Below are 115,343 nucleotides of genomic sequence, written 5' to 3' on the forward strand. Positions count from 1 at the left end.
CGAAACTAAAGTAAGTGAGAAATCTTCACAGCCCAAGGCCGCAAGCGTCGATCGCGTGGCATCAAGTTGGCTCAATGTACTACCCTGACATTCGGCCAGTACCGCCTGTTGCACGCTATCAAGTGCCTCATTGCTCATGTTCATCATAATCAGCGCGGCCTGCAATGGCGGCAAACTCGGGTTAAAAGCCGCATTCTCGGCATATTGGCCACGATAAATCTTGCCGCTTTGGCTGCGCAGTGCAACACCGCTAAAACTCTGGCTGTAGGGGGCGTGGCTGTGATTGGCCGCCTCAATCGCGGCTTGCTGCAGCGCATCTCCCTCGACTTTAAAGCCGTGATCGATTGGCGTCAGCAGGCGCTCGGTAATGTTTAAATCTGCCGGGCCAAAGGCATCAGGCAGATAATCACCCAGCGTGCTGATAGCGCGACCGGGTAAACTAATGCGGATAGCCGTACCGCTATTCAGTTCATTCATAAACTGACGGCAGTGGCCGCAAGGCGTGTAGTTAACGGTGATGGCATCCAGCTTTTCTTCACCGCGCAGCCAGGCGTGGGTGATGGCGCTTTGTTCCGCATGAACGGTTTGTTGCAGTGGAGCGTGCTCAAACTCCATATTGGCACCAAAGTACCAGTGACCGCTGACACCGCGCGAAATCGCCCCCACGTTAAAGTTAGACACGGTGGCGACTGCACAGCATGCAGCAATCGGCAGCAGCGCCAACGCCAGCGCATCCTCATCCAGACCGGTTTCCTGCTTCAGGTGCGCCACATCTTGCGGGCGGAGTACGCCCTGAAAATCAACCGAATCCAGCAGCGGTTGGATCGCCGCTTGTAACGAAGCGGGCAGGGCAGTAAAAGCAGCAGTAAATCGTGGATGCATGATGTGATGACCTCATAAACGCGTTAACGGCGATGCGCCGTCTGAGGGGTTATATGTGATCTATGTCGCTATGACAATGTAAGCTGATTCAGTTGTTTCAACTTTGCGAGATCTCTCGCAAAGTTTTAGCCAAACCAGTGTATCAGCAACGGAAAAAGAAATGGTGCCAGTAGCGAAGTAATGATGCCGCAAATCACTAACGCCAGAGAACTAAACGCCCCTTCCTGATAATCGATCTCCGCTGCACGTGCGGTGCCTAACGCGTGGGATGCATTGCCAATCGCCAATCCGCGTGAAGATTTGCTGCGCACGTTAAACAGATTAAGCAACATATGGCCGAACACCGCACCCAGTACCCCGGCAATCAGCACGCAGATAGCACTGATGGCCGGGATGCCGTGCAGCGAGCCAGACACCGCCATGGCAATTGGCGTGGTGACCGATTTCGGCATGATGGTGGCGGCAATTTCTGGCGTAGCCCCCATCCACAACGCGATAGCGGTGCCTGATACCATCGCAGTGATGCTACCGATAAAACACACGCTGATGATGGTTTTCCAGCGCGCGCGGATTTGATGCATCTGCTCATACAGCGGCAAGGCCAGCGCCACCACCGCCGGTTGCAGTAACTGATTCAGGAATGCACTGCCGGCGAAATAGCGCGTATAGGGGATATGCGTGAGCAGCAGAATGGGAATCACTATCGCCATCGCCACCAGCAACGGGTTGATGATGGAAATATTGATTTTCGCTGCCAGCTTGCGCGCTAACAGATAAGCCACCAGCGTAAGCGGTAGCGACCACCATGCGTCAGTCATGCGGCTGCTCCTGCGGACGTTGCAGACGCTCGGCGCTGATGCCGACAATCAACAGCACCAAAAACGTACTGACAAAGCAGGAAACCACAATGGGCCCAAATTGGGCACTGAGAATATCAGTGTAACCCATTACGCCCACGCTGATGGGGACGAACAGCAGCGCCATATAGCGGATCAACAGATAGCAGCCAGGTTTGACCCACTCAACCGGCAGGATTTGCAGCGCCAGCAAGCTGAACAGCAAGAGCATGCCAATGATGCTCCCCGGAATGGTGATCGGGAGTAGGGCAGCAACACCATTTCCGGCATACAGCGCGGCATAAATAATCACAAAGGCACGCAAATAGTGCCAGCAAGCAGTTAACACGGCGGGCATGTCAGGCTCCTGTTTTCATCGCGCTTCATCATACGCATTAAGCGTTTAGCGTGCTAGCGATCACACTGGAATGCAGATTCCTGCTTGTGCAGCTAATGCTTGTGGACGGGATTTACCCGCGTAATGCTGCGGCCTCTTCAAGGAGGGCGTCATGAAAGGACAGACAGAGAGGCAGAGGGCGTTGCGTCAGATGATGCCAGAAACGGAATATCGTCTGTGGCGATTTCTTCGCAACCGTAATTTGTGCGGGGCAAAGTTTCGTCGTCAGCATCCAGTTGGAATCTATATTGTTGATTTTGTTTGTATTGAACGGTTGCTGATTGTTGAGTTTGATGGCGGACAACATGGTGAGGAACTGGCACGCATTTACGATGAGAAGCGTACAGCATATTTGCAGCAGCGCGGTTGGCGCGTAATTCGGTTCTGGAATAATCAAGTGATGGGAGAGTTTGATGCGGTAATCGAGGAGATTTATCGGTGTTTGGTTATGCGGGAATAGTGCGTCTTGATGCCCTCACCCCAGCCCTCTCCCGCAAGCGGGCGAGGGGGCCGACCGAGCAATTGTTAAAATGGGTGCTTAACCTGACTCAAGCTAGCTCGATGTATAAGGTTGAATACTTTTTTAAATACTCGCTGAAAACGGTTCCCTCTCCCGCTTGCGGGAGAGGGTTAGGGTGAGGGGCGCCCCCCTTACTTAACCTGCATACCCGGCTTCGCACCGCTATCCACTGACAGCACGAACAGGTCTGAACCGCCTGAACCTGCTGACAGCACCATGCCTTCCGACACGCCGAAACGCATCTTACGTGGGGCAAGGTTAGCGACGATAATAGTCATCTTACCGACCAGCACCGACGGATCAGGATAAGCCGCACGAATGCCGGAGAAGATCTGGCGCTTCTCGCCGCCGAGATCCAGCTCCAGGCGCAACAGCTTGTCAGAACCTTCAACCAGCTCGGCTTTTTCGATCAGCGCGACGCGCATATCGACTTTGGCAAAATCGTCGATAGTGATGGTGTCGCCAATTGGCGCATCAGCCAGGGGACCGGTGACCGCAGGCTTATTTGCTGCTGCCGCGTCCTCTTTCGACGCCTCAATCAACCCTTCCACTTTCGCCATTTCGATACGACCGTACAGCGCTTTGAACGGGGCAACATCATGATTCAGCAGCGGCTGAGCAATCGCATCCCAGCTCAGTTCGCTCTGCAGGAAAGCTTCAGCACGCGCGCTCAGCGATGGCAGCACCGGTTTCAGCCAGGTCATCAACACGCGGAACAGGTTGATACCCATGGAGCAGATCGCTTGCAGGTCAGCATCGCGGCCTTCCTGTTTCGCCACCACCCACGGTGCCTGCTCATCAACATAGCGGTTAGCAATGTCGGCCAGCGCCATGATTTCGCGGATGGCACGGTTGTATTCGCGGCTTGCCCAGGCTTCACCGATCTTCTCGGAAGCATCAACGAAGGTCTGATACAGCGCCGGATCGGCCAGTTCGCTCGACAGTTTGCCGCCGAAGCGCTTGGTGATGAAGCCCGCATTACGTGACGCCAGGTTTACCACTTTATTGACGATATCTGCGTTCACGCGCTGCACGAAATCTTCCAGATTCAGGTCGATATCATCGATACGTGAAGAGAGTTTCGCCGCGTAGTAGTAACGCAGGCTGTCAGCATCCAGGTGTTGCAACCAGGTGCTGGCTTTGATGAAGGTGCCGCGTGATTTGGACATCTTCGCGCCGTTCACCGTCACATAACCGTGCACAAACAGGTTGGTCGGTTTGCGGAAGTTGCTGCCTTCCAGCATCGCAGGCCAGAACAGGCTGTGGAAGTAAACGATGTCTTTACCGATGAAGTGATACAGCTCGGTAGAGGAATCTTTCTTCCAGAACTCGTCGAAGTTGATATCGCCGCGCTTGTCACACAGGTTCTTAAAGGAACCCATATAACCGATTGGCGCATCCAGCCACACGTAGAAATATTTGCCCGGCGCACCTGGAATTTCAAAGCCGAAGTAAGGGGCATCACGAGAGATATCCCATTGCTGTAAGCCAGAATCGAACCACTCCTGCATCTTGTTCGCAACCTGCTCCTGCAACGCACCTGAACGGGTCCAGGTCTGCAACATCGCACTGAATGACGGCAGGTCGAAGAAGAAGTGCTCTGAATCACGCAATACCGGTGTCGCACCAGATACCACGGATTTTGGATCGATCAGCTCGGTTGGGCTGTAGGTCGCGCTGCACACTTCGCAGTTATCGCCATACTGATCCGGTGACTTACATTTCGGGCAGGTGCCTTTCACAAAACGATCGGGCAGGAACATGCCTTTCTCGGGATCGTACAGCTGTGAAATAGTGCGGTTTTTAATGAAACCGTTTTCTTTCAGGCGGCCGTAGATCAGCTCAGACAGCTGGCGGTTTTCGTCACCGTGCGTCGAATGATAGTTGTCATAGCTGATGTCGAAGCCGGCGAAGTCAGTTTCATGTTCCTGCTTCATCTCTGCGATCATCTGCTCAGGCGCAACGCCAAGTTGCTGAGCTTTCAGCATGATAGGCGTGCCGTGGGCGTCGTCGGCACAGATGAAGTAAACCTGATTGCCACGCATTCGCTGGTAACGGACCCAAATGTCAGCCTGAATGTGTTCAAGCATATGACCGAGATGGATAGAGCCGTTGGCGTACGGCAGTGCGCACGTTACCAGAATTTTTTTAGCGACATGAGTCATAGTTTGCGTAGCGTTCCGTAAGAAAAAAATCGGGCTTAGATGTTAACCGAAGCACCCTCTGGCGTAAACACAACTGCACGGCATCTGATATTATTGAAGACACACCGCCGTGATTTGGCGTTATGAAAAGACAAGGAGTTGGGATGACTTCACAATCCCGGGAACATCACTCGCCCGAAGCGTTGCGTGCTGTGGTTATCGGCGTGCTGAGCGACTTTGAACATCCGACACTGCATCACAATCTGACAACCCTCAAAGCACTGCGTCATGTGGCGCTGCTGGATGGCAAACTGCATATCGAACTGGTGATGCCGTTTGCCTGGGCCAGTGCCTTTGAAGAACTGAAGGCGCAAACCAGCGCTGAATTGCTGCGTCTGACCCATGCCAGCGCCATTGACTGGCGGCTGCGTCATGACATCGCCACGCTGAAACGCGTGAAGAATCACCCTGGCGCCACCGGGGTGAAAAACATCATCGCGGTAAGCTCTGGCAAAGGTGGCGTGGGTAAATCCAGCACCGCGGTGAATATGGCGCTGGCGCTGGTGGCGGAAGGCGCACGCGTCGGGATCCTCGATGCGGATATTTACGGGCCATCCATTCCCAATATGCTCGGCACCGAGAGTCAACGTCCGACCTCGCCGGATGGCACGCATATGGCACCGATCATGGCTCATGGCCTCGCGACCAACTCGATTGGTTATCTGGTTACTGATGAAAATGCCATGGTGTGGCGCGGCCCGATGGCCAGCAAAGCCTTGATGCAACTGCTCAATGAGACGATGTGGCCGGACCTCGACTATCTGATCTTAGATATGCCTCCTGGCACCGGTGATATTCAGTTAACCCTGGCGCAAAACGTACCGGTGACCGGTGCGCTGGTGGTGACCACGCCGCAGGACATCGCGCTGATTGATGCACGCAAAGGCATTGTGATGTTTGAAAAAGTCAGCGTGCCCGTGCTGGGTGTGGTGGAGAACATGAGCATTCACATCTGCAGCGAATGCGGCCACCATGAGCCGATTTTCGGCACCGGCGGCGCACAGAAACTGGCAGCGGATTACCACACGCGCCTGCTGGCGCAGTTGCCGCTGCATATTAATCTGCGTGAGGATCTGGATGATGGTGAGCCAACGGTGATCCGCCGTCCAGACAGCGAGTTCACCGCACTCTATCGCCAGTTAGCCGGGCGCGTGGCCGCACAGCTCTACTGGCAGGGCGAAGTCATTCCAGCGGATATCGCTTTCCGCGCGGTTTAACCTGCTGATTTTCTGCTGGCGCGTGCCGCCAGCGGAAAATGCATCAGCACATATTTTCCCTGATCGCTCTCGCCTACCGCTTCACGCTGCCAGCCGTGTTTCAGATAAAAAGTCTGGGCGGCTTGATTCTGCATCAGACATTTCAATGCGCCGGTTGAAGTGAAGCGATGTTGTACGTGCTCCAGCAGTGCACTTCCCACTCCACGCCTCTGAAAATCCGGGTCAACATACAGGCTGTGCAGGAAGTTGTCGTTGTCCAGTACGCCGGCAAACCCTACGCGATGGCCATCGATCTCTGCAACCAGCACGGTTTCGCCGAGGATCACTGCATCAAAATCCTCAAGCTGCCACTCATCACCAGCCAGCCACGTCCAGTTGCAACGGCGCGCCGCCAAAAAGAGCGTGCGCAGAAAAGGGCGGTCGGCTTCCTCAAAAAAACGAATCTTCACGTCACTCTCCCTCAAACTTTCTCAACTCTTCAGGCTGCACATCGCCAACATAATCGTAGCGGCGCGATTCATCGCGCATCGGTCAGCAACACAGTGGTTTACCCCTGCGCGATAAATCCCGCCGCTACAAATGGTAATCGCTCTTTAAAAATAGTTGTCGCACCGGAAAAAGATAAACCCTGTCAAATCAGCGGGGTTTCTGTGTAGAATGCCGCGGCAAGCCGCATGGAATCAGGCATCAGCGCTTTGATAGCTTTTGATTATCTAATTGATAACGACTGCATATTAGAAGTTGGCCCGGAAAAACTGTAACTTGCATCACATCTTTTAACGGAGGTCACCATGTCCATCATTAATACCAAAATCAAACCATTCAAAAACGCAGCGTTCAAAAACGGCGAATTCATCGATGTAACCGAGAAAGACGTTGAAGGTAAATGGAGTGTTTTCTTCTTCTACCCGGCTGACTTCACCTTCGTATGCCCTACCGAACTGGGTGACGTGGCAGACCATCACGAAGAACTGCAGAAAATGGGCGTAGACGTTTACTCCGTTTCTACTGACACGCACTTTACCCACAAAGCCTGGCACGGTTCTTCCGAAACCATCGCAAAAATCAAATACGCGATGATCGGTGACCCAACTGGCGCACTGACCCGTAACTTCGAAATCATGCGTGAAGACGAAGGTCTGGCTGACCGTGGTACCTTCATTGTTGACCCACAGGGCATCATCCAGGCTATCGAAATCACCGCTGAAGGCATTGGCCGTGACGCATCTGACCTGATCCGCAAACTGAAAGCGGCTCAGTACGTGGCTTCTCACCCAGGTGAAGTGTGCCCGGCTAAATGGAAAGAAGGCGAAGCTACACTGGCTCCATCTCTGGACCTGGTTGGCAAAATCTAAGCCACACCCAGCCATTCGATCTTTCTCAATCGGGTGCTACGGCACCCGATTTTCTTGACAGGAACTCACTATGCTCGATACCAATTTAAAAACACAGCTCAAGGCTTACCTTGAGAAATTAACGAAACCGGTTGAGTTGATTGCCACACTGGATGATGGCGCTAAATCTGCGGAGATCCGTTCTCTGCTGACCGATATCGCGAGCTTGTCAGAAAAAGTCAGCTTCCGTGAAGAGAATGATCGTCCGGTTCGTAAACCCTCTTTTCTGATCACTAACCCAGGCAGCCAGAGCGGCCCACGCTTTGCCGGTTCGCCAATGGGTCACGAATTTACTTCACTGGTCCTGGCACTGCTGCAGACCGGTGGACACCCGTCGAAAGAGTCACAGAGTCTGCTGGAGCAAGTGGTTGCTCTGGACACTGACCTGCATTTCGAAACCTATTACTCACTGTCGTGCCACAACTGTCCTGACGTGGTGCAGGCGCTGAATCTGATGGCGATCCTCAACCCGCGCATCAGCCACACCGCCATCGATGGCGGCATGTTCCAGAACGAAATCACCGAACGTAACGTGATGGGTGTGCCTGCCGTATTCCTTAACGGCACCGAGTTTGGTCAGGGCCGTTTAAGCCTGGCGGAAATCGTCGGCAAAGTGGATACCAATGCTGAGAAACGTGCAGCCGAAGAGCTGAACAAGCGTGATGCCTATGAAGTGCTGATCGTCGGTAGCGGCCCCGCGGGCGCAGCGGCAGCGATCTACTCGGCACGTAAAGGTATCCGCACTGGCCTGATGGGCGAGCGTTTCGGTGGCCAGGTGCTCGACACGGTAGACATCGAAAACTACATCTCCGTCCAGAGAACCGAAGGCGCGAAGTTGGCTGGTTCACTGCGTGCTCACGTCGATGACTACGATGTAGACGTGATTGATACCCAGAGCGCAATCAAACTGATTCCGGCGGCGAAAGAGGGCGGTCTGCACGCGATTGAAACCGCATCTGGCGCAGTTCTGAAATCACGCAGCATCATCATTGCTACCGGTGCTCGCTGGCGCAACATGGGTGTGCCGGGTGAAGAGCAGTATCGCACCAAAGGCGTCACCTATTGCCCACACTGTGACGGCCCGCTGTTTAAAGGCAAGCGCACGGCGGTAATCGGCGGCGGCAACTCTGGTGTGGAAGCGGCTATCGATCTGGCCGGTCTGGTTGAGCACGTGACGCTGCTGGAATTTGCCAGCGAAATGCGTGCCGATAAAGTGCTGCAGGACAAACTGCGTAGCCTGAAAAACGTCGATGTGATTCTGAATGCACAGACCACCGAAGTGAAAGGCGACGGCAGCAAAGTGACCGGTCTGAGCTACATCGACCGTAACAACCAGACCAGCCACGAGATCGCGCTGAGCGGCATCTTCGTGCAGATTGGTTTGTTGCCGAACACTACTTTCCTTGAAGGTGCGGTAGAGCGTAACAAAATGGGCGAGATCATCATCGATGCCAAGTGCGAAACCAGCCTGAAAGGCGTATTCGCCGCCGGTGACTGCACCACGGTGCCGTACAAGCAGATCATCATTGCCAGCGGTGAAGGCGCTAAAGCCTCACTCAGCGCCTTTGATTATCTGATCCGCACCCAACCGGCTGAATAAGTTTTATTGCGATAGCCACGCAGCAGCCCCGCACCTTGTGTTGCGGGGCTTTTTTTTGCCCGATGATTATCCCAGCCAGCGGCGCGCTTCAGCATCGCTAATATCACGGTAATACACTTTGTGTATTTGTTCTCCGCACCCTTTACACTGCGCTTCAATGTGCGTCGAAAAATAGTGGCGACCACCAGGAGAAATTGCCCCTTTACGGGAAATACGAATCTGATGCCAACGATGTGCGTGCGGAATAAAGCTGAATAACTTTAGGTTCATTTTCGATCCCGGAATTGGGTGGGCAGAGTCTGTCTTCAAGTCCGGAGGGGGATTAGGCCGTTTTATGGGATGTCAGGCGTTGATGCTAATCAATTAGTGGTATTGATTATCTTAATTTCCGCGTTTTTGCCTATGTAGATTAAAAAAGGAATTAATACATTAAGCGGATATATTTTCAGTTATTGATCTGGCGGGTGATGTTTATTTTATTGATGGAGGATGAATATTTTATATTTTGATGTGGCGCAATTATTCTCACTCACCGCACAAACCACAATTTACAACCTGCGCGACTGCGCTTATCCTGTCGTCGGCATGTTCTGCATGCCATGACTCGGGGTGCCCCTGTATACAGGGCTGAGATACACCCGCTGACCTGATCTGGATAATGCCAGCGTAGGGAAGTCAGATGCCTGACCGCATTCGCCTTCTTGATCGCCGGTTGGGAGCTTTATGACACACCAGCCTGAAATACTCTCCACTACGCAGCTCGCGCAATCCCTGCACTTACTGCGGCAGCAAACTCCGTTAGTGCACTGCATGACCAATGACGTAGTGCAAACCTTTACCGCTAATGTGCTGCTGGCGTTGCAGGCGTCTCCGGCGATGGTGATTGACCCAGAAGAGGCGGCCCAATTTGCTGGTTTCGCGGATGCGTTGCTGATCAATGTGGGTACCTTAACCCGCGACCGCCGCGATGCGATGTTAGCCGCCGTGCAGGCCGCGCAGAAAGCAGGAACACCCTGGACGCTCGATCCGGTGGCAGTGGGTGCGTTATCACTGCGTACCGAATTCTGCCAACAGCTGCTGGGCCTGCAACCCGCCGCGATTCGTGGCAATGCTTCTGAAATCCTTGCGCTAGCCAATCAGGCGGCTGGAGGGCGTGGCGTGGATAGCGTGCATCAAGCGGATGCCGCGCTGAGCGCAGCCCAGCAACTGGCGCAGAAATATCAAACCGTTGTCGCGGTAACCGGAGAAGTTGATTACGTCACTGACGGTAAAAGCACGCTGGCGATCCCTGGTGGCAGCCCCTTGATGACGCGTGTGGTCGGCACCGGTTGCGCACTGTCTGCGGTGGTTGCTGCTTTCGCCAGCTTGCCAGGCGAGCGCCTGCAGCACATTGCAGCAGCGTGCCGCGTGATGTCGTTGGCGGGTGAGCAGGCTGCACGTCAGGTGCAGGGGCCCGGCAGCTTTGTCGTCGCTTTCCTTGACGGACTCTGGACTCTGGAGGTGGCGGCATGAAACGCATCAATGCTTTAACCATCGCTGGCACCGATCCAAGCGGTGGCGCGGGTATTCAGGCCGATCTCAAAGCCTTCTCCGCGTTGGGCGCTTACGGCACCAGTGTGATCACCGCACTGGTGGCGCAGAATACCTGTGGCGTGCAGTCGGTGTATCGTATTGAACCCGATTTTGTTGGCGCGCAACTGGATTCGGTGCTGGACGATGTGCGCATCGATGCCGCCAAAATCGGTATGCTGTCTGAAACTGCGATTGTTGAAGTGGTCGCGCAGCGGCTGAAACGGGCCAGCCTGCCGTTTGTGGTGCTGGATACGGTGATGATTGCGAAAAGCGGGGATCCGCTGCTGTCACCCGATGCGGTGGCGAGCGTGCGTGAGTTACTGCTGCCGCACGTCTCATTGATCACGCCGAACCTGCCGGAAGCGGCAACGCTGCTGGGTCGCGATATGGCGCAGGATGAGAAGAGCATGCTGATGCAGGGCGATGCGCTGCTGGATCTCGGCTGCGAAGCGGTGCTGATGAAGGGCGGCCATCTGAGTGATGCCGAAAGCCCAGACTGGCTGATTACACGTGCAGGACGTCAGCGCTTCACTGCCCCGCGCGTCAATACGCGACATACCCATGGCACGGGCTGCACGCTCTCGGCGGCGCTGGCGGCGTTGCGCCCTCGTCATGATAACTGGTCAGATACGGTAGAAGAGGCCAAAGCCTGGCTGCAACAGGCGCTGCTGCATGCTGATTCACTGGAAGTCGGGAAGGGCATTGGGCCGGTGCACCATTTCCATCAATGGTGGTAGGGCGTAACGCCAGATTGCCGCTTTTTCACTGCGTATCCGTCTGAAAAATGGTGTCAGCAATTTGCCAGCCTGGCGCTTTTCGGTCCAGGCTGTTGGGGGCGAATCGGCAGGTGCCGGTTCCCATCCAGCCATTTATTCAGGAGTCAACATGACGGACATCGTACAGTTATTGGGCAAAGAAGCGGACACCCTTCTTCAACATCGCTGCATGACCATTCCAGCGGACAGCCTTTATTTACCCGGCGCGGATTATGTTGATCGTGTCATGATCGACAACAATCGTTCTCCTATCGTATTACGCAACATGCAAACGCTATACAACACCGGACGTCTGGCAGGGACCGGCTATTTGTCGATTTTGCCGGTCGACCAGGGTGTTGAACACTCTGCGGGTGCCTCATTTGCTGCTAATCCGGCCTATTTCGATCCCAGGAATATTGTTGAGCTGGCGATTGAAGCCGGCTGTAACTGTGTTGCGTCAACCTATGGCGTATTGGCATCCGTGTCGCGCCGCTATGCGCACCGCATTCCGTTTATGGTCAAGCTCAACCATAACGAGACTCTGAGTTATCCGACCCAATATGACCAGACGCTGTATGCCAGCGTAGAGCAGGCATTCAACTTGGGTGCTGTCGCCGTTGGCGCAACCATCTACTTCGGCTCTGAGCAATCACGTCGTCAGATCGAAGAGATCTCAGCGGCCTTTGAGCGCGCGCACGAACTCGGCATGGTGACGGTGCTGTGGGCGTATCTGCGTAACAATGATTTCAAGAAAGATGGCGTGGATTACCATGCCAGCGCCGATTTAACAGGCCAGGCGAACCATTTGGCCGCCACCATTGGCGCGGATATCGTGAAGCAGAAAATGGCGGAGAATAATGGCGGTTACAAGGCAGTGAACTTCGGTCATACCGACGATCGGGTTTACAGCAAACTGACCACCGAGAACCCGATCGATCTGGTGCGCTACCAACTGGCGAATTGCTATATGGGACGTGCAGGGTTGATTAACTCCGGCGGTGCTTCGGCAGGGGCCACCGACGTGGCAGAGTCTGTGCGTACGGCGGTGATTAACAAACGTGCGGGCGGAATGGGGCTGATTCTGGGCCGTAAGGCGTTTAAGAAGTCGCTGAAGGAAGGTGTGGAGTTGATTAATGCGGTGCAGGATGTCTATTTGTCGAAAGATGTGACTATCGCGTAATTAAACCTGGCTTACTGGCCATTTCGCTGGCGGGCAGTGCGCGTCCTTGGTCACATACTGATGTATGCTCCCAAGGCCTGTGCGCTGGCCGCCCCAAAACCTATGGCGCTTCAAACCACTCGCTATTGCGTTCAGCTATTGGCGTGATGGTCAAAATCATCTCTTGCAGATGGCGGCGCATGGCGCTTTCTGCGGCCTCAACGTCTTTGGCTTTCAACGCGCAATAGATATCTTCATGCTGCTGGATCAAACTTTCCGGCGGGGATACTTCACTCAGCGTCAGGAAGCGCACACGGTCCATGGTGGCTTTGATATTCTCCACCGTCTCCCATGCCAGCAGGCAGTTAATCCCTTCGGCTATCAGACGGTGAAATTCATCGTCCAGAGTTAAAAATGCCTGGCTGTCCTGGCGCTCTGCGGCTAAGCGTTGTAACTGAAGATTATGCTCCAGCGCCATCAGTCCCGTGGGGCCCATCTCCAGTGCCGCACGACGCACCACGGCGATTTCAACCGCTTCACGGATAAAGCGCCCATCCGCCACGCGCTGTGCAGAAATTTTGCGCACGAAAGTGCCACGCTGCGGCAGCACTTGAACCAGACCAGCTTCCGCCAGCTTGATAAAGGCCTCGCGCACCGGCTGGCGCGACACGTTAAAGCGCGCGGACACCTCTTTTTCCGACAGCAATGAGCCCGGATGAATGGCGCAGGTCACGATATCTTTGCGCAAATAGCGATAGATCTGCTGATTGACGGGTTCGCTGGTGGTTATGGTATAGGCAATCGACATGCAGCAATATCCGTATTACGGCTGGCGCAAGCCAGCCCGATGAGAAAGGTTCAGTCTAATCAGCACGCTGCATCTGCGCTACACATTTGTGAAGGCGCTTATGCCTGTGCCACCAAGGCATGTACAGTAGCGCGTGCGCCCTGCTTCGCAAGTTGCTGATAGAGTTCTGTGACGCGTGCAACAAAGGCGCTGTGGTGCAGCAGATCATCGCCGAATACGGCTTTCAGGCCGATAAGCGCTTTTACGCGTTCTGAGCCATCTTCACTGTGAGCCACAATGCTCGCCAACTGCTCTTTCAGCGGATCGCGAATCTCAATCGGCTGACCTTGCTCATCCACGCCGCTGACATAACGCATCCAGCCCGCGACACCCAGCAGCAGATAATCGCATGAGGTGCCATTACGCAGATGCCAGCGCACGCTGTCCAGCATGCGCTGCGGCAGCTTCTGAGTGCCATCGGTCGCGATTTGATAAGTGCGATGCTTAATGGCGCGATTTTCGTAACGCGCAATCAGTGAATCAGCGTAGGCCACTAAGTCTACGCCTTGCGTACGCAGCGTCGGAGCCTGATCTTGCAGCATCAACGCGCGCGCTGCCGTGCGGAAATGGGCATCGGCCATGCAATCGCTGATGTGTTCATACCCTGCCAGGAAACCGAGGTAAGCCAGGAATGAGTGGCTGCCATTCAGCATACGCAGCTTCATCTCTTCGAACGGCAGTACGTCACTGACCAGTTCCGCGCCAGCATTTTCCCAGGCAGGACGGCCACTCACGAAGTTATCTTCAATCACCCACTGGAAGAACGGCTCGGCTTCGACAGCAACAGGGTCGCTGCTGCCCAGGCGAGCTTCCAACGCGTCAAACGCGGCATCGGTCATCGCGGGCACAATGCGGTCGACCATGGTGGAAGGGAAGGTGATATGTGCGTGAATGTACTCGGCCAGTTCAGGGCTGTGGCGTTCTGCCAGTTGCGTGATGACATTACGAGTCACGTGACCATTTTCCGGCATGTTGTCACAGGACATCACGCTGAATGGGGGAAGATGGCGGGCGCGACGGCGAATAATGGCGGCCAGAATCAGCCCCGGCAGCGAGCGCGGCTGCTCCGGATTTTCGAGGTCATGCACGATATCGGGATGATCAGGGTTGAGCTTGCCGCTCGACGGCATATAGCAATAGCCTTTCTCGGTGGCGGTCATCGAGACGATGGCGACGTCAGGCTGACTCATGGCTTCAATCACCGCATCAATACCGTCGCCCTTGCCGTGCAGCGCTTGTGTCACCACGCCAATCACGCGGGTATTAAGGCTGTCATCCGCCATCTCGGTCACGGTGTAGAGTAAGTCTTGCTGGCGCAGAGCCTGAATCAGTGCACCGCTGTTGAGATTGACTTCGCAGTAGCCCCAGTCACTCCCCTGCGCAGCCAGCTTATCGGTGGCGAGGGCCTGATGGGCGCGATGGAAGGCACCAAAGCCGATATGCACCATGCGGGTTTTTAACTGGCTACGGTCATAAGCGGGGCGTTGGACGTCGGCGGGAAGGCGATCAAGCTCTAACATAGGAATTCCTTTTAGCAAATGGGGCGCTGAGCGCCCCATTATGGTCAAACTGTTAAGCGGAGACGGGTTTATCTGCGGTCTTTGGGCTGCGAATCACAAACAGCACTAACATCGCGCCAATCCCGGCAACACAGCCCGCCAGAATAAACGCACTGTCGAATTTACCGGTGTGCTGCACGATATAGCCGGTGACAATCGGGCCGACAATTCCGGACAGGCTGCCGATTAAATGGATAAAGCCACTAATACTACCCACACGGCTTTTGTGCACCACGTCCTGAATAATCGCCCAGTAAATTGCGCCGGTGATGTAGAGGAAGAAGATGGAGATCGACATCATGATCACCGCCGAATTCACTTCTTTAATGGTACCCGCCAGCGCCACACAAATCGCTGCCGCAAGCAGTGACACGACCAACACAATCTTGCGCGATAGCAGCAATTTTCCGGTGATATTAAAGATTTTATCCGAAATCCAACCACCCAATGCCAGGCCAACGAAGCCCACAATCCACGGGATCATGGTGGTGATACTCATGGATTTAATATCCAGGCCATGCGCCTGCACCAGATACGCCGGGAACCAGCTCAGGAAGAAGAACAAGATGTAGTTGTAGCAGAAGAAGGCAAATGCGGTCACCAGGATAATCGGCTGGCGCAGGTAGTAGCCCATGCCGTGCGCTTTGCCTGAAGGATCGATCACATCGGCAGGCTCTTCCGCTTTCAGTTTTTCGACCAGAGCGCGTTCTTCAGCTGACACTTTTTTGCTGCGAGCCGGGTTATCTGCCGCGAAGAAGAACCACAGACCCATCCACACCAGACCAATCACGCAGATCACCACGAACGCCGGACGCCAGCCAAATGACAGGGCCAGATAGCCGACAATCGGGCCCGCGACTGCACCACCCAGAGGGGAACCGGCACTGAGCAAGCCCATGGCGGTTGCGGCCTGTTTTTTCGGGAACCAGCCGTTGATGGCCTTGTTCGCCGAGGCGCAAATCGGACCTTCCGCCATGCCGAACAGCACGCGCAGAATCATCATCGACCAGAAGCCAGTGGCCAGCGCGGTCATGCCGCAGAACAGCGACCACATGCCGACTGCGGTGCCCAGCACGATGGTCGGGCCGAATTTATCGGTCGCCAGGCCACCAATAAAGTTAAACAGCGCATAGCCAAAGAAGAAACTCCCGAAAATCATGCCGAACTGCTCGGCGTTGATCATCAGATCTTTTTCCACCAGCGGTACAGTCAGGGACAGGGCAATACGATCGAGGTAGTTGAACATATAAACCAGGAATAACAGCAGTACGAGGGTCCAGCGTAGGTTCTTAAGCATACAAACTCCGACCTAATAGTTTTTCTAGTTTTGCCGGCGGGTACGCACCGGCATTAAGGACACCTGGTGTGAAGATTAACTCAACCCATTTGGAGAATCACTTTGCAGCAGGTACGGGGATCTTTTTCAAACAACGTCATGGCACGTTCAATCTCTGCGAGTGGGAAATAGTGCGTGACCAGTTTTTCAGGCTGGATCAGGCCTTTTTCCATCCACTCAATGACCTGCGGGAAACGATTACTGTTGAGGCGCGAGGTAAACAGCGATAACTCTTTGCTGGTCAACGCTTGCTGCGTGATGCTGCAAGGCTCGCCAGAGAAGCCAAGTAGCCCGATACGTGCCGCCGGGGAGGCAAGGGCAGCAGATTCGGCCAAAATAGAAGGATGGCAGGCAGCATCGATAATCAGCGTGGGCTGAATGCCTTCCAGCTGGGCTGCCAGTGGGATCTCGCTGTTATTGAATACGCGGTCAGCGCCATTTTCCTGTGCCAGTGCCAGACGCTCTGGCAGACGGTCGACCACCAGCACCTGTGCCACGCCATAAACGCCTTTCAGCACCTGAATCGCGGTCAACCCCATCGGTCCTGCGCCATAAATCAGTGCCACATCGTTTGGCTGAGGTTTCAGGAAAGCGGTGATGTTCGCGGCGATGGTAAAGGGTTCAACCATGCTGGCGAGTTTGTCTGGAATAGCGGTGGGCAGACGGAAAGCATTTTTAGCCGGGGCAACGGCAAACTCACTGAAGCCGCCATCACGATGCACACCAATCACCTGCAATTCTTTGCAGACGTTAGGGCGCCCGATGGAGCAGGGATAGCAGTGACCGCAGCTGACCACGGGATCAACGGCCACGCGCTCCCCGATGCGAGCGGCATCAACACCGTCGCCTACCGCATCAATCAGGCCAAAGAACTCATGGCCAATGACGCGCGGATATTTGGCAAACGGATTATGACCATGCCAGATATGCACATCAGAACCGCAGATGCTGGCAAACTGCACTTTGACACGCACTTCACCCGCGGCCGGTGCTGGCAGGGGACGGTCTGCTAAAACGAGTTCACCCGGTTGTTCAATTACGACACTTTTCATCATTTACTCCTGGCCGGCGCGGACGTTAAACGGTGCTGCTGGCATTAACGGGAAAGCAATGATGAAAAAATACGCTTACCAATACTACCATACAAGTCGGCGTTAAAGAGTTGTGAAGGCAGTCACAGAGCGAAGAGGTAACCAGAGGATCGGTGAGGTAAGTAAACAGGGTAAATCGCAGGCATAAAAAAAGCAGCCTTATAGGCTGCTCTTTTCAAGAATTTGGCTCCTCTGACTGGACTCGAACCAGTGACATACGGATTAACAGTCCGCCGTTCTACCGACTGAACTACAGAGGAATTGTTTGGAACGGGGCGCATAGTAACGAGCAGGCTCGGGCTTGTCAAAGCCCTTTTTCATAATTTATTCCGACTGCTGAATAAAGCGTCAATTCCTGCGCCTGAGTGGCTGCCAGAGTGCGAACTCGCACACAATCTGAACCTCATTGTGATCCATGTCACCAATCGTATGCAAAATTACATTCTGATTTGTCGGTTTTGTCAGATACCTCGCATGTATGATCACAGATATTTCATTTCGCCGTTGTGGGCTGAAAAAGCGAAACATATATTCCAGATCAATTTCCATCCATAACGCCAGGTGCAGCATGAACAAAGTCAGAATCGGTATGATCGGCAGTGGTTACATTGGTCGTTGTCACGCAATTGCTTACGCTCAGGCACCGACGGTGTTTGCGCTGAAAGGGGAAATCGTGCGGGAAATGCTGGCGGAGGTAAACCCGGAGCTGGCAGCAAAGCAAGCCGCAACCTTTGGCTTTGCACGTTCAACGGGTGACTGGCATGAGCTGGTGCGCGACCCCAACATTGATGTAGTCGATATTTGTGCGCCTAACTTCCTGCATAAAGAGATGGCGCTGGAAGCGATTCGCCACGGTAAGCATGTCTATTCAGAGAAGCCGCTGTCACTGTCGGTGGCGGATGCCGAAGAGATGGTGCAGGCTGCCGAGAAAGCGGGCGTGAAAACCCTGGTCGGCTTTAACTATATGAAAAACCCGACCAGCCAACTGGCGCGTGAAATCATTGCGCGTGGTGAAATTGGTGACGTGGTGCACTTCTACGGTACGCACAACGAAGATTATCTGGCGCGTCCAGAAACCCCGCTGGACTGGCACTGTCAGAAAGCACTGGCCGGATTAGGGGCGTTGGGCGATCTGGCGGCGCATATTGTGAATATGGCGCACTACCTGGTGGGCGATATCGAAGAAGTCAGCGGCGATATGATGACGGTGATTAAGCAGCGTCCCGATCCCAAAGACCCTTCGCGCCTGCTGCCGGTGGAAAACGAGGATCAGGCCAGTGCGCTGCTGCGCTTTAAAAACGGCGCACACGGCGTGTTTGAAACCTCACGTATCGCCTGTGGCAGCAAAATGGGCCTGACCTATGTCGTGACCGGTACCAAAGGCACGCTGCGTTACACCCAGGAGCGCATGGCAGAGCTGGAACTGTATATCCATGATGAACCGGCAGGACGTCAGGGCTTCAAAACCATTCTTACCGGACCTGCGCACCCTGATTACGCTAACTTCTGTGTCTCAGCCGGTCACGGCATTGGCTTTAACGATCAGAAAACCGTGGAGATCCGCGATTTGATCAATGGCATTGCGGCAGGCGACCGCATGTGGCCCGATTTCGCGGAAGGCTTGCAGGTGCAGAAGGTGCTGGAAGCGGTAGCGGTGTCAGCGGCAGAACGCCGTTGGATGACGGTGTAAAAAAATGGGTCGCCATGAATGGCGACCCTACGAATACAGAACCGAACCCTTGTAGGGTGCGCATTTATGCGCACCAGGTCACTAAGCCAGTAGCGGACACTGTGGTGGCAATCGGCAGCTCAACGCGCCGGGCATCACCTCAATCTCGAACTCGCTGCCGGTCAGCGGTTCACCATCCAGATTAAAGGTCATCTCGTGCGGTGAGCGGATAGTTAATGACTGCAACTGCGCGGTGGTGATATTCGGATTCTCATCATTACGCGTCAGCGAATGCAGCAGAGTCGGTAGCAACTCCTGCGCGGTGACGATGCTGAGATTCAGTTGCCCATCATTGATCAGCGCCTCCGGGCACAGCTTCTGCCCACCGCCTGCCTGACGGCCATTACCGATGCCAATCACCAGCGCATCACCTTGCCAGTTAAAGCCAGGACCGCTGATCTCACAGCTGTCGGGTTTCAACGCATCGACTCGCATCAAACCGTGAATAAAGTAGGAGACGCCGCCCAGTGCAGATTTCAGCTTCTCCGGGGTTTCGGTGGTAATGCGTGTGCCGAAACCTCCGGTCGCCATATTGATGAAGTAGCGATCGCCATTGACGCGGGCTAAATCAATTGCGCTGGCTTTGCCTAACACAGCAAGACGCAGCGCCGGTTCCATTTCGGGCGGAATGCCGACGCTGGTGGCAAAATCATTGGCGGTACCCAACGGCAAAATGCCCAGTGCGGGACGTTTTTCAGCGTCGATGGCGGCCAGAGCCGCGGCAATTTCATTGATGGTGCCATCGCCACCGCCCGCCACCACGGTTTCAGCTTGCAGGTCTACCGCTTCTTGAACATAACGGTCGCCGTCACCTTTTTCCCAGGTGACACGCACCGCCAGATTGAAACCTTCATCTCGCAGCGTATTCACCGCCGCGCGCAAATCTTCATTACCAGCACCTTTACCATTGAGGATCAGCAGGGTGAGCGGTTTGTTTTGCATAATCAGTTCCTTGAGGCGAAAAACGATGCAGTGGTTATAGCATAGCTGGGCGGGGAACTTTATCGGCGGGCGACGAAAAAAGAAAACCCGCACGGGGGAGCCGGGCGGGTGAATGAGGTGGTTCCTGGTACTACCTGCTGTTTATTGTTACTCGTTAGCAGCAGGCAGGATTCTAAAGCGAGGCGCAGCGGCGGTCTGTGATCCTGTTCTAACTTCGCTGCATTCTTTTCATTATGTGCGCTTTTTTCCGTGCGGATCGTAAGTGCTGTTGCCATCGGTGAAGTTACGCAGCAGCAGGGCAAACGACAGATCCACCGTTTCGGGGACCGGGATCCACACCCGATGACCATCCCCTGGCGCCACGTCCACCGCTGCACCTTTATCATTCTGCATGGTTTCCAGCGTACAGTTCAGGTTGCCTTCGGGTGTCATTATCTCAACCGAATCCCCCAGCAAGAACTTGTTCTTAACGGCAATTTGCGCCCAGTCACCGCGACGTTCGCCGGTAAACTCTCCGACAAACTGCTGGCGTTCTGAGACCGAGAACCCTTGCTCATAGTTTTGATAACTGTCATGAGTATGGCGGCGTAAAAAACCTTCGGTATAGCCGCGATGCGCCAACCCTTCTAAAGTCTCCAGCAGCGCGGGATCAAAAGGTTTCCCCGCCGCCGCATCATCAATGGCACGGCGATAGACTTGCGCAGTGCGCGCGCAGTAGTAAAACGATTTGGTGCGCCCTTCAATTTTCAGCGAATGCACGCCCATCTGCGTCAGGCGCTCAACGTGCGCCACCGCGCGCAGATCTTTAGAGTTCATGATGTAGGTGCCGTGCTCATCTTCAAAGGCACTCATCACCTCGCCGGGCTTCATTTTCTCTTCCAGCAGGAATACGCGGTCTGTTGTCGTGCCGATCCCGAGCGTCGGTTCCTGAACGGCAACCGGTTGATGGAAACCGACGATATTGCCGATCTCATCCTGCTTGCCTTCCTCCACGTTGTATTCCCAGCGGCAGGCGTTGGTGCAGGTTCCCTGATTGGGATCGCGTTTATTCAGATAGCCAGAGAGCAGGCAGCGCCCTGAGTATGCCATGCACAATGCGCCGTGGACGAAGATCTCGATCTCCATTTCGGGTACCTGCTGGCGGATTTCCGCGATCTCATCCAGCGACAGCTCGCGCGACAAAATCACCCGCGTCAGCCCCATCTGTTGCCAAAACTTCACGGTCGCCCAGTTAACGGCATTGGCCTGTACCGAAAGATGGATCGGCATCTCGGGGAAGGCTTCACGCACCAGCATGATCAGACCGGGATCGGACATAATCAGGGCATCGGGTTGCATGGCCACCACGGGTGTTAGATCGCGAATAAAGGTTTTTAGCTTGGCGTTGTGCGGCGCGATGTTGACGACCACATAGAATTTTTTACCGAGCTGGTGGGCTTCTTCGATGCCCTTCGCCAGCACCTCGTGGGTAAATTCATTATTACGCACGCGCAGGCTGTAGCGGGGTTGCCCGGCATACACCGCATCAGCGCCATAGGCAAAGGCATAGCGCATATTCTTCAGCGAACCCGCTGGAGACAGAAGTTCAGGTTTAAACATGGGGGATTTCTCACTGATGTCAGGTCAGCATGCCATCACGGATGGCAGGTGCAGAGGCCGCGCTAAGCGGCCCTGCAAAAGGTGGGGAATTGTAGGCGGGCCCGCACCCTGAGTAAATTGATCTGGATCAGTGAAAAGGGCTACAGCAGGCGGCAAACATCCGCTTCCCAACGATATCCCATGCCGTACACCGCGCGAATAAACGGTTGGTCGGCATCCAGGCTCTCCAGCTTGCGCCGCAGATTTTTGATGTGGCTATCAATGGTGCGGTCGGTGACCACGCGGTAATCATCATAGAGATGGTTCAACAGCTGTTCGCGTGAAAACACTTTGCCCGGTTCCAGTGCCAGCGTCTTTAACAGGCGGAACTCAGCAGGCGTCAGCTCCAACTGCTGCTCGCGCCAGCTGGCCTGAAAGCGACCTTCATCGATCTGCAGATGCGAGGCTAACTGCGCTTCCTCCGGCGAACGCTTCACGCGGCGCAAAATGGTTTTCACCCGTGCCACCACCTCACGCGGGCTGAATGGCTTACAGATATAGTCATCCGCGCCAATCTCCAACCCGAGCAGGCGATCAATCTCTTCAATACGCGCGGTGACCATGATGATCGGCAATTCGGAGAAGCGACGTATCTCGCGGCACAGGGTTAAGCCATCACGACCCGGCAGCATCAGGTCCAGCAGCATCAAATCGGGTGGGGATTGCTGGACATAGTTAAGCGCCTCGTTGCCATCGGCAATGTGGTGCGTGCGGTAGTTAGACGCCTGCAGATAATCAATCATCAGCTGCGCCAGTTTGGGTTCATCTTCAACAACAAGGATCAGGGGATCGTTATTATCCGGGCTCATAAGCTATTTCTGGTGAGGAACATACGGCAAGTTTAGCGTGATTTGCAGTCCACCTAAATCAGAGTGATCCGCAGAAATGCTGCCGCCATGTGCTTCAACAATGTTTTTACAGATAGCCAATCCCAATCCAGAGCCGCCGCTGGCGCGATTGCGTGAGTTTTCGGCACGGAAAAAACGTTCAAAAAGTTGGGCCTGATGTTCGGCATCCACGCCGGGGGCGCTGTCGGCAAAGCGTAATTGCCAGTAATTATCCTGCTGCTGCAGACTGATGCGTGTTTCGCCACCGGCATCGGTATAACGCAGGCTGTTTTCCAGCAGATTGGTAAACAGTTGCATCAGGCGATCGGGATCGCCAAAGCTCTCAGCCTTGGGGGGCAGCGCCAGATTGAGGGCCAACTCACGGCTGCGATAGCGCTCGCTAAAGCTGCCAGCCACGACTTCCAGCAAATTCACTACATCCACCGGCTGCTTGCGGTAGGCGAGGGCACCGGCATCGGAAAGGGCAAGCTGATGCAGATCGTCCACCAGTTTCGTCAGTACCACCACTTCACTTTGCAGCGAGGTAATGGCTTCCGGCGTCATTTTACGCACACCATCCTGCATCGCCTCCAGTTCACCGCGCATGATGGCGAGTGGCGTGCGTAATTCGTGAGAGATATCCGCCATGAAGGCACGACGATTGCTCTCATTCTTCTCCAGCGAACTCGCCAGTTGGTTGAAGTCACGCGCCAGTTGTCCAATCTCATCGCTGCTGCCGACTTCCACTCGCGCAGTAAATTTCCCTGCGGCCAGTTCGTGGGTGCCGTCCACCAGGCGTTTCACCGGTGCCAGTAAACCGCGCGCCAGCAGCCAGGTGACCAGTGCGGCCAGCAGCGTGGTAAGCGCGACGATCATCCAGCTGGTTTGCCGCTGCTGCTGATCAAAGTTGATATCGGTGCTGCGCGTCAGGCGCTCGGCGGGGGAGGCGATCACCCAACCCACCACTTTACCGGTGCTGGTGGTGATATTGCGCCGCGTGCCCTCCGGCGGAACCGGTGAACGTGGGCCAGACAGCACTTTGTATTGCTGATCGATGATCCAGAACTGGGTACGCCAACCGTGCGGCGGCAGCTGGTTACTGCTGCCTGGGTTTTGTTCCAGCGAGCGTAAAATGGTGAAAATTAACCGGTCATTGTTGCGTAGAAAATCCCAGTCGCCATGCTGCTCATACTGATCGGCCAGCGCATCACTCAGCAGCGTCAGGCGCTGCTCGTTGCCCTTCTTAATGTAATCGACAAAACCATGCTCAAAGCTGAGGCGCACGCCCCAGTGCATGGTGATGATCACCAGCATGCAGGTGGAAAAAATCGCCATAAACAGCTTGGCGCCAATGCCCAGTTTAACTGGCTGCTTCATGCTTTTCTCCTGCCTCTGAGGTCGACGTTTTTACTGACATCTTTCGGTACGCGCCAGAACACCAGGGCGGGCAAGAGAATAATCACGGCCATGCTCAGGTAGGTGTAAATAAAGGTTTGATGGGCGGCAGCGCTGTCGGTCACGATGCCGTGACCAAATGCACCGAGCAGTAGCCCGGCAACGGTGACGCCAATACTCATCGACAGCTGCATAATCATCGATAACAGGCTGTTGCCGCTTGATGCGAGATCATCTGGTAACTCTTTGAGCGTCAGCGTGTTCATCGAGGAGAAACGGATAGCATTGACCATACCCAACAGCAGCAGCACCAACGGCAGCGCCCAGGTCCAGCCCATCAACGCGACGGCGGGGAACAGCAACACCACCAGCGCCAGCGCAACGGTCGCACCGACCAACGCATTACGATAGCCAAACAGATTGACGATACGCACCACCACGCGTTTGGTGCCCATGTTGCCGAGTACCATCGGGATCATCATTAAACCCGCATGGAACGGGCTGTAGCCGAGGCCCACTTGCAGGAAAATCGGGGACATAAACGGCAGCATGCCGCTACCAATACGGCCGGTAAAACTGCCGAGCAGACCGATGGAATAGATGCGGTTATCAAACAGCTTGAGGCTAAACAGCGCATTGTCATTGTTGCGACCATGCATCAGATAGAACAGCAGGGAAAACACGCCAACCAGAATCAGAGCGCCGAGCAGCAGCGGCGATCCACCGGTGCTGCGCTGCCCGTCGAGCGCCAGGGTCAATGTCGCCATGCCCACCGCCAGCAGCACAAAGCCGAGGAAATCGAAGCGTTTGGTTTGCATGGTGTAGTTCGGCATCAGCGTCAGGGTAGCGATAGCACCAATAATCCCGACCGGAATGTTAATCAGGAAGATCCAGTGCCAGCTGGCGTACTGCACCAGAATCCCGCCCAGTGCTGGGCCGAGCAGGGGACCGATCTGGCCGGGTGTGGTGACAAAGGTCATGGCCGACATGTACTGCTCGCGCGGCACGATTTTCATCACCGTTAAGCGCCCAACCGGCACCATCATGGCACCCCCTACGCCTTGCACCACGCGTGCCATCACCAGCTGGTCGAGGGAGGTTGAAAAGGCACACAGCACCGAACCGATACTGAACAGCACGATGGCGCAGAAGAAGATGTTACGCACACCAAAGCGGTCAGCCAGCCAGCCGCTGATCGGCAGCGTCACGGCCACCGTCAGCACATAGGAGACAATCACCGAATGCATATTCAGTGGGCTGACATTCAGGTCGCGCGCCATGGACGGTATCGCGGTGTTCACGATGGTGGTGTCCAGCGACTGCATAAAGAAGCCGAAAGCGACGATCCACAGTTGCCAGCGTACGGTGGCGTTTTGCGAGTTCATAGCCATTCCTGTGTTAAACCAATTTCATCAATCGCATCCATCGTAGCGGCGTGATTTATCACGCTTATCTGTAGCGGCGGTGCGGCTGATACATGCGCAATAAATTGCGCCGCTACGGGTCATTACTCAGCGATTAACACACGTTTACTTCTACGCCGGCTCAGCTTGTCCATCATCAGATACACCACCGGCGTGGTGTACAGCGTTAGCAACTGACTCATCACCAGCCCGCCGGCGATGGTGATACCCAGCGGTTGGCGCAGCTCCGCGCCATCACCGCTGGTCAGCACCAACGGCAATGCGCCAAACAGCGCGGCCAGCGTGGTCATCAGAATCGGGCGGAAACGCAGCTGGCAGGCCTGGAAAATTGCGTCACGCGCGGAAAGATTGCCGTTGCGCTGCGCCTCTAGCGCGAAATCCACCATCATAATGGCGTTCTTTTTGACGATACCGATCAGCAGCAAAATGCCGATTAACGCAATCAGGCTGAAAGGTGTGTTAAACAGCTCCAGCGCCAGCAGCGCCCCGACGCCCGCCGAGGGCAAGGTCGAGAGGATCGTCAGCGGATGCACGTAACTTTCATACAGAATCCCCAGCACGATATACACCGCTGCAATCGCCGCCAGCATCAGGTAAAGCTGGTTGGATTGGGACTGCTGGAACACCTGCGCCGTACCGGCAAAGCTGCCTCGCACGCTGGAAGGCACGCCGAGTGCGGTGACGGTGCGATCAATGGCGTCAGACGCCTGAGATAACGACACCCCTTCCGGCAGGTTGAATGAGATGGTGGACGCGGCGGACAAGCCCTGATGATTGACGGACAGCGGTGCGTTGGCTGGCTGCCATTTGGCGAACCAGCTCAGCGGGATCGCTTTGCCATCACTGTTAATTACGAACATCTGATCCAGTGCACTGATATCCTGGATATAGCGCGGATCGACTTCCATCACCACCTTGTACTGGTTAAGTGGCTGATAGATGGTGGAAATCTGACGTTGCCCAAAAGCATTGTTGAGCAGCGCGTTGGCGGCTGACACATCAATGCCTAAGCGCGCCATGCTTTCGCGGTCATAGGTCAGGTCCATTTCGCTGCCGTTATCCTGTTGATCCGAGTTAACGTCTGCCAGCTCAGGCAATGCGGCAAACGCCTGACGGATTTTCGGCTCCCATTCCCGCAGATCAGCGAGATTATCCGACAGCAGGCTGTACTGATAGCTGGCGTTGGATTCACGGCCACCGATGCGGATATCCTGTACCGCGTTGAGATACAGGTTGGCACCGGGTTCCTTCGCCAACTTGGTGCGGAGGCGGGCAATCACTTCCTGTGCGCTTTCGCTGCGCTCTGACAGCGGCTTCAGCGAGACGAACATCGAACCGCTGTTAGTGCGTGAACCGCCAGTAAAGCCGGTGACATTATCCACCGCCGGATCGGCCTTGATGATGTTCATGAAATCCTGCAATTTGCCGCGCATCGCCTGAAATGAAATGCTCTGATCCGCCGAGATAAAGCCGTTAAGACGACCGGTATCCTGTTCGGGCATAAAGGTTTTCGGGATCGAGATAAACAGCCACACCGTCAGCCCCACCGTGGCCAGCAGCACCATCAGCACCCAGATGGCGTGATTCAGCACCCATCCCAGTGAGCGCGCGTAACCGTTTTGCACCCTTAACATCACCTTCGCAAACCCACGCGTGCGCGGTTGGCTGCGTTTCGCCTGGGGTTTGAGCAGGTAGGCGCACATCATCGGCGTCAGGGTAATGGAGATAAACAGTGATATCAGGATCGCCACTGATAGCGTGATAGCAAATTCAGAGAAGAAGCGGCCAATGATGCCGCCAATCATCAGCAGCGGCAGGAACACGGCAATCAACGACAGACTCATCGACAAGACGGTGAAGCCCACTTCGCGCACGCCGGTGAGCGCGGCTTGCAGCGGCTTCATCCCGGCCTCAACGTGGCGCGCAATGTTCTCCAGCACCACAATCGCATCATCGACCACGAAGCCCGTGGCAATGGTCAGCGCCATCAGTGACAAATTATTCAGGCTAAAGCCGCACAAATACATGGCGGCGAAGGTGCCGATCAGTGAAACCGGCACCGCCGCAGCCGGAATCAGCGTGGCGCGCCAGTCACGCAGAAACACAAATACCACCAGAATCACCAGCGCCACCGCGATGATTAATGACTGTTCCACCTCCTGCAACGAGGCACGAATGGTGGGGGAGCGGTCCTGGGCAATTTGCAGATCGATGGCGGTCGGGATCACCTCATGCAGCAGCGGCATCTCACTGCGGATACGATCCACGGTTTCGATGATGTTGGCATCTGGCGACTTACGCACAATCAACAGGATGGCGGGCTTGCCGTTAGTCATCCCGGCATTGCGTACGTCCTGTACCGAGTCCTGCACATTAGCCACATCGCTGAGTCTGACAGCGGCACCGTTGTTGTAATGCACCACTAACGGTAGGTATTCGCTGGCAGTTTGCAGTTCATCGTTAGTGCGCACTTGCCAGCGCTGTTGCACATCATCAATCGCGCCCTGAGGACGGCGCTGGTTGGCGTTGCTGATGGCGGTACGCACTGCATCCAGAGAGACGCCCTGGTTGAACAATGCCTGAGGATTGAGATCGACACGCACCGCAGGCAGCGAACTGCCGCCGACGGTAACATCTCCCACGCCCTGAATCTGCGACAGCTTCTGCGCAAGCTGTGTTGAGGCATAATCATACAGCTGACCGGGATTATAAATATCCGAGGTCAGCGTCAGAATCATGATCGGTGCATCGGACGGGTTCGCTTTGCGATAGGTTGGGCGGCTCGGCATGCCGGTGGGCAGCAGGCTTTGCGCGGCGTTAATCGCGGCTTGCACGTCACGCGCGGCACCGTTGATGTCACGATCGAAGTCGAACACCAAAATCACTCGCGTACTGCCGAGCGAGCTGGTGGAGGTCATCTCACTGACCCCGGCAATACGCCCGAGGGAACGTTCCAGCGGCGTAGCCACTGAAGCGGCCATGGTCTCAGGTGACGCACCGGGCAGTGAGGCGGTGATAACGATTACCGGGAAATCGAGTTGCGGCAGCGGTGCCACCGGCAGCAAGCGGAAGCCAAGAATCCCGGCCAGCGCTATCGCCAGCGTCAGTAGCGTGGTAGCGACCGGGCGATGGATAAACAGCGCGAAGAACTTCACGGCTGCGCCTCCGAGCGCTTAAAGCGACGGCGCGTGGCGTGAGCCAGACGATCAAACAGCAGATAGATCACCGGCGTGGTGAACAGCGTCAGTACCTGGCTCAGTACCAGCCCACCGACCATGGCAATCCCCAGCGGACGCCGTAACTCCGCGCCAACGCCCGTGCTCAACATCAGCGGCAGAGCGCCGAGCAGCGCGGCCAGGGTAGTCATCAGAATCGGGCGGAAGCGCAGTAAACACGCCTGATAAATCGCCTCACGCGGTGCCATGCCTTGCTCTCGCTCCGCGGCCAGCGCAAAGTCGATCATCATGATGGCGTTTTTCTTCACGATACCAATCAGCAAGATAATGCCGATGATGGCGATGATATCCAGCTCGTTGCCGCTCAACATCAGCGCCAGCAGCGCGCCAACGCCCGCGGTGGGCAGCGTGGAGAGAATGGTGATCGGATGAATAAAGCTTTCGTACAGCACGCCGAGCACGATATACATCGCCACCACAGCGGCGATAATCAGCCACACCGTGCTGGTAAGCGCGGCTTCAAAGGCCAGCGTGCTGCCCTGGAACTGCGTCATCATCTCAGCGGGCATGCCCACCTCATCTTCCGCTGCGCTGATGGCTTTCACCGCTTCACCCAGCGAATAGCCCTCGGCCACGTCAAACGAGAAAGTGGCGGAGGGGAACTGATCGAGATGATTGATACTTAACGCCGCGTGACGCTCCTCAACCTGCGCAATGGCGCTGAGCGGCACGCTGCCGCCTCCGCTGCTGGCGAGGCGAATGCCGTCGAGACTGGCCAGCCCCGGCGTTGCCTCACTGTTCTGCTCCAACACCACGCGATACTGGTTGGCTTGAGTGTAAATGGTGGAGATCAGACGTTGCCCAAAGGCGTTATACAGCGCGTTATCCACATCCGCCATGGTAATGCCGAGGCGGCTGGCGCTGTCGCGATCTACGCGAATAAAGGCTTCGAGCCCTTGATCCTGCCAGTCACTGCTGACATCGCGCAGTTCTGGCAAGGTATTTAATTGCGCCAGCAGTTTCGGCACCCAGGTGCTCAGCGATTCCAGCGAGCCGGACTGCAGCGTGAACTGATAGGGCGTGCGGCTGGCCTGGGTTTCAATGGTTAAATCCTGCACCGGCTGCAGCCACAGTGAGACGCCGGGCACCTTATCGATCTCCTGTTGCAGCCGTTTTTGCACCGCAGGAATACGATCGTCACGTTCACTCAGTGGTTTGAGGTTGATCTGCAGGCGCGCGCTGTTCAGCGCCGCGTTGGTGCCATCGACACCGACAAACGACGTCAGGCTCTGCACCGCCGGATCTTTCATGATGACCGAGGCCACATCACGGGTGCGCTGCGCCATGCTGGTGTACGACACCGATTGGGGTGCCTGTAAGGTGCCCTGAATAATGCCGTTGTCCTGCTGTGGGAAGAAGCCTTTCGGGATAACGATCCACAGCAGCACCGTGAGCAGCAGCGTACCAAAGGCGACGGATAAGGTCAGCCACGGATGCTGCAACACACGCGTCAGCCAGCGACCATAACCGGCAATCACCCGGTCAAACATCGCTTCACTGGCGCGCGAGAAGCGGTTCTGCTTGCGCAGCGATTCGGCACTCAACATACGCGCGCACATCATCGGTGTCAGCGTCAGTGACACCACCGCCGAGATCAGAATCGCCACCGCAAGCGTCACGGCAAATTCGCGGAACAGGCGGCCAATCACATCGCCCATAAACAGCAGCGGGATCAGCACCGCGATTAACGAGAAGGTAAGAGAGATGATGGTAAAACCGATTTCGCCTGCGCCTTTGAGGGCTGCCGTCATCGGCTTCTCGCCTTTTTCGATATAACGCGAGATGTTCTCGATCACCACGATGGCGTCATCCACCACAAAGCCTGTGGCGATGGTCAAGGCCATTAAAGTCAGGTTGTTGATCGAGAACCCGAGGAAGTACATGGCGGCAAAGGTGCCCACCAGCGACAGCGGCACCGCCACCGCCGGAATAATGGTGGCGGGGACGTTACGCAGGAACAGGTAGATGATCAATACCACCAGGCCAATCGCCAGCATCAATTCGTGCTGGGTATCCGCCACCGAGGCACGGATGTTGGTGGTGCGGTCGGTAAGCAGTTTCACATCCACCGATTTCGGTAGCGTTGCGGTGAGCGAAGGCAGCAGCGCACGAATACTGTCGGCGGTGGCGATGATATTGGCACCCGGCTGGCGCTGCACATTGAGCACAATGGCAGGCTGGCGGTTGGCCCACGCACCCAACCAACTGTTTTCCGCACCCTGTTCGATAGTGGCGACATCACCCAGTCGCACCGGCGCGCCATTGTTATAGCTGATGATCAGCTTGCGGTAATCCTCTGCCGAGGTCATCTGGTCATTGGCGGCCAGCGTAATCGAGCGCGTTGGGCCATCAAGACTGCCTTTGGCGGAATTGACGTTGGCATTGGTAATCGCGGTGCGCACCGTTTCACTGGTTAAGCCGAGTGCGGCCAGCGCCTGAGTGTTCATTTTGACCCGTACCGCTGGGCGTTGCCCACCCGATAACGTCACCAGTCCGACACCGGAAACCTGGGAAATCTTCTGTGCCACGCGGGTTTCCACCATGTCCTGCACTTGCGTCAACGGCATGCTGGTGGTGGTGACCGCCAGCGTCATGATCGGCGGATCGGCGGGGTTAACTTTGCTGTAGACCGGCGGGTTTGGCAGATCGCTCGGCAGCAGATTGGTGGCGGAGTTGATGGCCGCCTGCACCTCTTGCTCGGCGACATCCAAGGAGAGCGTCAACTGGAATTGCAGGGTCACCACGGAAGCGCCACCGGAGCTTTGTGACGCCATCTGTTTCAGCCCCGACATCTGACCAAACTGACGCTCCAGTGGGGCGGTGATTGAGGAGGTCACCACATCCGGGCTGGCACCCGGATAGAGCGTCATCACCTGAATCGTGGGGTAATCCACTTCGGGCAGCGCGGACACTGGCAGAAAACGGTAGCCGAGCACGCCTGCCAGCAGAATGGCGATCATCAATAGCGTGGTCGCCACCGGGCGCAGAATAAACTGGCGAGAGGGTCCGCCGCTACTGTCTGGAGGCATCACCTGCATTATTGACGCTCTCCACGGGCAGGCTGGGCCGCGCGGGTGCTGTGCGTGGCGGTGCTTTGCGGCGATACCACTTCAACCGTTGCCCCTTCCGTCAGGCGGTCGAGGCCATCCGTCACCACGCGGTCACCCGCTTCCAATCCGGCACTGATCACCACTTTCTGGCTGTCTTGTAATCCGGCGGTGACGCGTTTTTTACTCACTTTGTTTTCGCTGTTCACTACCCAGACAAAGTGCCCGTCATTGCTCATCTGCAAGGCTGCAGTGGGGATCACCACCGCATCCTGCAACGTATCGACTTTCAGCCGCGCATTGACAAACTGGTTGGGGAACAGCGTGTCATCTTCATTAGTGAAGCGGGCTTTGAGTTTGATGGTGCCGGTGGTGGCGTCAATCTGGTTATCCAGACTGAGCAGGCTGCCGCTGGTGAGCAGGGTTTTGTTGCTGCGATCCCAGGCTTCGACAATCAACGGCTGGCCGCTTTTCTGCGCCTTCAGGATCTGGCTGATGTTGTTTTCGGCGACGCTAAAGACCACGTCGATCGGGTGCGTTTCAGTGATCACCACCAAACCGGTGGTATCGCCAGAGGTGATGTAGTTGCCCACGTCGACCTGTTTCAGCCCGACACGACCGGAAATTGGTGCGGTGATGCGGCTGTAGGTGAGATTGAGCTGGGCGCTGGCGACGTTGCCTTCATCGGCCTTAATGGTGCCGAGGGTTTCACTCACCAGCGAACGCTGAGTATCCAGTTCCTGCTGCGAGACTAAGGAGGTTTTCGCCAGTTTTTCATAGCGGCTGAGATCGCGTCGCGCATTGGCGAGTGTTGCCTGGTCTTTTGCTAACTGGCCCTGCGCCTGGATTAAGGCCACCTGATAAGGTCGTGGATCGATCTCCGCCAGCAGTGCGCCCGCCACCACCTGCTGCCCCTCCTGGAAGTGCAGCGCCATCAATTGCCCGTCAACCCGGCTTCGCACCGTGACGGTATTCGCGGCGGTAACGGTGCCGAGACCGCTGAGATAGTAGGGCACGCTCTGAGTGGTTGCCGCAGAGGCCTGAACCGGCGCTAACGGGCGACGTCCCGCACCGCCTGCGCCGCGTCCATGATGCTGTTGCCCCTCGGCCTGCGGTTGCTTACTCGGCTCTGCTGGATGCTGCCACCAGTAATATCCGCCGGCCAGTGCGGCAATCACGACAACGGTTATCAGACTTTTTTTTAATCGGCTGCTCATGGCTAAGTTGCTCTCCAGCGGTTTCGTTTTCCCCACATGCGAAAGCAAAATAACCGTTTCGCAAACGAAATGATTGTAGTCGCCCGTGCCGGGCAAAAATTGAAGGAATTAAGAATATCGTCCTGCGCGCGCTAAGTATTCATATTACGTAAACATTTTGGCAGGAAAACGCATAAGCGCAGCGATTTCCTTTGCTAAGCTCAAAGACAGTCCTGTCTCGTTTCAATAAGGAGAACAAAATGAGTCAACAGAAAACCCGTCAGCTTGGCGATAGTGGTATTCAGGTTCCGCTTCTCACTTTTGGCGGCAACGTTTTTGGCTGGACAGTGGACGAGAAGACCTCGTTTTCGCTGCTGGATGCGCTGGTGGAGAAAGGGTTGTTCTTTATCGACACGGCAGATGTCTACTCGCGCTGGGCACCGGGTAATGAAGGGGGCGAATCCGAAACCATTATTGGTAAATGGCTGAAGAAAAGCGGCAAGCGCGACAGCATCGTGCTGGCCACCAAAGTCGGCATGGAATTGTCCCCTGAGAAAACCGGATTAAAACCGGCATACATTCGCCAGGCGGTGGAAGATTCGCTGCGCCGTCTGCAAACCGATGTCATTGATCTCTATCAGGCGCATCGCGACGATCAGGATACGCCGCTGGTGGAGACCTTAAAGGCCTTCGATTCGCTGATCAAGGAAGGCAAGGTGCGTGCGATTGGTGCTTCAAATTACAACGCTAAACGTCTGCAGGAAGCCTTGGATATCAGTAAGAAAGAGGGACTGGCACGCTACGAAACCTTGCAACCAGAATACAACCTCTATGACCGTCAGGAGTACGAAAGCGGTCTTGAGCAGGTGGCGGTGAAAAATGGTTTGGGCGTGATCAACTATTACTCGCTTGCCAGCGGTTTCCTGAGCGGTAAATACAAAAAGCCCTCTGATGCCAGCAAGAGTAAGCGCGGGCAGGGCATTGTCGAGAAGTATCTCAATGAGCGCGGCTCCCGCATTATTGAAGCGCTGGAAGATGTAGCGGCTTCACATGACGCCTCGGCCACTCAGGTTGCACTGGCATGGCAAATCGCGCGTCCGAGCATCACCGCGCCGATTGTCAGCGCCACGTCGCTGCAACAGATTGATGAACTGGTAAAAGCCACCGAACTACAGCTGAGTAAGCAAGAAATCGAAGAACTGGCCACTGCCAGCAAAGCCTAGAGAAGCCTGGGGCGCTGCGGTGCCCCACCTTATCTTTCTTTTTTTGCCATGCAAAAAATGCCATTTTTTGTAAAAAGATATTCATTCATAGACCATTGTCACAATTGCGTTAATTAACTATCACCTGATCTTTCACTACGCACATATTTGCAAAAACTGACATATCCCCAGCACTATCCTCTGTTCGATCCTTTCCAGTAACTCACAAAAGAATAATGATCATGAACAGAAAAAAAGCAGTGCAGCATATGCCCCGCCTGGCAGCGGGAACCCTGATGTTTGCGATGCTGAGTGCATCTGCGATGGCCGCCGATGCATTCAGCGCTGACTCACCGTACATGTTTGGTGACTGGGGAGGTTACCGAACGCAGCTGGAAAATGACGGGATTAAATTCGACGTCAATTACACCATGGAAAGCGCCTCTAACCTTGGCGGTGGCGCGGATACCAACACCTCTATGCGTTACAGCGACCAGTGGGCGTTTGGCGCAAACTTTGACCTGGAAAAACTGCTGAACTGGCAGGATGCCGAGTTCCAGATGACCATTACCGACCGTAATGGCCAGAACATCTCCGATCAGGTGGCTGACCGTCGTACCGGCATGCTCTCATCCGTGCAGGAAGTGTATGGACGTGGGCAAACCTGGCGCCTGACGCAATTCTGGTTGCGTAAAGGTCTATTCAACGATGTGGTCGACCTGAAAGCCGGTCGCGTTACCGTCGGTGAAGACTTCGATAACTTTGACAGTAAGTTCCAGAACCTGGCATTTGGTAGTGGCCAGGCCGGTAACTGGCGAGGTGACCGTTGGTTCAACTGGCCGGTTTCCCAGTGGGGCGGTCGCGTAAAAATCAACATCACGCCTGAAGTGTTCTTCCAGGTCGGCTTCTATAACCAGAACAGTTCGAACTATGATCGCGGCGATGGTTTCCGCCTCGACACCAGCAATTCCGAAGGCAACATGGTGCCAGTGGAACTGGGCTGGAAACCGACCTTCGGCGCGGACAAACTGCCGGGTAATTACCGTATTGGTTATTACTACTCGTCAGCAAACAGCGATAACTACGGCAGCTGGAGCAACGGGGCTTACCAGAGCCAGGATCACGCCTACGGCGGCTATGTGCTGTTACAACAGCAGTTGACCGCGCAGGGTGGCGATGCCAGTCGTGGCTTGGGTGTGACTGTTCAGGCCGTCATGAATGACCACAAAACCTCGAAAACGGATAACTACCAGTCCATCAGCTTTACCTGGAAAGGGCCGTTTGATGCACGTCCCCAGGATGAGATTGGTGTCGGTGCCGCACGTATTCACGTCAACAGCGCCTATACCCGCTCGCTGCGTGAACAGAATAACGCCAACGGCGAAACGGACTTCAATAGCCCAACCTATCTGCCGATCCAGGATGGCTCAGAGTACAACTACGAGATTTACTACAACGCTCAGCTGACCAAATGGCTGCAACTGCGTCCTAACCTGCAGTATGTGGTGGCACCGGGTGCCGTCAGTGAAGTGAAAGACGCCTTTGTTGGCGGCATCGCAGCGAATATTAATTTCTGATTCGCGGATGCAAACAAAAATGGCGGCCAGGTGGGCCGCCTTTTTTATGACGGGTCGCCATGAATGGCGCCCCTACAACGAACCTGCGCGGTTATCGTAGGGGCGCATTGATGCGCACCGGAACTTATTAACCGAACATCACCTCGGCCCAGCGCGCCAGACCGGCGGTGACCGATCCAAAATCATCGCCACCGGCAATAGGTGTATCCGGAAGCGCCTGTTGCAGTGCCGCTCGCAGCACCGGAGAACGCGCGCTGCCGCCTGTCAGATAAATCACTTCAGGTTTGGTTTCGCATGTCGCCAGAGCCAGATGAACCTGCTCCAGAATACGCTCCAGCGGCTGATTGATGGCTTCTTCCAACTGTGCAGCGCTGATTTCAGCCTGCAAAGATTGCGCAATAAACGCCAGCGACGCATCGGTCTCATTCTGTTCAGACAGGGCGATTTTGCTCTCTTCCGCTGCACGCACTAAACGATAGCTCAGCTTCTGCTGCCATACCTTAAGCAGGTGTGCCACTTTATCCGCTTCTTCGGCATCACGAATCAGGTCGCGCAACAGTTTGCCGCTTGCCGCTGAATAAAAATCGCTCTGTGCCGGAACATCGTTAATCGCCACCGCATTCCACCAAGGGAGCGCGGGCAGGGCGGTGCCTTTTTGCGTATTGCCGCCTAGACCCAGCAGCGGCATCAGGGTTTTGAACGCCAGGATAATATCCAGATCGTTTCCGCCTACGCGGCAGCCGCTGTGACCTAATAAACTCTCACGACGATCGGTTTTATTGCGCCATTCTGGTCCCATCAACAGCATCGAGCAGTCTGTGGTACCGCCGCCGATGTCGACCACCAGCACGCGTGTCTCTTTCTCCAGCGTGGCTTCAAAATCCAGCCCTGCAGCCACCGGTTCAAACTGGAATTCAACGTCACGGAAGCCCGCACGTTTCGCGGCACGCAGCAAAATCCCCTGTGCCTGCTGGTTGGCGTCTTCGCCACCTAAGCCCTGGAAGTTAATCGGGCGACCAATCACCGCCTGCTCAATCGGGCGGTCAAGCTGGGTTTCACCCTGCTGGCGGATGTGCAGCATCATGGCGCACACCAAATCCTCAAAGAAAGCAATTTGCTGCGGCTTGAGACCGTTGGCACCAAGGAAGGACTTTGGTGATTTCACAAACCACACGTCTTCAGGGTCAACCATATATTGTTGCAGTGCGGTGATGCCGAACTGCACGCTACCCGGCGTGACCTCGATATCTTCTTCACGGTTGAAACGCAGCGCGCGTTGCAACAGCGCCGTGCCTTCACTGTCCGGTGTCGGCACCTGATGATGACGATGCAGCCATTCGCTGATCGCTTCGCGCGTGGGCGCGCAAATCATGGAGGGAAGCAGGCGCTGACCCTTCTCCAGTGTCAGCAGGCGCGGTGTGCCGTTATCGCTCACTGCGATAGAACAATTGGCCGTGCCGTAATCGAATCCGATAAACATAATGATCCCCCATGCCAGAAAAAAAGGGGGCGACTTTAGCGCAGCCAGCGCGGGCTGGCAATAAGCAGGTGGTGATTACATCTGCACTTCCTGGTAAACGTGATACTGACCACGTCCCGCGTGTTTTGCGCTATAGCAGGCGACATCGGCCTGCGACATCACCACATTACTGATGCAGTTGTGCTGATCAATCTGCGTCACACCGGCGCTGGCACCCACGTGATAAGGCTGTTCATGCCAGATAAAGGTGAAGTCATTGACGGCAGAAACAATGCGTTGCACCACATCGCGCATCTGATCGACATCGCTGTTAGGCAGTAACACACCAAACTCATCGCCACCGAGACGCGCCAGAACATCGCTGCTGCGCAAATACTTCTGCATCAGGTCTGCCAGTTCGCGCAGCAAGGCATCTCCCGCGGCGTGCCCGGCGCTGTCGTTGACAGCTTTAAACTTATCCAGATCGATAAACACCAACACGTGCTGGTTTTTATTCGCTGCGGCATCATTTACCAGCCGCTTGAGCTGTTGTTCGAAGCTGTGGCGGTTTGGCAGACGGGTGAGCATATCGTGTGACGCGCTGTAACTCAGGCGCTTCATCATTCTGCGCGATTCACTGACATCCTGGATAACCATCACCGCGCCAATGCTGGCACCGGTCAGGGTTTTCAGCGGGGTGATGCTGTAGTGGATTTCTACCTGTGCGCCATCCGGCGTGTGCAGCACCAGTTCCTCTTCCAGGTCAGGCGAGGTTTTTTCATCGGGTAGGGTGCAAAGCAGCAGATTCTCCACGCGCGGTCCCTGTACCCCACGCGTGATATTCAACAGATCGGTAATCGGGATGCCCGCCGCTTTACTCTGCGTCCAGCCACTCAGGGTTTCGGCCACCGGGTTCATAAAGGTTACGCGCATTTCATCATCGGTGCTGATTACCGCTTCACCAATCGAATCCAGGGTGATCGCCATGCGCTCTTTTTCCTGGAACAGCGCTTCATTCAACGCGCGCAACGAGGTGATGTCCTGACAGATGCCAAGCATGCGCTCTATCTGCCCATCCTGGCTCAGAATACGGTTGGCCTCGGTGCGGATAAAACGCGGACCAGTAGGCAGGTTCACGCGATACTCCAGATGAAACGCTGTACGGCGCTCAATCGCCTGCTGGACAGTCAGAGCAGCAGATTCACGCTCGGCGGGTTCCAACAAATGCAACCAAAGGTCGTAAGTCGGGGTCTGATGGGGGCCTAGCGCGAACAACTCATACATGCGCTTGTCCCACAGCATTTCGCCATTAAGCAGATTCCATTCCCACACGCCAATTCCGCCCGCTTCGTTGGCCAGCGTGATGCGTTCCATCAAGCGCCGATTAACTTGCTCACTCTGTTTCAGTTCCGAAATATCGATGATCTGGGCGATGAAATAGAGCGGTTGTGAATTGGCGTCACTGACCATCGAAACCGTTAACCGCGCCCAGACAATCTCCCCATCCCGGCGGAAATAGCGCTTCTCCATGGTGTAGGTCAGGATTTCTCCCGCCACGAGCCGCTCTAACTGTTGTAAGTCGATATTAAGGTCATCGGGATGGGTGATTTGCTGGAACGTCAGTTTCTTTAACTCGTCAGCGGGATAGCCCAGTGTTTGACACAATGATTGGTTGACCTGCTGCCAGCCGCCGCTGGGCGACACCAACGCCATACCAATCGCCGAATATTCCATGGCGTTACGGAAGCGGGTTTCACTTTCGCTGATATGGTGTTTTTCACGCTGGAAGGCATCCATCACCAGCGCCATGACATGGCTGGGCAGCAGCACCAGCAAGAAAGGTAACCAGGTGCTGACCTGGCCGAGCAATAAACCCGTTTGTACCAGGTTCACCCAGCCAAAAGCCAGCAGAATAGAGATAAAACTGGCATTCAGGAAGAACAGCAGGAATGCCTCGAATTTCGGCAATCGCACTGCGCACCAGAACAGGATCACGACAATAAAGGTAAAGGGCCACGGCAGGAAACGCAGTGAAAGATAGCTGGCGAAAAGCGTGAAGATCAGCGTCAGTAAGGTTTCCAACTGGCGGCCGGGGGTAATCAGTTGGCGTAGCGGCTTATTGGGCCACAGAAGCAGTACGGGGCCAAATGCCAGCACGCCGATGATTTCTGAAATCACCCAGGTGGAAAAGAACGGCAAAGAGGCTTTATGACCCACGTGCAGCATCCACAGCGCCAGCACTCCCCCGATCAGCGGGGCGATCAAGCCCGCGCATAAGGCAAAACGCACCCAGTCCAGCAGAGAGTTCAGCGGGGCTTTGCGGTCAAGCAGTGCGCGCAGCATCAGGCCGGCGAGAATAGCCTGTACCATGTTTAAAATGGCAAATTTAAGGTTGCTGAACGCGGGGCCAATCACCAGCAAGTTAGCTAATGACGTGCCAATGACACAGCTCAGCAGCAGTAAGGGAACACGTTTGGAGGGAGCACGAAACACCACCACGGTCATTAAAGCCGTGGAATACCAGAGCGGGGAAATACGCCCACTGACGACAATCAGTTCCAGACAAAACAACGTCAGCAAAAAGGCTAAAGCACCCAGCAATAAGGCGTTGAGCCAATTTCTTTGCGGTCTATCCTGTGAGGTCAATATCTCAAGGGTCATGCACGAATCCAGCTTCGCGCATCCGTTATACGACGAAAAATGCGCCATTCAATCTCTGCTTTGCATGCTAGCACATCTGCATAAGATGTCTGCGCAGAAATCAAATTTAGTCGCTATTCAAACGATTGACTGGCCCTTGTGAACCCGGTTACTGGCGGTAAAGATCCGCGCGGGTGAAGGGCTTTTCTAAACCGGCGAGATTGGCGGAAAAACGTTCGAGAAATTGCTGCGTGGTGGCAACGCGGCCATGGCCCATTAATACCACCGGCACTAATAACGCCACACACACTTGCGCCAGACTAAACCCTTTTAGCGCGGTGCGGCGTTGAGTGACCAGGAAGGCGCTGCTCAAGGTGAAGCCCAGCATCAGGCCGGTTAACACTTCGCTAAAGGAGTGAGCATGGATGACCAGGCGCGAGAAGCCCACCATCATCGGGATAAGATATCCCACACCAATGGTGACGGTACGCCAAAAAGCAGGGAAGCGGCCGGAGACCAGCCACATCATCACCGGCCAGAGTGTCGCTGACATGGCACTGTGTCCGCTGAAACCGGTGAAGTTAAATCTGGCGCTACCAATGCCAAAGCCGAGAAACAGGATTTTTGAGATGCTGACCAGCAAACCCGCCAGACCAAAGGCCAGCAGCCAATACCACACGGTTTGGCGGTTGTCGCTTTTCCAGGGCAGTATCAGCGCGATGATCACCGCAGTGGGGATCAACAGCATGCTGTCACCAAAATAGGTCAGGGTTTTCCAGCTCATACATTTCCTTGTGGCTACGTTCGGTCAACCTGCGCTGGACAGAGCACAGGCAGATGAACAGTGTATCGATTATCTGTCTGGCTGCAAAAGGGGATATTCTGAAAAGCCTTGGGTCCATTTCTCTGGCATCAAACCGGTGAAATACCTATAATTGCCGCCAACTAACCCTCTCAATCGGCCCATTGTCGTTTCGGCTCCAATTGGCTCCAGTTATCAGGTCTTAAAAAAGTATGACTGACAAGTCTCATCAGTGCGTGATCGTTGGCATTGCAGGTGCATCCGCATCCGGAAAAAGTCTTATTGCCAGCACGCTCTATCGTGAAATCCGTGACCAGGTCGGTGACGAGCATATCGGTGTCATCCCCGAAGATGCCTACTATAAAGATCAGAGCCACCTCACCATGGAAGAGAGGGTGAAAACCAACTATGACCATCCGAGCGCGATGGATCACGACCTGCTGTTGCAGCACTTGCGTGCTTTAAAGGCAGGGCAGGACATTGAGTTGCCGGTTTACAGCTATGTTGAACATACCCGCACCAGCGACTGCATTCACCTCAAACCGAAAAAAGTCATTATCCTTGAAGGGATCCTGCTGCTAACGGATTCGCGCCTGCGTCAGGAGATGAACTTCTCGATTTTCGTGGATACGCCGCTGGATATCTGCCTGATGCGCCGTATGAAGCGTGACGTCAATGAGCGCGGTCGCTCGATGGACTCGGTCATGAGCCAGTACCAGAAAACCGTGCGTCCGATGTTCCTGCAATTTATTGAGCCTTCGAAGCAGTACGCTGACATTATCGTGCCGCGCGGCGGGAAAAACCGCATCGCCATCGATATCCTCAAGGCAAAAATCAACCAGTATCTTTAATTCACTCTGTCCGGATATGGACGTGACGCGCTAAGGTTGTCACAACAGTGGTGACCTTTCGCTACACTTAAATCATGGAGTACCAGCGATGAGATTGTGCGATCGCGATATTGAAGCGTGGCTCGACAACGGTAAATTAGCCATTGAACCACGCCCACCCTTGGAACGCATTAATGGTGCCACCGTGGATGTGCGCCTTGGCAACCAGTTCCGTACCTTTAGTGGTCATACGGCACCCTTTATCGATTTGAGTGGTCCAAAACACGAAGTCAGTGCGGCTTTGGATCGTGTGATGAGCGACGAAATCGTGCTGCCGGAAGGCGAAGCCTTCTTCTTGCACCCCGGTGAGTTGGCGCTGGCGGTCACGCTGGAGTCGGTGACGATTCCAGATGACTTAGTGGGCTGGCTGGATGGACGTTCTTCACTGGCTCGTCTGGGCCTGATGGTGCATGTCACCGCGCACCGTATCGATCCCGGCTGGCAGGGGCGCATCGTCCTCGAGTTCTACAACTCCGGTAAGCTCCCCCTGGCATTACGTCCAGGCATGTTGATTGGTGCTTTGAGCTTTGAGCCGCTGTCTGGCCCGGCTGCACGTCCGTATAACCGCCGCGAAGATGCAAAATATCGTGGTCAGCAGGGCGCAGACGCGAGCCGTATCGACAAAGACTGATAGTGCGCAGCCAAGGCTGCTGCAGTTCGAAGTAACACGGTAACTGAGGGATTATGAAGAGACTGATAACGACGCTGGCCATCCTGTTAGTGGTGGTGGTCGCGGGCATGACGGCACTGGTGTTGCTGGTCAATCCCAACGACTTTCGTACCTATATGGTGCAACAGGTACAGCAGCGCAGCGGTTATCAGCTTGAAGTAAGCGGCGATCTGCGCTGGCACGTCTGGCCGCAACTCAGTATCCTCGCCGGACGCATGAGCCTGACCGCACCGGGCGCCAGCCAGCCGATGGTCACCGCAGAAAACATGCGGCTGGATGTGAACCTCTGGCCGCTGTTGTCACATCAGTTGAGCGTAAGCCAGGTGATGCTGAAGAATGCCGTGATTCGTGCCACGCCGGATAGTGCTCCGCAAAAAATCAGTGGGTCTCCGGTGGGCCCGCGTGACGCGGAACCGGTGAGTACGGGCACAAATGGTTGGTCATTTGATATCGCAAAACTTCGCGTCGCCGACAGTCTGCTCATCTGGCAGCAACCGGGCGGTGAAGAGTACAACTTCCGCAATCTCAATCTGAATCTCGATCAGGATGCCAGCAAGAACGCCAGCATTGAACTTGCCACGCGTATTTCGCGTAATCAGCGTAACGTCAGCGTCAATCTCAAAGGCCAGATGAATGTGGCGCAGTATCCACATCGGTTAGTGGGCCAGCTAGATGAGCTGGATTACACGCTGGATGGCGCCAATCTGCCACCGCAGGGCATCAAAGGTACGCTGAGCGGGCAGGGAGAATGGAACGGTGATAAGCAGCAGTTTTCAATGCAGAAGATGCAACTGACGGCCAACGACAGCACGCTGGATGGTTCGGCAGAAGGGCGCTTAACCCTGCCACAACAGCTTAACCTGGCGCTGCATGCCACCACATTAAATCTCGACAACCTGATGGCCAGCGCGCCAGCCAGCGATAACAGCACGGCGCAGCACGCCAGCGTGATCCGCACGCCGGTTATTGCCGAGCCGCGCAACCGGGAAAATGCGGATTCCCCGCTGAATTTGATGGATCTGACTCTGAGTCTCAATGCGGACAGCGGCGTATGGCGTGGGCTGACGCTGACGAACCTGCAAATTGATGCCAGCAATCAGGAAGGTCTGATGACGCTGAGTAAGCTGCAGGGCAAAATCGGCGACGGTCATTTCTCTTTGCCTGGCTCAGTGGATATTCGCCAACCGGTGACGCAGGTCGCGTTACAGCCAGAAATTGAGAACATCAGCATAGCACCGCTGATGAAAGCCTTAGAGTTACCTGAGAGCCTGCAAGGCACGGTCTCAATGAAGGGCAATCTCAGTGGCGCGGGCTTAAGCGTGGAGGAAGCCAAACGTAACTGGCAGGGCAGTGCGGAAATGGAAGCCACCAACCTGCAACTGTCGCAGTTGAATTTGCAGCAGATGGTGCGCCGCGCAGTGTCGCGCGTCAGCAATCGCGTGAGTAATGATGAACCGGACGATCAGGGCATTCAGCAACTGAGCGGACGTATTAGCTTGCAGCAGGGGAAAATTGTCATGCCGGACCTGCAGGGTGGCAGTAGCCGACTGGCGGTGCAGACCAAGGGCAGTATTGATGTCGTGAACCAACAACTCGACGTGACCATTAATATGATGCTGCGCGGCTGGAAAGGTGACGACAAGCTGGCCGGTCTGTTGAACTCGCAAACCATTCCGCTGCGTATGTACGGCGGCTGGAATAATTTGCAGTATTCATTGCCAGTGGACGATGTGGTGCGTCAGCAGTTGCAGAGCGAAGCGAAGTCGCGTTTGAACGAGTGGCTTGACCGCCAGCAGCCAGCGAAACAGCCGTAATACCTGGTGCGCATAAATGCGCACCCTACGAAATTGTGCACTACCGCGCGATAAATCGCGCCGCTACACAAATGATGCTCGTACCGTAGCGGCGCAATTTATTGCGCGGTATCTGGACCTGGCACAATCTCCACCTTCTGCACCCGATGATTTTCGACCTGCAACGTTCTTAACAAATAATCTCCCACCTGCAACTCTTCACCCTCTTCAGGCACATGCTGCAAACTGTCCATCAGGAAACCCGCCAGCGTATGGTAATTGCCTTTTTCATCCAGCGGCAGACGCACATAGGCGGCTAAATCCTCCAGCGGGATATGACCGTTAGCCACCCAACCTCCGTGCGGGAGCGGTTGAATGTCATAGCGTGCATCAATCTCTTCGCCTTCATTGGGCAGATTGCCCGCAATGGTCTCCATCAGATCGCTCAGCGTCACCACCCCTTCCACGGAACCGAACTCATCCACTACAAAGGCGAAGTGGGTTCTGGCGTGGCGGAACTGCTCCAGCGCCTGCAATAACGTCAATCGTTCAGGGAAAATCAGCGGCTGGCGTATCAGCGCGCGCAAATCCAGCTGGTTGCTGTGTAAAGACTGATGCAGCAGATCAATGACGTGCACCACGCCGAGTGGATCCTGCCCCCGTTCCGTCACCAGAATGCGCGTATGCTGATTGCTGTCCAGCTTCGCCATGATGGCCGCAGGATCTTCACTCAGGTCGATATGCTCAATATCGTGGCGCGATGTCATGATGCTGCTGATATGGCGTTGGCCTAATCCCAATACGCGCGCAATCATGCGGCGTTCCTGGCGATTAAATAGCTCGCCTTCTTGGTGATCGCTCAGTAATGAGGCGGTGTCGGCATCCAGTTCAGCCCGTTGCGCTTCGCCACGCAGAATACGCAGCACCGCTTCAGAAGTGCGCTGACGCAGCGGGCGCCCGGCGGTGAGAAAGCGGCGACGATTAAACAGCGCCAGCTGATTAAACATCTCAATCAGAATCGAGAAGCCAATGGCCGCATACAGATAGCCCTTAGGAATAATAAAGCCTAATCCTTCGGCCACCAGGCTGAAGCCAATCATCAACAGGAAGCTAAGGCAGAGGATCACAATGGTAGGGTGGTTGTTGACAAAGCGCGTCAGCGGCTTGCTGGCCAGCAGCATCAGCAAGATCGCCACCGTCACCGCCGCCATCATCACTGGCAGCTCATTTACCATGCCCACGGCGGTAATCACCGCATCCAGCGAGAAGATGGCATCCAGCACCACAATTTGCGCTATCACTGGCCAGAATTTAGCACCGTTCTTACTTTGACCATTCTCCTCATCACCGCCTTCCAGGCGACTGTTGAGTTCGGTGGTGGCTTTATAAAGAAGAAACAGACCACCGGAGAGCAGCAGGAGATCGCGTGCGCTGAAATTATGTTGCCACAGGGAAAACAGCGGTTGGGTGAGTGTCACCAGCCACGAAAGGGAGGCCAGCAGCACCAGCCGCAGCAGTAACGCCAGCAGCAGGCCGACCACTCGGGCGCGGTCGCGCAGTGTCGGCGGTAATTTTTCCACCAAAATAGCAATGAAAACCAGGTTATCAATACCCAACACCAGCTCAAGAACGATTAGCGTCACTAATCCTGCCCAGAGCGAAGGATCAAGGATCCACTCCATCATGCTTTCATCACCTGAATGTCTGAAAATGCGTTTTGTCTGATGATAGTAAATCGACCCACAAGGTACAAACAGGCATTAACGCCCGCACCATCGGGTTGACTTGAGGATTAGGCATAATCTTAGTCGTCACAATTCACCGATAAGATGAAAGTATGGATAAACATCTCAGCAAGGTGATTGTCACTATTAATTGCGACTCACGCATCCAGGCGTACGTTTTTAATGCGAAGCGCTCTGAAGCTGAGTATCGAATTAATCTGAATTTTATGCAGGAAAGGGCTGAAAGGGATGGCATCAATACTTATGGCTGGTAGTCTTTTTCCTAAAATAGTGCAGGGAACACGGGGCCTACTTGTAAACAAGCCAGTAATAACTAGTATAGCAACGTGTTAGTAAATGTCTGCGCCGATGTTGTTAATAGCGCGCTGTTTAGCTTCTTAATGTTGTGAATTGTGATCGTGCACAGGATAAGCCTGTTTCCGGCTAAGAATAATCTGACTGCGTGCGATGAAAATAGATGTCTTGGTAGCGGTATTGGCAGCGACAGCCAAGGGCGGTAGCGTTCCCGAAGTGCTTTTCTTTGTTCAGAATATGTCTGGGGTTGTGGCAAGGGAAGTCAGACTAATCTGTTGGTATTTATTACAATTCTTTGGCTTTACTAAATAGAGAATTGGCGTAATACCGGAGAGTTCGCCGCAGATTGCCTCACTGATTGCAGTAGATATATCGCTCATTTATTACACAGGGCAGAGGCGTTAGGGATTAAGGAAATAAAATAAAAGAGTTAAATATGCGCGATAAAGAAATTACATATAAAAGTCTCCTCACAAAAATTTTACTGGCGTGCTCGGATTTAATTTGTTTCAACGCGGCATTGTTTATTGCACTGGCGTTGATTAATTCGTTCACTAACTCTCCACTGGCAGATATTTCTGAAAAATACCTGAATTTAAAAATTGCCACCCACGTCTGTCTTTCGGTTATTTGTACCGGCTGGTTCTGGGTCCGCCTGCGTCATTATACCTATCGCAAGCCGTTCTGGTTCGAGTTGAAAGAGATCTTTCGTACCATTCTTATTTTCTCTGTCATCGATTTGTCAATTTCGGCGTTATCGCAATGGCAGATGTCACGCTTTGTTTGGGTTATTACCTGGATTCTGGCGTTGATTTTGATTCCGATTGCCCGTGCTATTTCAAAACGCGTGCTTAACCACTTTGGCATGTGGAAAAAACAAACCATCATCATCGGCAGCAGCCGTAATGCCCAGGAAGCCTGGCAGGCACTGCAAAGTGAAGAGGTGATGGGTTTTGATGTGATTGCCTTTTTCGACGTTGACGGCAGCTGCCCGCAGGCCAGCATCTCCGGTGTGCCGGTACTGCATAACGAGCAAGAGCTATGGCAGCTGACCCACAGTGAGACGCAGTTCATTGTGGCAGTGGAGTTTGAACAGAGTCAGCACCGTGACAACTGGCTGAAAATGCTGGCCATGCATAACTGCCGCTCCGTCTCTGTGATTCCAACATTACGCGGCGTACCGCTGTACGGTACCGATATGGCTTACATCTTTAGTCATGAAGTGATGATTCTGCGCGTGAATAACAATCTGGCGAAACGCACGTCGCGCTTCCTGAAACGGGCTTTCGACATTGTAGGTGCACTCGGCATCATCATTGCGCTGTCGCCGGCGCTGCTGGTTCTCGGTTTTATGGTCGGACGCGATGGCGGCCCACCGATTTACGGTCATGAACGTGTTGGTCTGAACGGTCGCAAGTTCAAATGCCTTAAATTCCGCTCGATGGTCATCAACTCGAAAGAGGTGTTGGAAGAAGTACTTCGTACCGACCCGGTCGCACGTGCGGAGTGGGATAAAGATTTCAAACTGAAAAACGACCCGCGTATTACCAAAGTTGGCCACTTCATCCGTAAAACCAGTCTGGATGAGCTGCCGCAGCTGTGGAATGTGGTGCGTGGCGACATGAGCCTGGTGGGCCCACGTCCCGTGATTGAAGACGAACTCTGTCGTTATGCCGGTGATGTTGATTATTACCTGATGGCGAAACCAGGCATGACGGGATTGTGGCAGGTCAGTGGTCGTAACGACGTTGACTATGAAACGCGCGTCTATTTCGATTCGTGGTATGTCAAAAACTGGTCGCTGTGGAATGACATTGCGATTCTGTTTAAGACCGTGGGTGTCGTATTAAAACGCGACGGCGCTTATTGATAGAACGTAGGGCAGGGGACGAAATCATTATCCCCGTCTGAAATGCCGGTGTTGGGAGTGCCCATTATCCAACCTGAATAGAGTGTGGTGTTTCAGTTGTCTGGAGATTCACCCACTTTAATTGATGTCGTCCTAAGGCACGGTGACAACATAAAACCAAGGGAGCAAATGATAATGACCCACAGTTTCAGTGTTTAACCCGTCAGGTTTTATTTTTTATAAGACGCTACACAGCGGCGTTTTCGCCTCTATCAATCATTAACTGATAGCGAAGAATCAGATGATAATGAAAATTAAATTGATACCTTTACTGGTATCCGCAACTTTTCTCGCCGGGTGCACCATTGAACCAGGTTCGCACCTTTCCACTAGCGGAAAAGATGTCATTGAGCAACAGGATAGCAACTTTGACATCGACAAATACGTAAACGTCTTCCCAATGACGCCGCGTCTGGTTGAACAGATGCGTGCTAAGCCGCTGGTCGCGCAAGCCAACCCAGCGTTGCAGACCGAAATTCAGAGCTACGAATATCGCGTAGGTATCGGCGACGTGCTGAACGTCACCGTGTGGGATCACCCTGAGTTGACCACGCCTGCCGGTCAGTATCGTAGCGCCAGTGACACCGGTAACTGGGTACAGGCCGATGGCACTATTTTCTACCCGTACATTGGTAAAGTGCGCGTCGCAGGACGCACCGTCACCGAAATCCGTGCTGAGATTGCGCGCCGTCTTGCGCAGTTCATTGAAAGCCCGCAGGTTGACGTCAATGTGGCGGCATTCCGCTCACAGAAAACCTACGTGACCGGTTCGGTGACCACGTCGGGTCAGCAGGCAATCACCAACGTACCGCTGACGGTACTGGATGCCGTCAACGCCGCCGGTGGTTTAGCCGCCGACGCTGACTGGCGTAATGTGGTGCTGACACATCAAGGTAAAGAACAACGCATTTCACTGCAGGCGCTGATGCAAAACGGCGACCTGAGTCAGAACCATCTGCTCTATCCGGGCGATATTCTCTACGTGCCACGTAACGATGATCTGAAAGTCTTCGTGATGGGCGAAGTGAAACAGCAGGCCACGCTGAAAATGGACCGCAGCGGCATGACGCTGGCCGAAGCGCTGGGTAATGCGCAGGGTATGGATCAAACCACCTCTGACGCCACTGGCGTATTCGTTATTCGTCCAATTCGTGGTGCTAACCGCACCAAGATCGCCAACATCTATCAGCTGAACACGAAAGATGCGGCATCCATGGTGATGGGCACCGAATTCCAACTGGAGCCGTACGACATCGTCTACGTCACCGCCACACCAATTACCCGTTGGAACCGCGTGATTTCTGGGCTGTTGCCAACCATCGTCGGTATCGATGATGCAAGCTCCGCCGCACTGCGTTTCCGTACCTGGGGTAACTAAGGTTTCAGCATGATTAAGTCCGTGTTAGTTGTTTGCGTGGGCAATATTTGCCGCTCCCCCACCGGGGAGCGTCTGTTTCAACGCGCGCTGCCTAAAACCCGGGTGGCTTCTGCAGGGCTTGGCGCTCTGAAGGGCTATCCGGCGGACCAGACTGCCAGCGATGTCGCCGCTCAACACGGCGTGTCGCTGGAAGGTCATCAGGCTCAGCAGTTAACGGCCAGCATGTGCCGTGACTATGACCTGATTCTGGTGATGGAGAAGCGCCACGTTGAGCAGGTGAATCGCATTGATCCAGCTGCACGCGGAAAAACCATGCTGCTTGGGCATTGGCTCAACCAACAGGAAATTGCGGATCCGTACAAAAAAAGTCGCGAGGCCTTTGAAGAGGTCTACGGGTTACTGGAAAACGCTACCCAGAAATGGGTCAACGTACTAAGCCGATAGTTGGGAATATCCATGAATATCAAAAACAAGGTTATGACCGCGCCAAAAGAAGATTCGAATGGATGGGATCTGGCGCATCTTGTGGGACAGCTGATTGATCATCGCTGGATCATTGTTGCGGTTACTGCCTTCTTTATGCTGGCGGGAACGCTCTACACACTGTTCGCCACCCCGATCTACAGTGCCGATGCCATGGTGCAGGTTGAGCAGAAGAACACCGCTTCTGTTCTGAACGAACTGCAAGACGTATTGCCGACCACGCCGGCATCCGATACTGAAATTCAGATCGTTGAATCGCGTATGGTGTTGGGTAAGACGGTTGACGACCTCGGTTTAGATACTGTGGTGCAGCAGAACTACTTCCCGGTGATTGGTAAAGGTCTGTCGCGCCTGATGGGCAACAAACCGGCGCAAATCGCTATCTCGCGTCTGGAAATTCCTAAGTCTATCGACAAGCGCACCGTGCAACTCGAAGTCACCGGTCCACAGACCTACACTGTGACCAATGATGGCGATGAGCTGTTCAAAGGACGTGTCGGTCAGCTGGAGCAGCACGGCGATGTGACCATGCTGGTCAGCGGTATTCAGGCGGATGAAGGCACCAGCTTCAACGTCACGAAACTCAGCGACCTGCAGGCGATTAAAAACGTGCTGGGCGCGCTGACCGTCGCGGATAAAGGCAAAACCACCGGTGTACTGGGTCTTGAGTTCGTGGATGAAGATCCCGATCAAGCCAGCCGCGTGCTGAATCAGATTGTGAACAACTACCTGCTGCAGAACGTTGAGCGCAAATCTGAACAGGCTGAAAAGAGCCTCGACTTCTTACGTAACCAGTTGCCGCAAGTACGTGCCAACCTTGACGACGCTGAGAACAAGTTGAACGCTTATCGCCGCCAGAACGAATCGGTTGATATGTCGCTGGAAGCGAAGTCAGCGCTGGATTCCTCCGTGAGCGTACAGAGCCAGTTGAACGAACTGACGTTCAAAGAAGCTGAGGTGTCACAGCTCTATACCAAAGATCACCCGACTTACCGTGCGCTGCTGGAAAAACGTAAAACGCTGGAAGATGAGCAGGCAAAACTGAACAAGAAAATTGCCGGTATGCCGCAAACCCAGCAAGAGATTCTGCGTCTGACGCGTGATGTGCAGTCAGGTCAAGAAATCTACATGCAGTTGCTGAACCGTCAGCAAGAGTTGGGTATCAGCAAAGCCAGTACCGTGGGTGATGTGCGTATCATCGACCGTGCCGAAACCGCTGGCAGCCCGGTAGCACCGAAAAAACCACTGATCATTATCGCCAGCTTTATTCTGGGTCTGATGCTGTCCGTTGGCCTGGTGTTGCTGAAAGCGCTGTTCCATCACGGCATTGAAAACCCAGAGCAGCTGGAAGAGCTGGGCATGAACGTCTATGCCAGCGTGCCGCTGTCTGAATGGCAACGTAAGAAAGACACGGAAGCGTTGGCGCGTCGTGGTCATAAAGAGAAGAGTGATCCGCACAACACGCTGTTGGCGCTGGGTAATCCGACTGACCTCTCCATCGAAGCGATTCGTAGCCTGCGCACCAGCCTGCACTTCGCGATGATGGAAGCGAAAAACAACATTCTGATGATCACCGGTGCAAGTCCGGGTATTGGTAAAACCTTTATCTGTGCCAACCTCGCCACGCTGGTGTCGAAAGCCGGTCAACGCGTGCTGTTCATCGATGGTGATATGCGTCGCGGCTATACCCATGAACTGCTGGGTTCGGATAACAAATTGGGTCTCTCCAATGTGCTGTCCGGCAAGAGCGAGTTCTCACCGAGCATGATTCAGAAGGGCGTTTACGGGTTTGACTTCCTGCCTCGTGGCCAGGTGCCACCGAACCCGTCTGAGCTGCTGATGCATCGCCGCATGAGTGAGTTGCTGGATTGGGCAAGCAAGAATTATGACCTGGTGTTGATTGATACCCCACCAATTCTGGCGGTCACCGATGCCTCTATCATCGGTAAGCTGGCCGGTACGTCGTTGATGGTGGCGCGTTTCGAAACCAACACCACCAAAGAACTGGATGTCAGCTACAAGCGCTTCGCGCAGAACGGCATCGAGATTAAAGGCGTCATCCTTAACGCCGTGGTTCGTAAAGCGTCAAATGCCTACGGTTATGGCTATGACTACTACAACTACGAATACGGTAAAGAAACAAAGAGCTAAATACTGGGGCGGATTTTCCGCCCCTTTTTCTTCCTCGTCATAATTTGAGCCACAGCGGCGTTGGCTACGCCAGCAAACCCCGGTCACTTACTGATGTAAGCTCCCGGTGCTTTGCTGACTTGCCGCCTTGCTGTGACTCGAATGATTTAGGGGAAGGTTTTTGTCAAAAATACACACAGCACAAACTTCGATAGGAACTTCCGTGATGGAACGCAACAGCATATTGGTTAAGAGAAATAACGGTATGATTTTTCAGAACAAAGCCGATTCCTTTCTGATAGCTGCTCGCGTTACCGTTAAATCTGGAACAGCTGTTTAAGAGGTGCTGGCAATGCAGGACATCCGCTTCTCAATTGTCATTCCCGCGTATAACGCGTCGGAGTCAATTGTCACAACGTTAGATTGTGTCAAAGCGCAAACTTACCGCAATTTTGAGGTCATCATCGTTGATGACAAATCCGCTGATGCGGCCGAACTGGCGCAGGTGGTGCAGAGTGAGCGTTATCAGGGCTTGGATATCAAGCTTGAACTCTCTCAGGTCAAACTCAACGGTGCTGGTGCCCGCAACAAAGGTATCGAACTGGCAGAAGGAGATTTTATTAGCTTCCTCGATGCCGATGACGAATGGCGTGAAGACAAACTGCAGGTGGCGTATGACACCATCACCAAACTTGAGGCGCAGGGCAAATCCCATTACCTGATCTTCAGCCAGGTGAACATTCACCAGGATGGCCATTTCCTGAAGGTGATGCCGATGCAGCCGCCAGGAAAAGACGAAACCGTGGCGGAGTACCTTTTTGGTTGCTATGGCTTTATCCAGACCAGCACCATCGTATTGAAACGCGAAGATGCCGAGAAAATCCGTTTTGATGCGCGCTATATTCGCCATCAGGATTATGACTTCTGCATCCGTGCCGATCGCATGGGTTATGACTTTGTGATGATTGACCAGCCGCTGACCACCTACCATCTGGTGACCAAATTTGGTTCCAAACACAAGGGTGAGTCGGTGAAGTACTCCTTCTTCTGGCTGGATACCATGAAACCGCATCTGACCGCGCGTGATATCCATACCTACAAAGCTTTCAAGCTGCCGCTGCGCTACAAGATGGATGGCAATTCACTGCTGGCGAGCCTCAGTTTTGCACGCTATTTCTTCCTGACCAACCGGGACAACCGCGCTTACTTTATGAATCGCTTGCTCGACAAAGTGAAATCGCGCTTCTCGGGTGGACGCGCCGTTTCCTGATTCATTTTTAACGACTTTCACTTGCTCCCGCATCGGGGGCAATTTTTTGGTTCCTGACACTCCGGGTATTCAAATGACAAATCATGTTGGCACCGTCGGTATCGTGATGCCGATGTATAACGCGCGTAAAACGGTATTGCGCGCGGTTGAGTCGATCGTCAAGCAGACTTACAGCGACTGGCATCTCTACCTGGTGAACGATCAGTCCACTGATGATTCTTTAGCGTTTGTGCGTGAACACTGCACCGACGCGCGCATTACCATTCTTAACAACGAAGTGAACCTCGGCGCAGCGGAAACCCGCAATGTCGGTTTGCGTGCGGCAAAAGAGGAGATCATTGCGTTCCTCGACAGCGACGACGAATGGCATGCGGATAAACTGGCGGAACAGACTGCCGCTATCGCCGCTGGCGATGATTTTGTTATCACCCATTATCATTACAAAACCAAAACCGCCGACCACGACATCCTCTACAGCAAACCCTATCTGCAGCAGGAAAACTTCGTGAAGAAGCAATATCGCGTGTGCTTCTCTTCCGTGTGTTTCCGCCGTCCCCCGCAGGGCATCTTCTTCCAGCGCAAAGGGCATGAAGACTTCCTGTTCCTCTACGAGTTATTCCTCCGCTACAAACAAGCTCGGGTGATCCAGAAGACGCTGGTCAACTATTACGAGCTGGGCGACTCACTGTCTCGCAACAAGAATAAAGCGGCGAAATGGCACCTCGAATTATTAAGAATTATCTATAAAAACAATCCGTTAAAAATCTATTACTATTACGGCTGGTATATGGTGAATGGGGTCCTTTTCACCCTTAAACATCGCTAAGACCCGGCGTCCTTCGCGTTGTAGCTGCGTTGGCTGCGCACGTCCATCCCGGTCACTTACCTGAGTAAGCTCCCGGGAATGAACGCACTTGCCGCCTTGCTACAACGCAAATGTCTTGGGTCTGGAATTGGGAATTTTGAGGTGGGAAGGTCCATGAAAAAGATAGTTTTAGTTATCAAAGATGCCTACTCGTACGCGGGTACTGAGAACATCTGCAACTTCATGTCGGAGTGCCTCGGTGAGCAGCACGCCGTCACCATTTATTCGCTGGAAGGGCATGGCAAAACCTTTTACCCGTTCGATCGTGTGAAACAGATTGTCAGCTTTGAAGGCCACAGCAACCCGATTAAAAGCGCCGTGGCGGCTATCCATCAGGAAGGCTTCGACAGCGTATTCCTGATCAGTATGGGCCGCCTGAGCGTGATGTTCGCCTTCTGGAACCTGATGGCGATGAAGAAAAAACGCTTTAAGGCCTATGCCTGCGAACACATCGCCATTAACTCCTTCAGCAAGCCAATCAAGCTGCTGAAATGGATGTTGCTGCGCTATTACGACCAGGTGATTGTGCTGACAGACAAAGATCACCAGGTGTTCAGCCGCTGGAATATCGCCAGCCAGCAAATCCCGAATCCGGTGGTGTACAAAGCGTTTCAGCGCCAGACGCGCAGCCGTCAGGCTTTAGCGGTGGGGCGACTGGATAACCAGAAAGGTTTCGATCTGCTGCTGGATATCTGGGCCGACTTCAGCAAAACCCATCCTGAGTGGAAGCTGGTGATTGCCGGGGACGGCGAGCTGCGCCAACAGCTGCATGACCAGGCTGCTGCGCTGGGCATCACTGACAGCGTTAATTTCGTCGGCAAAGTCAGCAATATCAATGATTACTACCGCGATAGCGATATGGCGCTGATGACCTCGCGCTATGAAGGTCTGCCGCTGGTGCTGCTGGAAGCGAAATCCTGGTCGCTGCCGGTGGTGGCATACGACTGCCCAACCGGGCCGCAGGAGATCATCAATCACGGTGAAGATGGTTTCCTGGTGCCGATGAATGACAAATCGACGTTCCTTGCGCGGATGGGCCAACTCGCCAGCGATGATGGCCTGTTCTACGCGATGAGCGAAAAAACCAAAGAAACTGCGCTGAAGTTTGACGGTAATCAGATCAAACAAAGCTGGCTTGCATTGGTTTAGCCAAAATAATTCATGCCGCAGGAAGGCGGCAAGTGCTTGAGTCGCCGTGAGCTTACACCAGTAAGTGACCGGGGCGAAGGCAAGCAGCCAACGCCTCTGTGGCGTGAAGTATGACGGCTAAATGCCTCCGGGATCACACTTATGGCCTCATGGCCCAATATGACCACGGGATAGAAAGCATGAAAAGAAGAGAAGTCTTGCAGACTGCAGCCTCCTCCATTGTTGCCGCGCTCTCAGTGAGTGCATTTTCCAGCTACGCCGCAAAAAGTGGTCAACCTGCGTTGAAGGCTGTCGATCCGTCCAGCGTACCGCAGGGCGATGTCCCGATTCTGACGCCGGAAAATGTCTACACTATGCCGCCTCAGTTCTGGCAGAACTTTGAGGGCAAACTGTGGATCGGTAAAGCGGGTAGCGATGCCAGCCAATCCGGCAACCAGATCCCGGTATTCCTGCGCGACGCCAACGGCAAAGTGTCACAGATTAGTCAGCCAATTGCGCTGAATAAAGGCAACTTTGCGCAGTTTATTCACGATAATGCTGCATTAATTGCCGATCCTGCTCACTCGATGGTGGTGGAGGATAATCAGGGCAACACGCTGTTTTCGATTACCGATGTATCGCGCCCCAATCAGAGCAACTTCAGCCAGCGTCTGGCACAGCCTAATGGCTACCAGCTGATTGGCGAAATTCCTTCAGTGGATGAGCTGCGCAAAACCCGTCCGCTGTTTGCTGGCGCCAAAATTAAGCTGAAAAGCTGGCACGAAGGGCTGGAAGTCGGCGGCGGCGAGTTTGTTGGTGCCTTCGGTGAGGGCAAAGATGATGGCGGCGTAATCTTCGCTGGCAACGGTTTCTACTGGCGCCGGGTGGTGGAAGATTTCAACCGCCTGACGCTGTTTGATTTCGGTGCCATCGCCGACGGTAAAACCGACTCGGCACCGGCGATCAAAGCCATGTATCAGTGGTCACATGATGCCGATCAACCGATCTGCGTGCAGTTCCCGGCCGGGACCTTCTTTGTTTCAGGCTGCGATTTCGGCAATGAGCAGCTGCGCTTCTTCCGTATTTCGGGCGCGATGGTCAACTTCGGCTACTTCCCGGCGACCACACTGGTATCAGATGGTCGCTCCGAGTTTCTGTTCTCGGTGAACGCGCGCTGGACTGAAATCTCCAACCTCAATTTCAACGGTAACAACGACTCGCGTCCGAATAAGCAGGGGTTGTTCCACAATACCTGTCCGGGCGGTCAGTTCTTCCGTGGTGCCTGCCTGCGCTTCAACCGCGTGGGCGGCGTGTGTCTGAGTCTGATGGACACGCTGGATTGCAAAATTGACCAGTGGTATGCGGAAACCTGTACGGGCGATGTGATTAAAGCGACCTGGTCCGGACAGAAAGTGGGCGTGTGGGATCACAGCACCGCGATTGAACTCTCTAACTTCAATGCGCAGCACTGCTCCGGCGGCAAAGTGCTCAATCTGCCACGTTGCGGTCAGTCGATTATTCATAACGGCTGGATTGAGCACACTGAACATCCCGGCGACATCTCTGACGGTCAGTGGATTATTGATGCACTGAGTCTGGAAGATTGTAAAAACCCGCTGATTGCGCACAACTCGCGCCTCAATATGCGTCAAACCAATTTGCAGTCTGGCAGCTGGATCGACAACTCACTGCAGGGCAAACCCTGGTTAAGCATGTGGGAGATGGGCTCGACACGCGTCGAGTCTTACGGCGTCGCCATCGATGGCAGCCTGAAATACAACTACATCACCTCGCGTTTCCGCCTGAGTAATAACACCAATCAAGAGACGTGGTTTGAGTTAGGTAACTTCTACTCGCCGACGGTGGGTGACAGCTGGGAAATCGAGGTATTTGGTCAGTCGCAGTTTAACAACGGCACCACCAATCAACCGCTGATGGATCCGATTGACGGTAAAACCACCGGTGGGCGTGCGGTTATTCATCTGCAACGTAAAACCAAAAATGCCGAGGCGACCTGGTCGGCAGAAGGTAGCTCACCGGTACTGGAAGTGCGCTTTGATCCGCGTAGCGAGGCCGACACCCGCGTGTTCGTCAAGCTGGCGGGCTGGATGCCAACCGCGGTGGTGCTGATTAAGAGCACGGCCAAAGACCGCTTTATGACCGGCCGCTGCGCGCGCGTTGACGCCAAAATGGACAAAGGCAATCCGAGCAGTGGCAGCCAACAGGCAGCACAGCGCTTCAGCCTGCATAACGGCAAAGCGGGGATTGGCGGCAACGAGCAGGGCGACCTGTTGCTGGCATCTCGTGCGTTGAAGCCGGAGCAGGTGGATACGCGTGAGCCGAAAGGGTTTGTTTCGGTGGTGATTAACGGCGAGCAGGTCGCTCTGCCGTATTTTGCGCTGAAGTCTTAGTTTTAATGGCGCGATTTATCGCGCCATGGTTATCAGTAACGTGCTTTACGGTCGCCATAAATGGCAACCCTACGAGGATCGTACGCGGTTTTCGTAGGGGGGCATTCATGATGACAACCCTACGAGGATCGCACGCGTTTTTCGTAGGGTGCGCATTAATGCGCACCGCTGGATTTATTTAGGGCATTGTTCCCATTGCAGTTTTTTAATACAGAGTTCACTTTGCCAGTTCAGGAAATGGCGCGGCTTGCACAATTAAAAAAATTTTATCTGGAGTTTTTATGAAGATTTTATTGGTGGGAAACCATACCTGTGGAAATCGTGGGGATGGCGCGATTTTACGTGGATTGATTGATTCACTGCATTCCGCGCGTAAGGACCTCGATATCGATGTCATCAGTCGTTATCCAACAAGCTCCGGATACTTACTGCAGCAGGATATCCAGCAAGATTCCCTGTTCCTGCACAACAGCAAATCAGCCAAAGGGCTGGTGGGTACGGTAAAACGCAAAGTCGCGAACCGCTTAATGCCCGACATTATGATGGCGCACTTAGGCAAGGGCGGCTTGTACAAATCGTTTTCGGTGCCACCGCACCTGGAAGCATTCACCAAAAGTCTGGCGCAATATGACGCGATCATTCAGGTTGGAGGTTCGTTCTTCGTCGATCTGTACGGCGTGACGCAATTCGACCACGCGCTCTGTGCGCTGATGGCGAAAAAGCCGCTGTATATGATTGGCCACTCGGTGGGGCCGTTTGAAAATCCACGCGTGAACGCGCTGGCGAACTTCGTGTTTGACCGCGTTGACAGCCTGGTGCTGCGCGAGGAAGTCAGTTTCGACCGTCTGAAACAGGATGGCGTCACCACACGTCGTGTGAAGAAGGGCGTGGACACCGCCTTCCTGGTGGAAGCGCGTCAAGTGGAGAACCCAAGCCACAACTTGCTGCACTGGCAAAATATCATCCGCTCACGCAAAACCATTGCTATCACCGTGCGCGAACTGGCGCCGTTTGACAAACGCTTGGGCGTGACGCAGAAAGAGTATGAAGCCGCATTTGGTCGAGTGATTAACGCGATGATTGCCGAGGGATATCAGGTCGTGGCGTTCTCAACCTGTACTGGCATCGATAGCTACGCGAAAGACGACCGTATGGTGGCGTTAACCCTGCGCGATCACGTCGACCATCCAGAGCATTACCATGTCATCATGGACGAGTTCAACGACCTTGAAATCGGCATCCTGCTCGCTGATTGTCACCTGACTATCGGCACCCGCCTGCACTCCGCCATCATTTCCATGAACTTCGGTACTCCGGCTGTGGCCATCAACTATGAGCACAAGTCGCTCGGTGTGATGAACCAACTCGGCCTGCCACAAATGGCGACCGACGTACAAAGCCTGATGGACGGTTCACTGATCGACAAAGTGCAGACCGTGCTGGCGGACTACGACAATGTGAAGCGCAAAGTGGACACCGCGGTGGCGCAGGAGCGTGAAATGGGTAACCGCATTACGGCAGAAATTCTCAACGTGCTGGGGTAAGTGATGAAGCTGACCTTTTTCACCATGCGTTTTCCGGTTGCCTCTGAGACGTTTGTCCTCAATCAGGTGACGCATTTCATCGATGCAGGCTACGACGTGGAGATTATCTCCGTGTTTCCCGGCGATATGATCAATCGTCACGCCGCGTTCGATGATTACAATCTGGCAGCGAAAACCCACTATTTACTGCCGGAAGAGAAAGTCTCGAATCTGGATAAGCTGACGCAGCGTATTGGTCTGATGCTGCCGAAAATCGCCAAACCGTCGCTGATCAAATCGCTCAACGTCGGACGTTACGGGGCGCAAGCGAAAAAGCTGCTGCTGCCGGCCATTGTGGCCAACGCGAAGCAAACCTTCACTGCGGATGTTTTTCTGGTGCACTTTGGCTATGCCGGTGCGCTGGCGAATAAATTGCGTGAACTTGGCGTGTTGAAAGGCAAGCAGGCCACGGTGTTCCACGGCGCGGATATCTCGCGCCGTCACATTCTCGAAGAGCACAAGCTCGATTACGTCAACCTGTTCAAGCAGAGTGAACTAATGCTGCCTATCAGCCATTTGTGGGAGAACAAGCTGATCGAGATGGGCTGTCCGCGCGAGAAAGTACATGTCACCCGCATGGGCATCGAGCCGGAGAAATTTAACTTCAAACCGCGCGAGGCCTTCCACCAGCCGCTGCGCATCGTCTCGGTGGCACGTCTGACCGAGAAGAAAGGGCTGGATGTGGCCGTGAAAGCCAGTGAAATCCTGCGCAACAATGGTGGACAGTTCCAGTTCACCATCATCGGTAACGGTGAGCAGGACGGCATGATGCGCGAACACATCGCCCGTGCGGGGCTGGAAGCGTTTGTCACTATGCCGGGCTTTAAACCCCAGGAAGAGATCCGTCAGGCGCTGAATGAAGCGGATATCTTCTTGCTGCCGTCAAAAACCGCTGCGGATGGCGACATGGAAGGTATTCCGGTGGCGTTGATGGAGGCGATGGCGGTGGGCTTGCCGGTGGTCTCCACCTATCACAGTGGTATTCCAGAGCTGATTCAGAACAACGTGAGTGGCTGGTTGGTTTCCGAAAACAACGCCGAGGAACTGGCAGAAACGTTACTGCGTTTATCCCGTGGTGATGTGGATGTGGCACCTGTGGTCGCCGCTGCGCGTCACAAAGTGGAAACTGAGTTCAATCAGCATATCGCCTACGGCGAGCTGGCAAAAATTCTGGAGCAAATGGTGTGAGCGGATTAAAAAAACAGGCCGTTTGGCTGTTTGGTAGTACCTGCTTTGCAGCCCTGTTGCAGGTTCTCCAGCTTAGCGTGCTGGCGCGCAAGCTGGAAGCGCATGAGTTAGGTTTACTGGCGATCATCAACGCCATTCTGGCGGTGGCAACGGTGTTGCAGGATATGGGGATGAGCAGCTACATCGTGCATCGTCAGGACATCAACCGTCGCCAGCAGAGCACCATCTATTGGGTCAACGTCTCACTCAGCTTGTGCACCGGTTTGATTATGCTGGCGATTGCTTTTCCAGTGGCGTGGTTCTATCACCTGCCAGAGCTGACCGGGTTGATTATGCTCACCAGCCTCAACTTCCTGGTGCTGGGGCATTTGTCGCAGTATCAGGCTCATTATGTGAAAGCCAAACGCATGGTGACACTGGCGAAGATTGAGATGGCGACCAAGCTGTTCGCGTTCCTCTGCACCGTGGCGATGCTCTATTTCACCTCGCTGACCGTTGCTGCCGCGATCCTTGGGCTGTTTATCAATGCCTTTACCCGCATCCTGTGCATGATCTACTTCGGCGAGAAATCGTGGCGTCCGACGTGGGAATTTGAAGGCAAAACCTTCTTTAGCGCAGTGCGTTACGGTATTTATCAGCTTGGATCGCAGACCATTAACCAACTGCGTACTCAAGCGGATGCATTGATTGTCGGTAAAGTGATGGGTGCAGAGATGCTGGGTATCTACTCACTGGCAAAAGAGCTAATTCTGCAGCCGCTGAAGCTGGTCTCCCCGGTGATTAACCGCCTGGCGCTGCCGCGTTTCGCTGAGAAACAGCACGATCCTGAGCAGTTGAAGAAGCTGTTCCTGAAGGGCACCTTCGTCATTATGCTGTTCAGTAGCCTGATGTATCTGGCGATTGGCATTCTGTCGCCGGTGATTGTGCGTGTGCTGTATGGCGCATCGCATGAACAGGTTTACCATCTGATTCCGCTGATGCTGCTGTTTGGCATGCTGCGTCCGATGGGCGGCTTGACTGGCGCGATCTCGCAGGCCAACGGAAAGACCAACGTCGAGTTCTACTGGAATATCGTCGCGAGTCTGGTGGTGGTAGTGGTATTGGCAACCACTTACATCTGGCCGAATGTGCTCTACGTGGCGTTGACACTCTCCATTTCGCAGGTGTTGATCTCCGCCTTTGCGCATCCGTTCTTCATCAAACCGGTTATTGGCATTCGCTTTGTACCCTATGCACGCCAGTGGGTGTCGGTGTCGGTGGTGTTTGTCGGCCTGATGCTGCTGGTGAATCACTTCAATCTGTTTGTGATGCCGGAGTGGTTTGAAGGCTGGCTGTAATCCACGATAAATGGCACCGCTACGATGGGTGGTGGTCTGTGTGACTTGGCGCGCCCAATGGTGACAATGGGCAGCGCACACGACTAAACCATTGCGCCAATCCGTAGCGGCGCCATTCATGGCGCGACCTGGCAACCGCTCCGCTGCCTGAATGCGCGATCAATCGCGCCGCTACGTTTTCCCCTCCTGGCACCATCACAAACGCGGCAAAATCCCCTGAACTCATTCTGAAAATCACTGGTCTTATCCTCCGTTCAAAATCCGGCATCCTCCCACTGTTTTTCAGCAGTTTAGCCCGCGCATTTCACTCGCGTCAGGCGAAACGGCAAAGGGGCATTTTGACGATTTTTGATGTCGTGACAGAGAGTTAGTGCCGGTTTTTCAGATAAAGATTATACTTGCTGCACCGGCCGATCCTGCATAATCGACCCCACGTATTCACTTCATGAAATGGAATAAATATGACCAAGCTTAAAGCAGTAATCCCGGTTGCGGGTCTCGGTATGCATATGCTCCCTGCAACGAAAGCCATCCCAAAAGAGATGCTGCCAATCGTCGATAAACCAATGATTCAATACATTGTTGACGAGTGCGTGGCTGCGGGCATCAAGGAGATTGTGCTGGTCACCCATGCTTCCAAAAATGCAGTGGAAAACCACTTCGACACCACTTATGAGCTGGAAGCGCTGCTTGAAGCACGTGTTAAACGTCAGCTGCTGAGCGAAGTACAATCAATCTGTCCGCCGGGCGTAACCATCATGAACGTACGTCAGGCGAACCCACTGGGTCTGGGCCACTCAGTTCTTTGCGCGCGTCCAATGATTGGCGACAACCCGTTTGTCGTGGTATTGCCAGACGTCCTGCTGGATGACTCTACCGCTGACCACCTGCGCTATAACCTTGCTGCAATGGTTGCGCGTTTCGAAGAGACCGGCCATAGCCAGGTGCTGGCGAAACACATGCCGGGCGAAGATCTGACTGAGTACGGTGTCTTGACCACCGAAGCGCCGATTGATAACCCAGGCGACATCAGCACCATCACGAACTTCGTGGAAAAACCAGAAGCGGGCCAGTTAGATTCAGACCTGACCGCTGTCGGCCGCTATGTGCTGTCTGCTGATATCTGGAAAGAGCTGGAAAACACCGAGCCAGGCGCATGGGGCCGTATCCAGTTGACCGATGCCATTGCCTCTCTCAGCAAGAAGAAGCCTGTAGATGTGCAATTGCTGACCGGTACCAGCTTCGACTGTGGAAAAAAGATGGGCTACATGCAGGCTTTCGTCTCTTACGGTCTGCGTAACAACGCGCAGGGTCGTGATTTCCGCGAAGCTATCCAGAAAATCCTGGCGAAATAATCCATTCTCATGCCGCGCCACTTGCGCGGTTTAAAGGAGTACACATGGCTATTTTGGTAACGGGCGGGGCAGGCTACATCGGCTCCCATACGGTGCTGGCGCTGTTAGAGCGCGGTGACGACGTTGTGGTCCTGGATAACCTTTGCAATGCCTCACGCGAAGCCATTAATCGCGTGGAGAAACTCTCCGGTAAGAAAGCGGTATTTGTCGAAGGCGACATCCGCGATCGTGCCTGCCTGCGTGACCTGTTTGCTGCCAACGACATCTCTGCTGTGATCCACTTCGCTGCGCTGAAAGCGGTCGGCGAATCCACACGTATGCCGCTGGAATATTACGAAAACAACGTAGCGGGCACCGTGGTGTTGCTGGAAGAGATACGCGCAGCGGGTGTGTGGAACTTCATCTTTAGCTCATCAGCGACCGTTTACGGTGCCGATGCGCCGGTTCCGTATGTGGAAACCACGCCAATTGGTGGCACCACCAGCCCGTATGGCACCTCTAAGCTGATGATCGAATTCGTGATGCGCGACTTCGCTAAAGCTGACCCGAACTTCAAAGCTATCGCGCTGCGCTATTTCAACCCAGTGGGTGCGCATGAGTCGGGTGAGATTGGTGAAGACCCAACCGGTATTCCTAACAACCTGCTGCCGTATATTGCGCAGGTGGCGATTGGTCGTCTCGAGAAACTGGGTGTGTTTGGTGATGACTACGACACGCCAGACGGCACTGCACAGCGCGACTACATCCACGTGGTGGATTTAGCCGAAGGCCATCTGAAAGCGCTGGACCATCTGCCGAAGGTCACCGGTTACAAAGCCTATAACCTCGGCGGCGGCGTGGGCTTCTCGGTGCTGGAGATGATCAAAGCGTTTGAGAAGGCGTCGGGTAAAGCGATTCCGTTTGAGTTTAAACCCCGTCGCGATGGCGACCTGCCGGCGTTCTGGGCGGATGCGAGCCTGGCGAACACCGAGCTGGACTGGCGCGTAACGCGCGGGATCGATGCGATGATGCGCGATACCTGGAACTGGCAGAGTAAGAACCCGGAAGGGTTTAAGTAAATTCCCTAAAAAGGCGGACTCGATGTCCGCCTTTTTTTTATCCTGTTTTGATTCACTTCTGGTTTTCGTCACTTTCTGATTGCCTACGGTTGAGCACAGGTAGACGATCCTCGCATTAATCCGCAGCACAATTGGTTAATTAATGAACCAACACTTGAATGCGGGGTCCATTTTGGTCGTGTTCACTAACCCGCGGTGGTAAAATTAAACTTCCGAAATAATCAATTCTTTCTAATTAATTCTAAAGAATTAAAATTATTTCAAGCAGATAGTGCTGAAATTACAAAAAACGCACTATGCTTAAAGATAGTTTTACACACATCAGCATGTTGGGAGCTGCAACCCAAGGGCGGTAGCTTTGTCTATTGCGGGTGTGTCGCACACTTTTTCTCCTCTGGCCGAGATGGCTCGGCCGCAATGTCAGGAATAGCTCAACGTCATGAAGATTTTAATTACTGGTGGTGCAGGTTTTATCGGCTCAGCTGTGGTTCGTCACGTCATCAATGACACCAGTGATGAGGTTATTAACGTTGATAAACTGACGTACGCAGGCAACCTTGAATCCTTGAAAACGGTCAGCGACGATGCGCGCTATACCTTTTGCCATGTCGATATCTGTGATGGCGTAGCCATCGCCAAGGTATTAGCGGACCATCAACCCGATGCGATTATGCATTTGGCGGCAGAGAGTCATGTCGATCGCTCAATTACCGGCCCAGCAGAGTTTGTACAGACCAACGTTGTGGGGACTTACGCTTTACTGGAAGCGAGCCGTCAATACTGGATGGGGCTGCCAGAAGCGCGCAAGAATGCGTTTCGTTTCCACCACATCTCAACTGATGAAGTGTACGGTGATTTACCGCATCCTGATGAAATGGAAGGCGAGCTGCCGTTGTTCACTGAAACAACACCTTATGCCCCGAGCAGCCCTTACTCTTCGACCAAAGCCGCCAGTGATCATTTAGTTCGCGCCTGGGGCCGCACCTACGGTTTGCCGATTGTTGTCACCAACTGCTCCAATAACTACGGTCCATACCATTTCCCGGAAAAACTCATTCCGTTGATCATCAGCAACGCGCTGGAAGGTAAGCCTCTGCCGATTTACGGTAAAGGTGACCAAATCCGTGATTGGTTGTACGTAGAAGACCACGCACGAGCGTTGTATACCGTCGTCAGCAAGGCGAAAGTCGGCACCACGTACAACATCGGCGGACACAACGAAAAACAGAACCTTGAAGTGGTACATAAAGTCTGTGAGCTGCTGGATGAACTGCGCCCTAAAGACACCCCTTATGCCGAACAGATTACTTATGTTGCTGACCGTCCTGGCCACGATCGTCGTTACGCCATCGATGCATCTAAAATCGAACGTGATTTAGGCTGGAAACCACAAGAGAGTTTTGAAACGGGCCTGCGCAAAACCGTTCAGTGGTATCTGGACAACCATGAATGGGTTGAGCACGTTAAAAGCGGCGCATACCAAAACTGGATTGAACAAAACTACGAGAAACGTAGCTAATGAAGATTTTGCTATTAGGTAAGAATGGTCAGGTTGGCTGGGAACTTCAGCGCGCTTTGGCTCCGCTGGGTGAGGTGGTCGCCCTGGATCGCCACTCTTCTGATCACTGTGGTGATCTGACAAATCCAGAAGGCATTGCAAAAACGGTGCGGGACATTAAGCCCGACGTGATTGTCAACGCCGCAGCCTATACCGCCGTGGATAAAGCGGAAAGCGACTTGCAAAATGCAGAGTTAATTAATGCTCTCAGTGTGGAAGCGCTGGCCTGTGCAGCGCGCGATGTGAATGCCTTGCTGGTCCATTATTCCACCGACTATGTATTCGACGGCAGCGGTGAGCGCCCGTGGAGTGAAGACGATGTCACTTCACCTCTCAACGCTTACGGCAGAACTAAGCGTCAGGGTGAAGAGGCGATTATTGCTCATGCGCCTAACTATCTTATCTTCCGTACCAGTTGGGTTTACGCGGCAAAAGGCAACAATTTCGCCAAAACCATGATCCGTCTGGCACAGGAACGAGAAGCGCTGTCAGTGATTAACGATCAGTTTGGCGCACCTACTGGTGCCGAATTGATTGCCGACTGCACCGTGCATGCCATTAAGGCGACTCTGGCGCAGCCAGAAAAAGCAGGCATCTATAATCTGATTGCCTCAGGTGTAACGACCTGGCACGCCTATGCAGAATTGGTTATTGGGTATGTCCGCGAGAAGGGCCTACCGCTTAAAGTCGCTGCAATCAATACCGTGGATACCGCTGCGTTTCCAACGCCCGCTAAGCGTCCATCTAACTCCAGACTCAATACTGAAAAACTGACGACCGCATTTGGATTAACACTGCCGGAATGGCAACAGGGTGTTATTCGTATGTTGGATGAGCTGTATAGCTGAGTCATGTTTGGTCTTGCAAAATTCAAAGGGTACCGTTGTGAAAAGTAAAAAAGGAATAATTCTGGCTGGCGGATCTGGAACGCGCCTCTATCCGGTCACTATGGCAGTGAGTAAGCAACTTCTGCCTATCTATGACAAGCCAATGATCTACTACCCGCTGAGCACGTTAATGCTTGCAGGTATCCGTGACATTTTGATTATTAGTACGCCGCAAGATACGCCGCGTTTTGAAAGCCTACTGGGCGATGGTTCACAGTGGGGCCTGAACCTGCAATACATCGTCCAGGAAAGCCCGGATGGTTTGGCACAGGCATTTATTCTGGGCGAAGAATTCATTGGTGAAGACAACTGTGCGCTGATTCTTGGCGATAACATCTTCTACGGCCATGACTTGTATAAGCAGCTTGAAGACGCATCCAACAAAGAGAGTGGGGCTACAGTCTTTGCTTATCACGTTCATGATCCTGAGCGTTATGGCGTGGTTGAGTTCGATAAATCCGGTAAAGCCATCTCGCTGGTGGAAAAGCCAATCGAGCCGAAAAGCAACTATGCCGTGACTGGCTTGTATTTCTATGACAACAGCGTGGTTGAACTGGCGAAGAATCTGAAGCCTTCCCCACGTGGCGAACTGGAAATCACCGACATCAATAATCTCTACTTAGAAAAAGGCGAGCTGTCTGTTTCTATTATGGGACGTGGTCATGCGTGGTTGGATACGGGTACTCATCAGAGCCTGATTGAAGCAAATAACTTCATTCAAACTATCGAGACCCGCCAGGGGTTGAAAGTGGCATGCCCGGAAGAGATTGCTTATCGCATGGGCTTCATTGATGCCGAAAAGCTGAAAGAGCTGGCGCAACCGCTGCTGAAAAATGATTACGGCAAATATCTGATGGCGTTATACAACGGAAAACTATAATGAAAATCATTGATACTGAAATTCCAGACGTCAAAATATTAGAGCCTTCCGTTTTTGGCGATGAACGTGGTTTCTTTATGGAAACCTGGCAGCAAAAGAAATTTGAAGAACAGGTTAGCCCGCGCACCTTCGTGCAAGACAACCATTCAAAGTCATCTAAAGGCATTCTGCGCGGTCTTCATTACCAGACAGAAAATACTCAAGGCAAGCTAGTTCGAGTCGTGGCCGGTGAAGTTTATGATGTGGCCGTAGATATGAGAAAATCCTCACCTACATTTGGTAAATGGGTGGGTGTATATCTTTCAGCTGATAATAAGCGCCAACTATGGGTACCAGAAGGCTTTGCTCATGGTTTCTACGTGACTTCTGATAGTGCCGAATTTGTGTATAAATGCACCGATTATTATAATCCGCAGCATGAACACTCTTTACTGTGGAACGATTCAGATCTGAATATCCAATGGCCGATCTCTGAAGGTGATACTCCTGCTCTCTCAGCAAAAGATAAAGTCGGGACACCATTATCACACGCAGTAACATTTGATTGATTCCTAAAACTAAGGATGAGGTTTTTACTCATCCTTTTTTATGTAGCTAATGATGATGAGCGATAAAGGTACAGTAAGTATCCTGATGGGGACTTACAACGGCGAAAAATACTTAGAAGAGCAACTTCAGTCTATTGCTTCACAAACGTACACTAACTGGAATCTGATTGTTTCCGATGATGGTTCGACGGATAGCACTTGTGAACTTATTGAGCAGTTTTCGCTCAACTATCCTAATAAAGTCGTACTATTGAAAGGGCCAGGAAAAGGTTTTGCAGCCAATTTTTTCAACATGCTGCAACGTGATGATATAAATTCTGATTTTTATGCATTCTGCGATCAAGATGATATTTGGTTGGATGACAAACTAGAATCTGCTGTCATGCAGTTAAACTCAGTACCGCAGAATGAATACAAATTATATGGTTCGCGTACCAAGTTGATTGACTCAGATGGAAAATCCATTGGTTATTCTCCGTGCTTTATGAAAGCGTTCTGCTTCAACAATGCGCTTTTACAAAGCTATGCAGGCGGGAATACCATGGTGTTTAGTCGCGGATTAAAGCAATTGTTCGAAACGCTTCCTGCCGACTTAAAAATTGTTTCTCACGATTGGATCCTTTACATCATCTGCAGTGCAATGAATGGCACTGTCATTTATGACCGAGAACCAAAAATCCTTTACAGACAGCATGGACAAAATCTTGTTGGGAGTAACACAGGATTGCTGTCCAAGGTTACACGGTTTAATCGACTTTTTGCTGGGGAATTTAAAACCTGGAGCAAAATGAATTGTATGGCACTGGATTGTATTAAAGAGAATATGCCGAATGAGAACAAAATCGATTATGTAAGGTTTAACTCGCTGAAAAATGGCCTGGTAAAACGAATTGCTAATTTTATTTTTGGCGGTTTCTACAGGCAAAGCTTTATTGAGACATGTGCATTTTTTATCATGAATGTCTTTAGAAAATTGGTTTAACCATTGACGGTGTGAATATGAAGCGTATTATTTTTATGATTATCAGATTTTTTCTGAAGATTGTAATTTATTTGTATTATGGTGTTCTTTCGATTCGTGATGACATCAAAACAAAAAAATATACCAATGTGAAAATTAAAAAAGATTTCACTGAAGGTAAGGTCATGTTACTCGCTCTCTATGAAAAATCATCATTAAGAAGCGATACTATCGAACTGTTGAAAGAAGCTAAACGTAACAATGTTTTCGTTATTGCTGTTAACACATTAAAGCTTGAGGAAGTTAATTTCCCGTCTGAGCTTGCTGATGTTTACATAGAACGTGATAACTATGGACGAGATTTCGGTAGCTACAAAGCTGGTATGAAATATTTTTTTGAGAATAACTTTCATGAGAGATGTGAACGTCTTCTTATCATCAATGATAGTGTATTTTTCTCAAAAATAGGATTGGCTGATTTTGTTAGGAATCTGTTTGACACTAAGATTGAAGTGCTTGGAGCGACAGAGAATAGCCAACATTCTCATCATTTAGGTTCATTCTGTATCTCTGTGGCAGGGAAAATAACCAGAAATGTTAAGTTTAAAAACTTCTGGTATAACTACAAATCTTCAAATGTAAGACCTTTAGTGATTAAGCGTGGTGAGTTTGGCTTAAGCAAACTTCTCAAATCCTTAGTCAGTTCTGAGCAGGATTTTAAATCACTGTTTAACGTTTCTTTCATGGAGCGTAAATTTAGTAAAGATCTCGAGTTCTATAAAAATTATTACTACTTTCGACGTGAGGGCGTGAGGGCTTGGGCTAACCGTTCTATAACAGGAATGCTTGCTAGTGATGAGGTTTTATCTTCATATTACAATCAGTATTTGATACAAAATAACCACGCAGCTGAGCCGATTTTTTCCAGTCAAAATAATATGGCTTCAAAGTCTCTGTCTAAAGATAAGACTATGTTAATGGCTAAGAATGTTGATTATCTTGACGCTGTAAATTTCTTCAGAACTTATAGTAATAATGAAGTCTTCCTCGATAGTCAGTTCAAACAACGTGTAGTTGCACTATATCTTGATGAGTTCACTATGGGTTCTCAAATCCACGTCAATTGCCTCGCTTTACACCACATTGGCTTGCCCATTATAAAGTTGGATTTAATGTTCCGTTGCGTGTGCAGCATGAATGACATTATCAAGCTTAGAGATCAACTTGATGAATCACAGCAAGAGGAATTCATGACTTTAATCTTAGCTCGCCTCTGTGGTGATAAGTTCCTCGTCGGTCTGAACCGTCTGGCTTACCAATTTGGAATTTTGTAATGTCGAATAAGCAAAAGTCTGTTGGATGGGATGACTTCATCTCTGCATTAAAAAACTTTCACGTTGTGAAAGTGATGGGTGGTCAAGACATCCGCATGCGTTACAAACGCTCTAAAATGGGGCCGTTTTGGATCACAATCAGTATGGCGGTGATGATTACCACCATGGGATTAGTATTCGGCAACCTATTTAAAACCAACGTTAAAGAGTTCCTGCCTTACCTGACGTTAGGCCTGATAACCTGGACATTTATTCAGAGTTGCATCTCTGAGGGTTGTGATGCGCTCATCTCATCCGAAGGTATCATTAAGCAGCTACCCGTCCCCTTACATGTCCATGTGATGCGAGTAATTTGGAAGAATTTCTTAATATTTCTCCACAATATTGTCATTTTCCCATTGGTATTACTTGCAGTTCAAAAGAGCGTAAGCTGGACAGTTATTCTGGCTATACCCGGTTTTCTGCTGCTTTTGTTAAATTTGACTTGGGTGTTAATGATTCTTTCAATGATTTGTGCACGCTTCCGCGACATGACACAAATTGTGCTTAGTATCATGCAAGTGATCTTCTATCTTACTCCTATTATCTGGATGCCTAAGCTGCTTTCTCACAGTTCTGCTGCTGTACTCCTCAATTTCAACCCACTTTACCATCTCATTGATTTGGTAAGAAGTCCGTTATTGGGCGAAGTGCCGATGACAAGTAGTTATATTATTTCGGCGGTCATGGCTGTAGTCGGTTTATCATTATCGATTGCAATGACCAGTAGATATAAATATCGCGTTCCTTATTGGGTTTAACATTATGGCTATTATTAGATTTGAAAATGTTGGCATTGACTTCCCAATATTCAACGCACAGGCGAGGTCAATTAAAAAGAATTTTATTAATTTTGCCACTGGTGGAAAGGTTGGCCAGCATGACGGTAAAGTGGTTGTTTCTGCCTTAAATAATCTTAACTTTGAGATTAAAGATGGCGAGAGAGTCGGCTTAATTGGACATAATGGTGCAGGTAAAACCACGTTGCTACGTATGTTTAGCAAGGTTTACCATCCTACAAGTGGACAAGCCACCATTGAGGGTGATATCGGTTCATTGATCTCAATTTCTCTCGGTATTAATCAAGAGTTTACAGGCAGAGAAAACATTTACATCCGTGGTGCGCTTTTAGGCCTCAAAAAGAAAGAAATTGATGCACGCATTGAAGAGATCATTGATTTCACCGACCTTGGTGATTTTATCGACATGCCGGTAAGAACTTACTCTTCTGGTATGCAGATGCGCCTTGGATTCAGTGTCAGTACAATTTTTACTCCAGAAATTTTGCTGATGGATGAGTGGTTATCTGTGGGGGATGAAGGCTTTAAAGAAAAAGCTGAAACTCGATTAACCAACATCATCAATGCGACTAAAATTCTCATTCTTGCCAGCCACAGTAATGAATTGTTAAGAAAAACCTGTACGAGAATTCTTTGGCTGGAACATGGCACGGTAAAAATGGATGGTACGCCGGAAGAAGTGCTACCACTCTATTTTAAATCGAATATTCAAAGAGGTGATTTGTTAACCAACGCCTAATCCTGCACAATTTTTAGGTGTTTAATCATCGCACCATTCACTACCTAAAATGTGCCTAGATGAGTTAACATATTTGCCACTTCAATCACAAATCTGATTTTGTGATGGTAACTTCAGACAGGAGTAGATGATGTCCAAGCAACAAATCGGTGTTGTCGGTATGGCAGTAATGGGCCGTAACCTTGCTCTTAACATTGAGAGCCGCGGCTACACAGTGTCTATCTTCAACCGTTCTCGCGAAAAGACTGATGAAGTCATCGCTGAAAACCAAGACAAGAAACTTGCCCCTTACTATACCGTTGAAGAGTTCGTTGAGTCCCTGGAGAAACCACGCCGTATCCTGCTGATGGTGCAGGCGGGTGAAGCGACCGATAAAACAATCGCGTCTCTGACTCCACACTTGGACAAAGGCGACATTCTGATTGATGGTGGTAACACCTTCTATAAAGATACCATCCGCCGTAACAAAGAACTGTCTGACCAGGGCTTCAACTTCATCGGTACCGGCGTCTCCGGCGGTGAAGAGGGTGCACTTAAAGGCCCTTCAATCATGCCTGGTGGTCAGAAAGAAGCGTACGAACTGGTTGCGCCAATTTTGGACAAAATCGCTGCACGTGCTGAAGATGGCGAGGCTTGTGTTGCTTACATCGGTCCAAACGGTGCTGGTCACTATGTGAAGATGGTGCACAACGGCATCGAATACGGTGATATGCAGTTAATCGCCGAAGCTTATGCATTGCTGAAAGGCGCGCTGGGCCTGAACAATGAAGAACTGGCAAAAACCTTCACCGACTGGAACAACGGTGAGCTGAGCAGCTACCTGATCGACATCACCAAAGATATCTTCACCAAGAAAGATGAAGAAGGTAAGTATCTGGTAGATGTTATTCTGGACGAGGCCGCTAACAAAGGTACCGGTAAATGGACCAGCCAGAGTTCACTGGATCTCGGCGAGCCGCTGTCCCTGATCACCGAATCTGTATTCGCTCGTTACCTCTCTTCTCTGAAATCTCAGCGTGTTGCTGCCTCTAAAGTACTGAGTGGCCCACAAGCTAAAGCCTTCACTGGTGATAAAGCAGAGTTTGTTGAGAAGGTGCGCCGCGCATTGTATCTCGGCAAAATCGTTTCTTATGCTCAGGGCTTCTCACAGCTGCGTGCTGCTTCAGAAGAGAACAACTGGGATCTGCACTACGGTGAAATCGCTAAGATCTTCCGCGCTGGTTGTATCATCCGTGCTCAGTTCCTGCAGAAGATTACCGATGCATACGCAAGCAATGCAGACATCGCTAACTTGTTGCTCGATCCTTACTTCAAGAACATCGCTGATGAGTACCAGCAGGCGCTGCGTGATGTCGTTTCTTACGCAATTCAGAATGGTATCCCAACACCAACCTTCTCAGCTGCTATCGCATATTACGATAGCTACCGCTCAGAAGTTCTGCCAGCGAACCTGATTCAGGCTCAGCGTGACTACTTCGGTGCGCACACCTACAAGCGTATTGATAAAGACGGTGTGTTCCACACCGAGTGGCTTGATTAAAATACTTACTTATTAAGGCTTCCTTTGGAAGCCTTTTTTATTTACTCGTAATATGAAATAAATTAGTTCTTGTGCAATAAAAATATTCCTTTTTCCATTTCTTTTTTATTCCCTTCGTTTTTTGAATAAAACTCTAGCCATGCTTAATGTAAGGCGTGTCTTTTAGTTACCATATTTATTTTTTAAATTAATTTTTGAAATTAAAGGTAAGAAATGAACTCATCACAAAAAAGCTTTGATTCATCAATTGATACATTTAGTGATTTGCAAATAATCTCTGAAGACAATACGCAGTTCCCTAATTATTCACTCAATGCTATATCATTCATGAGTCCTGTAGAACTTACCCTTTCTGCGTGGCTGGAACATATTCCATTTGCATTTTGGCTGATTAATGCTCACAAACCACGTGTATTGGTTGAACTCGGTACACATTATGGTTCGTCGTACTTTGCATTTTGTCAGGCGATAAATCAGTTGAATCTACCCACTAAAACATATGCAGTAGATATGTGGAAAGGGGATGAGCATGCGGGGTTTTACGGAGAGAATGTCTTTAGTGCAGTCCAATCGCACAATAATCATTTATACTCTCGTTTTTCCACTCTAATGCGTACATCTTTTGATGAAGCTTCAGAGCACTTTTCTGATGATGAAATTGATCTGCTCCATATTGATGGCTATCATACTTACGAAGCAGTAAAAAATGATTTCGATGTTTGGCTTCCTAAACTATCTAATCGTGGTGTTGTAATAATTCACGATAGTAATGTGCGCAAAGCTGATTTTGGTGTTTACAAATTTGTATCTGAATTGCGAAAATTGTATCCTTGTTTTGAATTCTCACACGGTCATGGTTTAACCATTGTAGGTGTAGGTTCCGAACAAACTGCCGCAATGATTCAACTTTTTTCATCTGATAATAATTCTAACAAAGTCAGGCATATTCAATCTATTTTTTCAAAACTAGGCAAAGCTTGTTCTGATGAATATAAAGTAAAGAAAAATAGCATTGAGATGGCTCATCAACAACTAGAACTCAAAGATGCAACTGATAAAATAAAGTATTTAAAAAATAAAAATAATGATAGTGAGTTGACTTTATCTAACCTTCGTGAACGTATCGATATCCACCTTAACGAAATTGAAACCTTAAGATCGGATTTACGCTACCTGCAAGAAAATCACAGTTCAAATAATAAAAGTCTTCTTATTAAAGAGCACGAGTTACACGCAGTATTGAACTCAACGTCATGGCGAGTTACCAAGCCGCTTCGTTTTTTTAAGCGCCTTGTTAGCTATTTAGTTAGAAAAGCTCGTCTTCATTTTTTTAATAATAAAAAAATAACAGCAGGTAATCGGCAGGCTCTTAAAGAGGAAGTTGTCGATTTTGACAGTGAGTGGTATCTGACAACGTATCCGGATATAGCAGACTCAGGAATAGATCCTTACCAACATTATTTAGAACACGGTCGGGATGAAGGGCGCTATTCCTCCGAACAGGCATTAAAAAAAGCCTTGGCACCTGATTTAGATGAAGAATGGTATCTCAATACTTATTCTGATGTTAAAAGCGCAGGTCTCAGCGCATTACATCATTATACCTCCTACGGACGTATTGAAGGCCGATTCTCTTCTTTAGCTCGGCTTTTTGCTCAAGACTTCGACGAGAAATGGTATGTTGAACAGTATCCTGATGTAGCAGGTGCTGGAATTGAACCCTTAGAGCATTTCCTTCTGCATGGTTACGCTGAAGGTCGTAAACCCTGTGCTATGCCACGCATGTTGGAAGCGCCATACTTTCGTTATGGACCTTCTGAGTATGGAGCTAAAGATGCACCGCTATTAATAGACTCTGATGTTTGTTTGAATAAGAGTTTTTCCCAAAGAATAGCTGTTCATTTACATCTTTATTACATTGATCTTGCAGATGAATTTATTAATTATCTTGATAATATCCCTGTGAAATTTGATCTCTTCATTTCAATTCCTGAAGGGAAATACAATGTTGAAGATTGCGAGAGTCTTTTTACTTCATCTTTAAAGCTACTCAACAAGATAACAGTCAAAGAAACAAAAAATGTTGGAAGAGACATTTATCCATTTGTTGTTGAGTTTGGCAAAGAATTGCTATCTTACGGTCTCATTCTTCATATACATTCAAAAAAATCCCCTCAATCTAAAACAAGAGGCTGGCGTAGATTTCTTCTTCATTATACTCTTGGAAGTAGAGCTATAATTACACAAATTCTAAATGCGTTTGATGATGACCAGCGATTAGGTGCTTTTTTTCCAGCTTATTTCCATGCGACTACCAGGCAGCCGCTGTGGGGTGGGAATAGCTCAATTGTTGAAAAACAACTAGAAAACCTTGGATTTGAATATGATATGACTTATTGCCCTGATTATCCGGCCGGTTCATTCTTTTGGGCTAGACCAGAGGCATATAGGCCCATATTAGATGGGAAATATCAATTAGGTGACTTCGATCAGGAAGAAGGGCAATTTGATGGCACCTTGGCACATGGTTTTGAGCGACTATTTGGTGTGTTACCGCTTCTGCAAAATTATACAACAAGAATAAGTTTTGTTGATAGAGATTATCGACTCTTGAACTATTTCGATAAGGAAAGATTTGCGAAGCTTGAAAAAAACACCTTGACTCATTTTGAAGAAGATCGTAACGCTGATATTTTAATCTATGAAAAAGCAATAAGCGAAAGAGTAGAAAAGAAAGCTAAAGTCGCCTTGGTTACAGCCATTATCGGGGATTTCGATGCGCTGTTTTTACCAAAATACCTCGAGGGTGATGTTGACTACCATTGTTTCTCTGACACAGTTTCAGATGGATATGGTGTTTTTCAAGTTCATAAACCCCCTTATGTCGATGCAGATCCCCGTCGTACCGCACGTTACATAAAAACTAACCTACTAAAATACGTCGAAGGTTATGATTATATTGTATGGATTGATGCAAACGTTGAAATTAATGTAAGGGTCACTGAACTTGTTCAGCGTGTATCAAGTTCTTCTCATACATTAGGTGCCATTCAACATCCAGTACGAGATAATTTATTTGAGGAGTCTGAGGAGATTATTTCTTGGAAACTGGATGATGAGAGTGTAGTAAGAGAGCAAACTGCCCGCTATGAATCCATACACAATCTCCGTTCTGCACCACTTATAGAGAGTAATGTTTTGGTTATGGATGCACGAGACGAAAAAATCCATAATTTCATGCGTCTTTGGTGGAATGAGATTAATAATTATAGTCGACGTGACCAACTCAGTATCGGCTATGCTCTGGAAGAAGCAAACGTCACATGGCAACCTTTGCTTGCTGAACAACAGTCAACTCGTGATTCACACGAATTTGCATTATTTCGCCATGGAATTAATGATTGGGGTCCTAAGCCACACATTTATTCTTCATGGTACAATTGTGCTCCCAAAAAGACTCATGATATAAATTTAATAAATTCTATTAACGTAGATGGTGAAAAACTAAACCTTGATATCGTAGTTTGCATTCATAATGCTTTAGAAGATGTTCGTGCTTGTCTAGATTCACTTGCCGATATGTTATCAAAGGCAAATATTATATTGGTGGATGACGCGTCTGACATTGAAACTAAACAATTTTTAGAAGAGTACGCTGAGAAGAATTCAGTAACTTTATTGCGGCAGAATCAACGACTTGGTTATACCAAAACATCAAATAATGGAATTCGCTCAGGTAACAATCAAAACGTTCTGCTGCTTAATAGTGACACTATTGTTCCGCCAGGCTCATTAAGTAAGCTTTGTTTCGTACTCAATAACCAACCCAATTTAGGTGTGGTTGGCCCACTATCTAATGCAGCAAGTACTCAATCTGTACCCTCAATAAAAGGGTCCGCAGGTCAGACAGCAATCAATTCTTTGCCTGGAAAGTTGTCTCCCGCCGAATTAGATCTTCATTTTGAAAAAAATTGGGATCAAGAACTTGTGAGAGTTCCGTTAGTACATGGATTCTGTTTCATGGTGAAGCGCACTGTATTCGAAAAGGTGGGTTTATTTGACGAACAGAGTTTTCCGCATGGTTATGGGGAAGAAAATGACTTTTGTTTCCGCGTTGCTGATGCTGGCTTCGACTTGGCCGTTTTAACTAATACGTATATTTACCATGCTAAGTCAAAAAGCTATGCCAGCGATGAACGTGTTCGTTTAATGGATGATGGCATGAAAGCTCTCGTTCGTAAGTATTCTGTTCAACGTATTCAGCGATCGGTTTCAACAATGCAACATCAGCCTAAACTAGAAGTTGCTCGGGCGCTTGCACAAAATCTCTATGATCAATACGAAGTTAAATAACACTTACTGAATAACTTTCAACATATTAAAAGCGCCTGGGTATAGTAATATTCAGGCGCTTTAAAAATCACACCACCAACAACTCCCCCTCACGTCCCGCATTCTCTCCAGCCAGCCTCACCACCAGCATCCCCGCCGTCGCAAACTTCATCAAATTCCTCGCATACAGCACGCCACCAAACTCAGCAAACAGCGGCGTCACCTGGTCGGTAATCGGGTCAACAATCTCAGCCACCACTTCACCAGGCTTAATCCACTCACCCAACTTGCGGCGGTTCAATAGCAGCCCAGAGTGCGGCGCATGAATATACTCACAGCCTGCTAACGGCGTGGCTGGGTTAATCAGGGCAGGGGACTCACCCAACTCACCCGCAATGTAGCCACCTTCAATCAGCGCATTGATAATTGCATCGGCATCTTTTTCTGCCTGTTCAGGCTCAACATCTGCCACGCCGCGTAACTCCAGCGTCACTGGCAACAATCCACGCGGCATGGGGTACTTATCACCAAAGCGCTCTGCCAGTGTTAACCACGGCTCGCAGCAGGCTTCATCAAATGGCTCTCCACCTGAAATCTGCGCCAGCAGCTGCACTTCACTGCCTAGCCAGCGCGCCAGCGGTTCGATGTCCTGCCAGGCATGCGGAGTGGTGTAGAGGTGTGGCAGTGCATCCCAGTCGCAGTGCAGATCGATCATGAGATCCGCCTGGCTGGCCATGCGCATCAGGGTAAAGCGCTGCGAATCCAGCTCAGTCTTGGCAATACGGTCGCGATAATGACGGTCAATCGCTTCGCGAATCAGACGTTTGTTTTCGTACTCACTTTGCGTCAGTGAATCCGCAAGTTCGGCGGCCAGGGTTTCACCCAATGCCGGGAAGCGACGGTTGAAATCCTGACCTGATAAGGTATGGAAGCGTCCCAGATGGCTGCCGTGCCAGTGCTGGCCCATCGCTAAGGGGTTGGCGACCGGCACCAGGGTGATCTTTGACTTAAGCTGTCCGGCGGATTCCAGTGCCAGCAGTTTGTGTTTTAAATACCACGCTACCGCCATACCGGGCAGCTCATCACCGTGTAAGGCGGCCTGAATATAGACGCGCTGCTGGGAATCGGTACCGAAGTGGAAGCTAACGATTTCGCGCTGTGTTCCAAGGGAAGCACTCAACAGAGGATGATGTTGCTGTTGCATGAGGTTGTCGATGTCCTGTCTCTACGGCACCTAAAGATTCGTGCCTAAAATTTATTGATTGGAATTATAGTGCTGCTGTGAAAATGAGCGGAATAAAAGCAGTGAATTATGTGTACTGAACAATGGAATCCAGCGGCTGGGCGGCCTGCAGGCCGCCCCTACCAAATACCATACGTTACTGCTGAATGGAGATGTCAGTCGCGAAGTACTTCTTCTGAATCTTGTCGAAAGTACCGTTCTTTTTGATTTCAGCGAATGCGTTATCAAGGGCAGTTTTCAGCTCTTCATCGCCTTTACGCAAACCAATGGCGGTGCCTGGGCCGATGATCGGGTCTTGTACAATCGGACCTGCCAGTTCGAAGTCTTTGCCCTGTGGCTGCTTCAGGAAACCATTAGCAGCCTGAGCTGCATCAGTAAACACCACATCAAGACGACCAGAAATTAAGTCACTCTCAACCTGTGCCTGATCGCCATAAGGCACCACTTGTACACCGTGTGGCTGCCATTTTGCCAGCGCATAGCGTTCCTGTACGGTTCCCTGCTCAACACCCACGGTTTTACCTTTCAGGGATTCAGCGGTCGGCAGCAGACCAGAGCCTTTGCGCGCGATGAGTTGGGTGTGCGTATCGTAAAGCGGCACGGTGAAGTCAATCTGCTTCAGGCGCTCTTCGGTGATGCCCATATCCGAGAGGATAGCGTCGAACTTACGTGCTTTCAGTGCCGGGATCATGCCGTCAAACTGGCTCTCGACCCAGACGCATTTGGCTTTCATCTGCTCGCACAGCGCGTTGCCAAGGTCGATATCAAAGCCAACCAGCTTGCCTTGTGGGGTTTTGGATTCGAATGGAGGATAGGTTGGGTCAACGGCGAAACGAACCTGATCAATCTTTGCCTGAGCGCCAAACGCACAACCTGCCAGTACAGCCAGAGCCAGCGTCTGACGCAGGCGGGCGGTAAAACGAGAACTTGCCATAATAACGGTCTTCTTTTTTCGTGATGTGGAATCACGCAGAGTACCGCTCACCGTCAGTCATGGCAATTAGCAGATTATTTTCATAACGTTACCATTATGCAGCTTGCGGTAATCCGCCACATCCAGCACCACGGATTTCTCCAACAGGCCAGCATTAAAGGCAATTTCGTCGTAGCGTTCGAACAGCATGGGGTCAACCACCAACTGCAAATCCGGATGGAAACTGAAGGGCGGAATGGCACCGAACACACAGCCGGTTAAGGCATCCACTTCTGCCGGAGAAGCCAAGGAAGCGCGACGGCCACCCACCGCTTCAGCGACTTTGCTCAGGTCTGCTTGTTGGTCAGCGGGTAAGATCGCCAGTACGTGCTGTTTGATGCCGTTGCCTTTCACATGGCACACCAGCGCTTTGGCCCCTTGTCCCACCTCTGTCCCGCGGATGGCGGCCACTGCCTCACACTTCCCGGTCGCTTCATGTTCCATGAGTCGGTAACGAGCGTTGTGCTGATCGAGCAGGGCGAGTAGTTTTTCATGAGTGGTCATGAGACTCTCCGTGTTGAATAAGATTGGTGAGTAGTACCTGCATCATATGTGTCTGGCGAGGCAACAAACCCAGCTTCAATCCTAGCGGCTTAAAAGCGCGATTCAATGTCGTCAACGTTATGCTCTCTTTGTCCTGTTCGACATCGGATAAAGTGCGGCGGCTGATCCCCGCTAAGCTGGCATAGCGATCCTGTGAAAATCCCAGCACCTTTTTACGAAGCTGCATTAAGAGTTGACCATGGGTTAACTTCTCCTCAATGAACTGCTGTAGAAGGTCCAATAACATGGCTTCTCGTTCAAAAGGCGTCATCGTTTTCTTCATAACTGCCACCCAGCAATGCGTTCATCCAGATAATTAAAGCCAATACCGGGCATTTCCAGAATAGATTGCGGTACGCCGCGATCGGCAAGTCGTCCTTTCAATCCAGTAAGTTTATTGGCTAACTCACCTAAGCTTTTCAATAGTGTTGCTTCAGGAATGAGATCGTCCAGTTGATGTGCAATCAATTGCCAATTGTAGTGGCCACCCTCTTCATAAGGTGAGCCCCACTGAGTGGTGCGCACCACGCCCTCAGGATCGGCTTTCATCGGGGCAAAGTCATAAACCGGTGCAAGCCACATTCCTGCCGATTTCTTGAGAATGGCACTGTTACGCCCATGATTATCTGAATTACCAAATGCAATATTGAGCATGTCGCGTTTAACCCATTCACTGACCAACTTTTCTCGATGTTCTCCAGTCAGCGCTAATCGATCAACCAGGCATCGAATGACCTCAAAATGATTGAGATAACTCCCCGGCGATTTTTTGATCAGCGAATAGATGGATTCCAGCCCGTACATCACTTTTCTATTTTCAACAAACGCGATATCGAATCGTGGTAGCCAAAGAGAAGGGTATCTTTCACCTTCGCACAACAGCATTGCCTGGGTATCAATCGTGTCGATGCCCATGGCCTGTAACTCATGATAGAAATGATATTCCGCACGCAGAATGTCACAGTCGATTGGGCTGCGTGTACCACGCGGATACTTGACCAGATACGGGGTATCCTGGTTTTGTTGATCGTCTTGCCAAGTATCAATCCATACTTCGCTTTTCGTATTTCGCCTTAAAAGTAGTTTTGGCGCTTCCCCACCAGCACCTGTTGCGCCGCCGCTGGCAGCGCCCATTTGTTGTGCATATTCAAGAAAATCACTGTCTCTCTCAATCGCCCATTCGGCAGGAAAACGTCGAGTTTTGAGTTGGCTATTTTCTGGCAATTGGGGAAGGGAATCTTTGATACGCAAATTTCCAACAGGCGCAATAGTTCCGGCTTTTAACAGTGCGTAATCTTGCTCAGCCGACGATTTTCCCTGTAATCCAAGATGTTGAATCCAGTAACGTCTGCTTGCACCCGCAGGAACAATATCATCAAGGAAGCTAAACCAGGGCTGCGCAAAATGGCTGCCAATTAGCATGACGGGGTAGTTCAGGCTGCAGCTTGCGATATCGTTTCGGTCGAGTTGCTCGGCTGCATAATTGAAGTCATAGGCAAGCAATGTGGCGCTTTCACGCCCCTTAGACGGCTCTTTAACATCAAGCTCGGCAGCGTCGTGCCATTGTCCATCAAGGTAAAGCTGTAGGGTAAGCATGCTGAACCTCCATTGAGCAGTATGTTGCTCAATTTTAGCTAGCTTTATCTTTTTTGAGAAGCATGCTGCTCAAAATCGCCATAAAAAGCCAATTCTGAGCAGCATAGTGCACAATCTGTTACTTATGACGTGCACGCAGGTTATTGATAATGGTGCTCAAATCCAGGTCCTGATCCTGCAACAGCACCATCAGGTGATACAGCAGGTCAGAGGCTTCATTGGTCAGCTCATGGCGGTCATTCACTGTGGCCGCTAATGCAGTTTCCACACCTTCCTCACCCACTTTCTGCGCGATGCGCTTTGTGCCGCTGGCGTACAGTTTTGCGGTGTAAGAGCTTTCCGGATCGGCACTCTTACGTGAAGCCAGCAGCTGCTCCAGCTGATACAGGAACGCCCAATCAGGTGCGGCAGGCGAGAAGCAGCTTGATGTGCCCAAGTGGCAGGTCGGCCCAATCGGATTCGCCAGCACCAACAGCGTATCGTTATCGCAATCAGGTGTGATGCTCGCCACCTGCAGGAAGTGACCTGAGGTTTCACCTTTGGTCCACAAGCGGTTTTTGGTGCGCGAGAAGAAGGTGACGTTGCCTTCCGCCAGCGTCTTTTGCAGCGCTTCCTCATTCATATAACCGTGCATCAGCACTTCGCCAGAGACATTGTGCTGGACGATAACAGGCATCATGCCCGCGGTTTTGGCCCAATCCAGTTTGGCCAGTTGTTCTGCAGTTAACACGCGCGAATCTCCACACCGTTGTCGATCAGGAAGTTTTTCAACTCGCCGATATTGATAATTTGTTTGTGAAACACGGAAGCAGCCAGAGCGCCATCCACGTTCGCTTGCTCGAAGGCTTCGAGGAAGTGCGGCATGGTGCCCGCGCCGCCAGAGGCGATCAGTGGCACTCTACACACGTCACGCACTTTCTTCAGCTGTATCAGATCATAGCCGTTGCGCACGCCATCCTGGTTCATCATATTCAGTACGATTTCGCCCGCGCCCAACTTCTGCACTTCCTGCACCCAGTCGAGGGTTTCCCAGGTGGTGACACGGGTACGTGATTCGTCACCGGTGTACTGGTTAACGTGATACTTGCCGGTTGCTTCATCGAACCAGGTATCAATGCCTACCACGATACACTGCACGCCAAAGCGATCGGCCAGACGGGTAATCAGCGTCGGGTCTGCCAGTGCGGGGGAGTTGATGGAGATCTTGTCCGCACCGAACTGCAGAATGCGCGCTGCGTCTTCCGGGGTTTTAATGCCACCGGCCACGCAGAAAGGAATATCGATCACTTCCGCAACGCGTGACACCCAGCTTTTATCGACGACACGGCCATCTGAAGAGGCGGTGATATCATAGAACACCAGCTCGTCAGCGCCTTCCTGCGCATAACGCTGCGCCAGCGGCACGATATCGCCGATGATTTCGTGGTTGCGGAATTGAACGCCTTTCACCACTTGCCCGTCACGCACATCGAGACAAGGAATTATCCGTTTTGCCAGCATGCAATCGCCTCCGCCACTGTGAATTTATCTTCTAACAACGCACGACCGACAATCACGCCCTGTGCGCCGCTGCCGCGCAAGGCAGCGATATCATCCAGCGAGCCGATGCCGCCAGAAGACTGGAAAGCGATATCCGGGAACGCGGCAGACACCTCTTTATACAGTTCGACGTTGGAGCCGCTCAGGGTGCCATCACGTGAGATATCGGTACACAGCACGTGCTTCAGGCCAACAGGCTGATACCAGCCAATCACTTCTTCCAGCGTCACACCGGCCGCTTCCTGCCAGCCGCTGATCGCCACTTCTTTGCGATTACTGGCGTCGATACGCACATCCAGTGCCAGCACGATGGCATCGGCACCAAACTCGTTAAACCAGCTTTTCACTTCTTCTGGCTGCTTAACGGCGGTGGAGCCAACCACCACACGCGTGGCGCCGGCTGCCAGCAGGGCGGCAACGTCGTCACGATTACGGATACCGCCGCCGACCTGCACTGGCACGTTGACGCCGCGCAGCAGGGTGGTGAGCAGAGGGATCTGGCGCTTAGCCGGATCTTTCGCGCCAGTTAAATCCACCAGATGCAGCACTTCCGCGCCCTGACGTTCGTAATCCTGTAGACGTGGCAATGGATCGCTGCCGTAGTCGCGCTGTTGGCCGTAGTCGCCCTGATGCAGACGCACCACTTTGCCGTCGATTAAATCTAATGCGGGGATAATCATCACATCTCCAGGAAGTTATTCAGCAACTGCGCGCCTGCTTTGCCAGAACGCTCCGGGTGGAACTGCACACCGTAGAAGTTATCTTTCTGCAATGCAGCGGTAAACGGATGGCCGTAATCGCACTGCGCGATGGTGGCGGCATTCACTGGCATGGCGTAGCTGTGCACAAAATAGAAATAGCTACCGTCTGGAATATCACGGAACAGGTGATTGCCCGCTTGTGAGGTAATCTGGTTCCAGCCCATGTGCGGCAGCGGTAGATCTTGCGTATCCATCAACGAGACCGGCTCATTCACCAGGCCCAGCGTGGTCACGCCGCCATTCTCATCGCTACCGCGTCCCAGCAACTGCATACCGAGGCAAATCCCCAGTACTGGCTGCGTACAGGCTTTAATCAGGTCGATTAAGTCACGTTCTTTCAACTGATCCATGGCGGCCTGCGCAGTACCCACGCCTGGCAGCAGCAGCTTATCGGCACGCAGTACCACATCTGGATCGCGGCTAACCACGGGCGTATAGCCGAGGCGCTCAATCGCCCACTTAACCGAAGAGAGGTTGGCGCAGCCGGTATCGAGAATCACCACGTTCATCACAGCACTCCTTTCGAACTCGGCAGGGTGTTGCCATCGACGCGAATCGCCTGACGCAGCGTGCGACCAAAGGCTTTAAACAGGCTTTCTACGCGATGGTGATCGTTCTTACCTTTGGTTTTCAGGTGCAGCGTACTCATCATGGCGTAGGAGAGGGAGCTGAAGAAGTGCTCAACCATCTCAGTGCTGAGATCGCCAACGCGCTGATAGCTGAACTCGGCTTTGAATTCGATGTGTGGACGGCCAGAGATATCCAGCGCACAACGCGCCAGGCACTCGTCCATCGGCAGCACGAAGCCGAAACGACCAATACCGCGCTTGTCACCCAACGCTTTCAGCAGGGCTTCACCCAGCGCCAGACCGGTATCTTCTACGGTGTGGTGATCGTCGATATACAGATCGCCTTTCACATCGATGTTCATGCGGAAGCCGCCATGCACCGCAATCTGATCCAGCATGTGATCAAAGAAGCCAACGCCAGTGTTGATCTTGCTGCCGCCTTCACGGTCCAGCCACACTTCGACTCTAATCTGCGTTTCTTTGGTGTTGCGTTGCACCAGCGCATAGCGGTCACGCTTGGTCAGCTGCGTTTGAATCGCATCCCAGTCAATGCCTTCCGCGCCATAACGCAGGCCCTGAATGCCCATATTCTCTGCCAGCTGAATATCGGTAAGACGATCGCCGATCACATAGCTGTTGGCGGTATCCAGTGCACCTTCTGCCAGCCAGGCTTCCACCATTTTGGTTTTCGGCTTGCGGCAATCGCAGTTGTCTTCAGGCATGTGCGGGCAGATCAGGATGTCGCTGAAGTTCACGCCCTGTGAGGTCAGGATCTGCATCATCAGGTTGTGCGGGCCATCAAAATCCGCCTGCGGGAAGCTGTCGGTGCCCAGACCGTCCTGGTTGGTGATCATCACCAACTGATAGCCCGCATTTTGCAGTGCCAGCAGCGCAGGAATGGCGTTCTTTTCAAACGCCAGCTTCTCCATGCGATCCACCTGATAATCGGTTGGCGGTTCGGAGATGATGGTGCCATCGCGGTCGATAAAAAGGGTCTTCTGACTCATGCTTGCTCCACTGATAAGGCTTGCAGCGCGGCGATCAGGCGCTCGCACTCTTTACGGGTGCCGATGGAGATGCGCAGGCATCCCGCAAGGCCGGGGTTTTTGTTTTGGTCGCGCAGAATAATGCCTTGATCCCACAGCGTTTTAAACACTTTTGGCGAATCGGTGAAGCGCGCCAGAATGTAGTTGGTTTCGCTCGGGAACACCTGCTGCACCATGCTCAGCTGTGCTAACTGCTCAAACAGCCAGGCGCGGTTAGCGTTAAGCTCCGCCACGTGCTGACGCATCAGCGCGATGCCTTGCTCGCTCAGCGCCTGGCCCGCCACATCGGCCACCGGGGTGGCCAGCGGATAAGGAGCGATGACCTTCATCAGCAGGTCGATAACCGGTTTGTTCGCCAGGGTGAAGCCACAGCGCAGGCCCGCCAGCGCAAAGGCTTTCGACAGCGTGCGCAGAATCACCAGGTGTGGATACTCTGTTAACCATCCCGCCAGTGTCGCTTCCGGGCAGAACTCGATATAAGCTTCATCGGCGACCAGCAAGGCTTTACCGGCGGTCATGTCGAGTAATTTGCGGATGTCGTCAGGATTGATCAGGTTGCCGGTCGGGTTGTTCGGGCTGCACATGTAGACCACTTTCACACCGTCCAGTTGCTCGGCAATGGCAGGCAGATTCAGTTGCCAGTTATCCAGCGCGGCGACGGTGCGATACTCAATGCCGATGGTTTCGGCGCTGACGCTGTACATGCCATATGTCGGCGGGCAGAACAGAATCGCATCTTTTCCCGGCTCGCAGAAAGCGCGCATCAGCAGTTCAATGCCTTCATCGGCTCCACGGCAGGTCAGCACTTGTTCTGGCGACAAACCGGCATAGGCGGCGTAGCGCTCAATCACAATTTTAGGCTGACACTCTGGATAGCGGTTCAGGGTTTGCTGAGACAGTTCAAACGGCACCGGCAGCGGGAATTCGTTGGCGTTCAGCCACACATCACCGTTACCCCCTAAACGACGCGCAGAGAGATAAGGCGTCAATGCACGCACGTTGGCGCGGGCTAAATCTTCAATGCTCATGCTTGCTCCTTCAGCGCGGCAACCCGCAGGGTAACGGCGTTTTTGTGGGCTTCTAACTGCTCAGCGGCAGCTAAGGTTTCAATGGTGGCGGCCAGGTTGAGGAAGCCTTGCGGCGTCAACTCTTGCACCGTCATACGTTTCTGAAAATCCGCTAACCCCAGGCTGGAGCAGGTGGATGTATAACCGTAAGTCGGCAAGACGTGGTTGGTGCCGGAAGCGTAATCGCCCGCAGATTCCGGTGACCAGTCGCCGAGAAACACGGAACCGGCGCTGGTGATCACATCCACCAGATCGCGTGGCTGGCGCGTTTGAATGATCAGGTGCTCTGGACCATACAGGTTAGAAATTTCCACGCACTGTGCCAGATCGCGCAGCACAATCAGACGGCTGCTTTCCAGCGCCTGGCGTGCGGTTGCGGCGCGTGGCAACTGTGCCAGCTGCGCTTCAACCGCCAGCGCGACGCCTTCAGCCAGCTTCAGCGAAGGTGTCAGTAAGATCACCTGCGAATCAGGGCCGTGTTCCGCCTGGGACAACAGGTCAGAGGCGACAAACGCCGGGGTTGCACCTTCATCCGCAATCACCAGCACTTCAGACGGGCCGGCAGGCATATCAATCGCCGCGCCATCCAGACGTTGGCTGACCTGGCGTTTGGCTTCCGTGACGTAGGCATTGCCTGGACCAAAGATCTTGTCCACTTTAGGCACGGTTTCGGTGCCAAAAGCCAGAGAGGCAATCGCTTGCGCACCGCCTACCTGAAACACTTCCTGCACGCCACACAGTTGCGCCGCGTACAGAATCTCATCGGCAATCGGCGGCGGTGAACAGAGCACCACACGACCACAACCGGCAATACGTGCTGGCGTGGCCAGCATTAATACGGTTGAGAACAGCGGGGCGGAGCCGCCAGGAATATACAAGCCAACGGATTTCACCGGGCGGGTAATTTGCTGGCAGCGTACGCCTGGCTGCGTCTCAATATCCACTGCGGGCAAAATCTGTGCATTGTGGAAGGTTTCAATGTTAGCTACCGCAACCGCCATCGCCTGCTTCAGCGTATCGCTCAGGCGATCGCTTGCCGCTTGCATCTCTTCAGGTGTGACGCGCAGGTTTTCCACCTGCGCTTTGTCGAAGCGCGCGCTGAACTCGCGCAGCGCGTCATCGCCTTGTTCTTTCACTTTCGCCAGCACATCGCGCACGATTTCACTGATGCTCGCCGACGCGGAAATCGCCGGACGCATCAGCAGCGCTTGCTGCTGCTGTTCATCACACTGTTGCCAGTCAATCGGGGTCATGATTGTGCTCATGCTGTTACTCCAACATTTTTTCGATTGGCAGTACGAGGATTGAGCTGGCACCCAGCGCTTTCAGTTTTTCCATGGTTTCCCAGAACAGGGTTTCGCTGCTGACCATGTGCATCGCGACGCGGCTGACTTCACCTGCCAGCGGCAACACGGTAGGGCGCTCGGCACCTGGCAGCAGGGCAATGACTTCTTCCAGACGTTCGCTTGGCGCGTGCAGCATGATGTACTTAGATTCACGCGCTTTAATCACGCCCTGAATACGCGTCATCATTTTGTCGATCAGTTCTTGTTTCGCCGCTGGCAACTCGCCGTCACGCTGAATGAGCACCGCTTTAGAACGGTAGATCACTTCTACTTCACGCAGGCCGTTGGCTTCCAGCGTGGCACCGGTAGACACCAGGTCACAAATCGCATCCGCCAGACCAGCGCGTGGCGCCACTTCAACCGAGCCGTTTAGCAGGCAGGATTTGAAAGAAACGCCTTGTTTATCAAGGTATTTCTTCAGCAGGTGTGGATAAGAGGTGGCAATACGTGAGTTTTGCAGGCACTGTGGACCGGTGTATTCGGCATCCACTGGCATCGCCAGGGACAGACGGCAACCGCCGAAATCGAGGCGACGCAGGGTGAAGTAACGTGGATCTTCGCCTTGCGCGCGGCGGTCCAGCAGCTCTTCTTCTAATACGTTTTCACCGACGATTCCGAGATCAACCACACCGTCCATCACCAGGCCTGGGATATCGTCATCACGCACGCGCAGGATATCGATAGGCATGTTCTCCGCAAACGCAATCAGACGCTGCTGCTGAAGGTTAATTTTGATACCGCAGCGGGCCAGCAATTCGCGTGATTCATCACTTAAACGGCCAGATTTCTGCATAGCTATGCGAATACGGGTGTTATCTAACATGTTTCCTGTCCTCTTATTCAATCCTGTCTGAACTCAGTTGGGTTGCGTCCGCCCATAAAAAAAACCCCGGAAGATGATCTTCCGGGGGCTCTCTTTGCGTTCGCACCACTGGAAGATCCTAATCGTCTCCCAGCACACATCGCCTGAAAGACTAGTCAGGATGATGGTGATGATGGTGGTTGAACTGAACGCGTGTCATAGTAAATTCCGTTGCTGAATGAGTATTCATTTGCGTGCTGATTAACCTAACGGAGATAGCCGCTTTTGGCAACCCTTTTTTAACGTCAGTTCTCGGAACCTTCCGCAACAGTTTGCGCTGGTTTGCCATACGCGCTGGGACTAAGATGAAGTGTCTTAGCGCTGTAAAGCAGGAGTCGGTATGAAAAAAGTCGCGATTGTAGGTCTGGGATGGCTCGGTATGCCGCTGGCAATGGCGTTAACGGCACGCGGCTGGCAGGTCACCGGCAGCAAAACGTCCCCGGATGGTGTCGATGCTGCACGTCGCTGCGGGATTGAGGCGTTTCAACTGGTGCTGACACCCGAGATCGAGTGTGAAGCAGATGAGTTAGCTACGCTGATGGCGGTGGATGCGCTGGTGGTGACCTTACCTGCCAACCGCACCGTACAGGGTGGCGAAGATTACATGCAAGCGGTGCAGAACGTGGTCGATACCGCCTTAGCACATAAAGTCCCCCGCATTATTTTTACCAGCTCGTCATCGGTGTACGGCACCGGTTCCGGCGTGATGAAGGAGAGTAGTGCGCTTCAACCTGAAAGCGTCGCCGGTAAAACACTGGTAGAGCTAGAAAACTGGCTGCACGATCTGCCTGGCACCAGCGTCGATGTTGTGCGCCTCGCCGGGTTAGTCGGACCGAATCGCCATCCAGGGCGTTTCCTGGCAGGTAAAACCGGGTTGGATAATGGTGGTCACGCCGTCAATCTGGTGCACCTGGATGATGTGGTGGATGCGATTGTGCTGTTGCTACAAACACCGAAGGGCGGCCGGGTGTATAACCTCTGTGCCTCGAAACACCCCGCACGTGATGACTTTTATCCGTTTGTTTCCAAACAGCTTGGCTTGGTGCCACCGACGTTTGCGGCTGAGGCTGAGCGAACAGCTGGCAAAGTGGTGGATGGCTCGAAGATTTGCAACGAGCTAGGGTTTGAGTACAGCTATGATGACCCGATGAAGATGCCGTTAGAGTGATTTGTGGGTTAATTGCGCTGTTATAGGGCAGCGCATTAATAGAAACCGAACGTATGAGTCGAACATTAAATTATTCATGTAGTAACTTAATTCGAATGTTGGCGATTATAGCCCTGAAAACCCGCAATCTTAAGCGAAAAAAATTACCCATAATTTAGTAAAGATATTGGTGCCTATTCTTTAGGGAAGCGTTAACATAACGACATGATACTTACCCAAAGATATGGCGAATTTATGGATAATCGCAATTGTACGATTGACTGTTTTAGGGCAATGGCCGTTATTCTGGTTTCTTTCTATCACGTATATCGACACATAAACCCTAATTTTACTGTATTAGGATTGAATGTTTACAATCCCATTTTAAACGGATGGATGGGGGTTGGTATATTTTTTGTTATATCTGGATATTGTATGGGGATGGCAACAAACTCCATGCAGTCCAGAGGGGTAACCTTAACCTTATATAGGAAATACCTCGCAAAAAGATTCTTTAGAATCTCAGTCCCATATTATTTTGCGGTAATTTTTTGGATAGTAGCAGTCAATATATTTCACTTATTACCCAAAAGCGCAGGTTTGATAGATATTTTTACGCATGTTTTATATATTCACAATTTTAACATTAAAACAATGTATTCTATCTCGGGTGTGTTTTGGTCACTAGCTGTAGAAATGCAGTTTTATTTAATGCTGCCAGTGCTAATGGTAATCTTCAATAGTGATATCAAGAGGGTGTTGCTTGTCATATTTCTTTTCGGATTGTCATTGTCCATCCATCTAATCGCATCTGATAATGTTATTTTGACGTGGGGTATTGCATCTTATCTCTATGTTTTTATTTTAGGGTGGGTTCTTTATCTGAAAAAAGATGCTCTCAAGGGTTACTTAAGTGGCAGGGCACAGTTATATTTCTTGATTGCTCTGTATGTATCAATGATGTGTATAGATCCAATTTATATCAAGGTTAATAAGTTTTATGAGCTTTTGGTTTCATCAGTGTTTGGTTTGCTAATGGTTTCTGTTATGAGTCAAAGTATCACGCAAAACCTTCGAAATTCATTTTTCGTAAGATTTTTTTCATGGATTGGAAGAATGTCATTTTCTATATATCTTTATAATTACATTTATGTAGCATTTGGCTTTCCATCCAAAAGTTCATATGGTATTCCTCTGGTCGCATTTATTTTAGTCTTTGGGATTTTTATGTATTATATGGTGGAAAGTCCATATGAAATTATTAGAAAAAGAAATTTCAATAGTAGTGCAATGAGCACCAAATAACCCCCCCACCATCCCGTACAAACCAAGTGATAGGGCAGAGTAGCATCAATTCAGCCTCTGCACGCTCTGATCGGCACCAACGTAGATGAATATATTAGACACCTCGGTGGGTTAGTCAGACCAAACCGCAATTCAGGACGTTCCTGGCGGGCAAAATAGGGCTGGATAATGGCTCGCACCTGTCTATCTGTTGCATCTTGTTGATGTTGTGAATGTAGTTTTACGGTGATCGTCCGGTTACCTAACCTTGCGCTTATGGACACACACTGCGCATGACGACTTTTATCCGTTTGTTTCAAAGCTGGTGGGATTAAGGCCCCCGACATTTGCGGCAGAGTAGGAGCGATACAGGTAAAGTGGTTGATGGTGCGAAGATCTGCAATTAGCAGGGATTTGATTACCGTTATTTAGGCCTAGTAAAAATGCCGCTTTAGTGATTATGGAGTACTGAAATTTCATTGGACAGCACATTAATAAAAGCTTATAAGGTAATTTTTTAAACTTACAATTTAAATTTTTTGAATGTTATTGAAAGTCAAAATTCACAACTTTACTTCACGTTATGTTTACATGGGGTCGTATATTAATCAATGGATTATATAAAAGTAATCTTTAGTATTTTAACTGGAATTAACTTGTTAATTTGGAGGGCGTGCATAAAGTATGCCCTCCAAATTTTATTCTAGAATGAAGTCGAACAATATTTTATTATGTAATTATTATTATCCCTCATAATAGAGCCATTTTGTGGCCAGCAAGGCATGTTTTCTATTTTCGCATGATTCTCTTTTATAATACGATCATCAACACGCTGTAAACTCAAGAAGCTAGTCATGTTTATATATTGAACTATTCTGCTGTCACCATACTGGAAGAATGACATCCCGAAGTTTTCGGAGTTATTTGGCTTCCATTTATTATTCAGAGGATCATTGCCATAAAAGTAAATTTTATCTCTTCTAGCTGAGAATGTTGGATACTGCCTGAAAAGGTCGCTCAGCATCATCTGGCTTAACTGGGTGTCTTGTTGATTTGTTACGTAATCTGCGTAAAACATCCTGTTTGAATTTGCTGAGCCTATACAAAGAAGGGTTAATGATACAGCGTAAAGAAATGTTCTTTCTACATCAAAAAATGTAATAACTACAAGTGCTGCAAAGCAAATGGGCATCTGCGTAAGCGTTCTTGCAGGCAGCCATGATCCAGTAATTATATCCAGAGAAAATGGGAAAAGATAAACGCAAATTACAACAAGTACCGGATAAATATTTTTTCTTGATATAGCATGCGCGATCACTGCAATTATTGAGCAAATTGTTATCCAATAGATCCCTAATCCGAAATGAGATTTGTTAGCCAACCTCCACTTTAAGTGGGTAAAAATCCCCTTCAAAACATTACTGGATGAATCCTTACCCCATGATGCCATATCGGTCAGGTACGATGTAGGAGGGATATGGGTTATCCTTTGAACTAAATGTGTTGCAATTGAATAGAATGCATAAACAGAAATAATGAGAGACAAAAGGAAAAGTATCTTCTTTAATCCATTTTTCAATGATGAATTACCATTCATTGAATTAATGAGTTCTCTACTTAGTATTAAAGCCACTGGCATTAAAATGATGCTCTGATATATTGACATTGACATGATGCCCATGACAATAAATGCAAGAGATTTGATTATCCATTTCAGTTCCCCATCAAAAACCATAGCCATTAATGTTGCCAGAAGTATCGAAATAGACAATGTGTCAGCTTGATTCTGGAATTGAAATTGATATGCCAAAAGAGGAATTGATGCACAAATTATAGAGAAGCAAATTGATTTGTGCTTTTGCTCGAAGAGATAGGTTCCAGCTAATGCTGTTGCAATACTTGTTATTACTATGGATAAGGCCATAGTAAAAAATGGTGCGAATGGTTCAGGAAGAATATATTTCCTAATGATGGCGTGGCCCCATCTTCCAAGCTCAATTGTATGATGGTAATTATCAAAAAAGTCTTCATCAATTGATAAGGTGAAATGAGTTAGTTCGAACCCATACATGACGCAGTAAGAAATAAATGCTGCGAAAAAAGCATATTTAAATGTATTAAGTTTTTCATGGTTAAAATCAATCGATTTACAAAGACTCATGTGGGGTCCTTCTTAATGCTTCTGTAAGAATAATCATTGTTTTTTTGTGGGGCATGCAATTTCCATGATGTAACTCGTACTGTTTTAGCAGCAACGGCCTGGCTTTCAGGATGTAATTAAGCTTCACTATATTAATCCTCGAATTGATCTATCAAGCAATCTCATTTCTTATTGTCATCAGTATTGTAAGTTGATAAGCATGTTAGTTTGTTTTTTTTTTCATGTTATCTTCACAAACCTGCGGTGTCATTTTTTTTGATTTTATATATCTAGGTCGCCCTTTGCTCTCAATATAAATCCTACCAATATACTCACCAAGCACACCAATGCCGATAAGTTGAACGCCACCTAAAAACAGCATTGAAACCATAATCGAAGGATAACCCTTTACTGGGTTACCCCAAAATATGGTGTCTATCAACATCCATGCGCCATAGATAAAGGACAGGGCAGCAACAAACAACCCAATATACGTCCATATTCTGAGTGGGAAGGTTGAAAATGAAGTGATCCCTTCTAATGCGAGATTCCACAACTTCCAACCATTAAACTTGGTTGTGCCAGCTACACGATCAGCGCGGGCATATTCTACAACGGCTGTTTTACCGCCGACCCAACTCAGTACGCCTTTCATAAATAAATTACGCTCTTGAAGCAGTTTGATATTTTCAACCACCTCGCGTGACATCAAGCGAAAATCACCCACGTTCTCTTCAATCTTAGGTGAGCTGATTTTGTTGTGTAATTTATAAAACCATTCGGCTGTTTTTCGCTTCAGATGAGAGTCCGTACTACGGTCAACCCGTTTAGCGAGTACGATGTCTGCACCTTGTTGCCATTTCTCAATCATCTGAGGAATGACTTCAATAGGATCCTGCAAGTCGACATCAATAGGGATAATGGCGTCGCCCGTTGCGGCTTCTAGCCCGGCAAAAAGTGCCGGTTCTTTACCAAAGTTACGGGTAAATGAAATGTGCTTCACCAGGCTATCATTGGCTTCTAATTGCGTTAACACTGCCTCAGTGCTGTCGGTGCTACCATCATTAATAAAAACCAACTCAAGGCTGTGTTCTTTAAAGGGGGCAAATTCGCGCACAGCATTATAAAAGAGGGGAATGGCCTCCTCTTCATTTAACACTGGAACGATCAAAGAAAATTTCATTAACTTTTCCTAAACACAAAAAACTTCGAATAGACGAAGCCGCAAACCAGACTCAGTGCGGAGAAGAAAATCAGTGTCACGATGGGGTTAATATGAAGGCGGTCTGCTGTCCAACCGACTGACACCGCCATGGCTCCCATAAAGAATATATAGAGGAAATATCGCGCGGTGGTGGCTTCGGCGTTAAAGGTCCATTTCGCATTGGCGAAGAAGGAGAATGTGACAGCAACACAGAAGGCAGCAAGGTTAGCCATAGATTGCTTGGCACCACTGGCTAAGAGCGCACCAAAAACTGCCCAATGGATGGCTGTATTAACCACTCCGACAGAGGTATACCTCGCAAACAACCTAAGCATTTCTGCACCCTTAAAATGAAAGTGCCTGATCCTCGCATTACCGTAGGGTTATAGCAAGTTTTGGTAAGAGAGTGAGAGTGATGCGTAAATTGCTGCGAGTGCGTGTTGCATAATGATCTGAAAATTAACTCACATTGTACTGATGGTAGCGGCGCGATTTATCGCGCGTTTTTTAAACCCGCGCAATGAATTGCGCCGCTACAATGCGTTGCTCTTAAACCCCCAACCGATCCCGCAACGCATACCACACCGCGCCCATCGCCGTAAGCGGCACCTTAAACCGTCTCCCTCCCGGGAACGGCAGGTGCGGCAGTTTCGCGAACGCATCAAATCTCTCCGCATGCCCGCGCAGCACCTCAGCGATCAACTTCCCTGACAGATGTGTACAGGTCACGCCATGTCCGCTATCCCCTTGCATAAAGAACGCATTTTTCTCAACCTGCCCAAACTGCGGCATGCGGGACAGCGTGAGCAGGAAGTTACCGCTCCAGCGGTGGCTAATCTTCACATCCTTTAGCTGCGGGAAGGTCTTCAGTAGTTTCGGTCGAATCAGCGCTTCAATATTATCCGGCTCACGCGCGCCGTACACCACACCGCCGCCGTACAGCAGGCGGTTGTCGGCGGTCAGGCGGAAATAATCCAGCAGATAATTACAGTCTTCAACGCAGTGGTTATTCGGCAACAAACCCAACGCCTGGTCACGGCTCAGGGGCTCTGTAGTGACGATCTGTGAACCGCACGGCATGCTTTTGCGGCTCAGGCGTGGTTCCAATTGCGAGGGCAGATAGGCATTACCTGCAAATATCACAAAGGTTGCTGTCACTTCGCCTTTAGCGGTTCTCACCCGATGCGGTTCGCCATATTTCACATCCAGTGCTGCGGACTGTTCGTAAATGCGACCACCGTGGCGGCGAATCGCTTCGGCTTCACCCAGTGCCAGATTCAGCGGATGCAGATGCCCGCCGCGCTTGTCCAGCAATCCACCGACGTAGCGATCGGTTGCCACCTCACGCCGAATACCGCGTTCATCCAACAGCTCTAAATCGTGATTACCATAACGCGCCCAGTTGGCTTTTTGACTGCGTAAGTGGCCCATCTGACGTTGATTGAGCGCGGCAAAAATACCCCCGGGGCGATAGTCACAGGCAATGGCGTAACGATCGATACGATCGCGGATAATCTCCGCGCCTTCAAACATCATGCTGCCGAGCATGGCTGCCACATCTTTACCGTAACGCTGCTCAATCACATCCACATCACGGCTGTAGGAGTTTACCACCTGGCCGCCGTTGCGCCCGCTGGCACCAAACCCGACTTTGGCGGCTTCGAGTACCACCACATCGTAACCGGCTTCGGTCAAAAACAGTGCAGAGGAGAGGCCAGTAAACCCCCCGCCAATAATACACACGTCACACTGCACGGACTCCTGCAGTTCTGGCCAGACTTCATGCGCGTTAGCCGTGGCCGCGTAATAACTTCCTACATGTTGCATGAGACCCTCCTTTAACGCGGGACGTTAAAAATTTGCCGGCGTATGCGCACTAATAATGCGACACGGTTGCTCTGACGTATTGGTAAAACTGTGTGGCAATCCGGTATCGATCACGTAGCTCTCGCCACAATTGAGATGATAGCTTTGGCCGTTCACCACCAGGGTGATTTCGCCCTCCAGCACGGTGCCGGTCTCCTCACCAGGATGGCGCAATTTCTCACCGGTGCTGGCGCCGGGTTCATAACGCTCCAGTAGCATCGCCAGTGCGCGCTTTTCTGCACCGTTCTCTACCAGACGCAAGGAGACGCCCAGACTGCCGATTTCCACGCACTCTTCCGGGCGCACAATCACACGTGGCGTACTGTTCACTTTCGGCTCGGAGAAAAACTCCGACAGCGACAGGCCATACACCTTGAGCAACTTCTGTAAGGTGCTTAACGCCGGGCTGACTTTATCCTGCTCAATGGTGCTGATGGCACTGTGCGTTAATCCTGACAACTCAGCGACGCGACGCTGAGACAATCCCAACTCCTGCCGGATTTGCGACAAACGTCGTCCGGGCGCCAGAGTGGCATCATTCATGGCTGTTTTTCCTTGTGGTAACAGACAGCAGCGTGGATAAAGGCCGCGAACAGACGTTGCGAGGCCGGATCTTGATCGGAATGCCACTCCGGATGCCACTGCACCGCCAGGGCAAACGGGTGCTGACGTAAACTCACCGCCTCAATCAGCCCATCAGGCGCACGCGCTTCAATGCGTAACTGCGGGCCTGTTTCGCGAATCCCTTGACCGTGCAAAGAGTTCACGGCAATCGCGTTAGCACTCCCCAGGACTTGGCTCAGTAGCCCGTCGGCTTCTGGTTGCACTTCATGCACCGGTGCGTATTGCTGTTCGAGGGGCAGCGCATCATCTTCCCGATGTTCCTGGAAAAGATGCGTCATATGCAGTTGGCGATACAGGGAGCCACCATTTGCCACCACCAGCTCTTGCAGGCCGCGGCAAATGCCAAAGATCGGCATCTTCTTGCCGATGGCATGGGTAATCAAACCGAAGGCGAGACGATCGCGCGCCGGATCGGCATGCTCCTCTTTCCCTTCTTCGCCGTAATGCCAAGGTTCAATATTGCTCGGGCTGCCGGTCAGCAAAATGCCATCCAGCAGCGTCATACTGTTTTCTAATAGATGGGGGGCCTGCATCAGTTGATGCGGTAAAGGCAAGGGCACACCACCGGCAAGGACGATGGCATCAAGATATTTATTGTGAACCGTCTGCCCGAGATGGTTGCCAATGTGGTTCTGACACATCACTACGCCAATCAAGGGTTTGTCAAAAATAATGCCCATAACGTCTCCGCGTTGCTGTTCAATATTTTCACCGTTTTTGCGGGGCTGGTCTAAAAAGTGTGCAATATATTGTCAATCTAGCAACCGTCTGTTCGTTCTTCCACCAGATTTGTTACATTTGCACACTTTTTGCGTTGGAGCTATGTTAGAAGAGTGGCTGTTATTTTGAGCATTGCGCGAACCAATACTAAACGGTAAAGGGCGGGTGGGAACATGACGAACCTCGTAGAAGTAGAAGACTTCACGCGGCACAGTGAAGAGAAACGAACAAGCGCGTTCCAGCTGGAGGTTAAAACCTGGCTGGAACGCCATCCTGAAACGCAGTATGTCGATATTCTTCTTAATGATTTAAATGGGGTGTTTCGCGGTAAGCGCATTCCCATTGCCGCACTGGCAAAACTGGATAAAGGCTGTTATTTCCCCGCCTCGGTTTACGCCATGGATATCCTCGGTAATACCGTCGAAGAAGCCGGACTCGGACAGTCACTGGGCGAACCCGACAACCTCTGCATGCCAATTCCTGGCACCCTAATCCCTTCAGGCGCCGATCCACAACGTATCGCGCAGCTGTTACTCACCATGTGTAACCAAGATGGCACTCCCTTTGACGTTGAACCCCGCAATGTCCTCAACCGCTTGTGGCAGCTATTGCGCAATCGAGGGCTATTCCCGGTGGTAGCGGTAGAGCTGGAGTTCTATCTGGTCGATAAAAAGCGTGATGCGGAGGGCTATATCCAGCCGCCGTGTGCGCCGGGTAGTGATGAACGCAATATGCAGAGCCAGGTTTATTCGGTCGATAATCTCGACCATTTCGCTGATGTTCTGCGTGATATTGACGATCTTGCTCGACAGCAGGGCATTCCTGCGGATGGCGCGCTGGCGGAAGCGTCCCCAGGCCAGTTTGAAATCAATCTGCATCACACCCGCGATATCTTAAAAGCCTGCGATCACGCGGTTTTACTAAAACGTTTGGTACGTCAGGTCGCTGAAAATCACGGTATGACCGCCACCTTTATGGCGAAACCCTATGAGGAGTACGCCGGTAGCGGGATGCATGTGCATATCAGTATGCTGGATGCGGCAGACCACAATGCGTTCTCCCTCGATGATGGCAGCGACTCACCTTTGTTGAAGCGTGCGCTAGCCGGAATGATTGATTTGATGCCCGCTTCAATGGCGCTGCTGGCGCCCAACGTCAACGCCTACCGCCGTTTCCTGCCGGAAGCCTATGTGCCGTTACAGGCGTCATGGGGGCACAACAACCGGACGGTGGCGTTGCGTATCCCTTGTGGCGATGCGGATAACCATCGCGTGGAGTATCGGGTGGCCGGGGCAGACGCAAATCCTTACCTGGTGGTGTCAACAATTCTTGCCGGAATCTTGCATGGTCTGGATACTCAGCTACCCTTACCACACCCGGTGCAGGGCAATGGTCATGAGGCGGAGGGGCTGCCATTGCCTGTTCGCCAGAGTGATGCGCTGTATGAGTTTGAGAACAGCTATCCTCTGCAAAAATTGTTGGGTGAGCATTTCAGCGGGGTCTGGCATAGCTGCAAACAGAATGAGTTGATGCAGTTTGAACGGCTTATCACCGCCACTGAAATCGACTGGATGTTGAAAAACGCCTGACCGGGAGAAGAATTTCGCTAACGTCTTGTGCCGATGGCATAAGTTGGGGCAAAATACGCCCCCTGCAAAATGCAAAACATAACCGACGCTTATAACGTCGGTTATTTTTTTGTAGGAAGAAGTACCCACACACATTACCGAGGCCGGACACGCATCCGGATAGATAGATACTGACAACACGCTTGGGCGTGAGATTTGAGGAAAACAAAGATGGGGCTGTTTACAATTGCACCAGCGCAGGCTGGTTCTCGCTTTCGTGATGATTACGGCGCGGCGACAATCGCAAACACTAATATCACTTCTCACTGCAGCACGTTGCGCAGTATCCCGCAGATCACCTCTGTTGGGGGCCTGAACAATGTCGCTTAACACCTCTGCACCACAGCGTGCACACCTGAAAAAATCCCTGACCTTGATCCCTGTGGTCATGATGGGCCTGGCGTATATGCAGCCAATGACCCTGTTCGATACTTTCGGTATCGTGTCTGGATTGACCGACGGCCACGTCGCCACCGCTTATGCTTTCGCGCTGATCGCGATACTGTTTACTGCCGTGAGCTACGGCAAGCTGGTACGCCGCTTCCCATCTGCGGGCTCCGCTTACACCTATGCTCAGAAGGCTATCAGTCCGCACGTCGGCTTTATGGTGGGCTGGTCATCACTGCTGGACTATCTGTTCATGCCGATGATCAACATCCTGCTGGCGAAAAGCTACTTTGAGACGCTGGTGCCAGGTATTCCGTCGTGGATTTTCGTGGTGTTGCTGGTGGCCTTTATGACCATCTCCAACCTGCGTGGTATCAAAACCGTGGCCAACTTCAACAGCGTGATCGTGGTGCTGCAAGTGGTGGTGATGGTAGTGATTACCGGTATGGTGATCTACGGTGTGGCAAGTGGTGTTGGCGCAGGTACACTGACCAGCAGCAAGCCTTTCTGGTCTGAGAATGCCCATGTGGTGCCGATGATTACCGGTGCGACAATCCTGTGCTTCTCGTTCCTTGGCTTTGATGGTATCAGCTCATTGTCAGAAGAGACCAAAGATGCAGAACGTACCATCCCACGCGCGATTTTCCTGACTGCGCTGATTGGTGGTGTGATCTTTATCGGGGTGTCTTACTTCCTGCAGCTGTACTTCCCGGACATCTCTCGTTTCCAGAATCCGGATTCATCACAGCCTGAAATCATGCTGTTTGTCGCAGGTAAAGCCCTGCAAATCGGCATCCTGATCTTCTCTGTGGTGACGGTACTGGCATCTGGTATGGCGGCACACGCCGGCGTTTCACGTCTGATGTACGTGATGGGCCGTGATGGTGTCTTTCCGCAGCGTTTCTTTGGCTTTGTGCATCCGAAATACCGCACACCGTCACTGAACGTGCTGTTGGTAGGTGCGGTGGCGTTGCTGGCAATCAACTTCGACCTGGTCACCGCGACGGCGCTGATTAACTTCGGTGCGCTGGTGGCGTTCACCTTTGTGAACCTGTCGGTCATTGCCCAGTTCTGGATCCGTGAGAAGCGTAACAAGACGCTGAAAGATCACCTCAACTATCTGGTGTTGCCTGTGATGGGCGCGCTGACAGTGGGTGCGTTGTGGATTAACCTGGAAGAGACCTCAATGGTGCTCGGCCTGGTGTGGGCAGCCGTCGGGATTATTTACCTGGCGTTTGTAACGCGCACCTTCCGCAATCCAGTACCGCAGTTCAGCGAAGAAGTGTAATTACCTTTTCCCTCACCCTAACCCTCTCCCGCTTGCGGGAGAGGGGACTGCTCGCAGAAGTCGTTAAATTCTGAGCGGTTTTCTCCCTCACCCTGTGGGAGAGGGCCGGGGTGAGGGCATCAGGCCGCAGTAGAATTACCCCGCCAGCACCAATTCCCAACTTCCCGCACTCAGCTCCTCTCGCCCCGATTTACTCAATTCCGTATCCGTAATCAAAGTATCGAAGCGCTCCAGCGGCAAAGCCAGATGCGTGGCAATCTTGTTGTACTTGGAACTGTCGCTCAACAGCACCCGCTTGCTGCTGACATCACTGGCAGCCAGCTTCACCGGCACCTTGTCTTCGTCTGGAGTAAATAAACCGCGCGGCCCCCAGCAAGAGGCGGAGATAAAGGCAATATCAATCGCCAGCATCCGCAAGCTGCGCGCCGCCGCTTCACCCACGCTGGAGCGGTTTTCACGACACACCGTACCGCCAGTGTGAATCAGCTTGCAGCCGCTGCTCTCCATCAGCAACCGGGCGATGACAAAATCATTGGTCACCACCAGTAAGTCATCACGCTCCACCAGCTCTCGCGCCAGCGCTAAGGTGGTGGTGCCGGCATCAAGATAGATACAGCTATTACGTGGAATGTGGCGGGCAGCAAACTGACCAATCGCCATTTTTTCACTGCTGTACATATTGGTTTTCGCCAGATGCGACGGTTCCGCCGCCAGGCGATCGGCTGAACGCACGCCGCCGGAAACCGATAACACCGCACCCTGGTCTTCCAGCTTCTGCACATCGCGACGAATCGTCATGTGCGAAACCCCCAAACGCTCGGTCAGTTCGGCAATACTCACCACGCCGCGTTCAGCGACCAGCGCTAAAATCTGTTGATGACGCTCTACCGGAATCACATCGCTCTCCCTGATTTATCATTTTTTCACATTGTAGAGCATCGATTCACAGCCTGCAGCACATTTATCTTTGCGAAATATCTGCTTTTTTCCCGCTGTAGAGCGCCTCAGCGGTACAGACTTGGTTTGTGAAACGATGTTATCTCCTGTGCAGGTAAGTTAATTTTTGTGATTTACAGCACGTTTCTCAGCCAGTAACTGCGGCAGAATTAACACCAATGAACAAATTATCACTTAAATTAACAACGGAGGTGTGCTGTGTCAGCAACCGTGAATAACATCGGCGTGATTGGTTTGGGTTCCATGGGCATGGGCGCGGCGCAGTCCTGTATCCGCGCAGGCCTGAACACCTGGGGCGTTGATTTGAACCCTAAAGCGCTTGAAACGCTGCGCCAGGCCGGTGCTCGTGACGCACAGACCTCTGCTGCGGGTTTTGCACAAGAGTTAGATGCTGTGCTGCTGCTGGTGGTGAATGCGGCGCAGGTTAAAGCGATTCTGTTCGGCGAAACCGGTCTGGCCGCGCAGCTTAAGCCGGGCACGGTAGTGATGGTCTCTTCCACCATCTCTTCACAGGATGCGCAAGCCATCGAACAGCAACTGGCGCAACACCAGTTACTGATGCTGGATGCGCCGGTATCTGGCGGTGCGGCGAAAGCTGCCGTAGGCGAGATGACGGTGATGGCGTCGGGCAGCGATGAAGCCTTTGCCTTGCTGAAACCAGTGCTGGATGCCGTCGCGGCAAAAGTGTATCGCGTGGGCAGTGAAATTGGCCTGGGTTCAACCGTGAAAATCATCCACCAACTGTTGGCTGGCGTGCACATCGCTGTCGGGGCCGAAGCGATGGCGCTCGCCGCTCGCGCTGGTATCCCGCTGGATACCATGTACGACGTGGTGACCAATGCTGCAGGTAACTCGTGGATGTTTGAGAACCGCATGCGTCACGTGGTAGACGGTGATTACTCACCGAAATCCGCGGTTGATATCTTCGTAAAAGATCTCAACCTCGTGGCGGATACCGCTAAATCGCTGCACTTCCCGCTGCCACTGGCTTCGACCGCGCTCAACATGTTTACCGAAGCCAGCAATGCCGGTTACGGTCGTGAAGATGACAGCGCCGTGATCAAGATTTTCAGCGGTATCACGCTGCCAGAGTCAAAGGAGAAGTAACCATGCGTTTAGGCGTGATTGCAGACGACTTTACCGGTGCAACCGATATTGCCAGTTTCCTGGTACAGAACGGTCTGCCGACGATTCAGTTCAACGGCGTGCCGGAAAGCCATGATGACCTGAGCGCGCAGGCGATTGTGATCAGCCTGAAGTCACGTTCGTGCCCGCCACAGCAGGCGATTGATCAGTCGCTGGCCGCGCTGGCCTGGTTGCAACAGCAGGGCTGTGACCGTTTCTATTTCAAGTATTGCTCCACCTTTGACAGCACCGAGCACGGCAATATTGGCCCGGTGACCGATGCGTTGCTGGCGGCGCTGGGCGAAACGCAAACGGTGATCTCCCCGTCGCTGCCGGTTAACGGTCGTACGGTGTATCAGGGCTACCTGTTCGTTGCCGATCAACTGCTGTCTGAATCAGGCATGCGCCACCATCCGGTGACACCGATGACCGACAGCAACCTGGTGCGCTTAATGACGCGTCAGGCTAAAGGTCAGGCCGCAGTGATCAACGCGGTGCAGCTGGATAAGGGTGCCGCAGCGGTGCGCGAACAGCTTGCCGTACTGAAAGAGCAGGGCATCAACTATGTGGTGCTGGATGCGCTCAACGAGCAGCATTTGCTGACGCAGGGCGAAGCGTTGAAAGAGACCGTGCTGGTGACCGGCGGTTCTGGTCTGGCGATAGGTATCGCGCGGGCATGGGCTACGCAGCAGCAGAACAGTGATGCTGAACAAGCAGGGCGTCCACAGGGTGAACGCGCGGTGGTGATTTCCGGGTCTTGCTCGCAGATGACCAACCGCCAGGTGCAAGCCTATCGCCAGCAGGCCCCTTCTCACGAAGTGCTGGTGGAACGTTGCCTTGATGATGCTGAAGGCTATGCGCAGGAGTTGTGTGACTGGGTCGCCGCTCATCAGCAGCAGGCGCTGGCACCGCTGCTGTTTGCCACCGCAGACGCTCAGCTGTTGCAGGCGATTCAGCAGCAGTATGGCGCAGCGCGCAGCAGTGAAGCGGTGGAGCAGCTGTTTGCCGCCGTCACGCGTGAGCTGAAATCACGTGGCTGGCAGCGCTTTATCGTGGCCGGTGGCGAGACCTCTGGTGTGGTCGCGCAAAGCCTTGGTGTCACCGCTTTCCACATCGGGCCGATGATCTCCCCAGGCGTGCCGTGGGTGCGTGACATCCATCAGCCGCTGTCACTGGCGCTGAAATCCGGCAACTTTGGTGACGAACAGTTCTTCGCCCGCGCACAAACGGAGTTTTCCTCATGACCGAACAACAAGCACGCGAAGAGATGGTGCAACTGGGCGCATCCTTCTTCCAGCGCGGTTACGCTACCGGCTCGGCAGGTAACCTGTCGTTGCTGTTGGAAGATGGCAACCTGCTGGCCACGCCAACCGGCTCCTGCCTGGGGGAATTGCAGGCCGACCGTTTGTCAAAAGTCACTATGCAGGGCGAGTGGATCTCGGGTGATAAGCCTTCGAAAGAAGTCGCGTTTCATCGGGCGCTGTATCTGAACAATCCCGCCTGTAAAGCGGTGGTGCACCTGCACAGCCATTATCTGACGGCGCTGTCGTGCCTGAACGATCTGGATAGCGAGAATTGCATTCGCCCGTTCACGCCCTATGTGGTGATGCGCGTGGGTGATGTGCCGGTGGTGCCGTATTACAAACCGGGTGACGATCGTCTGGCGGAAGATTTGGCGCAGCTCGCACCACGTTACAACGCCTTCCTGCTGGCCAATCACGGTCCGGTGGTGGTGGGTAAATCGCTGCGTGAAGCAGCCAATAATACTGAAGAGCTGGAAGAGACCGCGCGTCTGATGTTCACGCTCGGCGACCGCTCCATTCGTTATCTCACCGATAGCGAAGTCGCGGAATTGAGGAATTACTGATGCCAAAGTTTGCTGCCAATTTATCGACCCAGTTTGGCGAACTGCCATTTATCGAACGCTTTGCCGCTGCGGCCAACGCCGGTTTCCGCGCCGTTGAGTTCCTGTTCCCGTACGACTATCCCGCTGAGGTGATTAAAGCCGAGCTGGAGAAACATCAGCTGGAGTTGGTGCTGTTCAACACCGCGGCCGGTAATGTGCAGGCCGGTGAGTGGGGCGTGTCTGCCATTCCGGGCCGTGAAGCGGAAGCTCGCGCTGATATCGATCGCGCGCTGGAATATGCCATTGCCCTGAATTGCCCGCAAGTGCATGTGATGGCAGCCACAGTGCCAAACGGTGCCGACCAGGCGGTGTACGAAGAGACGTTTGTGCGCAACATGCATTACGCCTCAGAGTGCTTTGCACCGCATGGCATTCGTTTGCTGCTGGAAGCACTGAATCCGGTGACCAAACCGAATTACCTCTATTCCAGCCAGTATCAGACGCTGGCGATGATGGAGCGAATTGACCGTCCAAATGTGTTCACGCAGTTGGACCTGTTCCACGCGCAGCTGGTGGACGGCAATCTCAGCCACCTGATCCGTGAATACGCCGGACGCTATCGTCACATCCAGATCGCATCCGCGCCACATCGTCATGAGCCGGATGAGGGCGAGATCAACTATCCGTACCTGTTCAACCTGTTGGATGAGGTTGGTTACGACGGCTGGGTTGGTTGCGAATACTTCCCACGCGGTCGTACCGAAGCGGGACTCGGCTGGTTCGCCCCTTACGCCAAATAACCTTTGTTGTACCGCTCAGCACAGTGCTTTTGCGCCCTGTGTTGAGTGAAGTCTTACCTGAATTTGTAAAACACTAAAAAAACATACCCAAGGCTCCCCTAAATAATTCGAGCTGCAGGACAAAAGCGTCGAAGGACGCTTTTGAACAGCGCTTGCGCTGGCCCGCAGGGTGAGGCCATAGGCCGAATCATGCGGCAAGTGGGCGAATCCCCAGGAGCTTACATAAGTAAGTGACTGGGGTGAATCCACGCAGCCAACGCACCTGCGGCTTGAAGTATGACGGGGAATAGAATTAGAGGTTTATCATGTCTACCGCGTTGCTGCTTGCTATCGCTACGGCCAGCATAGTCATATTGCTGCTGCTGGTGATTAAAGCCAAAGTTCATCCGTTTGTTGCTTTACTGATTGTCAGTCTTATCGTTGCCATCAGTACCGGGATCCCGGCTGATAAAATCATGGAAACCATCTTTAGCGGCATGGGCAACCTGCTGGGGCATATCACCATCATCATCGTGCTGGGGGCGATGCTGGGCGCAGTGATTGAAGCCTCGGGCGGTGCCGAATCATTGGCACAGCGCTTCAGTAAGACGCTCGGTATCAAACGTACCGTTGCAGCACTGACCATGGCAGCGTTTATCCTCGGTATTCCGGTGTTCTTTGAAGTCGGCTTTATTATTGTGATCCCGCTGATCTACGGCTTCACTAAGGTGGCACGCGTCTCACCGTTGAAGTTTGGTCTGCCAATGGCGGGTGTGATGCTGACGGTGCATGTGGCGTTGCCAACGCATCCGGGTGCTGCCGCCGCCGCCGGTATTCTGCATACCGATATGGGCTGGTTGATGATGTTGGGTATCCTGATCTCCATTCCAGTGGGTGTGGTGGGTTACTACGTCGCCAAAGCCATGAACCTGCGCCAGTATCACCTTTCGGTGGATGTACTGGAGCAGTTGCAGTTAGCGAAACCCGAAGGCACGGTAAAGAGCGAAGTGCCACCACCGGGCGCACTGACCATTGCGGGTCTGATTGTGGTGCCGATTGTGTTGATCGTACTGGGAACCCTGGCGCACTCGGTGTTAGCAGAAGGTAGCGTTCTCCGTTCAGTGATGACGGTGATTGGTAATCCGCCGATTGCCCTGTTAATCGCGCTGGCGCTGGCGGCCTGGTTACTCGGCATACGTCGCGGCTGGAGCAAAGAGAAGCTGGAAGATCTGACTGGCCGTGCGATCCCAAGTTCTGCCAGCGTAATTCTGGTGGCGGGTGCGGGCGGTGCTTTCGGTAAAGTGCTGGTGGAGTCTGGCGTGGGTAAAGCGCTGGCGGTGACGCTGGAAACTTTGCATCTGCCACTGGTGCCAGCGGCGTTTATCCTGTCACTGGCGCTGCGAGCGTCACAGGGCTCTGCCACGGTGGCGATTCTGACCACCAGCGGCCTGTTAAGCCAGGCGGTGGGCGATGTGACCGACATGCAGCGCGTGCTGGTGACATTAGCAGCATGCTTCGGTGGCCTGGGCTTGTCACACGTTAATGATGCCGGTTTCTGGGTGGTGACGCGCTATCTGGGTCTGTCAGTGGCTGATGGCCTTAAGACCTGGACCGTGCTGACCACGCTGATGGGCCTGAGCGGTTTTGCCCTGACGTGGATGGTGTGGGGCTTGATTTAAATAAGCAGCTAAAGGCCCCCATCCTAACCCTCTCCCACATGCGGGAGAGGGGACCGCCCGCAGAAGTCGTTAAATTCTGTGCGGTTTTCTCCCTCTCCCTGTGGGAGAGGGCCGGGGTGAGGGCATCAGACTGCTAATGATTAAGACACCAGTTCCTGCGCATACAAATACAACGCTTTCAGCTGTGCCATCTTCTCCGCGTTATCCTCATGCAAACTCGCTAACGACTCCAGCTCCAGCAAAAACGCCTGCACGCGCTCGGCATTCAGCGCTTCACGGCGGTGCTGTAACCAGCGCTGCTGCTCTTGATCATCCAGGGTGCCAGGAAAGTTGCGCGCGCGGTAACGGAACAGCAGTTTGGCGATGCGTTTATCGTCAAAGGCCAAATCCAGGGCCGGTAAATTCTGGGGGGGCGTCTGGCGCACAATGTTCATATTGGCGCGATCGGCATCGCTAAAGAAGCCATCATACAATTGCGCATCAACATCATCGGAAGGCTTAAACGGCTCCGCGTCGGCAAACAACGTGACCGCTTTCTCACGCACTTCGGCATGTTGACGCAGCAGCGCAAGGTTCGCCAGGCAACGCTGACGATCGATATTCAGCCGCTCGGCATCTTCAGGGCGCAAGGTATTGGCAGGCGCAAGCACCGGGCACTTATTGATGTGCACCAGTTTGATCGGCACAGCTGCCCGGTCACCCAGTTCACTCTGTTTGGTGTAGAGACGCTCACGCAGTTCATCTGCATTCAGCTCCAGCAGTGGCGACATATCTCCCGCCAAATCCACCACGATCAGCGCATTACGATTATCCGGATGCCATGCCACGGGCACCACCCAACTGGTGTTGCCGCGCGCCGCACCGAACATGCCTGAAACATGCACCAGCGGCTTCATCTGTGGGATATCAATCAGGTTCATCAGTTTCTGTTTATTGCGATGGGTAAACAGAAACTCAAATAGCTTCGGCTGCTTCTCTTTGACCAGTTTGGCCATCGCCAGTGTGGCGTAGACATCGGACATCGCATCGTGCGCTTGCTCATGCGCCACACCGTTTGCCTTGGTGAGGTGCTCCAGCTTAAAGCTGGGGAAACCGTCATCATTCTCCGGCCAGACAATGCCGTCAGGACGCAGGGCATAGCAGGCACGCATCACATCCAGCAGATCCCAACGTGAGTTGCCGTTTTGCCAGCTCCAGCCGTAGGGATCAAAAAAGTTGCGATAGAAGATGTTGCGCGTGACTTCATCATCAAAGCGCACGTTGTTGTAACCAATCACACAGGTTTGTGGCTCGGTAAACAGCCCGTGAATACGCTCAGCAAAGGCCGTTTCCGTCACGCCGCGCGCTTTGGCGACCTGCGGTGTGATACCGGTGATCATTACCGCTTCCGGTTGTGGCAGGTAGTCATCGGCGGGCTGGCAATAAAACACCTGCGGTTCACCTACCGCATTGAAATCTTTATCGGTACGCAGCCCGGCAAACTGCGCGGGGCGGTCCAGTGAGGGACTTTTACCGAAGGTCTCGTAATCATGGAACAAGAAGGTGAACTCAGAGGCGGGCACGGCGGTATCCTGGCAGTGGAAAATCAACGCACAGAATAGTCGTGTGCCGGGGCCAGCACAACCTTGTTTGCCATTGCTGCGGAAGGGCGCGCAGCATTTGTCCGCAGTTCATACTTTTTTTCAATTTATTCAAATATCAAAGCGCTAATTGCCGTAAAACGTGCGGCGGTAAATTCATTTTTTTGATTTCGAGGAAGAAGTGTTGAAAAGGCGTCTGTTGGTAACTGTATCTGGAATGATTGTTTGGGCATCGCTGGCACAGGCTGACGACAGCATGCCATTCCCTCTGACGCCTCCGCCGATTGATGCGGCTTCATGGGTGTTAATGGACGCCACAACGGGCCAAATCCTCACGGCGGGCAATCCCGATGAAGAGCGTAATCCGGCGAGCCTCACCAAACTGATGACCGGTTACGTGGTCGATCGTGCGGTCGATCAGAAAAAAATCACCCGTGATGATGTGGTCACCGTGGGTAAAGATGCCTGGGCGGCGGGAAATCCGGTGTTCAAGGGTTCTTCACTGATGTTCCTTAAGCCCGGCGATAAAGTCACCGTTCGCGATTTGATGCGCGGTGTGATCATCGATTCCGGCAACGATGCTTGCGTGGCGTTGGCAGATTACGTCGCAGGCAGTCAGGACAGCTTCGTCAATATGATGAACAACTATGTCCAGAAGCTCGGCCTGACGCACACCCATTTTGAAACCGTGCACGGTCTGGATGCGCCGGGTCAGCACACCACCGCGCGTGATTTGGCGGTGCTGTCACGTGCGATCATCAACGGCGAGCAAGATTTCTACGCCATGTACGCAGAGAAAACCCTGAGCTGGAACGGCATTACCCAGAACAACCGTAACGGTTTGTTGTGGGATCAAAACCTTCACGTAGATGGCATGAAAACAGGCCATACTGAAACAGCAGGTTTTAACATCATCGCGTCAAACATTGTCGGCCGTCATCGTCTGATTGCGGTGATCATGGGCGGCAAGAGCTCAAAAGGGCGCGAAGAGCAGGCACGCAAACTGCTGGTGTGGGGCCAGAACAACTTTGACACCGTGCAGCTGTTCCATGCCGGTAAGAAAATCGGCACCGAGAATGTCTGGTACGGCAACCCACATAAAGTGGATGTCGGCACCACCGAGGATATCTACCTGTCGCTGCCGCGCACTGAAGTCTCTAACGTGATGGCGAAATACGTTATCGAACGTAAAGACCTGGAAGCACCGCTGAAAGCGGGTGAGCAGGTGGGTGAAATTCAGGTGATGGACAAAGATAAACAGCTGGCAAGCTATCCGCTGTACGCATTACAAGCGGTGGACAAAGCGGGCATCATCACGCGCATCAGCGACTACGTGAAACAGAAACTGTAATCCGCAGCGGGTTTCAGAGCCGCTCCTGTCGCCGGAAAGGTTCAGGAGTGGCACTCTCTGGCTTTCTGCTGCTGACCGGAGGCAAAAGTATGAAAGCATCAATTGTCGAGCGTAAGCCACAAAGCTGGCTGGGCTACCATCTGCAAGGGCCTTGGCAAGAGACCGTACCACACGGATTCAACCAGTTAAAAAGCTGGGTGGAGCAGCATGGTATGACCGGTGAATGGCTGGCTATCTATTACGGCAATCCTGAAGTGTTACCCCCTGAAGAGCTGCGCGTCGAAACGGTCATCACGGCCCCTACCGATGCGGTCCCCTCGTATGGCGATGATATTGAGCAGGGGCTGTTGCCCGGCGGCCACTATTTTCATGCCCGCATGGAGGTGGTGAACAACGATTTCTTCACCGCCTGGCACAGTTTATTCGATCACCTAAAGGCGCAGGACGGCTGGCAAGTCGATAACCGTCCATGCTTCGAACACTACCTTTCTGATGGGGCCGACAGCGGCGACTGGCTGGTGGATATGTACATACCCGTGCGTGCAGCCGACTAATATCTCCGGCGCGTTACATCTATGTTTAGATGTAGAAAATTAGATGTAACGCACTTGTTGATTCGTAAAAAAAGAGCGGAAAAAGTGCTGTGCAGCACTCAATGTTCGTGTCGTGCCAGGGTAACATAGCGCGCAAATTTTTATCGCTCCCGGACCATCATGTTACGTGCTGACAAGCCTATATCGCCGATTGAATTCTGGTTCTATCGCCACTACCGTGCCGTGCATGGCGTGCGCATCGCTATTGCCTTTGTGCTCTGTTTTCTGTTTGTTCGACTGACGGATATCCCTGAAGGCACCTGGCCGCTGATTACACTGGTGGTGGTGATGGGGCCGATCTCCACTTGGGGGAATGTCTTCCCGCGCGTCATTCAGCGTATCAGCGGCACCTTTGCCGGTCTGGCATCGGGCCTGATTGCGCTCAAGTTAGAGTTGTTATCGCTGCCGATGATGCTCTCATGGTGCTTTGTGGTGATGATCATCTGCGGCTATCTGACGCTGGGGAAACACCCCTATATGGCGCTGCTGATCGGTATCACACTGGGCGTGGTGGTGGGTGCTCCCGCCGGAGATTTTACCGTGGCACTGTGGCGCGGCGGGGATGTGATTCTGGGTTCGGTGATGGCGTTGCTGTTCAGCGCAATTCTGGCGCAGCGGGCTTTTACCCACTGGCGCATTCAGCTGTCTGATTCGTTTCTGGCGATGGCCAAGCTGCATCACACCGGGTTCTCCGCCAACCTGTTGGAAAAACCGCGTTTAAACAAGCCGTTTCAGAAGCAGTTAACCAGCGTGATCAAGATGCGCTCGCTGCTGGAGCCGGCCAGTAAAGAGACGCGCATTCCAAAATCGGTGTTTGAAGCCATACAGACCATTAACCGTAATATGGTTAACACCATGCAGATGCAAATTGATGCGTGGTGGTCATCGCGTGAGAGTCACTTACTGCTGCTCAATGCCCCGGCACTGCGCCGCAGCCAGAAAATGACGGAAGACACGCTCAACGCGCTGGCGACCTTGATGGTAAAAGGGGAGACGGAGCAGGTGATCGCCAATAGCCATCAACTGGAAGAGATCACCCAAGAGCTGGAGCAGTTGATTGCCAACCGCAGCGGGCGGCTGGAGACCACGGCCATCTATGGCTATGTGTGGCTGAGTCTGGAACAGGCGCGTCAGTTGGAGCGGATGACAGACCTGGTACGACTGGCATTGCGCAAATAGTTTTCTCAGGCAATGACTTAATGTGAATCACCCTTTCTTTGCGCTAAGATAAGTGCCAGTCCGAAATTAGCTGTGAAAATTGCGAACCAGGCTAGCAAGCCGCTAAGCTGTAGCTCATGACTATTCCGCCTGCCGCGGCAGGCTCAAAGAAAGGTGCCAACATGGAAAATGCCAAGCAATCATTTCAGGACGTACTGGAGTTTGTGCGTATGTTTCGTCGTAAAAACAAACTGCAGCGCGAAATCGTGGATAACGAGAAGAAAGTCCGTGATAACCAGAAACGTGTGTTGCTGCTGGACAACCTGAGCGAGTACATCAAACCCGGCATGAGCGTAGAAGCGATTCAGGAAATCATTGCATCTATGCGCGTGGACTATGAAGACCGCGTTGATGAATACATCATCAAAAACGCGGACTTGTCTAAAGAGCGCCGCGAGCTGTCGAAGAAACTGAAAGCGATGGGCGAACCAAAACCGCAATAAATTTTCAGGGTCGCCGTTTACGGCGACCTTTTTAATTTCCGCGCTAACACCTGCAACTGCTCGGCAATCTCAATCACATCCACACCGGTCTGCATCGGCGACGCTGTCGTCTCACGCAATACCAGTTCGGTCTCCAGCGCTATCGCCTGTTGTGCATCACCATCCAGTTCTGCCAGTAAACGATCGACACTCACGGCCCCTAACTGCTGCAAATCCTGCCGTACCGTGGTGAGCGGCGGCTGATACCAGGCGCTCTCGGCAGTATCGTCGTAGCCGATGATCGACATCTCGGCTGGAATGTTCACCCCATGCTGATGCAGGGCGCGCATCGCCCCCAGCGCCATTTGATCGTTGGCAACCAGCAGCGCTTGCGGTAAGCGATCCGGCAATAGCTGCAACAGTGCCTGATAGCCTGAGGCCGCACTCCAGTCGCCGTAAAGTACACAGCTTGCTTCCAGCTGATGTGACGCCAGCGCCTGCTGCCAGGCCTGGAAGCGCGCACGAGCGGACGCTGAGCGGGTAGGGCCGTTCAGCACGCCAATCTGTTGATGGCCGAGTGCAACAAGATGTTCCACCGCCTGCTGCGCCCCTAAATCGCTTTGATACTGGCACTGCGCCACAGCAGCATGCTGTTCGACATCGAGAAACAGCGTGGGTTTGCTGCCGCACTGCTGCTGCACCTGAGCAGCCTGCGCGGCATCCAGCGGTAGGTTAATCAACAGGGCGTCCACGCGCTGGGCCAGCAGTTCATTCACCGTATCCTGGGCGCTTCCCGTTGCGTTCGCCATGGCAATCACCAGATGGTATCCGCGCGCGGCGGCACGTTGCTGAATGGCGGAAGCAATCTGCGCAGGTGCCATCAGCGCCAGATCGCTGGTGGCCAACCCGATGGTGCGGGTGGCTTTGCCCGCCAGCTGTTGCGCCACACGGTTCGGCACATAGTTGAGCTGCTGCATCGCCGCCTCGACCTTGGCGCGCGTGCGCGGCGAGACCTGCACGGAATGGTTAAGCACACGGGAAACGGTCTGATAAGAAACCCCCGCCAGTTGAGCGACATCATCGAGGGTAACGGAACGCGCAGTCATAAACTCTCCTGAATCTGATAGCGGCGAGTGTAGCAAATTTTTCTCTGCTGTCGCGGAGTTAAGCCGCTACACTGCCAAGGTTAACGCGAGGAGAATGCGATGCAGCTCAATGACCAACAGATTCAGGACATCAATACGCTGGCGGCCTGGCTGGCGCTCGACCACATGCCCGTGGACGGTACGCTGGAGGTCGATCTGGCGATTCTTGCCGGTCATGCGGTCCTGCCCAATGTCGAGGGCGTGATTGCGCTGGCGAAAAAGTATCAATTACCGCTGCTGATCAGCGGCGGTATCGGTCACTCCACCACGCTGCTGGCGCAGATGATCGCCAGCCATCCGCTTTACCGACAGATCGCTACCCAAGGCAAAAGTGAAGCCGAACTGCTGGGTGAGATGGCGCAGATTTTTGCTGCACTGCCAGACGATCAACTGCTGCTGGAAACCGCCTCACGTAACTGCGGAGAGAATGCAGCCTTCAGCCAAAAATTGCTGGATGAGCAAGACTGGCAGCCGCAGCACGTATTGCTGGTGCAGGACCCCTTGATGCAGCGCCGAACCTGGGAAACGTTCCGCTACCAGTGGCGCGACCGCGCCGACGCACCAGAATTTATTAGCTGGCCGGTGTTTACCCCACAGGTGATGATGGATGCAGGCATGTTGCGCATCATTGGTGCACCACCGCAGGGGTTGTGGTCAATGGAGCGTTTTCTCTCATTACTGATGGGGGAAATTCAACGTCTACGCGATGACGAAAACGGCTACGGTCCGCGCGGCAAAGGATTCCTTGGACACGTCGATATCCCCGAAGAGGTGGAAGCAGGTTGGCAGCGGTTGATGCAGCTGCCGGGTGTGCAAACGCGCCTCTGAGCACCAGGTCACCATTAATGGTGACCCTACAAATGTTGTAGGGTGCGCATTTATGCGCACCAGGCTCAACACACCTACGCGCGGTTCTGCAAATACACCTGCAAGTTCACATACACCGCATTCAGCAAAGGCGTTACGACGCCACTGCGTGCGCCGCGCACCAACAGATCGCCAATCACCTGATCCGCCTCAATTTCATAACCTTGCGTCAGATCGCGATACATGGAGGAGGTCATCGCCACCTGTGGGTTATTCAGCGTCTCATAAATCTTCGCGGTCACCGCTGGGCGCGCCTGATAGCCATCAGCGCTGATCACCGACAGCACTTCGGCGAAGATACCCTGTAACAGCGCTTCACCGCCGTGTGAACGCAGCACCTGCTGGGTATTACCGCGC

General features: G+C 52.4%; 96 protein-coding genes, 1 tRNA gene, 1 riboswitch and 1 other annotated feature (2 of these 99 cut by a window edge). Of the genes, 50 read left to right on the forward strand and 47 right to left on the reverse strand.

The annotated features are described in order from the left end of the window. The 3 genes from cdd to LK04_RS05880 form a co-directional block, all read right to left on the reverse strand. Window positions 1-882, reverse strand: partial view of a cytidine deaminase gene (gene cdd, locus LK04_RS05870; protein ID WP_039333785.1) — the 5' portion only. 15 nt of this gene lie to the left of the window's left edge; only the first 882 of its 897 coding nucleotides appear in the window; its start codon is at window positions 880-882; its stop codon lies off the left edge, out of view. A 125-nt stretch (window positions 883-1,007) separates the two neighbouring features. Further along, window positions 1,008-1,700 carry a CidB/LrgB family autolysis modulator gene (locus LK04_RS05875; RefSeq protein WP_039333787.1) on the reverse strand — a complete coding sequence of 231 codons (693 nt, stop codon included), beginning with the start codon at window positions 1,698-1,700 and terminating at the stop codon, window positions 1,008-1,010. Further along, a complete protein-coding gene (locus tag LK04_RS05880; RefSeq protein WP_039333789.1) occupies window positions 1,693-2,076 on the reverse strand; it encodes a CidA/LrgA family protein in 384 nt (127 codons plus the stop codon). The genes LK04_RS05875 and LK04_RS05880 overlap by 8 nt, the downstream gene beginning before the upstream one ends. A 151-nt stretch (window positions 2,077-2,227) precedes the next feature. Between LK04_RS05880 and LK04_RS05885 the strand changes: the two genes are divergently transcribed. Continuing rightward, window positions 2,228-2,575, forward strand: a complete 348-nt coding sequence (locus LK04_RS05885) for an endonuclease domain-containing protein (RefSeq protein WP_039333797.1) — start codon at window positions 2,228-2,230, stop codon at window positions 2,573-2,575. A 191-nt stretch (window positions 2,576-2,766) separates the two neighbouring features. On the opposite strand, the gene metG is transcribed toward LK04_RS05885, so the two are convergent. Next, complete coding sequence (gene metG, locus LK04_RS05890) at window positions 2,767-4,800, reverse strand: methionine--tRNA ligase (RefSeq protein ID WP_039333800.1); 2,034 nt, start codon at window positions 4,798-4,800, stop codon at window positions 2,767-2,769. Between the two features lie 143 nt (window positions 4,801-4,943). Between metG and apbC the strand changes: the two genes are divergently transcribed. Next, a complete protein-coding gene (gene apbC, locus LK04_RS05895) occupies window positions 4,944-6,056 on the forward strand; it encodes an iron-sulfur cluster carrier protein ApbC (protein ID WP_039333802.1) in 1,113 nt (370 codons plus the stop codon). Here apbC and LK04_RS05900 read toward each other — a convergent pair. Next, window positions 6,053-6,505 (reverse strand): GNAT family N-acetyltransferase, encoded by a 453-nt coding sequence (locus LK04_RS05900; protein ID WP_039333804.1) that lies wholly within the window; start codon window positions 6,503-6,505, stop codon window positions 6,053-6,055. The genes apbC and LK04_RS05900 overlap by 4 nt on opposite strands. Window positions 6,506-6,847: 342 nt before the next feature. Here LK04_RS05900 and ahpC point away from each other — a divergent pair, with 342 nt between their 5' ends. Both ahpC and ahpF read left to right on the forward strand, forming a co-directional pair. After that, entirely contained in the window at window positions 6,848-7,411 is a 564-nt protein-coding gene (gene ahpC / locus LK04_RS05905; RefSeq protein ID WP_039333805.1) for an alkyl hydroperoxide reductase subunit C, read from the forward strand. A 70-nt stretch (window positions 7,412-7,481) separates the two neighbouring features. After that, window positions 7,482-9,050 (forward strand): alkyl hydroperoxide reductase subunit F, encoded by a 1,569-nt coding sequence (gene ahpF, locus LK04_RS05910; RefSeq protein ID WP_039333807.1) that lies wholly within the window; start codon window positions 7,482-7,484, stop codon window positions 9,048-9,050. A 66-nt stretch (window positions 9,051-9,116) separates the two neighbouring features. Here the strand turns inward: ahpF and LK04_RS05915 are convergent, their stop codons facing one another. Further along, window positions 9,117-9,320, reverse strand: a complete 204-nt coding sequence (locus LK04_RS05915; RefSeq protein ID WP_039333809.1) for a hypothetical protein — start codon at window positions 9,318-9,320, stop codon at window positions 9,117-9,119. 325 nt (window positions 9,321-9,645) lie between these two features. Further along, window positions 9,646-9,740: riboswitch (TPP riboswitch) on the forward strand. 33 nt (window positions 9,741-9,773) lie between these two features. Here LK04_RS05915 and thiM point away from each other — a divergent pair. The 3 genes from thiM (at window position 9,774) to fbaB (ending at window position 12,560) form a co-directional block, all read left to right on the forward strand. Beyond that, the gene (gene thiM / locus LK04_RS05920; RefSeq protein WP_039333811.1) at window positions 9,774-10,562 is read left to right on the forward strand and encodes a hydroxyethylthiazole kinase; all 789 of its coding nucleotides are present in this window, start codon (window positions 9,774-9,776) and stop codon (window positions 10,560-10,562) included. Then, window positions 10,559-11,359, forward strand: coding sequence for a bifunctional hydroxymethylpyrimidine kinase/phosphomethylpyrimidine kinase (gene thiD / locus LK04_RS05925; protein WP_039333814.1), 801 nt, complete (start codon window positions 10,559-10,561; stop codon window positions 11,357-11,359). Before thiM ends, thiD begins: the two co-directional genes overlap by 4 nt. A 148-nt stretch (window positions 11,360-11,507) precedes the next feature. Beyond that, window positions 11,508-12,560: a class I fructose-bisphosphate aldolase gene (gene fbaB, locus LK04_RS05930; protein ID WP_039333816.1), complete on the forward strand. Its 1,053-nt coding sequence runs from the start codon at window positions 11,508-11,510 to the stop codon at window positions 12,558-12,560. Window positions 12,561-12,660: 100 nt separating this feature from the next. On the opposite strand, the gene LK04_RS05935 is transcribed toward fbaB, so the two are convergent. The 5 genes from LK04_RS05935 to LK04_RS05955 form a co-directional block, all read right to left on the reverse strand. Then, window positions 12,661-13,347, reverse strand: coding sequence for a GntR family transcriptional regulator (locus LK04_RS05935; RefSeq protein ID WP_039333818.1), 687 nt, complete (start codon window positions 13,345-13,347; stop codon window positions 12,661-12,663). 98 nt (window positions 13,348-13,445) lie between these two features. Beyond that, window positions 13,446-14,906 carry a mannitol dehydrogenase family protein gene (locus LK04_RS05940; RefSeq protein WP_039333820.1) on the reverse strand — a complete coding sequence of 487 codons (1,461 nt, stop codon included), beginning with the start codon at window positions 14,904-14,906 and terminating at the stop codon, window positions 13,446-13,448. Window positions 14,907-14,958: 52 nt separating this feature from the next. After that, window positions 14,959-16,242 carry an MFS transporter gene (locus tag LK04_RS05945; protein WP_039333822.1) on the reverse strand — a complete coding sequence of 428 codons (1,284 nt, stop codon included), beginning with the start codon at window positions 16,240-16,242 and terminating at the stop codon, window positions 14,959-14,961. Between the two features lie 80 nt (window positions 16,243-16,322). Beyond that, window positions 16,323-17,333 (reverse strand): Zn-dependent oxidoreductase, encoded by a 1,011-nt coding sequence (locus LK04_RS05950; RefSeq protein WP_039333824.1) that lies wholly within the window; start codon window positions 17,331-17,333, stop codon window positions 16,323-16,325. A 223-nt stretch (window positions 17,334-17,556) separates the two neighbouring features. Then, window positions 17,557-17,632: transfer RNA gene (locus LK04_RS05955), tRNA-Asn, on the reverse strand. Between the two features lie 308 nt (window positions 17,633-17,940). On the opposite strand from LK04_RS05955, the gene LK04_RS05965 reads away from it, so the two are divergent. Then, on the forward strand, window positions 17,941-19,062 hold the full coding sequence (locus LK04_RS05965; RefSeq protein WP_039333827.1) for a Gfo/Idh/MocA family protein: 1,122 nt from the start codon (window positions 17,941-17,943) through the stop codon (window positions 19,060-19,062). Window positions 19,063-19,143: 81 nt separating this feature from the next. On the opposite strand, the gene yegS is transcribed toward LK04_RS05965, so the two are convergent. From yegS to LK04_RS06005, 8 genes are all read right to left on the reverse strand, one after another. Beyond that, the gene (yegS, locus tag LK04_RS05970) at window positions 19,144-20,043 is read right to left on the reverse strand and encodes a lipid kinase YegS (RefSeq protein ID WP_039333829.1); all 900 of its coding nucleotides are present in this window, start codon (window positions 20,041-20,043) and stop codon (window positions 19,144-19,146) included. 231 nt (window positions 20,044-20,274) lie between these two features. Continuing rightward, a complete protein-coding gene (gene yegQ / locus LK04_RS05975; RefSeq protein ID WP_039333831.1) occupies window positions 20,275-21,642 on the reverse strand; it encodes a tRNA 5-hydroxyuridine modification protein YegQ in 1,368 nt (455 codons plus the stop codon). A 140-nt stretch (window positions 21,643-21,782) separates the two neighbouring features. Beyond that, entirely contained in the window at window positions 21,783-22,490 is a 708-nt protein-coding gene (baeR, locus tag LK04_RS05980; RefSeq protein WP_039333833.1) for a two-component system response regulator BaeR, read from the reverse strand. A gap of 3 nt (window positions 22,491-22,493) precedes the next feature. Then, a complete protein-coding gene (baeS, locus tag LK04_RS05985) occupies window positions 22,494-23,885 on the reverse strand; it encodes a two-component system sensor histidine kinase BaeS (RefSeq protein WP_039333835.1) in 1,392 nt (463 codons plus the stop codon). Beyond that, a complete protein-coding gene (gene mdtD, locus LK04_RS05990) occupies window positions 23,882-25,288 on the reverse strand; it encodes a multidrug transporter subunit MdtD (RefSeq protein ID WP_039333837.1) in 1,407 nt (468 codons plus the stop codon). The genes baeS and mdtD overlap by 4 nt, the downstream gene beginning before the upstream one ends. A 122-nt stretch (window positions 25,289-25,410) precedes the next feature. Beyond that, window positions 25,411-28,482: a multidrug efflux RND transporter permease subunit MdtC gene (gene mdtC / locus LK04_RS05995; RefSeq protein ID WP_039333839.1), complete on the reverse strand. Its 3,072-nt coding sequence runs from the start codon at window positions 28,480-28,482 to the stop codon at window positions 25,411-25,413. Further along, the gene (locus tag LK04_RS06000; RefSeq protein WP_039333841.1) at window positions 28,479-31,601 is read right to left on the reverse strand and encodes an MdtB/MuxB family multidrug efflux RND transporter permease subunit; all 3,123 of its coding nucleotides are present in this window, start codon (window positions 31,599-31,601) and stop codon (window positions 28,479-28,481) included. Before LK04_RS06000 ends, mdtC begins: the two co-directional genes overlap by 4 nt. Further along, window positions 31,601-32,827, reverse strand: coding sequence for an MdtA/MuxA family multidrug efflux RND transporter periplasmic adaptor subunit (locus LK04_RS06005; RefSeq protein ID WP_039333843.1), 1,227 nt, complete (start codon window positions 32,825-32,827; stop codon window positions 31,601-31,603). Before LK04_RS06005 ends, LK04_RS06000 begins: the two co-directional genes overlap by 1 nt. A 239-nt stretch (window positions 32,828-33,066) precedes the next feature. Between LK04_RS06005 and LK04_RS06010 the strand changes: the two genes are divergently transcribed. Then, window positions 33,067-34,029 carry an aldo/keto reductase gene (locus tag LK04_RS06010; protein WP_039333845.1) on the forward strand — a complete coding sequence of 321 codons (963 nt, stop codon included), beginning with the start codon at window positions 33,067-33,069 and terminating at the stop codon, window positions 34,027-34,029. 215 nt (window positions 34,030-34,244) lie between these two features. Then, entirely contained in the window at window positions 34,245-35,585 is a 1,341-nt protein-coding gene (locus tag LK04_RS06015; protein WP_039333847.1) for a carbohydrate porin, read from the forward strand. A 127-nt stretch (window positions 35,586-35,712) separates the two neighbouring features. Here the strand turns inward: LK04_RS06015 and yegD are convergent, their stop codons facing one another. The 3 genes from yegD to LK04_RS06030 form a co-directional block, all read right to left on the reverse strand. Then, window positions 35,713-37,065 (reverse strand): molecular chaperone, encoded by a 1,353-nt coding sequence (gene yegD / locus LK04_RS06020; RefSeq protein WP_039333849.1) that lies wholly within the window; start codon window positions 37,063-37,065, stop codon window positions 35,713-35,715. Window positions 37,066-37,140: 75 nt separating this feature from the next. Next, the gene (locus LK04_RS06025) at window positions 37,141-39,705 is read right to left on the reverse strand and encodes a diguanylate cyclase (protein ID WP_052206131.1); all 2,565 of its coding nucleotides are present in this window, start codon (window positions 39,703-39,705) and stop codon (window positions 37,141-37,143) included. Window positions 39,706-39,853: 148 nt separating this feature from the next. Beyond that, complete coding sequence (locus LK04_RS06030) at window positions 39,854-40,468, reverse strand: phosphatase PAP2 family protein (protein ID WP_039333851.1); 615 nt, start codon at window positions 40,466-40,468, stop codon at window positions 39,854-39,856. A 230-nt stretch (window positions 40,469-40,698) separates the two neighbouring features. Here LK04_RS06030 and udk point away from each other — a divergent pair, with 230 nt between their 5' ends. The 3 genes from udk to asmA all read left to right on the forward strand — a co-directional run bounded on the left by udk (window position 40,699) and on the right by asmA (window position 43,860). Next, window positions 40,699-41,337, forward strand: a complete 639-nt coding sequence (gene udk / locus LK04_RS06035) for a uridine kinase (RefSeq protein ID WP_039333852.1) — start codon at window positions 40,699-40,701, stop codon at window positions 41,335-41,337. An 88-nt stretch (window positions 41,338-41,425) separates the two neighbouring features. Then, the gene (gene dcd, locus LK04_RS06040) at window positions 41,426-42,007 is read left to right on the forward strand and encodes a dCTP deaminase (RefSeq protein WP_059109775.1); all 582 of its coding nucleotides are present in this window, start codon (window positions 41,426-41,428) and stop codon (window positions 42,005-42,007) included. 53 nt (window positions 42,008-42,060) lie between these two features. Then, window positions 42,061-43,860: an outer membrane assembly protein AsmA gene (gene asmA, locus LK04_RS06045; RefSeq protein WP_039327787.1), complete on the forward strand. Its 1,800-nt coding sequence runs from the start codon at window positions 42,061-42,063 to the stop codon at window positions 43,858-43,860. A 98-nt stretch (window positions 43,861-43,958) separates the two neighbouring features. On the opposite strand, the gene LK04_RS06050 is transcribed toward asmA, so the two are convergent. Then, the gene (locus LK04_RS06050; RefSeq protein WP_039327789.1) at window positions 43,959-45,524 is read right to left on the reverse strand and encodes a TerC family protein; all 1,566 of its coding nucleotides are present in this window, start codon (window positions 45,522-45,524) and stop codon (window positions 43,959-43,961) included. A 790-nt stretch (window positions 45,525-46,314) separates the two neighbouring features. Here LK04_RS06050 and wbaP point away from each other — a divergent pair. The 23 genes from wbaP to LK04_RS06165 all read left to right on the forward strand — a co-directional run bounded on the left by wbaP (window position 46,315) and on the right by LK04_RS06165 (window position 77,612). After that, on the forward strand, window positions 46,315-47,748 hold the full coding sequence (wbaP, locus tag LK04_RS06055; RefSeq protein WP_039327791.1) for an undecaprenyl-phosphate galactose phosphotransferase WbaP: 1,434 nt from the start codon (window positions 46,315-46,317) through the stop codon (window positions 47,746-47,748). A 286-nt stretch (window positions 47,749-48,034) separates the two neighbouring features. Next, entirely contained in the window at window positions 48,035-49,165 is a 1,131-nt protein-coding gene (locus LK04_RS06060; RefSeq protein WP_102136004.1) for a polysaccharide export protein, read from the forward strand. Window positions 49,166-49,174: 9 nt separating this feature from the next. After that, entirely contained in the window at window positions 49,175-49,609 is a 435-nt protein-coding gene (locus tag LK04_RS06065; protein WP_039327795.1) for a protein-tyrosine-phosphatase, read from the forward strand. A 12-nt stretch (window positions 49,610-49,621) separates the two neighbouring features. Further along, window positions 49,622-51,799 carry a tyrosine-protein kinase Wzc gene (gene wzc / locus LK04_RS06070; protein WP_039327797.1) on the forward strand — a complete coding sequence of 726 codons (2,178 nt, stop codon included), beginning with the start codon at window positions 49,622-49,624 and terminating at the stop codon, window positions 51,797-51,799. 331 nt (window positions 51,800-52,130) lie between these two features. Then, window positions 52,131-53,048, forward strand: a complete 918-nt coding sequence (locus LK04_RS06075; protein WP_039327799.1) for a glycosyltransferase family 2 protein — start codon at window positions 52,131-52,133, stop codon at window positions 53,046-53,048. A gap of 73 nt (window positions 53,049-53,121) precedes the next feature. Further along, on the forward strand, window positions 53,122-53,874 hold the full coding sequence (locus LK04_RS06080; RefSeq protein WP_039327801.1) for a glycosyltransferase family 2 protein: 753 nt from the start codon (window positions 53,122-53,124) through the stop codon (window positions 53,872-53,874). 153 nt (window positions 53,875-54,027) lie between these two features. Next, window positions 54,028-55,062 carry a glycosyltransferase gene (locus LK04_RS06085; protein WP_039327803.1) on the forward strand — a complete coding sequence of 345 codons (1,035 nt, stop codon included), beginning with the start codon at window positions 54,028-54,030 and terminating at the stop codon, window positions 55,060-55,062. 179 nt (window positions 55,063-55,241) lie between these two features. Then, window positions 55,242-57,452, forward strand: a complete 2,211-nt coding sequence (locus LK04_RS06090; RefSeq protein WP_039327805.1) for a phage tailspike protein — start codon at window positions 55,242-55,244, stop codon at window positions 57,450-57,452. A gap of 281 nt (window positions 57,453-57,733) precedes the next feature. Continuing rightward, the gene (gene wcaK / locus LK04_RS06095; protein ID WP_039327807.1) at window positions 57,734-58,996 is read left to right on the forward strand and encodes a colanic acid biosynthesis pyruvyl transferase WcaK; all 1,263 of its coding nucleotides are present in this window, start codon (window positions 57,734-57,736) and stop codon (window positions 58,994-58,996) included. 3 nt (window positions 58,997-58,999) lie between these two features. Continuing rightward, a complete protein-coding gene (locus LK04_RS06100; protein ID WP_039327809.1) occupies window positions 59,000-60,223 on the forward strand; it encodes a glycosyltransferase in 1,224 nt (407 codons plus the stop codon). Then, complete coding sequence (locus LK04_RS06105) at window positions 60,220-61,560, forward strand: lipopolysaccharide biosynthesis protein (protein WP_039327812.1); 1,341 nt, start codon at window positions 60,220-60,222, stop codon at window positions 61,558-61,560. The genes LK04_RS06100 and LK04_RS06105 overlap by 4 nt, the downstream gene beginning before the upstream one ends. Before the next feature lie 461 nt (window positions 61,561-62,021). Beyond that, the gene (galF, locus tag LK04_RS06110) at window positions 62,022-62,915 is read left to right on the forward strand and encodes a UTP--glucose-1-phosphate uridylyltransferase GalF (protein ID WP_039327814.1); all 894 of its coding nucleotides are present in this window, start codon (window positions 62,022-62,024) and stop codon (window positions 62,913-62,915) included. A gap of 44 nt (window positions 62,916-62,959) precedes the next feature. Then, window positions 62,960-63,973 carry a UDP-glucose 4-epimerase GalE gene (gene galE / locus LK04_RS06115; RefSeq protein ID WP_039327816.1) on the forward strand — a complete coding sequence of 338 codons (1,014 nt, stop codon included), beginning with the start codon at window positions 62,960-62,962 and terminating at the stop codon, window positions 63,971-63,973. Between the two features lie 439 nt (window positions 63,974-64,412). After that, complete coding sequence (gene rfbB, locus LK04_RS06120) at window positions 64,413-65,492, forward strand: dTDP-glucose 4,6-dehydratase (protein WP_039327818.1); 1,080 nt, start codon at window positions 64,413-64,415, stop codon at window positions 65,490-65,492. Beyond that, window positions 65,492-66,379 (forward strand): dTDP-4-dehydrorhamnose reductase, encoded by an 888-nt coding sequence (gene rfbD, locus LK04_RS06125; protein ID WP_039327821.1) that lies wholly within the window; start codon window positions 65,492-65,494, stop codon window positions 66,377-66,379. Before rfbB ends, rfbD begins: the two co-directional genes overlap by 1 nt. Before the next feature lie 37 nt (window positions 66,380-66,416). Further along, a complete protein-coding gene (gene rfbA / locus LK04_RS06130; RefSeq protein WP_039327823.1) occupies window positions 66,417-67,298 on the forward strand; it encodes a glucose-1-phosphate thymidylyltransferase RfbA in 882 nt (293 codons plus the stop codon). Next, window positions 67,298-67,846 carry a dTDP-4-dehydrorhamnose 3,5-epimerase gene (gene rfbC, locus LK04_RS06135; protein WP_039327824.1) on the forward strand — a complete coding sequence of 183 codons (549 nt, stop codon included), beginning with the start codon at window positions 67,298-67,300 and terminating at the stop codon, window positions 67,844-67,846. Before rfbA ends, rfbC begins: the two co-directional genes overlap by 1 nt. 52 nt (window positions 67,847-67,898) lie before the next feature. Then, complete coding sequence (locus LK04_RS06140; RefSeq protein WP_158649442.1) at window positions 67,899-68,828, forward strand: glycosyltransferase family 2 protein; 930 nt, start codon at window positions 67,899-67,901, stop codon at window positions 68,826-68,828. Between the two features lie 17 nt (window positions 68,829-68,845). Continuing rightward, on the forward strand, window positions 68,846-70,141 hold the full coding sequence (locus tag LK04_RS06145; RefSeq protein ID WP_039327826.1) for a rhamnan synthesis F family protein: 1,296 nt from the start codon (window positions 68,846-68,848) through the stop codon (window positions 70,139-70,141). Next, the gene (locus tag LK04_RS06150) at window positions 70,141-70,941 is read left to right on the forward strand and encodes an ABC transporter permease (RefSeq protein WP_039327828.1); all 801 of its coding nucleotides are present in this window, start codon (window positions 70,141-70,143) and stop codon (window positions 70,939-70,941) included. The genes LK04_RS06145 and LK04_RS06150 overlap by 1 nt, the downstream gene beginning before the upstream one ends. A 4-nt stretch (window positions 70,942-70,945) precedes the next feature. Beyond that, entirely contained in the window at window positions 70,946-71,719 is a 774-nt protein-coding gene (locus LK04_RS06155; protein WP_039327831.1) for an ABC transporter ATP-binding protein, read from the forward strand. Window positions 71,720-71,849: 130 nt separating this feature from the next. Continuing rightward, complete coding sequence (gene gndA, locus LK04_RS06160; protein ID WP_039327832.1) at window positions 71,850-73,259, forward strand: NADP-dependent phosphogluconate dehydrogenase; 1,410 nt, start codon at window positions 71,850-71,852, stop codon at window positions 73,257-73,259. A 213-nt stretch (window positions 73,260-73,472) separates the two neighbouring features. After that, complete coding sequence (locus LK04_RS06165) at window positions 73,473-77,612, forward strand: rhamnan synthesis F family protein (protein WP_059109776.1); 4,140 nt, start codon at window positions 73,473-73,475, stop codon at window positions 77,610-77,612. A 67-nt stretch (window positions 77,613-77,679) separates the two neighbouring features. Here LK04_RS06165 and LK04_RS06170 read toward each other — a convergent pair whose 3' ends face one another. The 14 genes from LK04_RS06170 to hisL all read right to left on the reverse strand — a co-directional run bounded on the left by LK04_RS06170 (window position 77,680) and on the right by hisL (window position 89,296). Continuing rightward, window positions 77,680-78,795 carry a succinylglutamate desuccinylase/aspartoacylase family protein gene (locus tag LK04_RS06170; RefSeq protein WP_039327834.1) on the reverse strand — a complete coding sequence of 372 codons (1,116 nt, stop codon included), beginning with the start codon at window positions 78,793-78,795 and terminating at the stop codon, window positions 77,680-77,682. 175 nt (window positions 78,796-78,970) lie between these two features. Next, window positions 78,971-79,768 (reverse strand): ABC transporter substrate-binding protein, encoded by a 798-nt coding sequence (locus LK04_RS06175; protein WP_039327836.1) that lies wholly within the window; start codon window positions 79,766-79,768, stop codon window positions 78,971-78,973. A gap of 66 nt (window positions 79,769-79,834) precedes the next feature. Beyond that, entirely contained in the window at window positions 79,835-80,311 is a 477-nt protein-coding gene (locus LK04_RS06180; protein ID WP_039327838.1) for a YbaK/prolyl-tRNA synthetase associated domain-containing protein, read from the reverse strand. Continuing rightward, complete coding sequence (locus LK04_RS06185; RefSeq protein ID WP_039327840.1) at window positions 80,298-80,633, reverse strand: helix-turn-helix domain-containing protein; 336 nt, start codon at window positions 80,631-80,633, stop codon at window positions 80,298-80,300. Before LK04_RS06185 ends, LK04_RS06180 begins: the two co-directional genes overlap by 14 nt. Next, window positions 80,630-81,946 (reverse strand): type II toxin-antitoxin system HipA family toxin, encoded by a 1,317-nt coding sequence (locus LK04_RS06190; protein WP_039327842.1) that lies wholly within the window; start codon window positions 81,944-81,946, stop codon window positions 80,630-80,632. Before LK04_RS06190 ends, LK04_RS06185 begins: the two co-directional genes overlap by 4 nt. A gap of 118 nt (window positions 81,947-82,064) precedes the next feature. Further along, window positions 82,065-82,676, reverse strand: a complete 612-nt coding sequence (gene hisIE / locus LK04_RS06195; RefSeq protein ID WP_039327843.1) for a bifunctional phosphoribosyl-AMP cyclohydrolase/phosphoribosyl-ATP diphosphatase HisIE — start codon at window positions 82,674-82,676, stop codon at window positions 82,065-82,067. Beyond that, a complete protein-coding gene (gene hisF, locus LK04_RS06200; protein WP_039327846.1) occupies window positions 82,670-83,446 on the reverse strand; it encodes an imidazole glycerol phosphate synthase subunit HisF in 777 nt (258 codons plus the stop codon). The genes hisIE and hisF overlap by 7 nt, the downstream gene beginning before the upstream one ends. Continuing rightward, window positions 83,428-84,165 (reverse strand): 1-(5-phosphoribosyl)-5-[(5-phosphoribosylamino)methylideneamino]imidazole-4-carboxamide isomerase, encoded by a 738-nt coding sequence (hisA, locus tag LK04_RS06205; RefSeq protein ID WP_039327847.1) that lies wholly within the window; start codon window positions 84,163-84,165, stop codon window positions 83,428-83,430. Before hisA ends, hisF begins: the two co-directional genes overlap by 19 nt. Then, a complete protein-coding gene (gene hisH, locus LK04_RS06210; protein ID WP_039327849.1) occupies window positions 84,165-84,755 on the reverse strand; it encodes an imidazole glycerol phosphate synthase subunit HisH in 591 nt (196 codons plus the stop codon). The genes hisA and hisH overlap by 1 nt, the downstream gene beginning before the upstream one ends. Next, entirely contained in the window at window positions 84,755-85,822 is a 1,068-nt protein-coding gene (hisB, locus tag LK04_RS06215) for a bifunctional histidinol-phosphatase/imidazoleglycerol-phosphate dehydratase HisB (RefSeq protein ID WP_039327852.1), read from the reverse strand. Before hisB ends, hisH begins: the two co-directional genes overlap by 1 nt. Next, window positions 85,819-86,889, reverse strand: a complete 1,071-nt coding sequence (gene hisC, locus LK04_RS06220; protein ID WP_039327854.1) for a histidinol-phosphate transaminase — start codon at window positions 86,887-86,889, stop codon at window positions 85,819-85,821. The genes hisB and hisC overlap by 4 nt, the downstream gene beginning before the upstream one ends. Continuing rightward, complete coding sequence (gene hisD / locus LK04_RS06225) at window positions 86,886-88,193, reverse strand: histidinol dehydrogenase (protein ID WP_039327856.1); 1,308 nt, start codon at window positions 88,191-88,193, stop codon at window positions 86,886-86,888. Before hisD ends, hisC begins: the two co-directional genes overlap by 4 nt. A 4-nt stretch (window positions 88,194-88,197) precedes the next feature. Continuing rightward, complete coding sequence (gene hisG, locus LK04_RS06230; protein ID WP_034824735.1) at window positions 88,198-89,097, reverse strand: ATP phosphoribosyltransferase; 900 nt, start codon at window positions 89,095-89,097, stop codon at window positions 88,198-88,200. 54 nt (window positions 89,098-89,151) lie between these two features. Then, window positions 89,152-89,273 (reverse strand) — a sequence feature (His leader region). Beyond that, window positions 89,249-89,296: a his operon leader peptide gene (hisL, locus tag LK04_RS20630; protein WP_100396937.1), complete on the reverse strand. Its 48-nt coding sequence runs from the start codon at window positions 89,294-89,296 to the stop codon at window positions 89,249-89,251. It overlaps the preceding feature by 25 nt. Before the next feature lie 180 nt (window positions 89,297-89,476). On the opposite strand from hisL, the gene LK04_RS06235 reads away from it, so the two are divergent. Together LK04_RS06235 and LK04_RS06240 are read left to right on the forward strand one after the other, a co-directional pair. After that, a complete protein-coding gene (locus LK04_RS06235) occupies window positions 89,477-90,304 on the forward strand; it encodes an SDR family oxidoreductase (protein WP_039327860.1) in 828 nt (275 codons plus the stop codon). 234 nt (window positions 90,305-90,538) lie between these two features. After that, window positions 90,539-91,588 (forward strand): acyltransferase family protein, encoded by a 1,050-nt coding sequence (locus LK04_RS06240; protein ID WP_071885733.1) that lies wholly within the window; start codon window positions 90,539-90,541, stop codon window positions 91,586-91,588. A 682-nt stretch (window positions 91,589-92,270) separates the two neighbouring features. On the opposite strand, the gene LK04_RS06245 is transcribed toward LK04_RS06240, so the two are convergent. The 6 genes from LK04_RS06245 to puuD all read right to left on the reverse strand — a co-directional run bounded on the left by LK04_RS06245 (window position 92,271) and on the right by puuD (window position 98,081). Next, on the reverse strand, window positions 92,271-93,728 hold the full coding sequence (locus tag LK04_RS06245; protein ID WP_039327864.1) for a glucosyltransferase domain-containing protein: 1,458 nt from the start codon (window positions 93,726-93,728) through the stop codon (window positions 92,271-92,273). A gap of 202 nt (window positions 93,729-93,930) precedes the next feature. Beyond that, window positions 93,931-94,890 (reverse strand): glycosyltransferase family 2 protein, encoded by a 960-nt coding sequence (locus tag LK04_RS06250; protein ID WP_052205885.1) that lies wholly within the window; start codon window positions 94,888-94,890, stop codon window positions 93,931-93,933. Continuing rightward, complete coding sequence (locus LK04_RS06255; protein WP_039327866.1) at window positions 94,890-95,246, reverse strand: GtrA family protein; 357 nt, start codon at window positions 95,244-95,246, stop codon at window positions 94,890-94,892. The genes LK04_RS06250 and LK04_RS06255 overlap by 1 nt, the downstream gene beginning before the upstream one ends. A gap of 214 nt (window positions 95,247-95,460) precedes the next feature. Then, window positions 95,461-96,738 carry an NAD(P)/FAD-dependent oxidoreductase gene (locus LK04_RS06260; RefSeq protein ID WP_039327868.1) on the reverse strand — a complete coding sequence of 426 codons (1,278 nt, stop codon included), beginning with the start codon at window positions 96,736-96,738 and terminating at the stop codon, window positions 95,461-95,463. 24 nt (window positions 96,739-96,762) lie between these two features. Further along, window positions 96,763-97,320 (reverse strand): HTH-type transcriptional regulator PuuR, encoded by a 558-nt coding sequence (gene puuR, locus LK04_RS06265; protein ID WP_039327869.1) that lies wholly within the window; start codon window positions 97,318-97,320, stop codon window positions 96,763-96,765. Further along, complete coding sequence (gene puuD / locus LK04_RS06270; protein WP_039327872.1) at window positions 97,317-98,081, reverse strand: gamma-glutamyl-gamma-aminobutyrate hydrolase; 765 nt, start codon at window positions 98,079-98,081, stop codon at window positions 97,317-97,319. The genes puuR and puuD overlap by 4 nt, the downstream gene beginning before the upstream one ends. 213 nt (window positions 98,082-98,294) lie before the next feature. Here puuD and LK04_RS06275 point away from each other — a divergent pair, with 213 nt between their 5' ends. Together LK04_RS06275 and LK04_RS06280 are read left to right on the forward strand one after the other, a co-directional pair. Next, window positions 98,295-99,710 (forward strand): glutamine synthetase family protein, encoded by a 1,416-nt coding sequence (locus LK04_RS06275; protein WP_039327874.1) that lies wholly within the window; start codon window positions 98,295-98,297, stop codon window positions 99,708-99,710. Window positions 99,711-100,068: 358 nt separating this feature from the next. Continuing rightward, a complete protein-coding gene (locus LK04_RS06280; protein WP_039327876.1) occupies window positions 100,069-101,424 on the forward strand; it encodes an APC family permease in 1,356 nt (451 codons plus the stop codon). A gap of 135 nt (window positions 101,425-101,559) precedes the next feature. Here the strand turns inward: LK04_RS06280 and ygbI are convergent, their stop codons facing one another. Further along, on the reverse strand, window positions 101,560-102,321 hold the full coding sequence (ygbI, locus tag LK04_RS06285; RefSeq protein WP_039327878.1) for a DNA-binding transcriptional repressor YgbI: 762 nt from the start codon (window positions 102,319-102,321) through the stop codon (window positions 101,560-101,562). A gap of 303 nt (window positions 102,322-102,624) precedes the next feature. On the opposite strand from ygbI, the gene ltnD reads away from it, so the two are divergent. The 5 genes from ltnD (at window position 102,625) to LK04_RS06310 (ending at window position 107,810) form a co-directional block, all read left to right on the forward strand. After that, complete coding sequence (gene ltnD / locus LK04_RS06290; RefSeq protein ID WP_052205893.1) at window positions 102,625-103,488, forward strand: L-threonate dehydrogenase; 864 nt, start codon at window positions 102,625-102,627, stop codon at window positions 103,486-103,488. Between the two features lie 2 nt (window positions 103,489-103,490). Then, the gene (otnK, locus tag LK04_RS06295; protein ID WP_039327882.1) at window positions 103,491-104,750 is read left to right on the forward strand and encodes a 3-oxo-tetronate kinase; all 1,260 of its coding nucleotides are present in this window, start codon (window positions 103,491-103,493) and stop codon (window positions 104,748-104,750) included. Beyond that, window positions 104,747-105,373 (forward strand): aldolase, encoded by a 627-nt coding sequence (locus LK04_RS06300; protein ID WP_038646045.1) that lies wholly within the window; start codon window positions 104,747-104,749, stop codon window positions 105,371-105,373. Before otnK ends, LK04_RS06300 begins: the two co-directional genes overlap by 4 nt. Beyond that, on the forward strand, window positions 105,373-106,152 hold the full coding sequence (locus LK04_RS06305) for an HPr family phosphocarrier protein (RefSeq protein WP_039327885.1): 780 nt from the start codon (window positions 105,373-105,375) through the stop codon (window positions 106,150-106,152). Before LK04_RS06300 ends, LK04_RS06305 begins: the two co-directional genes overlap by 1 nt. A 305-nt stretch (window positions 106,153-106,457) precedes the next feature. Next, on the forward strand, window positions 106,458-107,810 hold the full coding sequence (locus tag LK04_RS06310) for a GntP family transporter (RefSeq protein WP_039327888.1): 1,353 nt from the start codon (window positions 106,458-106,460) through the stop codon (window positions 107,808-107,810). Between the two features lie 140 nt (window positions 107,811-107,950). On the opposite strand, the gene sbcB is transcribed toward LK04_RS06310, so the two are convergent. Then, complete coding sequence (sbcB, locus tag LK04_RS06315; RefSeq protein ID WP_039327890.1) at window positions 107,951-109,372, reverse strand: exodeoxyribonuclease I; 1,422 nt, start codon at window positions 109,370-109,372, stop codon at window positions 107,951-107,953. 202 nt (window positions 109,373-109,574) lie between these two features. Here sbcB and dacD point away from each other — a divergent pair, with 202 nt between their 5' ends. From dacD to tmaR, 4 genes are all read left to right on the forward strand, one after another. Next, on the forward strand, window positions 109,575-110,741 hold the full coding sequence (dacD, locus tag LK04_RS06320) for a serine-type D-Ala-D-Ala carboxypeptidase DacD (protein WP_197063295.1): 1,167 nt from the start codon (window positions 109,575-109,577) through the stop codon (window positions 110,739-110,741). 89 nt (window positions 110,742-110,830) lie between these two features. After that, on the forward strand, window positions 110,831-111,295 hold the full coding sequence (locus LK04_RS06325) for a GyrI-like domain-containing protein (RefSeq protein ID WP_039327911.1): 465 nt from the start codon (window positions 110,831-110,833) through the stop codon (window positions 111,293-111,295). A gap of 159 nt (window positions 111,296-111,454) precedes the next feature. Then, window positions 111,455-112,513 (forward strand): FUSC family protein, encoded by a 1,059-nt coding sequence (locus LK04_RS06330; protein WP_039327893.1) that lies wholly within the window; start codon window positions 111,455-111,457, stop codon window positions 112,511-112,513. A 161-nt stretch (window positions 112,514-112,674) separates the two neighbouring features. After that, on the forward strand, window positions 112,675-112,995 hold the full coding sequence (tmaR, locus tag LK04_RS06335) for a PTS system regulator TmaR (protein ID WP_034824689.1): 321 nt from the start codon (window positions 112,675-112,677) through the stop codon (window positions 112,993-112,995). Between the two features lie 17 nt (window positions 112,996-113,012). Here tmaR and LK04_RS06340 read toward each other — a convergent pair whose 3' ends face one another. Continuing rightward, complete coding sequence (locus LK04_RS06340) at window positions 113,013-114,080, reverse strand: LacI family DNA-binding transcriptional regulator (protein ID WP_039327895.1); 1,068 nt, start codon at window positions 114,078-114,080, stop codon at window positions 113,013-113,015. Between the two features lie 99 nt (window positions 114,081-114,179). Here LK04_RS06340 and LK04_RS06345 point away from each other — a divergent pair, with 99 nt between their 5' ends. Next, entirely contained in the window at window positions 114,180-114,947 is a 768-nt protein-coding gene (locus tag LK04_RS06345; RefSeq protein ID WP_039327897.1) for a YdcF family protein, read from the forward strand. A gap of 74 nt (window positions 114,948-115,021) precedes the next feature. Here the strand turns inward: LK04_RS06345 and LK04_RS06350 are convergent, their stop codons facing one another. Further along, on the reverse strand, window positions 115,022-115,343 hold the 3' end of the coding sequence (locus LK04_RS06350; protein WP_039327899.1) for a ketopantoate reductase family protein. Its footprint extends 593 nt past the window's final position; only the last 322 of its 915 coding nucleotides appear in the window; the start codon falls outside the window, past its right edge; it ends in the stop codon at window positions 115,022-115,024.

The sequence above is a fragment of the Pantoea vagans genome (genome assembly GCF_001506165.1).
Lineage (GTDB): Bacteria > Pseudomonadota > Gammaproteobacteria > Enterobacterales > Enterobacteriaceae > Pantoea > Pantoea vagans_C.

Excerpts from the sequence above, each read along its gene's own strand:
- LK04_RS06345 (WP_039327897.1), top strand. The coding sequence starts at position 114,180 with ATGCAGCTCAATGACCAACAGATTCAGGACATCAATACGCTGGCGGCC.
- LK04_RS06065 (WP_039327795.1), top strand. The coding sequence starts at position 49,175 with ATGATTAAGTCCGTGTTAGTTGTTTGCGTGGGCAATATTTGCCGCTCC.
- baeS (WP_039333835.1), bottom strand. The coding sequence starts at position 23,885 with ATGAAGCAGCCAGTTAAACTGGGCATTGGCGCCAAGCTGTTTATGGCG.
- LK04_RS06185 (WP_039327840.1), bottom strand. The coding sequence starts at position 80,633 with ATGAAGAAAACGATGACGCCTTTTGAACGAGAAGCCATGTTATTGGAC.
- wbaP (WP_039327791.1), top strand. The coding sequence starts at position 46,315 with ATGCGCGATAAAGAAATTACATATAAAAGTCTCCTCACAAAAATTTTA.
- LK04_RS06175 (WP_039327836.1), bottom strand. The coding sequence starts at position 79,768 with ATGGCAAGTTCTCGTTTTACCGCCCGCCTGCGTCAGACGCTGGCTCTG.
- LK04_RS05880 (WP_039333789.1), bottom strand. The coding sequence starts at position 2,076 with ATGCCCGCCGTGTTAACTGCTTGCTGGCACTATTTGCGTGCCTTTGTG.
- LK04_RS06310 (WP_039327888.1), top strand. The coding sequence starts at position 106,458 with ATGTCTACCGCGTTGCTGCTTGCTATCGCTACGGCCAGCATAGTCATA.
- fbaB (WP_039333816.1), top strand. The coding sequence starts at position 11,508 with ATGACGGACATCGTACAGTTATTGGGCAAAGAAGCGGACACCCTTCTT.
- dcd (WP_059109775.1), top strand. The coding sequence starts at position 41,426 with ATGAGATTGTGCGATCGCGATATTGAAGCGTGGCTCGACAACGGTAAA.
- ltnD (WP_052205893.1), top strand. The coding sequence starts at position 102,625 with ATGGGCATGGGCGCGGCGCAGTCCTGTATCCGCGCAGGCCTGAACACC.
- LK04_RS06000 (WP_039333841.1), bottom strand. The coding sequence starts at position 31,601 with ATGCAGGTGATGCCTCCAGACAGTAGCGGCGGACCCTCTCGCCAGTTT.
- hisB (WP_039327852.1), bottom strand. The coding sequence starts at position 85,822 with ATGAGTCAGAAGACCCTTTTTATCGACCGCGATGGCACCATCATCTCC.
- LK04_RS06145 (WP_039327826.1), top strand. The coding sequence starts at position 68,846 with ATGAAGCGTATTATTTTTATGATTATCAGATTTTTTCTGAAGATTGTA.
- wzc (WP_039327797.1), top strand. The coding sequence starts at position 49,622 with ATGAATATCAAAAACAAGGTTATGACCGCGCCAAAAGAAGATTCGAAT.
- LK04_RS05940 (WP_039333820.1), bottom strand. The coding sequence starts at position 14,906 with ATGTTAGAGCTTGATCGCCTTCCCGCCGACGTCCAACGCCCCGCTTAT.
- LK04_RS05950 (WP_039333824.1), bottom strand. The coding sequence starts at position 17,333 with ATGAAAAGTGTCGTAATTGAACAACCGGGTGAACTCGTTTTAGCAGAC.
- LK04_RS06245 (WP_039327864.1), bottom strand. The coding sequence starts at position 93,728 with ATGAGTCTTTGTAAATCGATTGATTTTAACCATGAAAAACTTAATACA.
- hisC (WP_039327854.1), bottom strand. The coding sequence starts at position 86,889 with ATGAGCATTGAAGATTTAGCCCGCGCCAACGTGCGTGCATTGACGCCT.
- LK04_RS06325 (WP_039327911.1), top strand. The coding sequence starts at position 110,831 with ATGAAAGCATCAATTGTCGAGCGTAAGCCACAAAGCTGGCTGGGCTAC.
- LK04_RS06260 (WP_039327868.1), bottom strand. The coding sequence starts at position 96,738 with ATGCAACATGTAGGAAGTTATTACGCGGCCACGGCTAACGCGCATGAA.
- LK04_RS06250 (WP_052205885.1), bottom strand. The coding sequence starts at position 94,890 with ATGAAATTTTCTTTGATCGTTCCAGTGTTAAATGAAGAGGAGGCCATT.
- LK04_RS05885 (WP_039333797.1), top strand. The coding sequence starts at position 2,228 with ATGAAAGGACAGACAGAGAGGCAGAGGGCGTTGCGTCAGATGATGCCA.
- LK04_RS06155 (WP_039327831.1), top strand. The coding sequence starts at position 70,946 with ATGGCTATTATTAGATTTGAAAATGTTGGCATTGACTTCCCAATATTC.
- LK04_RS06025 (WP_052206131.1), bottom strand. The coding sequence starts at position 39,705 with ATGACCCTTGAGATATTGACCTCACAGGATAGACCGCAAAGAAATTGG.
- apbC (WP_039333802.1), top strand. The coding sequence starts at position 4,944 with ATGACTTCACAATCCCGGGAACATCACTCGCCCGAAGCGTTGCGTGCT.
- metG (WP_039333800.1), bottom strand. The coding sequence starts at position 4,800 with ATGACTCATGTCGCTAAAAAAATTCTGGTAACGTGCGCACTGCCGTAC.
- tmaR (WP_034824689.1), top strand. The coding sequence starts at position 112,675 with ATGGAAAATGCCAAGCAATCATTTCAGGACGTACTGGAGTTTGTGCGT.
- LK04_RS06235 (WP_039327860.1), top strand. The coding sequence starts at position 89,477 with ATGAAAAAAGTCGCGATTGTAGGTCTGGGATGGCTCGGTATGCCGCTG.
- hisD (WP_039327856.1), bottom strand. The coding sequence starts at position 88,193 with ATGAGCACAATCATGACCCCGATTGACTGGCAACAGTGTGATGAACAG.
- hisF (WP_039327846.1), bottom strand. The coding sequence starts at position 83,446 with ATGCTGGCAAAACGGATAATTCCTTGTCTCGATGTGCGTGACGGGCAA.
- galE (WP_039327816.1), top strand. The coding sequence starts at position 62,960 with ATGGCTATTTTGGTAACGGGCGGGGCAGGCTACATCGGCTCCCATACG.
- wcaK (WP_039327807.1), top strand. The coding sequence starts at position 57,734 with ATGAAGATTTTATTGGTGGGAAACCATACCTGTGGAAATCGTGGGGAT.
- LK04_RS05965 (WP_039333827.1), top strand. The coding sequence starts at position 17,941 with ATGAACAAAGTCAGAATCGGTATGATCGGCAGTGGTTACATTGGTCGT.
- LK04_RS06100 (WP_039327809.1), top strand. The coding sequence starts at position 59,000 with ATGAAGCTGACCTTTTTCACCATGCGTTTTCCGGTTGCCTCTGAGACG.
- baeR (WP_039333833.1), bottom strand. The coding sequence starts at position 22,490 with ATGAGCCCGGATAATAACGATCCCCTGATCCTTGTTGTTGAAGATGAA.
- LK04_RS06090 (WP_039327805.1), top strand. The coding sequence starts at position 55,242 with ATGAAAAGAAGAGAAGTCTTGCAGACTGCAGCCTCCTCCATTGTTGCC.
- asmA (WP_039327787.1), top strand. The coding sequence starts at position 42,061 with ATGAAGAGACTGATAACGACGCTGGCCATCCTGTTAGTGGTGGTGGTC.
- LK04_RS06240 (WP_071885733.1), top strand. The coding sequence starts at position 90,539 with ATGGATAATCGCAATTGTACGATTGACTGTTTTAGGGCAATGGCCGTT.
- yegS (WP_039333829.1), bottom strand. The coding sequence starts at position 20,043 with ATGCAAAACAAACCGCTCACCCTGCTGATCCTCAATGGTAAAGGTGCT.
- yegD (WP_039333849.1), bottom strand. The coding sequence starts at position 37,065 with ATGTTTATCGGATTCGATTACGGCACGGCCAATTGTTCTATCGCAGTG.
- yegQ (WP_039333831.1), bottom strand. The coding sequence starts at position 21,642 with ATGTTTAAACCTGAACTTCTGTCTCCAGCGGGTTCGCTGAAGAATATG.
- LK04_RS06275 (WP_039327874.1), top strand. The coding sequence starts at position 98,295 with ATGACGAACCTCGTAGAAGTAGAAGACTTCACGCGGCACAGTGAAGAG.
- LK04_RS06300 (WP_038646045.1), top strand. The coding sequence starts at position 104,747 with ATGACCGAACAACAAGCACGCGAAGAGATGGTGCAACTGGGCGCATCC.
- rfbB (WP_039327818.1), top strand. The coding sequence starts at position 64,413 with ATGAAGATTTTAATTACTGGTGGTGCAGGTTTTATCGGCTCAGCTGTG.
- mdtD (WP_039333837.1), bottom strand. The coding sequence starts at position 25,288 with ATGAACTCGCAAAACGCCACCGTACGCTGGCAACTGTGGATCGTCGCT.
- LK04_RS06330 (WP_039327893.1), top strand. The coding sequence starts at position 111,455 with ATGTTACGTGCTGACAAGCCTATATCGCCGATTGAATTCTGGTTCTAT.
- LK04_RS06340 (WP_039327895.1), bottom strand. The coding sequence starts at position 114,080 with ATGACTGCGCGTTCCGTTACCCTCGATGATGTCGCTCAACTGGCGGGG.
- LK04_RS06150 (WP_039327828.1), top strand. The coding sequence starts at position 70,141 with ATGTCGAATAAGCAAAAGTCTGTTGGATGGGATGACTTCATCTCTGCA.
- otnK (WP_039327882.1), top strand. The coding sequence starts at position 103,491 with ATGCGTTTAGGCGTGATTGCAGACGACTTTACCGGTGCAACCGATATT.
- LK04_RS06180 (WP_039327838.1), bottom strand. The coding sequence starts at position 80,311 with ATGACCACTCATGAAAAACTACTCGCCCTGCTCGATCAGCACAACGCT.
- LK04_RS06060 (WP_102136004.1), top strand. The coding sequence starts at position 48,035 with ATGAAAATTAAATTGATACCTTTACTGGTATCCGCAACTTTTCTCGCC.
- LK04_RS06005 (WP_039333843.1), bottom strand. The coding sequence starts at position 32,827 with ATGAGCAGCCGATTAAAAAAAAGTCTGATAACCGTTGTCGTGATTGCC.
- LK04_RS06170 (WP_039327834.1), bottom strand. The coding sequence starts at position 78,795 with ATGCAACAGCAACATCATCCTCTGTTGAGTGCTTCCCTTGGAACACAG.
- LK04_RS05915 (WP_039333809.1), bottom strand. The coding sequence starts at position 9,320 with ATGAACCTAAAGTTATTCAGCTTTATTCCGCACGCACATCGTTGGCAT.
- LK04_RS06085 (WP_039327803.1), top strand. The coding sequence starts at position 54,028 with ATGAAAAAGATAGTTTTAGTTATCAAAGATGCCTACTCGTACGCGGGT.
- LK04_RS05945 (WP_039333822.1), bottom strand. The coding sequence starts at position 16,242 with ATGCTTAAGAACCTACGCTGGACCCTCGTACTGCTGTTATTCCTGGTT.
- puuR (WP_039327869.1), bottom strand. The coding sequence starts at position 97,320 with ATGAATGATGCCACTCTGGCGCCCGGACGACGTTTGTCGCAAATCCGG.
- thiM (WP_039333811.1), top strand. The coding sequence starts at position 9,774 with ATGACACACCAGCCTGAAATACTCTCCACTACGCAGCTCGCGCAATCC.
- rfbD (WP_039327821.1), top strand. The coding sequence starts at position 65,492 with ATGAAGATTTTGCTATTAGGTAAGAATGGTCAGGTTGGCTGGGAACTT.
- LK04_RS06165 (WP_059109776.1), top strand. The coding sequence starts at position 73,473 with ATGAACTCATCACAAAAAAGCTTTGATTCATCAATTGATACATTTAGT.
- LK04_RS06305 (WP_039327885.1), top strand. The coding sequence starts at position 105,373 with ATGCCAAAGTTTGCTGCCAATTTATCGACCCAGTTTGGCGAACTGCCA.
- ahpF (WP_039333807.1), top strand. The coding sequence starts at position 7,482 with ATGCTCGATACCAATTTAAAAACACAGCTCAAGGCTTACCTTGAGAAA.
- LK04_RS06280 (WP_039327876.1), top strand. The coding sequence starts at position 100,069 with ATGTCGCTTAACACCTCTGCACCACAGCGTGCACACCTGAAAAAATCC.
- hisG (WP_034824735.1), bottom strand. The coding sequence starts at position 89,097 with ATGTTAGATAACACCCGTATTCGCATAGCTATGCAGAAATCTGGCCGT.
- LK04_RS05935 (WP_039333818.1), bottom strand. The coding sequence starts at position 13,347 with ATGTCGATTGCCTATACCATAACCACCAGCGAACCCGTCAATCAGCAG.
- LK04_RS06050 (WP_039327789.1), bottom strand. The coding sequence starts at position 45,524 with ATGATGGAGTGGATCCTTGATCCTTCGCTCTGGGCAGGATTAGTGACG.
- hisH (WP_039327849.1), bottom strand. The coding sequence starts at position 84,755 with ATGAACGTGGTGATTCTCGATACCGGCTGCGCCAACCTCTCTTCGGTT.
- thiD (WP_039333814.1), top strand. The coding sequence starts at position 10,559 with ATGAAACGCATCAATGCTTTAACCATCGCTGGCACCGATCCAAGCGGT.
- LK04_RS06140 (WP_158649442.1), top strand. The coding sequence starts at position 67,899 with ATGATGAGCGATAAAGGTACAGTAAGTATCCTGATGGGGACTTACAAC.
- LK04_RS05875 (WP_039333787.1), bottom strand. The coding sequence starts at position 1,700 with ATGACTGACGCATGGTGGTCGCTACCGCTTACGCTGGTGGCTTATCTG.
- LK04_RS06015 (WP_039333847.1), top strand. The coding sequence starts at position 34,245 with ATGATCATGAACAGAAAAAAAGCAGTGCAGCATATGCCCCGCCTGGCA.
- LK04_RS06080 (WP_039327801.1), top strand. The coding sequence starts at position 53,122 with ATGACAAATCATGTTGGCACCGTCGGTATCGTGATGCCGATGTATAAC.
- LK04_RS06030 (WP_039333851.1), bottom strand. The coding sequence starts at position 40,468 with ATGAGCTGGAAAACCCTGACCTATTTTGGTGACAGCATGCTGTTGATC.
- hisA (WP_039327847.1), bottom strand. The coding sequence starts at position 84,165 with ATGATTATCCCCGCATTAGATTTAATCGACGGCAAAGTGGTGCGTCTG.
- rfbC (WP_039327824.1), top strand. The coding sequence starts at position 67,298 with ATGAAAATCATTGATACTGAAATTCCAGACGTCAAAATATTAGAGCCT.
- ahpC (WP_039333805.1), top strand. The coding sequence starts at position 6,848 with ATGTCCATCATTAATACCAAAATCAAACCATTCAAAAACGCAGCGTTC.
- puuD (WP_039327872.1), bottom strand. The coding sequence starts at position 98,081 with ATGGGCATTATTTTTGACAAACCCTTGATTGGCGTAGTGATGTGTCAG.
- galF (WP_039327814.1), top strand. The coding sequence starts at position 62,022 with ATGACCAAGCTTAAAGCAGTAATCCCGGTTGCGGGTCTCGGTATGCAT.
- LK04_RS06255 (WP_039327866.1), bottom strand. The coding sequence starts at position 95,246 with ATGCTTAGGTTGTTTGCGAGGTATACCTCTGTCGGAGTGGTTAATACA.
- udk (WP_039333852.1), top strand. The coding sequence starts at position 40,699 with ATGACTGACAAGTCTCATCAGTGCGTGATCGTTGGCATTGCAGGTGCA.
- LK04_RS06075 (WP_039327799.1), top strand. The coding sequence starts at position 52,131 with ATGCAGGACATCCGCTTCTCAATTGTCATTCCCGCGTATAACGCGTCG.
- gndA (WP_039327832.1), top strand. The coding sequence starts at position 71,850 with ATGTCCAAGCAACAAATCGGTGTTGTCGGTATGGCAGTAATGGGCCGT.
- LK04_RS06190 (WP_039327842.1), bottom strand. The coding sequence starts at position 81,946 with ATGCTTACCCTACAGCTTTACCTTGATGGACAATGGCACGACGCTGCC.
- LK04_RS06010 (WP_039333845.1), top strand. The coding sequence starts at position 33,067 with ATGAGTCAACAGAAAACCCGTCAGCTTGGCGATAGTGGTATTCAGGTT.